The organism is Devosia sp. UYZn731, from assembly GCF_040546795.1.
Classification (GTDB): Bacteria; Pseudomonadota; Alphaproteobacteria; order Rhizobiales; family Devosiaceae; genus Devosia.
The window spans coordinates 1-110,035 of record NZ_JBEPOL010000007.1 but is presented as its reverse complement, the minus strand read 5'-3'; the positions used below and the strand labels follow the sequence as shown (position 1 = coordinate 110,035).

Annotated in this window: 123 protein-coding genes and 1 tRNA gene (1 of these 124 cut by a window edge); 75 read left to right on the top strand and 49 right to left on the bottom strand. The window is 62.6% G+C overall.

Features of this window, described 5'->3' with window-relative positions:
- A protein-coding gene (locus ABIB57_RS18085) for a DUF72 domain-containing protein (RefSeq protein WP_354042588.1) crosses the window boundary here: on the top strand, positions 1-614 show its 3' portion. Its footprint begins 268 nt before the window's first position; only the last 614 of its 882 coding nucleotides appear in the window; the start codon falls outside the window, past its left edge; it ends in the stop codon at positions 612-614.
- Between the two features lie 283 nt (positions 615-897).
- Here ABIB57_RS18085 and ABIB57_RS18080 read toward each other — a convergent pair whose 3' ends face one another.
- Together ABIB57_RS18080 and ABIB57_RS18075 are read right to left on the bottom strand one after the other, a co-directional pair.
- Positions 898-2,079, bottom strand: a complete 1,182-nt coding sequence (locus tag ABIB57_RS18080; protein WP_354042587.1) for a tyrosine-type recombinase/integrase — start codon at positions 2,077-2,079, stop codon at positions 898-900.
- Positions 2,076-2,699 carry an Arc family DNA-binding protein gene (locus ABIB57_RS18075; RefSeq protein ID WP_354042586.1) on the bottom strand — a complete coding sequence of 208 codons (624 nt, stop codon included), beginning with the start codon at positions 2,697-2,699 and terminating at the stop codon, positions 2,076-2,078. The genes ABIB57_RS18080 and ABIB57_RS18075 overlap by 4 nt, the downstream gene beginning before the upstream one ends.
- A gap of 109 nt (positions 2,700-2,808) precedes the next feature.
- On the opposite strand from ABIB57_RS18075, the gene ABIB57_RS18070 reads away from it, so the two are divergent.
- From ABIB57_RS18070 to ABIB57_RS17945, 26 genes are all read left to right on the top strand, one after another.
- Entirely contained in the window at positions 2,809-3,006 is a 198-nt protein-coding gene (locus tag ABIB57_RS18070) for an Arc family DNA-binding protein (RefSeq protein ID WP_354042585.1), read from the top strand.
- Between the two features lie 56 nt (positions 3,007-3,062).
- A complete protein-coding gene (locus ABIB57_RS18065) occupies positions 3,063-3,368 on the top strand; it encodes a hypothetical protein (RefSeq protein WP_354042584.1) in 306 nt (101 codons plus the stop codon).
- The gene (locus ABIB57_RS18060; RefSeq protein ID WP_354042583.1) at positions 3,365-4,294 is read left to right on the top strand and encodes a KilA-N domain-containing protein; all 930 of its coding nucleotides are present in this window, start codon (positions 3,365-3,367) and stop codon (positions 4,292-4,294) included. The genes ABIB57_RS18065 and ABIB57_RS18060 overlap by 4 nt, the downstream gene beginning before the upstream one ends.
- A complete protein-coding gene (locus ABIB57_RS18055) occupies positions 4,291-4,548 on the top strand; it encodes a hypothetical protein (protein WP_354042582.1) in 258 nt (85 codons plus the stop codon). Before ABIB57_RS18060 ends, ABIB57_RS18055 begins: the two co-directional genes overlap by 4 nt.
- Positions 4,541-4,804, top strand: coding sequence for a hypothetical protein (locus ABIB57_RS18050; protein WP_354042581.1), 264 nt, complete (start codon positions 4,541-4,543; stop codon positions 4,802-4,804). Before ABIB57_RS18055 ends, ABIB57_RS18050 begins: the two co-directional genes overlap by 8 nt.
- Entirely contained in the window at positions 4,794-5,078 is a 285-nt protein-coding gene (locus ABIB57_RS18045; RefSeq protein WP_354042580.1) for a hypothetical protein, read from the top strand. The genes ABIB57_RS18050 and ABIB57_RS18045 overlap by 11 nt, the downstream gene beginning before the upstream one ends.
- A complete protein-coding gene (locus tag ABIB57_RS18040; RefSeq protein WP_354042579.1) occupies positions 5,071-5,274 on the top strand; it encodes a DNA-binding protein in 204 nt (67 codons plus the stop codon). Before ABIB57_RS18045 ends, ABIB57_RS18040 begins: the two co-directional genes overlap by 8 nt.
- Positions 5,275-5,362: 88 nt before the next feature.
- On the top strand, positions 5,363-5,851 hold the full coding sequence (locus ABIB57_RS18035) for a hypothetical protein (protein WP_354042578.1): 489 nt from the start codon (positions 5,363-5,365) through the stop codon (positions 5,849-5,851).
- 115 nt (positions 5,852-5,966) lie between these two features.
- Positions 5,967-6,515 carry a hypothetical protein gene (locus tag ABIB57_RS18030; protein ID WP_354042576.1) on the top strand — a complete coding sequence of 183 codons (549 nt, stop codon included), beginning with the start codon at positions 5,967-5,969 and terminating at the stop codon, positions 6,513-6,515.
- Entirely contained in the window at positions 6,512-7,006 is a 495-nt protein-coding gene (locus ABIB57_RS18025; RefSeq protein ID WP_354042575.1) for a hypothetical protein, read from the top strand. Before ABIB57_RS18030 ends, ABIB57_RS18025 begins: the two co-directional genes overlap by 4 nt.
- 423 nt (positions 7,007-7,429) lie before the next feature.
- On the top strand, positions 7,430-7,783 hold the full coding sequence (locus ABIB57_RS18020) for an HNH endonuclease (protein ID WP_354042573.1): 354 nt from the start codon (positions 7,430-7,432) through the stop codon (positions 7,781-7,783).
- Complete coding sequence (locus tag ABIB57_RS18015) at positions 7,767-8,120, top strand: hypothetical protein (protein WP_354042572.1); 354 nt, start codon at positions 7,767-7,769, stop codon at positions 8,118-8,120. Before ABIB57_RS18020 ends, ABIB57_RS18015 begins: the two co-directional genes overlap by 17 nt.
- A 319-nt stretch (positions 8,121-8,439) precedes the next feature.
- Positions 8,440-8,829 carry a hypothetical protein gene (locus ABIB57_RS18010; RefSeq protein WP_354042571.1) on the top strand — a complete coding sequence of 130 codons (390 nt, stop codon included), beginning with the start codon at positions 8,440-8,442 and terminating at the stop codon, positions 8,827-8,829.
- The gene (locus tag ABIB57_RS18005; protein ID WP_354042570.1) at positions 8,808-10,580 is read left to right on the top strand and encodes a terminase large subunit; all 1,773 of its coding nucleotides are present in this window, start codon (positions 8,808-8,810) and stop codon (positions 10,578-10,580) included. The genes ABIB57_RS18010 and ABIB57_RS18005 overlap by 22 nt, the downstream gene beginning before the upstream one ends.
- 18 nt (positions 10,581-10,598) lie before the next feature.
- Positions 10,599-12,578 (top strand): phage major capsid protein, encoded by a 1,980-nt coding sequence (locus ABIB57_RS18000; protein ID WP_354042569.1) that lies wholly within the window; start codon positions 10,599-10,601, stop codon positions 12,576-12,578.
- 62 nt (positions 12,579-12,640) lie between these two features.
- Positions 12,641-12,907: a hypothetical protein gene (locus tag ABIB57_RS17995; protein ID WP_354042568.1), complete on the top strand. Its 267-nt coding sequence runs from the start codon at positions 12,641-12,643 to the stop codon at positions 12,905-12,907.
- A complete protein-coding gene (locus ABIB57_RS17990) occupies positions 12,907-14,247 on the top strand; it encodes a phage portal protein (protein ID WP_354042567.1) in 1,341 nt (446 codons plus the stop codon). The genes ABIB57_RS17995 and ABIB57_RS17990 overlap by 1 nt, the downstream gene beginning before the upstream one ends.
- Entirely contained in the window at positions 14,247-14,810 is a 564-nt protein-coding gene (locus ABIB57_RS17985) for a hypothetical protein (protein WP_354042566.1), read from the top strand. The genes ABIB57_RS17990 and ABIB57_RS17985 overlap by 1 nt, the downstream gene beginning before the upstream one ends.
- Positions 14,810-15,154, top strand: a complete 345-nt coding sequence (locus ABIB57_RS17980) for a hypothetical protein (RefSeq protein WP_354042565.1) — start codon at positions 14,810-14,812, stop codon at positions 15,152-15,154. The genes ABIB57_RS17985 and ABIB57_RS17980 overlap by 1 nt, the downstream gene beginning before the upstream one ends.
- Before the next feature lie 9 nt (positions 15,155-15,163).
- Positions 15,164-15,352, top strand: coding sequence for a hypothetical protein (locus tag ABIB57_RS17975; RefSeq protein ID WP_354042564.1), 189 nt, complete (start codon positions 15,164-15,166; stop codon positions 15,350-15,352).
- Positions 15,345-15,713: a head-tail adaptor protein gene (locus ABIB57_RS17970; protein ID WP_354042563.1), complete on the top strand. Its 369-nt coding sequence runs from the start codon at positions 15,345-15,347 to the stop codon at positions 15,711-15,713. The genes ABIB57_RS17975 and ABIB57_RS17970 overlap by 8 nt, the downstream gene beginning before the upstream one ends.
- The gene (locus tag ABIB57_RS17965) at positions 15,713-16,180 is read left to right on the top strand and encodes an HK97-gp10 family putative phage morphogenesis protein (RefSeq protein ID WP_354042562.1); all 468 of its coding nucleotides are present in this window, start codon (positions 15,713-15,715) and stop codon (positions 16,178-16,180) included. The genes ABIB57_RS17970 and ABIB57_RS17965 overlap by 1 nt, the downstream gene beginning before the upstream one ends.
- A gap of 3 nt (positions 16,181-16,183) precedes the next feature.
- Positions 16,184-16,615 (top strand): DUF3168 domain-containing protein, encoded by a 432-nt coding sequence (locus ABIB57_RS17960; RefSeq protein ID WP_354042561.1) that lies wholly within the window; start codon positions 16,184-16,186, stop codon positions 16,613-16,615.
- A 44-nt stretch (positions 16,616-16,659) separates the two neighbouring features.
- Positions 16,660-17,106 carry a phage tail tube protein gene (locus ABIB57_RS17955; protein ID WP_354042560.1) on the top strand — a complete coding sequence of 149 codons (447 nt, stop codon included), beginning with the start codon at positions 16,660-16,662 and terminating at the stop codon, positions 17,104-17,106.
- Positions 17,106-17,492 (top strand): gene transfer agent family protein, encoded by a 387-nt coding sequence (locus tag ABIB57_RS17950; protein WP_354042559.1) that lies wholly within the window; start codon positions 17,106-17,108, stop codon positions 17,490-17,492. Before ABIB57_RS17955 ends, ABIB57_RS17950 begins: the two co-directional genes overlap by 1 nt.
- A gap of 26 nt (positions 17,493-17,518) precedes the next feature.
- Entirely contained in the window at positions 17,519-17,761 is a 243-nt protein-coding gene (locus ABIB57_RS17945; RefSeq protein ID WP_354042558.1) for a hypothetical protein, read from the top strand.
- Here the strand turns inward: ABIB57_RS17945 and ABIB57_RS26855 are convergent.
- Complete coding sequence (locus ABIB57_RS26855; RefSeq protein ID WP_502914430.1) at positions 17,758-17,979, bottom strand: hypothetical protein; 222 nt, start codon at positions 17,977-17,979, stop codon at positions 17,758-17,760. The genes ABIB57_RS17945 and ABIB57_RS26855 overlap by 4 nt on opposite strands.
- Positions 17,980-18,061: 82 nt before the next feature.
- On the opposite strand from ABIB57_RS26855, the gene ABIB57_RS17940 reads away from it, so the two are divergent.
- The 10 genes from ABIB57_RS17940 to ABIB57_RS17895 all read left to right on the top strand — a co-directional run bounded on the left by ABIB57_RS17940 (position 18,062) and on the right by ABIB57_RS17895 (position 29,409).
- Positions 18,062-20,338 carry a tape measure protein gene (locus tag ABIB57_RS17940; RefSeq protein WP_354042557.1) on the top strand — a complete coding sequence of 759 codons (2,277 nt, stop codon included), beginning with the start codon at positions 18,062-18,064 and terminating at the stop codon, positions 20,336-20,338.
- Positions 20,339-20,342: 4 nt separating this feature from the next.
- A complete protein-coding gene (locus ABIB57_RS17935; RefSeq protein ID WP_354042556.1) occupies positions 20,343-20,951 on the top strand; it encodes a hypothetical protein in 609 nt (202 codons plus the stop codon).
- Positions 20,952-20,957: 6 nt separating this feature from the next.
- On the top strand, positions 20,958-21,641 hold the full coding sequence (locus ABIB57_RS17930) for a hypothetical protein (RefSeq protein ID WP_354042555.1): 684 nt from the start codon (positions 20,958-20,960) through the stop codon (positions 21,639-21,641).
- The gene (locus tag ABIB57_RS17925; protein WP_354042553.1) at positions 21,628-22,083 is read left to right on the top strand and encodes a GNAT family N-acetyltransferase; all 456 of its coding nucleotides are present in this window, start codon (positions 21,628-21,630) and stop codon (positions 22,081-22,083) included. Before ABIB57_RS17930 ends, ABIB57_RS17925 begins: the two co-directional genes overlap by 14 nt.
- An 18-nt stretch (positions 22,084-22,101) precedes the next feature.
- Positions 22,102-24,552: a phage tail protein gene (locus tag ABIB57_RS17920; protein ID WP_354042552.1), complete on the top strand. Its 2,451-nt coding sequence runs from the start codon at positions 22,102-22,104 to the stop codon at positions 24,550-24,552.
- The gene (locus ABIB57_RS17915) at positions 24,549-25,391 is read left to right on the top strand and encodes a hypothetical protein (protein ID WP_354042551.1); all 843 of its coding nucleotides are present in this window, start codon (positions 24,549-24,551) and stop codon (positions 25,389-25,391) included. The genes ABIB57_RS17920 and ABIB57_RS17915 overlap by 4 nt, the downstream gene beginning before the upstream one ends.
- Entirely contained in the window at positions 25,388-26,197 is an 810-nt protein-coding gene (locus ABIB57_RS17910) for a hypothetical protein (protein ID WP_354042549.1), read from the top strand. The genes ABIB57_RS17915 and ABIB57_RS17910 overlap by 4 nt, the downstream gene beginning before the upstream one ends.
- A 124-nt stretch (positions 26,198-26,321) precedes the next feature.
- Positions 26,322-28,166 carry a hypothetical protein gene (locus ABIB57_RS17905; protein WP_354042548.1) on the top strand — a complete coding sequence of 615 codons (1,845 nt, stop codon included), beginning with the start codon at positions 26,322-26,324 and terminating at the stop codon, positions 28,164-28,166.
- Positions 28,167-28,171: 5 nt separating this feature from the next.
- The gene (locus ABIB57_RS17900) at positions 28,172-28,495 is read left to right on the top strand and encodes a hypothetical protein (RefSeq protein WP_354042547.1); all 324 of its coding nucleotides are present in this window, start codon (positions 28,172-28,174) and stop codon (positions 28,493-28,495) included.
- 53 nt (positions 28,496-28,548) lie between these two features.
- Positions 28,549-29,409 (top strand): class I SAM-dependent methyltransferase, encoded by an 861-nt coding sequence (locus ABIB57_RS17895; protein WP_354042545.1) that lies wholly within the window; start codon positions 28,549-28,551, stop codon positions 29,407-29,409.
- Here ABIB57_RS17895 and ABIB57_RS17890 read toward each other — a convergent pair.
- From ABIB57_RS17890 to ABIB57_RS17880, 3 genes are read right to left on the bottom strand one after another with little or no spacing between them, the layout of a single operon-like run.
- Positions 29,406-29,588, bottom strand: coding sequence for a hypothetical protein (locus tag ABIB57_RS17890; RefSeq protein ID WP_354042544.1), 183 nt, complete (start codon positions 29,586-29,588; stop codon positions 29,406-29,408). The genes ABIB57_RS17895 and ABIB57_RS17890 overlap by 4 nt on opposite strands.
- The gene (locus ABIB57_RS17885; RefSeq protein ID WP_354042543.1) at positions 29,585-30,061 is read right to left on the bottom strand and encodes an acyltransferase; all 477 of its coding nucleotides are present in this window, start codon (positions 30,059-30,061) and stop codon (positions 29,585-29,587) included. Before ABIB57_RS17885 ends, ABIB57_RS17890 begins: the two co-directional genes overlap by 4 nt.
- Positions 30,062-30,098: 37 nt before the next feature.
- Entirely contained in the window at positions 30,099-30,368 is a 270-nt protein-coding gene (locus ABIB57_RS17880; protein ID WP_354042542.1) for a hypothetical protein, read from the bottom strand.
- Between ABIB57_RS17880 and ABIB57_RS17875 the strand changes: the two genes are divergently transcribed.
- Genes ABIB57_RS17875 through ABIB57_RS17860 form a run of 4 tightly spaced genes read left to right on the top strand, consistent with a single transcriptional unit; the run spans position 30,367 to position 32,120 of the window.
- The gene (locus ABIB57_RS17875) at positions 30,367-31,047 is read left to right on the top strand and encodes a lysozyme (RefSeq protein WP_354042540.1); all 681 of its coding nucleotides are present in this window, start codon (positions 30,367-30,369) and stop codon (positions 31,045-31,047) included. The two genes, ABIB57_RS17880 and ABIB57_RS17875, sit on opposite strands and share 2 nt — an antisense overlap.
- Complete coding sequence (locus tag ABIB57_RS17870) at positions 31,044-31,337, top strand: hypothetical protein (protein ID WP_354042539.1); 294 nt, start codon at positions 31,044-31,046, stop codon at positions 31,335-31,337. Before ABIB57_RS17875 ends, ABIB57_RS17870 begins: the two co-directional genes overlap by 4 nt.
- Entirely contained in the window at positions 31,337-31,792 is a 456-nt protein-coding gene (locus ABIB57_RS17865) for a hypothetical protein (RefSeq protein ID WP_354042538.1), read from the top strand. The genes ABIB57_RS17870 and ABIB57_RS17865 overlap by 1 nt, the downstream gene beginning before the upstream one ends.
- A complete protein-coding gene (locus ABIB57_RS17860; protein WP_354042536.1) occupies positions 31,779-32,120 on the top strand; it encodes a hypothetical protein in 342 nt (113 codons plus the stop codon). The genes ABIB57_RS17865 and ABIB57_RS17860 overlap by 14 nt, the downstream gene beginning before the upstream one ends.
- Before the next feature lie 530 nt (positions 32,121-32,650).
- On the opposite strand, the gene ABIB57_RS17855 is transcribed toward ABIB57_RS17860, so the two are convergent.
- The 3 genes from ABIB57_RS17855 to ABIB57_RS17845 form a co-directional block, all read right to left on the bottom strand.
- Positions 32,651-32,727, bottom strand: a tRNA-Met gene (locus tag ABIB57_RS17855).
- A gap of 101 nt (positions 32,728-32,828) precedes the next feature.
- Positions 32,829-34,283 (bottom strand): UdgX family uracil-DNA binding protein, encoded by a 1,455-nt coding sequence (locus tag ABIB57_RS17850; RefSeq protein WP_502914429.1) that lies wholly within the window; start codon positions 34,281-34,283, stop codon positions 32,829-32,831.
- A complete protein-coding gene (locus ABIB57_RS17845; protein WP_354042534.1) occupies positions 34,283-35,518 on the bottom strand; it encodes a putative DNA modification/repair radical SAM protein in 1,236 nt (411 codons plus the stop codon). The genes ABIB57_RS17850 and ABIB57_RS17845 overlap by 1 nt, the downstream gene beginning before the upstream one ends.
- Positions 35,519-35,888: 370 nt before the next feature.
- Between ABIB57_RS17845 and ABIB57_RS17840 the strand changes: the two genes are divergently transcribed.
- Positions 35,889-36,839, top strand: coding sequence for a ring-cleaving dioxygenase (locus ABIB57_RS17840; protein WP_354042532.1), 951 nt, complete (start codon positions 35,889-35,891; stop codon positions 36,837-36,839).
- 136 nt (positions 36,840-36,975) lie between these two features.
- Positions 36,976-37,932 (top strand): diguanylate cyclase domain-containing protein, encoded by a 957-nt coding sequence (locus ABIB57_RS17835; protein ID WP_354042531.1) that lies wholly within the window; start codon positions 36,976-36,978, stop codon positions 37,930-37,932.
- Between the two features lie 63 nt (positions 37,933-37,995).
- On the opposite strand, the gene ABIB57_RS17830 is transcribed toward ABIB57_RS17835, so the two are convergent.
- On the bottom strand, positions 37,996-40,248 hold the full coding sequence (locus ABIB57_RS17830) for a vWA domain-containing protein (RefSeq protein WP_354042530.1): 2,253 nt from the start codon (positions 40,246-40,248) through the stop codon (positions 37,996-37,998).
- The gene (locus ABIB57_RS17825) at positions 40,245-40,799 is read right to left on the bottom strand and encodes an RNA polymerase sigma factor (RefSeq protein WP_299725064.1); all 555 of its coding nucleotides are present in this window, start codon (positions 40,797-40,799) and stop codon (positions 40,245-40,247) included. The genes ABIB57_RS17830 and ABIB57_RS17825 overlap by 4 nt, the downstream gene beginning before the upstream one ends.
- Before the next feature lie 109 nt (positions 40,800-40,908).
- Between ABIB57_RS17825 and ABIB57_RS17820 the strand changes: the two genes are divergently transcribed.
- Complete coding sequence (locus ABIB57_RS17820) at positions 40,909-41,124, top strand: hypothetical protein (protein ID WP_354042527.1); 216 nt, start codon at positions 40,909-40,911, stop codon at positions 41,122-41,124.
- A 116-nt stretch (positions 41,125-41,240) separates the two neighbouring features.
- Here the strand turns inward: ABIB57_RS17820 and mnmA are convergent, their stop codons facing one another.
- Positions 41,241-42,392, bottom strand: a complete 1,152-nt coding sequence (gene mnmA, locus ABIB57_RS17815; RefSeq protein ID WP_354042525.1) for a tRNA 2-thiouridine(34) synthase MnmA — start codon at positions 42,390-42,392, stop codon at positions 41,241-41,243.
- 263 nt (positions 42,393-42,655) lie between these two features.
- On the opposite strand from mnmA, the gene ABIB57_RS17810 reads away from it, so the two are divergent.
- From ABIB57_RS17810 to sciP, 3 genes are all read left to right on the top strand, one after another.
- Complete coding sequence (locus ABIB57_RS17810) at positions 42,656-44,203, top strand: flagellar hook-length control protein FliK (protein WP_354042524.1); 1,548 nt, start codon at positions 42,656-42,658, stop codon at positions 44,201-44,203.
- A 9-nt stretch (positions 44,204-44,212) separates the two neighbouring features.
- The gene (locus tag ABIB57_RS17805) at positions 44,213-44,899 is read left to right on the top strand and encodes a flagellar hook assembly protein FlgD (protein ID WP_354042523.1); all 687 of its coding nucleotides are present in this window, start codon (positions 44,213-44,215) and stop codon (positions 44,897-44,899) included.
- A 373-nt stretch (positions 44,900-45,272) separates the two neighbouring features.
- On the top strand, positions 45,273-45,551 hold the full coding sequence (gene sciP / locus ABIB57_RS17800) for a CtrA inhibitor SciP (protein ID WP_192658665.1): 279 nt from the start codon (positions 45,273-45,275) through the stop codon (positions 45,549-45,551).
- A 231-nt stretch (positions 45,552-45,782) separates the two neighbouring features.
- On the opposite strand, the gene ABIB57_RS17795 is transcribed toward sciP, so the two are convergent.
- Entirely contained in the window at positions 45,783-46,412 is a 630-nt protein-coding gene (locus tag ABIB57_RS17795; protein ID WP_354042522.1) for a glutathione S-transferase family protein, read from the bottom strand.
- A gap of 159 nt (positions 46,413-46,571) precedes the next feature.
- On the opposite strand from ABIB57_RS17795, the gene fliF reads away from it, so the two are divergent.
- The 7 genes from fliF (at position 46,572) to ABIB57_RS17760 (ending at position 54,916) form a co-directional block, all read left to right on the top strand.
- Complete coding sequence (fliF, locus tag ABIB57_RS17790) at positions 46,572-48,212, top strand: flagellar basal-body MS-ring/collar protein FliF (protein ID WP_354042521.1); 1,641 nt, start codon at positions 46,572-46,574, stop codon at positions 48,210-48,212.
- A 2-nt stretch (positions 48,213-48,214) separates the two neighbouring features.
- A complete protein-coding gene (gene fliG / locus ABIB57_RS17785; RefSeq protein WP_354042520.1) occupies positions 48,215-49,294 on the top strand; it encodes a flagellar motor switch protein FliG in 1,080 nt (359 codons plus the stop codon).
- Positions 49,295-49,297: 3 nt separating this feature from the next.
- Entirely contained in the window at positions 49,298-49,951 is a 654-nt protein-coding gene (locus tag ABIB57_RS17780; protein ID WP_354042519.1) for a FliH/SctL family protein, read from the top strand.
- A 56-nt stretch (positions 49,952-50,007) separates the two neighbouring features.
- A complete protein-coding gene (gene fliN, locus ABIB57_RS17775; protein ID WP_354042810.1) occupies positions 50,008-50,301 on the top strand; it encodes a flagellar motor switch protein FliN in 294 nt (97 codons plus the stop codon).
- A gap of 11 nt (positions 50,302-50,312) precedes the next feature.
- A complete protein-coding gene (gene flbD / locus ABIB57_RS17770; RefSeq protein ID WP_354042518.1) occupies positions 50,313-51,677 on the top strand; it encodes a sigma-54-dependent transcriptional regulator FlbD in 1,365 nt (454 codons plus the stop codon).
- Positions 51,678-51,852: 175 nt separating this feature from the next.
- Positions 51,853-53,988 carry a flagellar biosynthesis protein FlhA gene (gene flhA, locus ABIB57_RS17765; protein WP_354042517.1) on the top strand — a complete coding sequence of 712 codons (2,136 nt, stop codon included), beginning with the start codon at positions 51,853-51,855 and terminating at the stop codon, positions 53,986-53,988.
- 1 nt (position 53,989) lies between these two features.
- Positions 53,990-54,916, top strand: coding sequence for an aminoglycoside phosphotransferase family protein (locus ABIB57_RS17760; RefSeq protein WP_354042516.1), 927 nt, complete (start codon positions 53,990-53,992; stop codon positions 54,914-54,916).
- A gap of 43 nt (positions 54,917-54,959) precedes the next feature.
- Here ABIB57_RS17760 and ABIB57_RS17755 read toward each other — a convergent pair whose 3' ends face one another.
- Positions 54,960-55,436, bottom strand: coding sequence for a redoxin domain-containing protein (locus tag ABIB57_RS17755; protein ID WP_354042515.1), 477 nt, complete (start codon positions 55,434-55,436; stop codon positions 54,960-54,962).
- A gap of 68 nt (positions 55,437-55,504) precedes the next feature.
- On the opposite strand from ABIB57_RS17755, the gene ABIB57_RS17750 reads away from it, so the two are divergent.
- On the top strand, positions 55,505-56,152 hold the full coding sequence (locus ABIB57_RS17750) for a TetR/AcrR family transcriptional regulator (protein ID WP_354042513.1): 648 nt from the start codon (positions 55,505-55,507) through the stop codon (positions 56,150-56,152).
- Between the two features lie 10 nt (positions 56,153-56,162).
- Here ABIB57_RS17750 and ABIB57_RS17745 read toward each other — a convergent pair whose 3' ends face one another.
- Complete coding sequence (locus ABIB57_RS17745) at positions 56,163-56,867, bottom strand: glutathione S-transferase N-terminal domain-containing protein (RefSeq protein WP_354042512.1); 705 nt, start codon at positions 56,865-56,867, stop codon at positions 56,163-56,165.
- A 156-nt stretch (positions 56,868-57,023) separates the two neighbouring features.
- On the opposite strand from ABIB57_RS17745, the gene ABIB57_RS17740 reads away from it, so the two are divergent.
- From ABIB57_RS17740 to ABIB57_RS17720, 5 genes are all read left to right on the top strand, one after another.
- Positions 57,024-58,088: a zinc-binding metallopeptidase family protein gene (locus tag ABIB57_RS17740; RefSeq protein ID WP_354042511.1), complete on the top strand. Its 1,065-nt coding sequence runs from the start codon at positions 57,024-57,026 to the stop codon at positions 58,086-58,088.
- A 34-nt stretch (positions 58,089-58,122) separates the two neighbouring features.
- Positions 58,123-58,530, top strand: coding sequence for a GFA family protein (locus tag ABIB57_RS17735; RefSeq protein ID WP_354042509.1), 408 nt, complete (start codon positions 58,123-58,125; stop codon positions 58,528-58,530).
- A gap of 15 nt (positions 58,531-58,545) precedes the next feature.
- On the top strand, positions 58,546-58,986 hold the full coding sequence (locus tag ABIB57_RS17730; protein ID WP_354042508.1) for a GNAT family N-acetyltransferase: 441 nt from the start codon (positions 58,546-58,548) through the stop codon (positions 58,984-58,986).
- A 341-nt stretch (positions 58,987-59,327) separates the two neighbouring features.
- Positions 59,328-59,942 carry a PRC-barrel domain-containing protein gene (locus ABIB57_RS17725; RefSeq protein ID WP_354042507.1) on the top strand — a complete coding sequence of 205 codons (615 nt, stop codon included), beginning with the start codon at positions 59,328-59,330 and terminating at the stop codon, positions 59,940-59,942.
- A gap of 68 nt (positions 59,943-60,010) precedes the next feature.
- On the top strand, positions 60,011-60,937 hold the full coding sequence (locus ABIB57_RS17720; protein ID WP_354042506.1) for a PRC-barrel domain-containing protein: 927 nt from the start codon (positions 60,011-60,013) through the stop codon (positions 60,935-60,937).
- 266 nt (positions 60,938-61,203) lie between these two features.
- Here ABIB57_RS17720 and fliJ read toward each other — a convergent pair whose 3' ends face one another.
- Positions 61,204-61,617, bottom strand: a complete 414-nt coding sequence (fliJ, locus tag ABIB57_RS17715) for a flagellar export protein FliJ (protein ID WP_354042504.1) — start codon at positions 61,615-61,617, stop codon at positions 61,204-61,206.
- Between the two features lie 52 nt (positions 61,618-61,669).
- Positions 61,670-62,998, bottom strand: a complete 1,329-nt coding sequence (gene fliI, locus ABIB57_RS17710; protein ID WP_354042503.1) for a flagellar protein export ATPase FliI — start codon at positions 62,996-62,998, stop codon at positions 61,670-61,672.
- Positions 62,999-63,395: 397 nt separating this feature from the next.
- On the opposite strand from fliI, the gene ctrA reads away from it, so the two are divergent.
- The 3 genes from ctrA to ABIB57_RS17695 all read left to right on the top strand — a co-directional run bounded on the left by ctrA (position 63,396) and on the right by ABIB57_RS17695 (position 65,621).
- Positions 63,396-64,097: a response regulator transcription factor CtrA gene (gene ctrA / locus ABIB57_RS17705; protein ID WP_299725014.1), complete on the top strand. Its 702-nt coding sequence runs from the start codon at positions 63,396-63,398 to the stop codon at positions 64,095-64,097.
- Positions 64,098-64,312: 215 nt separating this feature from the next.
- A complete protein-coding gene (locus ABIB57_RS17700; RefSeq protein ID WP_502914422.1) occupies positions 64,313-65,170 on the top strand; it encodes an alpha/beta fold hydrolase in 858 nt (285 codons plus the stop codon).
- Positions 65,171-65,192: 22 nt separating this feature from the next.
- A complete protein-coding gene (locus ABIB57_RS17695; RefSeq protein WP_354042502.1) occupies positions 65,193-65,621 on the top strand; it encodes a YciI family protein in 429 nt (142 codons plus the stop codon).
- A gap of 64 nt (positions 65,622-65,685) precedes the next feature.
- Here the strand turns inward: ABIB57_RS17695 and rpoH are convergent, their stop codons facing one another.
- Both rpoH and ABIB57_RS17685 read right to left on the bottom strand, forming a co-directional pair.
- Complete coding sequence (rpoH, locus tag ABIB57_RS17690; protein WP_354042501.1) at positions 65,686-66,570, bottom strand: RNA polymerase sigma factor RpoH; 885 nt, start codon at positions 66,568-66,570, stop codon at positions 65,686-65,688.
- Positions 66,571-66,863: 293 nt separating this feature from the next.
- Positions 66,864-67,892: an RluA family pseudouridine synthase gene (locus tag ABIB57_RS17685; protein ID WP_354042499.1), complete on the bottom strand. Its 1,029-nt coding sequence runs from the start codon at positions 67,890-67,892 to the stop codon at positions 66,864-66,866.
- Between ABIB57_RS17685 and ABIB57_RS17680 the strand changes: the two genes are divergently transcribed.
- Positions 67,891-68,244 carry a DUF6476 family protein gene (locus ABIB57_RS17680; protein ID WP_354042498.1) on the top strand — a complete coding sequence of 118 codons (354 nt, stop codon included), beginning with the start codon at positions 67,891-67,893 and terminating at the stop codon, positions 68,242-68,244. The two genes, ABIB57_RS17685 and ABIB57_RS17680, sit on opposite strands and share 2 nt — an antisense overlap.
- A gap of 242 nt (positions 68,245-68,486) precedes the next feature.
- On the opposite strand, the gene ABIB57_RS17675 is transcribed toward ABIB57_RS17680, so the two are convergent.
- Together ABIB57_RS17675 and ABIB57_RS17670 are read right to left on the bottom strand one after the other, a co-directional pair.
- Positions 68,487-69,437 (bottom strand): coiled-coil domain-containing protein, encoded by a 951-nt coding sequence (locus ABIB57_RS17675; RefSeq protein WP_354042497.1) that lies wholly within the window; start codon positions 69,435-69,437, stop codon positions 68,487-68,489.
- Between the two features lie 180 nt (positions 69,438-69,617).
- The gene (locus tag ABIB57_RS17670) at positions 69,618-70,187 is read right to left on the bottom strand and encodes a DUF1134 domain-containing protein (RefSeq protein ID WP_502914421.1); all 570 of its coding nucleotides are present in this window, start codon (positions 70,185-70,187) and stop codon (positions 69,618-69,620) included.
- Between the two features lie 126 nt (positions 70,188-70,313).
- On the opposite strand from ABIB57_RS17670, the gene ABIB57_RS17665 reads away from it, so the two are divergent.
- The 3 genes from ABIB57_RS17665 to ABIB57_RS17655 all read left to right on the top strand — a co-directional run bounded on the left by ABIB57_RS17665 (position 70,314) and on the right by ABIB57_RS17655 (position 72,085).
- A complete protein-coding gene (locus ABIB57_RS17665; protein ID WP_354042496.1) occupies positions 70,314-70,769 on the top strand; it encodes a YHS domain-containing (seleno)protein in 456 nt (151 codons plus the stop codon).
- A gap of 140 nt (positions 70,770-70,909) precedes the next feature.
- Complete coding sequence (chpT, locus tag ABIB57_RS17660) at positions 70,910-71,596, top strand: histidine phosphotransferase ChpT (RefSeq protein ID WP_354042495.1); 687 nt, start codon at positions 70,910-70,912, stop codon at positions 71,594-71,596.
- A 132-nt stretch (positions 71,597-71,728) separates the two neighbouring features.
- Positions 71,729-72,085 carry a response regulator gene (locus tag ABIB57_RS17655; protein ID WP_299725034.1) on the top strand — a complete coding sequence of 119 codons (357 nt, stop codon included), beginning with the start codon at positions 71,729-71,731 and terminating at the stop codon, positions 72,083-72,085.
- A gap of 164 nt (positions 72,086-72,249) precedes the next feature.
- On the opposite strand, the gene ABIB57_RS17650 is transcribed toward ABIB57_RS17655, so the two are convergent.
- Complete coding sequence (locus ABIB57_RS17650; RefSeq protein WP_354042494.1) at positions 72,250-73,524, bottom strand: RNA polymerase sigma factor; 1,275 nt, start codon at positions 73,522-73,524, stop codon at positions 72,250-72,252.
- A 58-nt stretch (positions 73,525-73,582) separates the two neighbouring features.
- Positions 73,583-74,257 (bottom strand): thiamine diphosphokinase, encoded by a 675-nt coding sequence (locus tag ABIB57_RS17645; protein ID WP_354042493.1) that lies wholly within the window; start codon positions 74,255-74,257, stop codon positions 73,583-73,585.
- A 211-nt stretch (positions 74,258-74,468) separates the two neighbouring features.
- On the opposite strand from ABIB57_RS17645, the gene thiB reads away from it, so the two are divergent.
- The 3 genes from thiB to ABIB57_RS17630 all read left to right on the top strand — a co-directional run bounded on the left by thiB (position 74,469) and on the right by ABIB57_RS17630 (position 77,913).
- Entirely contained in the window at positions 74,469-75,473 is a 1,005-nt protein-coding gene (thiB, locus tag ABIB57_RS17640; protein ID WP_354042492.1) for a thiamine ABC transporter substrate binding subunit, read from the top strand.
- A gap of 192 nt (positions 75,474-75,665) precedes the next feature.
- Positions 75,666-77,258 carry an ABC transporter permease family protein gene (locus tag ABIB57_RS17635; RefSeq protein WP_354042491.1) on the top strand — a complete coding sequence of 531 codons (1,593 nt, stop codon included), beginning with the start codon at positions 75,666-75,668 and terminating at the stop codon, positions 77,256-77,258.
- Positions 77,245-77,913 carry an ATP-binding cassette domain-containing protein gene (locus tag ABIB57_RS17630; RefSeq protein ID WP_354042490.1) on the top strand — a complete coding sequence of 223 codons (669 nt, stop codon included), beginning with the start codon at positions 77,245-77,247 and terminating at the stop codon, positions 77,911-77,913. The genes ABIB57_RS17635 and ABIB57_RS17630 overlap by 14 nt, the downstream gene beginning before the upstream one ends.
- 2 nt (positions 77,914-77,915) lie before the next feature.
- Here ABIB57_RS17630 and ABIB57_RS17625 read toward each other — a convergent pair whose 3' ends face one another.
- Positions 77,916-79,931 carry a hypothetical protein gene (locus ABIB57_RS17625; protein WP_354042489.1) on the bottom strand — a complete coding sequence of 672 codons (2,016 nt, stop codon included), beginning with the start codon at positions 79,929-79,931 and terminating at the stop codon, positions 77,916-77,918.
- A gap of 46 nt (positions 79,932-79,977) precedes the next feature.
- On the bottom strand, positions 79,978-81,267 hold the full coding sequence (locus ABIB57_RS17620) for an adenylosuccinate synthase (RefSeq protein WP_354042487.1): 1,290 nt from the start codon (positions 81,265-81,267) through the stop codon (positions 79,978-79,980).
- Positions 81,268-81,424: 157 nt separating this feature from the next.
- On the opposite strand from ABIB57_RS17620, the gene ABIB57_RS17615 reads away from it, so the two are divergent.
- Positions 81,425-82,366, top strand: coding sequence for a DMT family transporter (locus ABIB57_RS17615; protein WP_354042486.1), 942 nt, complete (start codon positions 81,425-81,427; stop codon positions 82,364-82,366).
- 47 nt (positions 82,367-82,413) lie between these two features.
- Here ABIB57_RS17615 and serA read toward each other — a convergent pair whose 3' ends face one another.
- The 17 genes from serA to ABIB57_RS17530 all read right to left on the bottom strand — a co-directional run bounded on the left by serA (position 82,414) and on the right by ABIB57_RS17530 (position 100,783).
- Entirely contained in the window at positions 82,414-83,997 is a 1,584-nt protein-coding gene (gene serA / locus ABIB57_RS17610; protein ID WP_354042484.1) for a phosphoglycerate dehydrogenase, read from the bottom strand.
- A gap of 155 nt (positions 83,998-84,152) precedes the next feature.
- Positions 84,153-85,328: a phosphoserine transaminase gene (locus tag ABIB57_RS17605; protein ID WP_354042806.1), complete on the bottom strand. Its 1,176-nt coding sequence runs from the start codon at positions 85,326-85,328 to the stop codon at positions 84,153-84,155.
- A gap of 382 nt (positions 85,329-85,710) precedes the next feature.
- Entirely contained in the window at positions 85,711-87,555 is a 1,845-nt protein-coding gene (locus tag ABIB57_RS17600) for an ABC transporter ATP-binding protein (protein ID WP_354042483.1), read from the bottom strand.
- Between the two features lie 351 nt (positions 87,556-87,906).
- Positions 87,907-89,058: a sensor histidine kinase gene (locus tag ABIB57_RS17595; protein ID WP_354042482.1), complete on the bottom strand. Its 1,152-nt coding sequence runs from the start codon at positions 89,056-89,058 to the stop codon at positions 87,907-87,909.
- A 697-nt stretch (positions 89,059-89,755) separates the two neighbouring features.
- Positions 89,756-89,917 (bottom strand): hypothetical protein, encoded by a 162-nt coding sequence (locus ABIB57_RS17590; RefSeq protein WP_354042479.1) that lies wholly within the window; start codon positions 89,915-89,917, stop codon positions 89,756-89,758.
- Between the two features lie 62 nt (positions 89,918-89,979).
- Complete coding sequence (locus ABIB57_RS17585; protein WP_354042477.1) at positions 89,980-90,282, bottom strand: hypothetical protein; 303 nt, start codon at positions 90,280-90,282, stop codon at positions 89,980-89,982.
- Positions 90,258-90,803: a hypothetical protein gene (locus ABIB57_RS17580; RefSeq protein ID WP_354042475.1), complete on the bottom strand. Its 546-nt coding sequence runs from the start codon at positions 90,801-90,803 to the stop codon at positions 90,258-90,260. The genes ABIB57_RS17585 and ABIB57_RS17580 overlap by 25 nt, the downstream gene beginning before the upstream one ends.
- Positions 90,804-91,213: 410 nt before the next feature.
- Positions 91,214-91,936, bottom strand: a complete 723-nt coding sequence (nagB, locus tag ABIB57_RS17575) for a glucosamine-6-phosphate deaminase (RefSeq protein WP_354042474.1) — start codon at positions 91,934-91,936, stop codon at positions 91,214-91,216.
- 9 nt (positions 91,937-91,945) lie between these two features.
- Positions 91,946-93,022 carry an ABC transporter ATP-binding protein gene (locus tag ABIB57_RS17570; protein ID WP_354042472.1) on the bottom strand — a complete coding sequence of 359 codons (1,077 nt, stop codon included), beginning with the start codon at positions 93,020-93,022 and terminating at the stop codon, positions 91,946-91,948.
- Between the two features lie 5 nt (positions 93,023-93,027).
- Complete coding sequence (locus tag ABIB57_RS17565; RefSeq protein ID WP_354042470.1) at positions 93,028-93,837, bottom strand: carbohydrate ABC transporter permease; 810 nt, start codon at positions 93,835-93,837, stop codon at positions 93,028-93,030.
- Positions 93,838-93,842: 5 nt separating this feature from the next.
- Positions 93,843-94,709, bottom strand: coding sequence for a carbohydrate ABC transporter permease (locus ABIB57_RS17560; protein WP_354042469.1), 867 nt, complete (start codon positions 94,707-94,709; stop codon positions 93,843-93,845).
- A 62-nt stretch (positions 94,710-94,771) separates the two neighbouring features.
- On the bottom strand, positions 94,772-96,064 hold the full coding sequence (locus tag ABIB57_RS17555; protein ID WP_354042468.1) for an ABC transporter substrate-binding protein: 1,293 nt from the start codon (positions 96,062-96,064) through the stop codon (positions 94,772-94,774).
- 63 nt (positions 96,065-96,127) lie between these two features.
- Positions 96,128-97,141, bottom strand: a complete 1,014-nt coding sequence (locus ABIB57_RS17550; protein WP_354042466.1) for a Gfo/Idh/MocA family protein — start codon at positions 97,139-97,141, stop codon at positions 96,128-96,130.
- Complete coding sequence (locus ABIB57_RS17545; protein WP_354042465.1) at positions 97,138-97,845, bottom strand: N-acetylmannosamine-6-phosphate 2-epimerase; 708 nt, start codon at positions 97,843-97,845, stop codon at positions 97,138-97,140. Before ABIB57_RS17545 ends, ABIB57_RS17550 begins: the two co-directional genes overlap by 4 nt.
- Before the next feature lie 65 nt (positions 97,846-97,910).
- A complete protein-coding gene (locus tag ABIB57_RS17540) occupies positions 97,911-98,807 on the bottom strand; it encodes an N-acetylmannosamine kinase (RefSeq protein WP_354042463.1) in 897 nt (298 codons plus the stop codon).
- Positions 98,791-99,618 carry a MurR/RpiR family transcriptional regulator gene (locus ABIB57_RS17535; RefSeq protein ID WP_354042462.1) on the bottom strand — a complete coding sequence of 276 codons (828 nt, stop codon included), beginning with the start codon at positions 99,616-99,618 and terminating at the stop codon, positions 98,791-98,793. The genes ABIB57_RS17540 and ABIB57_RS17535 overlap by 17 nt, the downstream gene beginning before the upstream one ends.
- A 10-nt stretch (positions 99,619-99,628) precedes the next feature.
- Complete coding sequence (locus ABIB57_RS17530; protein ID WP_354042461.1) at positions 99,629-100,783, bottom strand: GNAT family N-acetyltransferase; 1,155 nt, start codon at positions 100,781-100,783, stop codon at positions 99,629-99,631.
- A gap of 270 nt (positions 100,784-101,053) precedes the next feature.
- Between ABIB57_RS17530 and ABIB57_RS17525 the strand changes: the two genes are divergently transcribed.
- The gene (locus ABIB57_RS17525) at positions 101,054-101,302 is read left to right on the top strand and encodes a hypothetical protein (protein ID WP_354042460.1); all 249 of its coding nucleotides are present in this window, start codon (positions 101,054-101,056) and stop codon (positions 101,300-101,302) included.
- On the opposite strand, the gene ABIB57_RS17520 is transcribed toward ABIB57_RS17525, so the two are convergent.
- The 6 genes from ABIB57_RS17520 to ABIB57_RS17495 all read right to left on the bottom strand — a co-directional run bounded on the left by ABIB57_RS17520 (position 101,295) and on the right by ABIB57_RS17495 (position 105,874).
- Positions 101,295-101,885, bottom strand: a complete 591-nt coding sequence (locus tag ABIB57_RS17520; protein ID WP_354042459.1) for a nucleoside 2-deoxyribosyltransferase — start codon at positions 101,883-101,885, stop codon at positions 101,295-101,297. The two genes, ABIB57_RS17525 and ABIB57_RS17520, sit on opposite strands and share 8 nt — an antisense overlap.
- Entirely contained in the window at positions 101,882-102,463 is a 582-nt protein-coding gene (locus ABIB57_RS17515) for an AAA family ATPase (protein WP_354042458.1), read from the bottom strand. Before ABIB57_RS17515 ends, ABIB57_RS17520 begins: the two co-directional genes overlap by 4 nt.
- Positions 102,464-102,489: 26 nt before the next feature.
- The gene (locus ABIB57_RS17510; RefSeq protein ID WP_354042457.1) at positions 102,490-103,248 is read right to left on the bottom strand and encodes an ABC transporter permease; all 759 of its coding nucleotides are present in this window, start codon (positions 103,246-103,248) and stop codon (positions 102,490-102,492) included.
- Complete coding sequence (locus ABIB57_RS17505; protein WP_354042456.1) at positions 103,245-104,003, bottom strand: ABC transporter permease; 759 nt, start codon at positions 104,001-104,003, stop codon at positions 103,245-103,247. The genes ABIB57_RS17510 and ABIB57_RS17505 overlap by 4 nt, the downstream gene beginning before the upstream one ends.
- Entirely contained in the window at positions 104,000-104,776 is a 777-nt protein-coding gene (locus ABIB57_RS17500) for an ABC transporter ATP-binding protein (RefSeq protein ID WP_354042455.1), read from the bottom strand. The genes ABIB57_RS17505 and ABIB57_RS17500 overlap by 4 nt, the downstream gene beginning before the upstream one ends.
- A gap of 63 nt (positions 104,777-104,839) precedes the next feature.
- On the bottom strand, positions 104,840-105,874 hold the full coding sequence (locus tag ABIB57_RS17495) for an ABC transporter substrate-binding protein (RefSeq protein ID WP_354042454.1): 1,035 nt from the start codon (positions 105,872-105,874) through the stop codon (positions 104,840-104,842).
- Between the two features lie 187 nt (positions 105,875-106,061).
- Between ABIB57_RS17495 and ABIB57_RS17490 the strand changes: the two genes are divergently transcribed.
- A complete protein-coding gene (locus ABIB57_RS17490; RefSeq protein WP_354042453.1) occupies positions 106,062-106,931 on the top strand; it encodes a MurR/RpiR family transcriptional regulator in 870 nt (289 codons plus the stop codon).
- A 53-nt stretch (positions 106,932-106,984) separates the two neighbouring features.
- Here ABIB57_RS17490 and ABIB57_RS17485 read toward each other — a convergent pair whose 3' ends face one another.
- On the bottom strand, positions 106,985-107,806 hold the full coding sequence (locus ABIB57_RS17485) for an isocitrate lyase/PEP mutase family protein (RefSeq protein WP_354042452.1): 822 nt from the start codon (positions 107,804-107,806) through the stop codon (positions 106,985-106,987).
- A gap of 101 nt (positions 107,807-107,907) precedes the next feature.
- On the opposite strand from ABIB57_RS17485, the gene ABIB57_RS17480 reads away from it, so the two are divergent.
- Positions 107,908-108,564, top strand: a complete 657-nt coding sequence (locus tag ABIB57_RS17480) for a uracil-DNA glycosylase family protein (protein ID WP_502914420.1) — start codon at positions 107,908-107,910, stop codon at positions 108,562-108,564.
- Between the two features lie 155 nt (positions 108,565-108,719).
- Entirely contained in the window at positions 108,720-109,643 is a 924-nt protein-coding gene (locus tag ABIB57_RS17475) for an HNH endonuclease signature motif containing protein (protein ID WP_354042449.1), read from the top strand.
- The last annotated feature ends 392 nt before the right edge of the window (positions 109,644-110,035 follow it).

The window sequence follows — 110,035 nt, the reverse complement described above, 5'->3', positions numbered from 1 at the left end:
TCAGTACTGTGGAGCTAAATGCGCCGTTTTACTCGTGGCCCACATTGGGGACGGTAGAATCCTGGCGCAAACAGGCCGAAGGCCGGGAAATGGTCTACACGGTGAAGGCATCGGAGTTGGTAACCCATATCAAGAAGTTTGAAGGCACCAAGACGCTGATAAGGGATTTTGGCTACATAGCCGACCTGCTGGGGCCGCTGATGGGCTGCTTCTTGTTCCAGCTACCGCCAAGCTATCACTATTCGCCGGCGCGTTTGCGGGACATTTTGGAACAACTCGATCCTCAGCGGCGCAACGTGATCGAGTTTCGCCACGCCAGCTGGTGGAATGACGAGGTCTACGCCGCATTTAGAAAAGCCGGGGCCATCTTTTGCTCTTGCAGCGGGCCACGTTTGCCGGACGCCGTGGTGAAGACCGCCGATGATATCTATATTCGCTTTCATGGCGTCGACCGGTGGTACCGCCATGATTACAGCCATGACGAATTGGTAGACTGGGCACGCCGCATCCACCAAGTCCAAGCGAAGCATGTGTGGATTTACTTCAATAACGATTTCAACGGCTACGCGGTAAAAAACGCAACAATGTTCCGGGAAATCTTGACGGCAACATAAAGGTCGTGACGTCGCTTAGCGAGCCTGTCGAACCTCTATCGCCCCGATTATGTCGCGCGATGACCCCGGCCCGCGTTGACCCTACCGGCCAAACACCGATTGCCACTAGCCTCGCGCGCGAGACAATTGACAAGCCTTGGGAGAAACAAAAAACCCCCGGTTTCCCGGGGGTTTTGAATGGTAGCGAAGCCCAGATTTGAACTGGGGACACACGGATTATGATTCCCCAGTTAAGGCCCGGGTTTGCTGGGGTCTCAGCGCTTTTGTTGCATCCATGTCGCGTTCAGCTCAGCAGCGAGCGCTCAGCGGCGTCTACCGCGGCGGTGGTATCATCGACCGGAAATAGGTGCCCGTAGACGTCCAATGTGGTCGAGATAGACGAGTGCCCTACCCTGTCCTGAACCTCTTGCGGCGATAGCCCCATGCCACCCCGCGACACCGGGTTGATGCACCAGGACGCGAACCAATGCCGCAGCGAGTGCAAGCCCGAATACCTGGCCACCACCGCAGGCTTCCCCCTTTTCATCCCCTCCACCGTGACGCCGGCCGCGATCATCGCCGGCACCAATCCGCGATTGATGATGTTCGCATGCGCCTCTGGCTTCCCCGTCCCGTTCGGGAAGGCCAGGCCCAGCTCGCTCTTGGGGCATGCCAGCTTCCATTCCTTCAGCGTGTTCGCCAGCATAGCCGGAATAGGCACGGTGCGGTCACCGGCTGCCGATTTCGGAGATCCGATGTCGTTGAACCGATCGGCGCGCTGGCGGACGTGCAATTCTCGTCGCTCGAGGTCGATATCTGCCCAAGCCAATCCGCGCAGTTCCGACGAGCGCAGGCCGCAGAACAGCGCCGTCATCAGGAGTGGGCGCCATCGCCCCTGTAGAGCGCCCAGGAAGGCCTTGGCCTCGTCTCTGGTGGGTATGTCCACCCCGACCTTGAGCTTGCCCTTGTGGCGCTGCTCCAGCCTGCGCTCTTTGCCCTTGCGACGCCCGCGCATTTCTCGCACCGGATTGTGCATGGCCTGGCCGCGCTCCTGCGCGTCGCCGATCAGCGCTCCAACGCTCCCCACCACCCGCCTGATCATTGCCTGCGACAGTCCCTTTGCGCGCAGCTTGTCCTCAAAGTCGCGGATCGACGGCACCGACATACGGGACACCAGCGCTTTGCCGATCAGCGGCACGATATGGAGCTTTAGGTGGGTCTCGTAGGGCTCAATGCTGGTACGCTCCAGTCCGTTGGCCTTGCAGGTCGCAATCCAGTTCTTGCCGGCCTCTTCGATGGTGATCGAAGCGCTGTCCGCCACGTGCACCCCGTCCGACACCTCGACCGATGACCTGGCCGCGAAGGCATCGGCATCCTTCTTTTTGTCGAACGTCTTGAGCCGTCGCTTGCCGGCAACATCGACATAGTCGACCACCCAAGGGAATGTGCCATCCTTGCGGGGCGTGGGGCGCTTGCGGACGCTCATTCGTCCGCCAGCCTGACATTGCGCGACGACTTCGGCCTAGGGGCGTCGGAGGGCTCCGATGGGGCTGCAAACGGGTTCTGAGGTATACCGCCTTGGGTGGTGATAACTGGATCGTCGTTCGCCACTTGGCTGGTCTGCTCGCGCTTGGACTTCGGCTTAGGCTTAGGCTTCACGGTTGAAGCATCCTCCGGGTCATGTCCCGCCTTGATCTGTTCCAGCTTTTGCTGCGCATTTTCTAGCGAGGCAAGAACGGCGCCCATGTCCTGTTTCGATCCGAAGATTTTCTCGAAAGTGGATATGATTTGGCTGGCCAGTCCGACGCGTTCGTTGGAATCTTGGACAATCGGGTGACCCTGTTCGGCCTGGGCCTTCAGCAGCGCGATCTGATCTTCAAGCAGGGTGACCTGCTTTCGGAGCTCTCGCTCGGTTTTGACCTGCTCCAGGAGCCGCTCTTCCGCATGCTTATAGTTTTCGATGAGGTTGGCGAGCGCGAGCGATTGCTCCAGTCGCTCCACAATTTCCGCCGTAGCGCTACGGCGGCTTGCCGACGCCGCCTCCTGAATCTGTTTCAGGAGCGTTTCGGGAATTCTTAAACGGAAATGTGGGTCTTCTCTTGCCATGCCACACGAGTGACACACAATCCGCTTGACCACAATGCCACACCTATGCCACACAGTTAACGACGCCACACGGTGTGGCATAAACTTTTACCGGGATAGGAGATTTATATTGCGCGATAGCAATACTACTGCCGAGACTGAATATCGAGGCCAGGTCCGCATGCCGACACCGCTTGCTGACCGAGTGAAGGCTGCAGCGATTACCGAGCGCCGATCCATGAACAGCCAGATCATCGTCCTGCTCGAGCGAGCTCTGCCTGAAAACGAAAAAGCCGAGGCGGCTGTATCAGCAGCTACCCCGGCCTGAATGACCGCCGCTTATCAGAGTGGCAAATCTCAACACATCATTGATCGGAAAATCAGATGACGACTGAAGGTAACACTTCGGGCGCTGTGGGTCCACACGCCAAAAATTCTAGAGAAGAACTGCGCAAGCAGGTCGTGCTCACCATAGTGGAAGCATGCCGCGCTGGGATTCAGCAAGGCAAGAGCTACACCGATGTCCTGATCGACGACTACCGCGACGTCCCCGCCGAGGTGATCTTCGAAGTCGAAGACATCATGGGGCGTGAACAGGATGAGGCCTGGTGGGCTTCTGTCGAGCGCACCATCGATGCCGAGATCATCAACGGCGCCATCCGCGCCAAGGGTGGGGAGCAGGGCGAATGACCAGCCAAGCACTCACCTACCAGGGCCAGACGATCCGCGAGAAGGCGGAAATGCTGTCGCTGACGGACATGTGGAAGGCGGCCGGCGGCGATCCGCAGCAGACGCCAGCCAAGTGGCGTGACCTCCCGTCCTCGAAAACTTTCATCGAGCACGTTGAGATCACTATCGGAAAATCCGACACTGCTTTGATCAAGGCGCAGGTGGGGGGCAAGGCCCCCGGCACTTGGGCTCACTGGCAGATAGGCCTCGCCTACGCCAAGTATCTCTCCCCAGAGTTCCACATGTGGTGCAACGACGTCGTCCGCGCTCATATGGAAGGGCGCGACGCTGCGGTGTCGCCGGGCTCAGCTTTGCTGCACATTGAAACTGCGCTGGCGCGCCTGCACGAAGTGACTGAGAGCAAGGTCGGTGGCCTCCACGGGCATCTTAAGACCCAGGTCACGACTCCTCTGAGCGACCTCGATGCTTATCTGCAGGAAAAGCTGTGGAACCAGTTTCTGCGCGAGAAACGCATCATCCACACCGTCGATCACCTCGCGGCTCGCCAAGATGAACTGATCCGCGTCAGCACGGACATCATCAGGGCCCTCCAGGCCGCCAATGCCAACGATGTGTTTGTGCCCTCCCACTGGGCGGATATGAAGCGGGTTCACCGGATCGCGAACATTCCATCCAATGTGGCGGAACAGCGGGCTCTCAATGCGCTTGTCGGCCGCTCCCTGGACGACTTCTGTTGCGAAACCGATCGCTGGGGCGACAGCTCGCGTGACCCATTCGGCCGACGCTGCCGCATCTGGCGCAAGACGGCCGTCGCTGCCTGGCTCAAGGATCGCGGCCGCGCTCTGATCGACCAGCACTTGGCCAAGCACTCCAGCCAAACGGTGATCCAATTCCCGGGCACGGCCGGCGAAGGGGGTGCGAAGTGAACGCCCAGCGCGGGGATGCCCGCACGGTCGAGCCCGCTTCTACCGAAAACCGTCTCATCAACGTCCATGATCAACTTACCAGTGCCGCCACACGCTGCACGGCTCTGTTCATGATGGCTCACTGCGACCTGATACCAGAGGACCAGCGGGACGCCCTGCAGTTCATTGCCGACGACGTTCGCAACTGCATTCACTTGGCGCAAGACGCCATCGAGGATGCACGCGCCGCCGCCAAGGGAGGCGCGAATGGTTGACCAGATCGCCGCCTTCAAAGGCCTCGAAACGGCAGTCCACGAGCTCCACTATCTGGCGGTTCTCTCCGTGCGGATGGAGGTGGCAAACACCACCGGGGAGCGTAACCCCGACGGCACCTACTCGTGCCACTACCAGTCCTATGAGGACGCCAACATCCATTCGTTTCTCTGCCACGAGGTTGAGAGGCGGGCTGAAGGATTGCGCCGCGACTTCCTCGCCTGCTTCGAACTAAAGGAGACGTCTGATGGCCATTGATCTTACCCCCGCCGAGCGGTTGGACGTTTGCGCGAACCTCGTCGGCCTGTTGCTTGACCGAACGGAAGACGTCGACCGCGCGGCGGGGCTGGTCCGAACCACCGTCACCGCCTTGTTGTCCAGCAGCTATGACCATGACCACGCCAATGATCGGTACGGCGCCGTGGCGACACTCGAGGCCGCCATCGCCAAACTGGATGAACTGTCCAGCGCTATCGACGACGCCAACAATGCGGACGCGAGACGCCTTTGCAAGGGAGGCGCCAATGTCTGAGCCCGAAACTCTCGACCTCATCTGGGGCGCCGAAGATATCGGCGCCCTCATCGGGAAGTCCCGACAGCAGACCTTCTACCTACTGGAGAAGGGTCTAATCCCCGCCCGCAATATCAAGACCCCTGGCAAATCCAGGGGCCAGTGGGTGGCCTCCCGGCGCAAGCTGATGGCCTTCTTCGAGGGAGAAGCAGCATGAAAAAACGCCTCATCACCTTGGGCTGGGCCATCCTCACCGGCCTCGTCATCGACTTCGCCGCGGTAATCATCTTGTTCGGAGTGGGGCCGTGAACGCCGTCGCCACCCGCAAACCCCTCGGGCCTATCAGTCCATTCTACGCTCAGCCGCTGACCCTGTTTCGGCAGCAGGTCGAGCTGCTGGCCACGTCCGTCCGCACTCTGAAGAACGAGCAACTGGCCTCCGAACTTGAACAGCTCTGGGCCATACCATCCGAGCAAGCCGGCGACCTTGCCGTTCGCTTGCTGGTCAGGATATTCGAGGTCGAGACTGCGCGCCGAGGTGACCCAGCCCTGCGGCTCGACGATCAACTCGACGCGGCGCTCTCTCGCCTGGAGCGATCCACCAATGAAGACGACCGCCAACTGGTCTGGATGATCGGGACGGACCTATTCGCCGTCGGCGGGTTCGAGGCCATGCGGGCGGCCGAGCGGCGCATGCTGGCGGCAGTGAAGCCCGACCGGCAGAGTCTGCGCCAGCGCATCCTTGAAAAGCGCTGGGCGGGCATCGGAGCGCAGGGGGTGTCCCGTGCGCGATGAAGCTCCCGGGTTCGGCTCAGGCCGCCCCCGTTACAGCGTTGAGGAAGTAATGGGCCTCGAGCTACGCCGATACCTCACACGCGTGTGCCGGGCCAGGCTCCGCGAGAAGCTGGCAATGGGCAGCCTCGATGGTTGGGCCAGAGCGGCCTGCTATGTCGCGGCGCGCGTCGATACCGCCGTCAACCTGGTGTCGGTGACACGGCACTGCACTAGGATCGGCATCAACATCCCCGATGCCATCTTGGAGCCGGTTGTGCGCGAAGTCGCCGCCGCCAGGGCGGCCGGCGTCCTATCGTTCAGCTCGGCCGTGATCGGAGAAATGATCCAGCTCACAGCCGCTGAGCGTCAGGAGCACGGCATCCGGAGACTGGTCGACGCATGTGATCAATCCCCAGATGATCGACGCCGGGAGGCGGCGCGTCGTCGATCCGCAAAGCTTCGGGTGGAGCGCGGGGTCAAGCCCCGCTCCCAATCATTCGAGGCCACAAAGCCGTGGCTTGCCGAAGGCAAGTCCCGATCGGCGTGGTTCAGGGATCGCAAGCTGGGACAGATACGTCACGGCCACCCTTCTAAGATCATAAGGAAGAAGGGTGATCGTGACGAAACAGTCCCACAGCCCGGTGATCGTGACGAAACAGTCCAAGAAACTGAGGATGCCGAATGAGGCCCAAATTCAAATCTAAGGCCGATCTCGCCGTCGGCGAAGTGGACAACCCGCACTTCACGGCCGACCACGCCGAGAGCACCACAAACCCGAAGCGGATCAAGGTCGTGAAGAACCTGCGCGAGAGCGCCGTCGAGACGCTGTTCGCCCGTGGCAAGCTCGACGAGGCGCAGAAGAGAGCCGCCGATCGCTTCAGGGCCACCTGGGAGGCATGTGGCGGCACCGTAGGCGCCATGGACTATGCCCGCCAACACGTAGACGGAGGCGGCGCTCGGGACCCGATCAGCGAACGGCAACTGGATGCAGGCAAAGTCCTGCGCGCCTGCCGCGATATTCTTGGACAGCGAAATTATGACTTGGTCATCAAGGTCGCCGGCCAAGGTCTATCATTTTCCGATATTACGAACGTAGAGCGGGTGCGAAATACGACGGCCGATAATCTTCGGGATGCACTTGATGATCTGGCAAAGATGTGGGGCATGGTGAAGTAAAGAGGCGAAAAGCCCGGAAACGCGCCGACTCTCCCCCCCTCATTGCCACCCACTTAGCGAGTAAGCTATCTCTTCGACATCATCCAGAACTGCGCAAGACGGACCTCAAACGGTCTGCAATGTGCAGTTCGACACCCGCCAAGCGGGTGGGGTATCAAAGCCCATCATCCAGAACCACGTCAGCTAGAGACCCTGAGCGAAAGCCCAGGAGACCCAGAAGCCCTCGGACCCCGCCACAGTCCGAGGGCCGCATCATTTACGGCAGTTGGTCGGCGACGAACAGCAGCGCGGCGCCCATCAGGCGAAGCGTAAGTTTTAGCATTCGATGATCTCCTTTCTGGGCAAGGGGTTTGACCACATGTTTAACACTTCGGACTCCCTGGCTCGGCCCCATATTTGCCAGCCGATGGTTGTGGCTCGAAATTGAAGACGCTCGGCAACCGCATCGGCGTAGCCAAGCCGCGCCTCTCAACCACGCGCGCCATTCGCGACAAGCGCTACAGCCCCGATGCCACGGTCCGCGGCTGGTATCACTCATCGCGGTGGCAGCGCTTGCGTGAGGATGTGCTGGTGCGCGATCTCTACCAGTGCCAGCACACCGGCATCATGCTGACCGGCAAGGCGCCGGCGTCGAACAGCCCGGTCGTCCACCACAAGGTGCCGCACAAGGGCGAAGAGCGCCTGTTCTGGGACATCAATAACCTCGAGGCCGTGTCCAAGGAGTGGCACGACAGCGAGGCGCAATCCATGGAGAAGTCAGATGGCGGATATCGATAGCCTCATCGTCAAGCTGAACGAAAACATGGCGGAAGCCGAAAAGCTGAAGCTCGAAGATGGCGACGTGCTCGTCATCACCTCAAGCCACGCTCTGTCGCAACACCACGCGGTGGCCATCAGGGATGCAGCCAGGGCTACCATCACTCGCCTTGGCGTGCGTGCCGAAGTGATGGTGCTCGATGCGGGCCTTCACGCCGCACTGCTCAAGACATCGCAGTTGCCTAAGGCAGAGGAACCACTGACCGACGTGCAACGGAGCGTGCGCGATGGAACGTTCAGCGTGAGAAGCGCCGACATCTCCGACCGGTCTATCGGCTTCAAGGCGCAGGGCAGCTGACCTTGCGCGTCCCAAATGCCAAGCAGTGTCCGAGGCTAGAAGACATCCTCAATCGTGGACGGCCCGAGCCGACCTGGCGCGATCGTTGGGCAGACTGGTGGTCATACACCGATCTCGTCGAGATCGCTGCTGGGATTGCTCTGCTGGCCTGTGCGCTATGCCTCCTGACGCTGGCCGTGGCCATGTGGATGGCAATGGCCCAGGGCAGCTTCCCGAGATGACCGGGGGGGGGTGGTCGAAAGGTCCGAAAGGGCCGCTTTCCCGGACCCGCGGCGATCTCATGCAGAGATTTTTTTCGTGATTGGATGAAATACAAGCCATGGCTACCGGAAAAAGCGGTCGGGGGCGGCCTGAATACGTCCCCACCGACGATGCCCGCGACAAGGTGCAAGTCCTGAGAGCGCAAGGGATGACGAAGGAAGCCATTGCTGAGGCGATGGATATCCACGTCGAAACCTTGGTGAAGCATTTTTCCGTGGAGATGGAATGCGCCGTGGCGAAGAAAACGGCCGAGGTGATGATGGCTCGGTACCGCTCCGCCATTGGCGGCAGCGTTCCGGCGCAGAACAAGTTCCTCGAGCTGGCCGGGGCTATTCCGCCGAAGCCGAAGAAGGAGGGCAGGGTTCCCGCCCGCGGCAAGAAGGAACAGGCCGACATTGACGCGCAGGAAGCGCCGGAGGGCTCCGATTGGGGGACGGTGCTGCAGTAGCAGACTGGGACTTCGCCTGCCCGGATTGGGCAGAGCGTCTGGCTGCGGGGAAGTCGATTATCCCGACGCTGCCGCTGTTCACCGAAAAGGCCGAGAAGGCGGTTCGCATCTTCAACAAGTTGCGGATTCCCGATATCGCTGACCAGCCGTCATTCGCGGTGGCCGGTGCTGACTGGTTCCGCGACATCGTGCGGGTGATCTTCGGGTCCCTCGATGACGAAGGCGTTCGGCATGTCCCCGAGGTCTTCTGCCTGGTGGGCAAGAAAAATTCGAAGACCACGAATGGCGGCGGCCTAATGATCACCGCGCTGCTTGAAAACAAGGTGCCCCGCGGCGAGTTCCTATTTATCGGTCCGACGCAGGAGATCGCTGACCTGGCGTTCCAGCAGGCCGCCGGCATGATCGACGCCGATCCCGATGGGTATTTGCAGAAGCGGTTCCACGTCATCGAGCACCGGAAGACGATCCGGGATCGGGTGACCAAGGCCTTCGTGAAGGTGAAGACCTTCTCGATGAAGGTCATGACCGGCTCAAAGCCGATCGGGGTGCTGATCGACGAGCTCCACATCATGGGCTCGATCCACTATGCGGCCCGCGTGCTGGGCCAGATTCGCGGCGCGCTGGAGTCGAAGAAGAACAGCTTCCTGCTGATCATCACGACCCAGAGCGACGAGCCACCCGCTGGCGTGTTCAAGGCCGAACTGACCTATGCCCGTGCTGTGCGCGACGGCAAGGTCAAGAACGCTCGCATGCTGCCGATCCTCTATGAGTTTTCGGAAGCGCTGCAGAGGTCGAAAGACAAGGCCTGGGCTGATCCTGCGAATTGGCCCCAGGTCATGCCGAACCTTGGCAAGTCCCTGCACCTCGACACCATGATTGCTGGCTATGCCGCGGCCGTGGAGAAGAGCAAGGAAGAGGAGCGGCGCTGGGCATCGCAGCACCTCAATGTCCAGATCGGCATGGCGCTGTCGGATGAGGGGTGGGTCGGGGCCCCATACTGGGAAGACGCTCTAGACCCGGACCTCGGTGCGCTCGACCATTGGGCCGCGCTCGATGCGCTGCTCGACCGATGCGAGATCGTGGTGCCCGGCCTCGACGGCGGCGGCTTGGACGATCTTGTCGGGCTGACACTGCTCGGCCGTGAGGCCAAAGAGACCGAGGTCCATTACACGACCCTGGAAGGCGAGAAGCGTGTTGTTCGCACCAAGAGGTGGCTGTCCTGGTCGCATGCCTGGTGCCAGCGATCCGTGCTGACGCTGCGCAAGGCTATCGCGCCGAAACTGCTCGATTTCGAACTGGCCGGCGAATTGACGATCCTCAAGGAGCCGGGCGGAGACGTCGCCGCGCTGGTGGATATCGTCGAGCGGATCAAGCTCAGGAACCTATTGGGGCCCGTTGCGGCCGACCCGGCGAACATCGGTGAGATCGTCGACGCACTGTCGGCCATCGACGTCACCGAGGAATTGGGCCTGCTGATCGGCGTCGCCCAGGGCGGTTGGCTGATGAGCTCCATCAAGACCACCGAACGGAAGCTCGCTGGTGGGACGCTGCTGCATTGCGGTGGGCCATTAATGGCCTGGTGCGTGCCGAACCTGAAGATCGAGAACACGGCCACCGGCATCCGAGCCACGAAGCTCCATGCCGGCGAGGCAAAGATTGACCCTGCTATGGCGCTGTTCAACGCGGTGTCGGTGATGAGCCGCAATCCTGTCGCCCATAGCGCCAAGCAATACCAGATGATCTTCGTCTGACCCTGAGGGGATACCCCAATGAACCGAGCTTACTCAGTCCTGACCGTGAAAGCGGTCGACGAAAACACGCGCACGATTCGCGGCATCGCTACCACGCCCGGCGTCGATCGGGTCGGCGATATCATCGAGCCGCTGGGTGTCTCGTTCAAAAACCCGCTGCCGCTGCTGTGGCAGCACCAGCACGACAAGCCGATCGGCACGGTGAAGTTCGATAAGCCCACCAAAGACGGGATCGGCTTCATCGCCGAACTCCCCACGATCGAGGAAGCGGGCGTTTTGCGCGACCGCATCGAAGAGGCCTGGCAGTCGATCACGGCCGGCCTGGTGCGCGCCGTGTCAATCGGCTTCCGCGCCGTCGAATACGCCTTCATGGACGAAGGCGGCATCAGGTTCATCAAGACCGAGGTCTACGAGCTGAGCGCGGTGACGATCCCCGCGAACGCCCAGGCCCTCATCACCGACACGTCCAAGGCGATGTCGGTCATCAAGAGTTTCGACACGAACGCTCCCGCCGCGACCGGCGATATCGAGCGTCCGACGAAGACCGCCCCCGGCGCCTCGGGGAAATCCAATTCCGTAAACCTGAGGCCCAAGGAGGCCACTGAAATGAAGACCACTGCCGAGCAGATCACTGCTCTTGAAACTACGCGCCTGACCAAAGCCACCCGCATGGCGGAAATCATGCAGAAGGGCGGCGAAGGCGGTCGCACCACCGACGCGGCTGAGCAGGAAGAGTTCGACACGCTCTCCGGCGAAGTCGAGGCCATCGACGCCGACCTGAAACGCTTCCGCTCTCTGGAGCGCGCCCAGGCTGCCTCCGCCCGCCCCGTCAATGCCGCCCATGTCCAGACGGACGCCGCCGCCGCTGCAGTGCGTTCGGGGCTTCCCGCCGTACCGATCAAGGACGCCGTCGCGAAGGGTACCGCATTTACCCGCTTCGCCATGGCCCTCATGGCCGGCAAGGGCAACCTGATGCAGTCGGCGGAGATCGCCAAGCGCTGGGACGACCAGACGCCTGAAGTCTCGGCTGTCCTGAAGGCAGCGGTCGCCGCCGGCACCACGACGGACGCTGCTTGGGCAAAGCCCCTGGTGGAATATACCAACATGGCCTCCGAGTTCGCCGAACTGCTGCGCCCGGCGACCATCATCGGGCGCATTCCCGGCCTTCGCCGCGTGCCGTTCAACATCAAGGTGCCGCGCCAGACCGGCGGTTCCTCGGCGTCGTGGGTGGGTGAAGGCGCTCCTAAGCCGGTATCGGCGCTGGCCTTCGACCAGATCAGCTTGGGCGTTACCAAGCTGGCCGGCATCGTCGTGATGACTGACGAACTGGTGCGCTTCTCCGACCCGTCGGCCGAAGCCATCGTGCGCCAGGATCTGATCGACACCATTGTCCAGACCATGGACAAGGATTTCGTCGATCCCCTGAATGCCGGTACCCCTGGCGTGAAGCCTGCCTCGATCACCAACGGCGTGACGCCTGTCATTGCCAGCGGCACCGACGCCGACGCCGTGCGGGCTGACGTCCGGGCCCTGATGGGTAAGTTCGTCGCCGCCAATCTGTCGCTTGCCGGTGCAGTCTGGATCATGACCGAGATGCAGGCCCTGGCACTCGCCCTGATGCTCAATCCGCTCGGCCAGCGCGAATTCCCTGACATCCAGATCAATGGCGACGCTGGTGGTCGCTTCTTCGGTCTGCCGGTTGTGCTGTCCGAAGGCGTTCCGGCAAACGTCGCAGTCGGCGACGAAGGTGCACGCATCATCCTGGCTAAGGCCTCGGAGATCATGCTCGCTGACGACGGCGAGACCCTGCTCGATGCCAGCAACCAGGCTTCCCTGCAAATGGACAGCGCCCCGACCAATCCCCCGGTCGCGGCCACTGTCATGGTCTCGCTGTGGCAGATGAACCTTGTCGGCATCCGTGCCGAGCGCTTCATCAACTGGACCAAGCGCCGCCCCGGCGCCGTGCAGTACATCGACCAGTCCAACTACGGCGGCTGATCTACCCCGAAATCCTCCGGTCGCGCAGCAGTGCGGCCGGCATTCCCATGAGGATTCCCGCAATGAAGCATCAAGGCTATCTCAACCGAGCGTTGAAGTCGTCGGATCGGCGATATGCACGCATCTTCGACAAGCTTGGGTATGACGTCGCGGCTCTGCAGACCGAAGCGGGCAAAAATCTCGTCCCCATTCCCGACGGTTGGCGCGAACTCGCTTGGGCCGATCTTCGCGCGCTGGCCAAGGGCTGCAGCGGCGAGCCTATCAAGTCCAAGGCCGATGCTGTTGCCGCGATCGAGCTCGAAGCCGAACGCCGGAAGGCAAATAGCTAATGCGCGCCTTTGGGCTGGAAATTACCCGCCAGAAGGCCGTTGCCAACTTGGCGCGCCCGGATGATCGAGGCGGCTGGTGGCGCGCGGTGATGGAAAGCTTCACTGGCGCATGGCAGCGCAACATCGAGATCAAGCATGAAGACGTGATGAGCTACCATGCGGTTTATGCCTGCATGACGCTCATCGCTTCGGACATCGCCAAGCTACGTATCAAGCTGGTGGAAAAGGGCGCAACCGGCATCTGGAAAGAGACCGAGAACCCCGCCTTCTCTCCTGTGCTGCGCAAGCCGAACCGGCACCAGACCCGTATCCAGTTTCTCGAATCGTGGGTGCTGTCGAAATTGGGGCGCGGCAACGCTTACATCCTGAAGGGCCGCGACGACCGCGGCATCGTCACGACCCTGCACGTGCTCGACCCGAACCTCACCTTTCCGCTAGTGGCGGACAACGGGGACGTGTTCTACCAGCTCAACGCGGACAACGTGGCCGGCATTGAGAGCCAGGTGATCGTCCCGGCGCGCGAGATCATCCACGACCGCTTCAATTGCATCTACCATCCCCTGGTGGGCACGTCGCCGTTGATGGCCTGTGGTCTAACGGCGACGCAGGGCCTCTCCATCCAGAGCACGCTGACCCGGACGTACCAGAACGGCGGCATTACGCCTGGCATTCTGAGCGCCCCTAGCGCCATCGAGGATGCCACGGCCCAGCGGCTGAAAGAGCACTGGGAAACCAACTACACGGGCGACAACGCCAAAAAAGTCGCTGTGCTGGGCGATGGGCTCAAGTTCGAGCGCATGGCGATGACGTCGGTCGAGGCCCAGCTGATCGAGCAACTCAAATGGACCGTTGAGGTGATCTGCAGCGTGTTCCACGTGCCGGCCTACAAGGTCGGCATCGGCGCAATCCCGAGCAGCAATAACGTCGAGGCGCTCGGCGTCGAGTATTATTCCCAGGCGCTCCAGCGGCTGATCGAGGACATCGAGCTTTGCCTCGATGAAGGACTCGGCATCGGCGCGAAATACGGGACCGAACTGGACCTCGACAACCTGCTGCGCATGGACAGCACCGCCCTGATGAAGGTGGTGAAGGAAGGCGCTGGCGTGATGAAGATCGACGAGCAGCGCCATCGCCTCGGCCTGGAGCCGACCGTGGGCGGCAATACGGTCTACCTGCAACAGCAGAATTATTCGCTGGAAGCCTTGGCCAAGCGCGATGCCGGCGACGATCCGTTCGGGAAAGCCTCCGCAACGCCCGAACCGAGCCCGCCAGCGGCAGAAGAGCCAAAGATCGACCCAAGTACTGCGGAACGGCTCTTCGCCGTCAGTGAGGCCGCCTGATGAGCTTTCAAGATGCATTCGACCGTGGGTTTGCCGCGGTCAAGCAGTACGTCGATAAAGCGGTCGCCGACGCAGTTCGCCGGGTTGACGCGATCGAGCAGCGAGGCGTGCCCGTGTCGGTAACGTCGGCGATTATCGACCGCGATGGCGCGCTGGTACTGACCCACTCCGACGGTTCAACCAAGAGTCTGGGTGTGGTCGTCGGTAAGGATGGTGTTGATGCCACGGGCAAGGACGGCCTGGGCTTCGATGATCTGACCGTAGAGCACGATGGCGAGCGCACGATGACGCTGCGCTTCGCCAAGGGCGACACCGTGAAGGAATTCCCGATCACGATGCCGGTGGTGATCGACCGCGGCGTCTGGGTGGAGGCCAAGGCTGAGGGCTATGCCAAGGGTGACGGCGTCACCTGGGCCGGCTCGTTCTGGATCAGCCAGAAGGATGACAACGCCGACAAGCCGGATGGCGGCGACGGCTGGCGTCTTTCGGTGAAGCGCGGCCGCGACGGCAAGCCAGGCAAGGACGGCGAACTGAAGGCGGTTCATCCCGTCAAGGTGGGCTGATGGCCTGGGTTACGGTTGCCCAGGTGAATGGCGCGCTGCGGCTCGATCTGGTCGGTGATGCGCCATTCGCCGACGACGAGCGCACGGCAGACATCACGCTCAAGATCGCCCAGGCCGAGAACATCGTCCTCGATTTCGTACAGCCCAAGCCAGATCCGGCATGGACCGCTGACACCGTACCCGGACGCGTCACGGCCGCCGTCATCATGCTCGTGGGGTATCTGCTCGACGACGAGAGCGAAGCCGCCCAGGCGGCCCTCTCCGGACTTGCTGGAGGCACCCTGAACGCCAAGAACCCCGTGGCGGCGCTGCTCTGGCGTCTCCGCACTCCAACCCTCGCATAGGAGGCCGCCATGGCCATCAAGGTTCGTTTCTCCAAGGACTACGACTTCAAGCCGTCCAGTCAGTCTACCGTCGGCTACAAGGCCGGCTGGGAGGGCCCGGTGACCCAGGCCTGCGCTGATGCTGCTGTTGCGGCAAAGGCGGCCGAGGTGGTCTCCAAGGACGTCGAGCCAGCGAAGGCCGTCAAGGCCAATGGCTGATAGCTTCCGTCGCCGTGGCGCGCTGCGCGAGCGGTTGCACTTCCAGGCCCGTGGCGACGGCAACGACGGCATGGGCGGCGTGATCCCCGGCGCTGGTGCCTTCGCCACTGTTCACACCGTTGCGGCCGGCATGCGCCCCCGCACCGGCGGCGAGGCGGTCACGGCGGCCCGTCTCGGCGGTCGCCAGCCGTACATCGTGACGATACGCTGGGCGAAACACATGCTCGACATCACGACCGCGTGGCAGGTCGTCGATGCGCGCAACGCGAACCGCGTGCTTAACATCGTATCGCCGCCCGCCGATCCAGATGGCGCCAACCACTGGCTGGAGTTCCTCGCCGAAGAGGGGCGCCCGAGCTGATGGCCACCAAGGTGCTTGGGCTCGATCGCCTAAGGAAGAAGCTGAGGCGCTTGCCCGAACTGGCCCGGCAAGAAATCAGCTTGGCGATGGAGAAGAGCGCCGCCGAGATTGTCGATCTCGCAAAATCTCTTGTGGCCGTCGATCACGGCGACCTTCGTGAGAGCATCGGCTGGACTTGGGGTGATGCGCCGAAGGGCTCCATCACCCTCGGACAGGTCAAAGGCCCCGCGACTGGCAACCTGCGCATCACGATCTATGCCGGCGACGATAAGGCCTTCTACGCCCGGTGGGTGGAGTTCGGCACCTCGGCACATGTCAACGGCGGTCTCTATGCCGGATCTGACAATCCCGGCACCCCGGCCCGCCCTTTCTTCTTCCCAAGCTGGCGCGCTGGTCGGAAGCGAGCGAAGGCGCGGGTCACGCGAGCAATCACCAAATCGGCCAAGCGCGCCGCAGCCGGAGGCTGACACATGGACGCCAGCCTCGAACTTCTGACCGCGGCGATCGTGCTCCTCAAGGCTGATGCTGCTGTCGCGGCGCTTGTCGCCGACCGGATCTATGACCGGGTTCCCGAGCGCCAAGAAGGCGGCCCTGCCGTGCCATTCCCATACATTTCGGTCGGGCCCAGCACGTCGGTGCCCGATGACTTCGATTGCGTCGATGGCGAAGAGATCACGGTCCAGTTCGATATTTGGACGAATGGGCCTGACGAGGCTTACGGCTCGACCCAGTGCCGCAAGATTTCTGGCGCCGTCAAAAAGGCGCTCCACGACGTCGACCTGCCTTTGGCGGTCAATGCGTTGGTCTCGCTGCAATGCGAGATGGTGCGCATCATCGACGATCCCAATCCCGCCATTTCGCATGGCGTGGTGCAGTTCACCGCAACGGTGGAAATAGCCTGATCAACCCGGCCGCCATTGGGCGGCCATTTTCTTAGGAGGGCCGCATGGCCAAGCCTGTAACGACCAAAGGCGGCAAGGTCCGTGTGCTTCTCGGCAGCGGCTCTGGGCCGATCGTCTATGCTGCGCCGTGCGGCTTCACGTCGAAGTCGATCACCATCAGCAAGAACCTCGAGGAGGTCAGCATCCCCGACTGCGACGATCCCGATAAGGTCGACTGGATCGGCCGCGACGCCACCTCGCTCAGCATGTCGGTCACGGGCGAAGGCGTTCTGGCCCAGGCCAGCGTCGAAACGTGGATGGATGCCGTCGAAAGCGTGGACAGCGTGCCGGTGAAGATCGAGATGGAATTCCCCACCACCACATGGACCTGGACCGGCTATATGCAGGTCGAGAGCGCAGAGATGGGCGGCGCCAACGGCGGCCGAGTCACCAACAATGTCTCGATGCAGTCCGACGGCGAAATGGTCCGGACTTCGGCCGCGACCGTCTGATGGGGCGAGACGCATCCATCACCCTGCCTTGGGCAGACGGGGACTACAGATTCCGTTTGGCCTGGGGCGAATTGATCGAGCTGCAGGAGCAGTGCGACGCCGGCCCCATGGTGATCCTGCATCGGCTGATCGACGGCCAATGGAAGGTGCAGGACATCTCCCAGATCATGCGCCTGGGGCTGATCGGCGGCGGCACGGCGCCTGAAAAGGCACTGAAACTGATCCGCGATTATGTCGAGAGCCGGCCACCACTGGAAAACGTCATGATGGCTCGCGGCATTCTGGGCATTGCGTTGCAAGGAGCGCCCGATGAAGAACCGGGGGAAGTCGAGGGGGAGGCGAAGGACAAAAGCTCGATGACCTCCCCCACGGAAAATTCCGAATAGCCTCGATCTACGGGCAAGGCGCCGCAATGGGGTTCACGCCCCAGCAAGTCAACACCATGAGCATGTGGCAGTTCTTCTCGGCGCTGAACGGCTTCATCGCCGCGAACACGCCCAAGGAAGGCAACAAGCTCTCGACGAGTGAGGCCGACGAGCTGTTCGACTGGATCGATCGGGACGGTGGCGGGGCGCGAGTGCTGACGACCCAGACTTACTGGTGGGAAGACGACGATCCAGTACCCAATGGTCTGGTCACCTTCGCCACAAACTAATCCTCGAAGAAGTCTTCTTCCTGCCGACGCCTCGCCCTGGGCTTCCAACCACGTGGCGGATTCCGTTTAGTGACGGACCCGCACGAGGGGCAGCGATACTTGTTTGCCGCATTATTCATAGCGATCAAGATCCAGATGATGCCCCAAAGGCCACCCGTGAAAATTGTCAGCACCAGGTGGATCAAGTGATTAGTCGCGGGTTTCTCCGCGAGAACCATCCGATCGTCTTCGGGGCAATAGCGCCTCGATTGTTCTAAAGCCATCCGAGCCTCCAGCTTGGAGCGAAATCTGTAGGTCATTATGGCGACTGATGTCGAGCGTCTGGTTGTCTCCCTCGATGCGACCATCGTCAAATATGAGCGCGCCATGCAGCGGGCTCTTGGGCAGACCAATACGACCGCAAAACGCATTGAGGATCGGTTCGCGAAAACTCAGGTTAGGGTCGGCCAGAGCTTCATGAATGCGGGGGCGCTTATCGGCAAAGCGTTCGCAGGCGCCGCCGCCCTTCGCGGTGCGCAGCTATTAATCGACAGTTCAACTCGTGTACAAAACAGCCTGAAAGTGGCCGGGTTGGAGGGGGAAAGCCTCTCGAAAGTGTACGATAGCCTGTTTGCCAGCGCGCAACGAAATGCCGCTCCAATTGAGGCATTGGCCCAACTCTATGGGCGGGCGACGCTCTCGCAAAAAGACCTGAAAGCATCCTCCGCTGATCTGCTGAGGTTCACCGAGAACGTGTCAGTAGCGCTGCGCGTGAATGGCGCGTCAGCCGAGCAATCGTCAGGTGCGCTGCTGCAATTATCGCAGTTGCTCAGTTCAGGCACGGTGCGCGCCGAAGAATTCAACTCTGTCCAGGAGGGTGCTCTGCCAATCCTCCAAGCCGTCGCGGCTGGACTTAAGGAGGCCGGCGGCTCGGTTTCCAAACTGCGCGCCTTAGTGATCGACGGAAAACTATCCTCAGCAGCGTTCTTTGCCGCTTTTGAGGCTGGTTCCGGCATTTTGACGGAGAAGGTGGCCGGCGCTGAGCTAACAGTTTCGCAAGCGTTCATTCGGTTGCAGAACGTTCTGATAGATGCAGCAGGCAAATTCAACGATTCCACAGAGTCCGGACAGAGATTTGCTGGATTGCTCGACCTAGTCGGACGCAAGATCGAAGAGATCGCGAACAGCCCCTCGTTTGACAAGTTGCTGAGCGACTTCTTCGAAGAAGGGGCCAAGCGGTTCGCCGGCGATGCCCGCGACATCGAGCGCATCGCCGGCGCCATCGCCGCGGTGAAAGATGCGATGACTGACCTCAATGCGGAGGCCAACATCGCCGCTTCGCGAGCAGGCACAGCGCAAGAGGCTCTAGAAGGGTTTGCCCGTGCCAACGCCGGTGTTTTCTCATCGGAAGTGGCCGCGGCCTTTAACGACCTGATTTCGCAGTTGGCCGCCGGTCGCGGCAACGCTGAGACGGCAAAAGCCGCCATCATGGCTATGGGCACTGCCGACCCGAAGTTTGACCGCGTGATTGGCAACGTGTCGATTCTTGTCAACACGTTCATCGCCCTTCGAGACGCTGCTAATGACGCCCTGCTCGCCACCAATGGGGCTGCGCTTCCCAATACTCAGCCAACCTTCGCTGGTCAGGAAGGCAGGGGCGCCAAGAGGCTTCCCCCACCGACTGGCGGACAGAAATCAATTGAAGACTACCCCGTTGCGGGTGGCGCAAAAGGCAAGAAGACACCTGGTCAAAACTTTAAGGATGATCTCGACGAGCAGGCACGCCGCACGACTCAACTGCGTGAGGAGACCGCTGCACAGGCCGCACTCAACCCCTTGGTCAATGACTACGGGTTTGCGCTCACCAAGCTGCACACCCAGCAGCAGCTGGAAAACGATGCCACGAAGGCTGGGCTCGCCCTGACCCCAGACCGTAAGGCCGCTATCGCCGAGCTTGCGCTTGGATACGCTAATGCGACGGTCGAGGCGGCCAAGCTGGCCGAAGCCCAGGACAACGTAAAACAGTCCATGCAGGATTGGTTCGACACCGGCCGCAGCGCCGCGCGTGGCTTCATCGACGACCTCGTCGAGGGCAAGTCTGCGGCCGAGGCGCTGGGGAATGTATTCAACCAGCTCGGCAGTAAGCTGATCGATCTCGGCCTCAGCGGGCTGTTCGGTACTGGGCAGGGCTCCAGCCCGTTCGGATTGATCGGCAAGGCGCTGGGCTTCGCGGACGGCGGCTATACCGGCCCCGGTGGCAGGAACCAGCCTGCCGGCGTGGTGCACAAAGGGGAAGTGGTCTGGTCGCAGCGCGATGTCGCTCGGCATGGCGGAGCTGCTGCGGTCGATGCAATGCGTCGGCTACCGGGCTTTGCGGATGGCGGCGTTGTCGGGAAGATGCCAGCGTTGCCCAAGATGCCTACGATATCGACGGCAGGAGCCGGCGCGATGTCCTTTCCATTCGCCCCGGTTATCAGCATGCCGGGCGCGAACCCGGCAGCAATCGACCGCATGGCGGTGGTGCTGGCCAAGCAGCAATCCGAGTTCGAAGGCAGGGTGAAGCAGATCGTGCGCACCCAAGGCCGGAAGTGGAAGTGAGCTTATGGCCCTGACCGAACCGCTGGACCTGCTCACCGGGTTTCCGGGCTGGTCGACCGACTTCGCGCTGATGGCGCGCCAGGAGCAATCCCGGCATGCTTCCGGCCGCACGCGGGTGAAAGACTTTGGCCAGCCGATCTGGCGCGGCCAATGGCAGAGCAAGACCCTGTCATCGAATACGCTGGACGCTTTGCGGGCGCGCATCGAGCAAGCCATGATCAGCCAGATGACGTTCACGGCTTACCAGTCGAGCCGCTGCCGTCCGATCAAGCATCCCGGTGCCGGCCTGCTGCCCGCTGGCACGCTCAATGCCATCGGCGACGACGATCAGACCGTGCGTGTTGCAGGGCTGGCGGGGATCAGCCTCTCGATCGGCGACATGATGCGCATCGGCTCCAGCCTGTATCGCATGCAGGAGGCCGCCAGCGGCAATCCGACCGGCGTCTTCACAATCGCGCCCCACCTATGGCCGGGCACCGTCACAGGCCAGCCGGTGATTATCAGCAAACCCTGGTGCCTGATGACCATCGATCCCGGCTCGCTGTCCGCCTCGGCCGATCCCCGGACGGGGCGTGGCAGCATCTCGTTCAGCGCGACTGAATCGCGAGGATAGAATTCAATGAAATCCTATTCTGCCAACACCGTGACCGCCCTGGCGGCCCGGCGATTGCTGCCGCGCGACTTTCTCTGGATCGTGGCGCGAGACCGCGTGACCGGAGAAACTGTCAATGTCGGGTTTTGGTCGGACCTCGCCAATGTCAGTGCGCTCGTGATCGACCCCGAAACGGGCGCTGCGGTGTCTCGTGACTTCTATGGCTCTGGCTCGCTGATCCAGATCAGCGACATTCCCTCAATCGTCGGGGTGAGTGTCGAACGCGTCACCGTCACCATGTCGCAACTGCATGAGAAGGTCCAGGAGGCCATTCGCCTCTATGACTGCAAGCAGGCGCGCATCGAGGTTCACACCGGCCTGCTCGATCCCGATAGCCGCAAGCTGGTCGATCCGGCCGAGCCGATTTTTGTTGGCTTCATCGACCAGATCGAAATCCGCACGCCGACCGAGAACGAAGATGGCGCGGCCATCCTGACATGCGCCAGCGGCACCCAGGAGCTGCTGCGCTCCAACCCTGCCACCCGCAGCCATGCCGATCAGCAGGTTCGCGCGCCCGGTGATGACTTCTTCCGGGACGCGGCGGTATGCGGCGACTGGGATCACTATTGGGGCGCAGTCGGCCAGAACAAGGTCGAGACAGCTAAGCCCAAGGGCCTGTTCGGCTGGGGAGGTTTTCTTGGCATCTTCTGATGTGCGGCTGGCCAAGCCCGAAGATCGGATCCGCGTGATCTCACTCAGTTTCGATGCGCACTTAGCGGGCGAGTTGCCATGGACCTTCAGCGCGCCGCACGCCGATGCGCTATTCAGGCAGGCACTGGCAATGCCGGATCGGACCTGCATCGTCTTCGCTCCTGGCGGCAGCGTGCAGGGGTTCCTGCTCGCCTATGTGGCGCCGTCGCCGATGGCCGATATCTCATTTGCGCGCGACTTCGGCTGGTGGATCGACCCTAAACACCGCGGCCTCGCCGCTTCCGACATGCTCGATGCTTTCGAGGTGTGGGCAGACAGCCGCAATGCCACATTCGCCGGCATGGCCGCGATGGAAGCCAATCCCCGAGCCGGCCGCATTTATGAGCGGCGCGGCTACATCAAAACCGAGACGCACTACCTGAAGCGCCTCGCGAGCGCCTAGCCAAGAGGCTCCCGTCACATGCCAGTCTTCTCCTCAATCGGCGCTGCCATCTTCGGCGCCGGGACGTTCCTCGCTGGGCTGACGGCGGCCGGGCTTCAGGTGGCCACTGGCATCGCCTTCAGCCTACTCAGCAAGTCCATGCAGGGCGAGCCGGAGCCAGCCAAGTTTGGCGTCCAAGGCAAGCTGCAGGCGGGCGAGGACGTGCCGCGTTCGATCAACCTGGGCTGGAACTGCACCGCCGGCTCACTGGCCTGGCACGGCACCTTCGGCGCCGGCGGCACGATGTCGGCGCGCGTGATAGCGATCGGCGATCTGCCCGTCCGCGAACTGCTCTACCCAATCGTCGATGGCGTTGATTGCACCCTGCTAAAAGGCGAGGCCAATGCCAGCTATGGCTGGCCCGTCGCTGAGTATCGCAAGGGTGGCCGGGATTATCTCTGGTTCAAGTTCTATGACGGCACCCAGACTGCTGCCGATCCGCTGCTTGTCGCCACCTTTGGCAGCGATCCATCCCGGCCATATGGAGCCGCGCGTGTCGGCCGTGGCATTCCCTATGTGGTGGCGTTCGCTCGGGCGCCAGAGCGCAATGACGAGGGCGACAAGCCGCTGTTTCAGGGCATCCCGGACTTCAAGTTCGTTACTAACGGGGTGCGCTGGTACGACGTATCGAAGGACAGCACGGCCGGCGGCGCTGGCGCGCACCGGTGGGACAATCCTGCGACCTGGGGCGGCGATGGCGACTTCCTGCCGATTGTGCACCTCTACAATGTCCTTCGGGGCGTCCGGTACGCCGGGCAATGGCTGTACGGTATGCAGGGCACCACAGCCGCGCGCCTGCCGTCCGCATCGTGGATAGCTGGCATCGCGGCCGCGCGGGCCACGATCTCCGGTCCCGGCGGTATGGAGCCGACCTATCGCGCCGGCGGCGAAGTGCAGGTCGGCGCCCAGGTTGCGACGACGGTCGAGGCCCTGTTGACCGCGGCGAACGCGCGACTGGTCGAAAGCGGCAGCGCGTACAAGATATTCGTCGGCCCACCGGGTGCCCCGGTGATGGCCTTCACTGACGGCGATATTCTCTCCACCGAAGAACAGAGCTTCAGCCCGTTCCTCGGCCTCGCGGATACGGTGAATGGCGTCGATGCTACCTATCCGAACCCCGCCGAGGGTTGGAACGCCAAGAAGGCGCCGCCGCTGCTGCGCCCCGACCTTGAGCCGCTGGCGGGCAACCGCCGGCTGATGGCATCGGTCTCGCTTGACCTGGTGCCCTATGCCGGGCAGGCGCAGCGCCTGATGCTTTGGTCTCTGCTCGAGGCGCTGCGCGCGCGCCGGCACACGTTCGTGCTGGGGCCGGAGTTCCGCCAGATCGAGGCCGGCGACGTGGTGCGTTGGACCTCTGCGCGCAACGGCTATGTCGATAAGCTCTTCCGCGTTGACGGGCTGGTCTACAAATCCAACCTCGACGTGATCGTGGATCTGACCGAAGTTGACCCGTCCGACTATGCCTGGGATCAAGAGGCAGACTACACGCCCGTCATTGACGGCCCGCTACAACTGGTTGGGCCTAAGCCAATGCCCATGCAGGGCTGGCAGGTGTTCCCCGCTGTGGTGGTCGACGAAGACGGCGCGAGCAGGCGCCCAACGATCGAAGTGCGATCGGCTTCTGGCGTTCCGGGTGTCGAGCGCGTTCGCGTACAGGTACGGGTAGGCGCTGATGATGGTCCGCTGATATTCGACAGCGACTCCCAGCCCTATGCAGACCCTTGGCGCTGGATGCTGCAGGGGCAGTTTCCGCCGAATGTGCTCTGTTTTGTGCGCGGCATCTTCGTCGGGCCTCCGGCTGCAGAATGGAGTGGCTGGCTTGCCGTCACCACGCCGAACGTCAAGCTTGGCGCCAGCGATATCGCCCTCGACCTGTCCAATCTCGCGCAGGACGTTCTCAACCAGATGGGTATCAAGCCCCGCCAGTTGATCGAACAGTTCAAGCAGCTCGGCACATTGCTCGAGGAGGTCGACCGCGAGAACTACACCAAGCGGGAAACCCTGTTCCGCGAAATCACGGTGCAGCTCGAAGGGCTGGAGGCCAGCTTCACCGAGGTGATCGAGGTCGCCCTGGGGCCGGGCGGGGCGATCGCGCAGAAGCTGGAAAGCCTGTATGCGGCCATGGGTGGGAATGACGCTGCGGTCAACGTTCGCTGGAAGGTGGAAGCCGGCCCAGCCGGTTACTCGGCGCGATATGTCCTACAAGCTGCGGTCAATGACGGTGTTTTCCGGGCGGCGACGTTCTTCCTCGATGTGCCGATTGATCCGCTACAGCCCACGCGGATCGGCATGATGGCTGGCCAGGTGGTCAACTATACGTCGGCCGGCGTGCCGATCGTCATGCTGGACGAAAACGGGGTGCAGCAATCGACGAACGGGGCCGTGATGATCAATTGGGTCACAGGCGCAGTAAGGATTGCAACGTCATGAGCGACGACGTGCTGATGTTTGACCCCATCACCGCGCGCATCGCGCTCTACACCGAGCCGACGCTGGCGGGCGATCCGTTCGACCCGAACTCGGCGCGCAATGCGCCGTTGAACAGTCCTGCGGCTAACCTGCCGAGCCTCTACTACCACTCTGATTACGACCCGATGGAGGTCGCGGTCGGACCGACCGACGTGCTGATCACCCACACGGCGATCCCGGCCGGTTCCGGCGCGCCGGATGCCGCCACGATCAACAGCCAACTGGTCTATGGGGGATACACGCAAGATCGCTCCCTGCTGGCTCACGGCTTGCCTTACGTCCCGGACTTTCTCGTGGTGGTGGGCACACAGACGCTGCATCCGGGCTACCCGGTGCAGTACAACGCCTTGGACGGCCGTGCCCGATGCGTCACAGCTTATGCGACGGCGACCGAGATCAGGATTTATGAGACCGGCATCCAGACCTCGAGCGTTCTGGCGGCGGTCAATGTCACCTACACGGTCATCGTCCTGAAGCGACCGCCGGCGCCAGTCGGCAGTGTGCTGTTCGAGTTCGACCCGGTCACCGGGATCACCACCATGGCACGGGGTAAGTTCAGCTCCAACCGACGCTACCTGCAGATCGTCGCCGGGGGCTCGCCGTTCGGCTTCCCGCTTGGCCGGACGATCGATCTCGCCAACGGCACGTTCCGCTCGGTGCAGCCCGATGGGACGATCCGCGACGTGGTGCCGGCAGCCTTCAAGTTATCGTTCGGATTTGGCGGGCCGAACTTCGGGCCGGCGGGCAACTACAATGGATCGTTTACAGGCGATCCACAAATTCAGGTGCAGGCGCCGTGAACGGCTTCAGCATCGAGGGTGGTCGCATCGTCATCGACTATGGCTCCCGCCGCGTAGCGACCACGGGCGGCACCCTGCTGCAGTTCCTGACCGGGGCGCAGTCGTTCAGCACCAGCATCGGCTTTCCCGACGCCAATAAGGTGCCACTCTATCAGTGGCTCGGGACCATTCAGCGCGCGGTCGGCGATAACTTCCTCGCGCATCGGGAGGCTCGGCCTCTGGTTGGCGCCAGGCCGCAGGAATGGGGCAACACCATTATATTGGGGGCGGCGCCCGCCGGTGCCGATCTCTTCATCGGGCAGGCCACGCTGGTCCGGACTGCTGCGCCCTCGCACACCTGGCTTGGAACGCCGATCGCTCCAGTGATCCCACAAGGCGTGGCCATTCAGCTGACGGGATCGATGCTGGTGGAAATGACAGTCGGCATCACGCGGGGGCTCACGGTCGATATCGTTGGCGGCAACCTGGTCGCCTTGCTGCAACATTCCGTGGGGCCAGCGGCGGGGAATTTCACCACGTCTGGTGAAGTGCCGCTGGACTATCCGTCGGTGTCCAGCTCGCCGGGCAACCTACACCAGGGGGCCGAGAACAATGCGCCAAGCGGGGCGGCGATTCCGGTTTGGTGGAGCAGTCTGGTTCAGGGCACTCAATCGTTCAGCGGCAGCATCAGCGGCGGCCCGAATGCCCGCGCCTATGCCAATGCCTCGCGGTATGGCGGTTCGGCGCAGGTCGGTTATTCCGACCCCACCAATTACGCGTCCACCTACTCGCTGGTGGTCAACGGCCGCTTCGGGCGGCGCAGTTAGTTTCCTCTTTTCAGCAGGTTCCCTCATGACCCTTCCGACTTGGTACGACACCGGGACAGCCTCGGTGGCGAACGGCTCCGCGACCGTGACGGGCGCCGGCACGCTATGGGGCAGTGATGCCATCATGGCCGGCGATCTGTTCTGCGACCTGGCGCAGCCCCTTGTGCCGCCGCAGCGCGTTGCCAGCGTTGAAGCCAACGGGACCTTGACGCTCGCTGCCCCATGGCCGGGAACTGCGCTCACTGCCGATGCCTACGAGATCCGCTATGTCGGCATTATCGAGCGCAGCACGGCTCAAACAAGGCTCGTGCTCGAACAGCTCGGACAGGTGAGTGCATACTTCGATATCCAGGTCGATGATACCGCTGCTCGGCTCGCGCTCGAAAGCGCAGATAACCCGCTGCGGTCAAACTACCGCGTGCTGGTTTCCAATATTGGCGACGGCAGCTCGGCGATCTATTCCAAAGCATCCGGCGCTTATGGAAACTGGACGGACCCGGCACCGTATTCAGGGCCAAAAGGCGACGAAGGCGATCCAGGTCCCCAGGGTAGCCGCGGCTTAACCTGGCGGGGGAACTATAATCCCGTCACCACTTATGCAGTAGATGATGGCGTTCAGGATAATGGTTCGTCCTGGCGCGCTCTGATCCCGAGCACCGGCAACGCGCCCCCCACTCTCCCCACAATCAGCAATGCCTGGTGGCAACTCGTCGCGCGCAAGGGGACGGACGGCACGGGAACCGGCGATGTGGTGGGGCCAGCCGTCGCGGTAGATGGGCGGCTTGCCGCTGCAGATGGCACCACCGGCAAGCTGATCAAGTTTCTGACCACTGCGCAGGCCACAGCGGCACTGGACGCTATGGTGGGGGATGCTGGATCGGGTGGAACGAAGGGGTTGGTTCCGGCGCCCGCTGCGGGGGAAGCGGCGGCGCTCAAGTTCCTTAGGGCGGACGGCACATGGGCTGCCATATCCCTTGCAGAACTCGAATTGACTGTCTCCCAGCTCGCCCTGCAGGTGGCGGATAACGCAAATTTGGCGCTATTTCTCGGCCCTGCAGGCAACCGAGTGGCCGACACGTTCGATGCTCTTACATATGTCGATGTCGCCGGTGCGACCAACCTCGATACCAGCGCCACTGGGCTGCTGAAAGCCACTGCCAGCCAGTCGCAAATAGCACAGGCAACAGGCACCGCCATCGGCGATATGACGTTCCAGGGGGGGCTTGCTGGCGCTTTTAATAGTGTCACCGCCGACGCGTATACGGCTTCAGCGCGCGGACCATCGAGCAGTGGTCGCGGCCATTTGGGCAAGGACTGGGGTTCTGGGAACACGCGTACCTTGACGGGCTTTAAGGTTTGGTCTCCCACCAATGTTGTTGGGTTTGAGGCCGTCGGAGCTACGGTCACCATCAGGCTCAAGGGCTCTAATTCGGCCCCGACCGCGTGGGATGGCAGTGGTTATGGCGGCACTATCCTATATACGACTGCTTCAGTTGCTGCCGCTGTGGGTTCAAATACACTTCATTCCATCCTGACAGGAGTGACCCCCGGAGCCTATCGCTATAACTGGATTGAAGTAATCTCTGGCGGTGCCAATGAGGCCTATGTGGCAGAGGCGCAGTTTTTCGACTCCAGCGCCCCTAACAATCTAACTGTTCGATCTGCCAGTTTTACTGCTGCTAGCGTTCCGACCAAGATGAAAGCATTGATCCGCGTCAGAGAAGTTGACGCGGCTGCTGCGGGAACCGATTACACGCTTGAATGCAGCCGCGATGGCGGCACGACCTGGTCGACGATGACGCTGACGGAGCTATTCACCTCGCCGTCGCCCACAGCAGGCATTCGCGTGGTGGAGGCGGCCGAAACCAGCGTCTCCAGCCAGCCCTCCGGCACGGCCCCGCGCTGGCGCTTCAAGACCCTAAACAACAAGAACGTCGAGTTGCATGACGTTTACATTTATTGGAGCTGACGATCATGGCCGACGGATATCTGCGCGACCCCCAGACCCTGGCGATCAACCCATCTCTCGCGATTAAAGCGGAGTGCCGCCGGCGCATCCTCGGCATCATGTCCGAGGACGAGCAGCGCAACACCCTGGCCACCGGTCAAGCGGCGATGATGGAATACGGCACAGATCCGGCCGCTTGGCCGCCACAGTTGCAGCAGCGTCAGGGCGTCGCCATGGCTGCCTGGGTTGAGATCGAGCGGCTGCGGTCTCGGTCAAACGAGATCGAGGCCATGGAGCCGCTGCCGCCCGATGTCAGTGATGCTGCGCTTTGGGCCGTCGAGGGCGGCTAGAACCCCAGACAAGCAGTCTTGAAATCAAGTCCGACGCCTCATAGTTTGAGCCCATGCAAAACCTCATTGACAGCCTCGCAGGCGACCTTGAAGCGGCACAAGCCGTGAAGTCCTCCCACTGGAAATACCACGCAGAAAAAGGCGATGGCTTCGGGGTGCTTAAGCAGTCCGGAGGGATGGCGGGGGCGTGGCATTGGGCGGCTCAGCGGGGATTGTATTTCGGCCAACGGGACATTTTCTCGACCGAGGAATACAACCAAATGCGCGACTGGTGCCAAGCGCAGGGCCGGGTACTGAACCAAAACAGCCTGCTCCACGTCTTCGCAATCCGATTTTTGCATCAACGCCTGTCACCGGTGCCGATAACCTGCGTGGTTGGGGACGGACAGGCAAACTTTGCGGGCCTCTGGCTGCGAATGTCCTTGCCGACACAGAAACTCATCTCGATCAACTTGCCAGAGGTTCTTATTGCCGACGTTTCGCCACTCGTGCGGTCTGGTGTGGTCAGCGCTGAACAAATGGCCGTTGCCAAGACACGCGATGAATTGGACGCGGCCCTGCGGAACGATGCGATTCAGCTGGTAATGGTCTCGGCCAACCGGGCGGAAATTGTAAAGGATGCAGGCATCGGACTTTTCGTGAACATCGCGTCGTTTCAGGAGATGACGCAGCAAATCGTGGACCAATATTTTGAGATCGTAAAGTCTAACCGGGCTTGGCTGTATTGCTGCAACCGGGAAGAAAAGACGCTCTACGGCGGCGAGCGGATCGAGTTTAAAAATTACGCCTGGGGTGACGGAGCCCAAGACGTGTTCGAGGAATGCCCTTGGTATACGTCCTACTATAGCTCGCGACCGCCGTTCTTGGCGAAATTCGACGGCAAGACACTGCACGCCTTGGTCAAATACGCCTAATCCCGAACAAAAAGCTTTGGCTTGCGCGTGATGGTAATCAGGTGGTGGTCATCGCCCACCAAGCCAACCGCTATCGCTAAGAAAGCGCCGCCCACGACAACGAGACTGCCGCCTACGAGCATAATAGCACCGCCAACCAAGGCGAAGGGCGCGGCCAGAACCGACTTTAAAATGGTCATTGTGCTTCGTCCTCGATGTCCAGAATACGGATCAGTTGGCCTGGATTGCCCGCATAAAGAGCCCCGGCCGGTATGTTGCCTGTAACCACGCTGCCAGCGCCGATGACGGCGTTTTCGCCAATGTCGCACGGACCGACCACGATTGCGCCACTAGCGACCCACGCGCCGTAGCGGATGATGATGTCGCGCCCTTCGGTCGGTATGTTGCGATGCCGCCCCTGTCGGCTTTTCCTCATCGGGTGCTTTCCGGTTAGCAGCATCACGCCATGACCCAAGAACGCATCATCATCAATCGTCACAGTCCCTGACCGCAGGTTTATGATCGCATCGACCAACTGTACGTTTCGACCTATTTTCAGCCGTCCCGCGTCGCCCCAGATCAATGGGGTTCGTGCGAGGTAAGGGCGCAGGTGTTTCGCAAGGCCACCCAACAAGCGGTCCTTGTAGACTGAGAGACGGAAGAATTTATGCATTCGTCCCTTTAAGCAGATTTCGCCCCGGCCAGTCCACTCAATCCAGCAGTCCGAGCGCCACCCGGGCGATCTCCTGCCGCTCCGCCTCGGTATATTTCCCGTCCAGATGCCGGATCAAATTGAACCGAGCCCCCCGCTTGGCATAGGCCTCGTCTGACAGGTTGCCCCTGTTCAACGTGTGCCAGGTCTCGATCGCCTCTTTCAGAAAATCGGCTTCGTCCTCGTAGACCAGTATGAGCCGTCCAGCCACGTCATCACCTCGCTGATTGAGCGAGGACAACGCACCAACATCAATGGAGTTACCCATGACTCGCACAGTCAACGCGGAGACGCTTGCGCTTGCCAAACAGTGGGAGGGATTCCGCGCAACCGCGTACCCCGATCCCGGATCTCGCGACGGAACGCCCTGGACGATCGGGTATGGCCAAACGGTCATCGCCGGCCGCGCTGTGCGCAAGGGCGATACGATCAAGGAGCCGGAAGCCGAAAGGCTACTGATTATGCGGCTCCGCGAAACCGCCGCAAAAGTGGAAGCCCTCATCAAGGTGCCAGTGACGGATAACCAGTTCGGCGCGCTGGTACTTTTCGCCGACAACGTTGGGATGGGCGGGCAGAAGCCCGGCTTTTCCAACTCGACGCTGCTCAAGAAACTGAACGCAGGCGACTATGCCGCTGTGCCTGCCCAGCTCGCTCGCTGGAACAAGAATGATGGCAAGGTCATGGACGGCCTGGTGAACCGCCGAGCCGCCGAAGCGGGCCTTTGGGCCAAGGGCGCATTTGTGTCGACCAGCACCGTCGACGCCACTGCCCAGGCGCCGAAGTGGGCAACCCCCGAAACCATCGCGGCCGGCGGCGGGCTGCTGACTGGCGCTGCTGGTATCGCCAGCGGCAACGGCCCGGTTCAGTGGGCCTTGGGCGTCGTGTTCGTCATTGCCGCGCTGGTGATCGCCTTCACCTTCGTCTCCAAGAGGGTGAACCCGAAATGATGGACTGGGTTTGGAATTTCGCCTTCGGCATCGTCCCGGCCTGGGTGTGGGTCATCATCGCCGGGCTGTTGCTCGGGTGGGCATGGAAAACCTTCGGGTGGCAGGGGATAGCCGGGGCAGGGCTGGCCATCCTGACACTGGGCGCCTACCGGCAAGGCTGGCGCGACCATGGCGCTGGCAAGCCTCCTGCGGTCCCCATCGAGGACTACGAGGAGCACCTTGCGCCACCTCCGCGGCGCAAGCGCAACCCATGGTCCATCCAAGACATCCTTCGGGGAAGGAACGAGTGATGCTGTACCGCGAAGCCTCGCAGGCCGGACCGGGCCTATGGATACGCATCCAGCACCGGTTCGGCCCGCGCATGACCGAATGGATGCTGGCCACCGTCACCGCCCTATGGGGCGCCGTGCTGGTGATGAACCCCAATATATTCGACCAGCCGGCATGGTCGGGTTTCCGCGCCATCTTCCGTGATGAGGCGGTCGTCGGCTGGATCATGGTCGGCCTGGGCTTCCTTCGGATCGGGGGTCTGATCGTCAACGGCGCCCGCAAGAACGTAACGCCGTGGATCCGCTCAGTATCGGCGAGCCTGGGCTGCTGCCTCTTCGTCGGCATCACCTATTGCTATTGGCAGTCCGGCATCGTCTCGACGTGGTTGGCCATATACCCGGTATTCGCTGTGGTGGAGCTTCTGAACGTCTATCGCGCCGCCCACGACGCCGGAGAAAGCCATGCTCCCCACTGATTTGCCGCCCGTCGCACTGATAGCCTTGGGCGTCACCCTGGCGATAATATTTGCCATCAATCGATTTGGTTTCATGCAGGGCAGGGCGGGCGCTCCAGCCGCAAGCGCGGGCGCTGCACAGGTTGCCGCGGTTATTGTCGACCCTACGGCCCTGAACCATGCCACGGCCGCTGTAGAAGGCCTGACGATGGCGGTGACAGAAAGCAACGTCATTGCCCGCCAGCATGCCCGCGCCACCGATCGGCTTGCCGAGCAGGTGGAGAGCCTGGGGGAGGGCGTGGACCGACTGCGGGACGAGGTGATCCGCTCGGCGGCGAAAATGAAGTGAATTCATGCTGCGTTAAGGCGCACGTCGACATTGTTAGCGCACCCCGTCGGTTGTTATCACACCCTTCCCACGGACGCCCTCAGTCGCTCGAGCGGCTGGGGGCTATTTTTGCGTTGAGGAGATGCCCTATTTCCCGGTGTAGCAGGCCAGTTCCATATCGTTGCGGAACTCGGTAACCGACTTGGCCTTGTTCGACTCCACGGACATTTGCGGCCGTCCGTAAGCTTCCTTGACGCCGGTGTGGCAGTCTCGGCGGCTGCGTGTCCGACGAAGCTGAACATCACGACGGCGGCAAATACTATTCTCATACGATCCTCCCCAAGTTTGGGGGCCACTGTTGCGCATGCCGGCGGACCTAGCAAGCTCCTGCTCCGCCCAAAAATGTTGCGTTTCATGTCGCGTCGACTCGCCCTGCCCTGTTCAGACTGAGTGAAAATGCGTGGAATTTCAACGCAACATGAATGCGACATGGCCACCCTACTTGCGAAGGGTGGCCACTGTATAAGCCGCTGATTTACATCAGTAATTTTTGGTAGCGAAGCCCAGATTTGAACTGGGGACACACGGATTATGATTCCGCTGCTCTAACCAACTGAGCTACTCCGCTCCAGGAACCTGTTTCGGCAAGCCGAACGGTCGAGCGCCTAGAGTGCGCGCCGACTTCTTAAATTTGTGATGCAGCACTGTCAAGCGCAAGGCGTGGCCTGTTCAATTGTTTAAGGTATGCCAGTGATCACGCACGAGGGCTAGGTCCTGCTCAAATTTTGCCTGCTCCGCAGCAGCCAGGTTTCGATCCGGGATGCGCAGCAGGTAGGAGGGGTGGTTGGTGACGAACAGGACTGTGCCATCGTCCATGGCGATCGGCACGCCGCGCAGCTTGGATATTGTCGCGGCCTTGCCCAGAAGGCTGGTTGCGGCTGTGGCGCCGAGGGCCACGATCACCTTGGGTTTGACGAAGGCCCGCTCCAGATTAAGCCAGAATTTACAGGCAGTTACCTCCCCTGCGTCCGGGCGCTGGTGAATGCGCCTCTTGCCGCGCGGCTCGAATTTGAAGTGTTTGACGGCGTTGGTGACGTAGACACGGGAGCGGTCGATACCGACTTTCTCCACCGCCGCATCGAACACTTTACCGGCCGGGCCGATGAAGGGTTTGCCGGCCAGATCCTCCTGGTCGCCCGGCTGTTCGCCGACGAACATAATGTCGGCATTCTCGGGGCCTTCGCCAAACACCGCCTGCGTGGCGTGCTCATACAGTGGACAGCGCTGGCAGCCTTGCACTGCGGCACGGGCGTCGGCGAGATTGGAGATTTCGGATTGCGCTTCTGTATCAATAACTTGCCGCTCAGCGCGTTTGAGGTGGTGCGATGGAGGCTGGCTGGCTGTGCGTTCGATCATGGCTTGCTCCGCTTGTCTGGCGCCCCGGATCAGAGGGGTAATGAGCACGGCTTCGGGCAGGTTGCGCCAGTATTTGACCGCCATTTCCGATTTCATCATCGCCACCTTGAGACGGGCGGGGTTGAAGATGGAGGCGAAGTAGGTTTTCCAATCCTCCTCGACGGCATCATCGGGCGGCACATCCGCCTTGGTGCCACCGTCGCCGAAGGCCAGGGATTCGCCATCCCAATAGGCGGAACGATAGGGGGTGACGATGGCCCACATCATACCGGTGAAGCGGCGCTCGAAAAATGGCGCAGTCATTTCAAGCACATAGTGATCAGGCTCGAACCAGGCGGCGAACCGTTCGAGGCCTGAATCATCGACAATCGACTTGAACCGAATGAAGGCTTTCATCTTGTGGCTTTCGCGCCGGACGGCACTTTCCATCCGGGTCAGCCGGACGATATCGGGGTGCGAGGCGACCTCGATAATGCCGCGGTCGGCTTGCAGCTGCCAAAGCAGACGGTAAAGCAGGTCAAATCGCTCTGGATCGGAGTGACATACTGCAGTGCGTGCCAGCGCCATGAAGGCTGGCGGGACGGCGCCGACGGGGTGATTTTTAGCAGCATGCTGGATTTCTTGTTCGGTCTGCTCGAACAGGCCGGGCTCGGACTTCGGATCGCGCCAGATCACCGCTTCGGGCGGCACCCCTCCACGCAACAATTCACGCGCCTGGCCACGCCATTCGTCAAAATCGTTCAGCGATTGCAGGATGACGGTTCGCATCAGAACAGGCTCAACTGTTCCGGCTGCGGTTCGAGCTTGGAGCGCAGTTTGTGATCGTCGGTCAACCCGCCCGGCGTCCAATCGACGGTTTCAACGAAGGGACGGACTTTATCGATGGAACCGGCGATGCGCGCCAGGTCGTCTAGCCGCAGACTGTGATGACGGCGCGTGGCGATGATGCGCTCGACGCTGCGCGTGCCGAGGCCCGGAACGCGCAGCAGCATCTCCCTGTCGGCGCGGTTGATGTTGACAGGAAACTTGTGGCGCTGCGTCAGCGCCCAGGCCAATTTTGGATCGATGGCGAGATCGAGCAGACCGTCGCTGCCACCGGAAACAATTTCGGGCACGTCGAAGCCGTAGAAGCGGATCAGCCAGTCGGCTTGGTAGAGGCGATGTTCGCGCATCAGCGGCGGCGGCTTGAGCGGCAGGCGGGCGCTGCTGTCGGGGATGGGCGAAAACGCCGAATAGTAGACGCGGCGCAGCTTGTAGCCAGAATAGAGGCCTGCGGCCCGGGTCAGGACCGCATTGTCGTCGGCCTTGTCGGCTCCGACGATCATCTGCGTCGATTGGCCGGCGGGTGCGAACTTGGCGGGCTGCGCCTTGGCCTTTTTGTCCGGCTTGGCCTCGACCAGCTTGCCGCGGATATTGGCCATGGCGGTGCGGATTTCACCGGGGCGTTTTTCCGGCGCGAAGGTTTCGAGCCCCACATCGGTGGGCATTTCGATATTGGTGGAGAGCCGGTCGGCCCAGCGGCCGGCTTCCGCAAGGATCTCCGGGGCGGCGTTGGGAATGACCTTGAGATGGATATAGCCGCCAAAGGCGTGGTCCTGCCGCAGGCTGCGGGCGACGCGGACGAGTTCCTCCATCGTATAATCGGGCGAGCGGATGATGCCCGAGGACAGGAACAGGCCCTCGATATAGTTGCGCTTGTAGAAATCCAGCGTCAGCCGGACCACTTCCTCGACGCTGAAGCGGGCGCGCTCGACATTGGAGGACGAGCGATTGACGCAATAGACGCAATCGTAAACGCAGAAATTGGTCAGCAGGATTTTGAGCAACGAAATGCAGCGCCCGTCCGGCGCGTAGGAGTGGCAGATGCCGCTGCCCTCGGTCGAACCGATGCCACCGCTCTGGCGGCTATCGCGCTTCTCCGTGCCGCTCGAAGCGCAGGACGCATCGTATTTCGCGGCATCAGACAGCACGGCCAGTTTCCGGCGAAGCGTGAGGGCGGCCATGGCAGTTCCTGGTTTGTTCGCTATAGTCATAGCGCGAGTCAACGCCGCCCGCATTGCAAAATGACACGTGTCGGCGGATTGTGATGAGGAAGACTCCAAAGTTGCCGAAACCACGAATGTCACCCCGGCGAAAGCGGGCACATCTTGAGATCGTGCTGCATGCCGCTAGACCATGTGACTATCACCGCCAACTTGCGGCCTCGGCCGGCGCCGGGGTGACCGCGAGTCTTTGGAAGCACCCGCGATAGCAACCACGAGCGCGAGCGTTCAGCAATCAGCAACAGCTCGTTGCAATTAGCCTGCTTCTGCTACCGGCGCCGTTACCCTACATCTTGGGCAACGAAGCCAAGCGCCAATTCAGGAGACCGACATGACCTTGCAACTCTCAGGCATCCATCACCTCACCGCCGTCACCGCTGATGCCCCCAGGAACCTCAAATTTTATACCCAGACCTTGGGCATGCGGCTCATCAAGAAGACGGTGAACCAGGACCAGACCGAGGCCTATCACCTGTTCTATGGCGATGGCGTTGCCTCGCCGGGCGCCGACCTGACCTTTTTCGATTTCGACGCTGCCCGCGAAAAACGCGGCAACCACACCGTCAGCCGCACCGGCCTGCGCGTCGATAGCGAGGACACCCTGACTTGGTGGAAGAACCACCTGCAGAGCAACAATGTGGGCACCAGCGCCATCAAGGAGCGGGTCGGCCATCTGTCGCTCGACTTCGAGGATTTCGAGGGCCAGCGCTTCCGTATGGTCACCGATGGGGTCAATACGGTCATTCCCTGGGCCAAGTCCCCGGTGCCGGCTGACAAGCAGATCATTGGCCTCGGTCCGATTACCCTGGCGGTGCCGGCTCTGGAGCGCACCGAGGCGGTGCTGACCCAGGTGATGAACATGCGCAAGGTGCGCACCTATCCGGCAACCAGCACACTGGGTGAAACCCATGTGTTCGAGATGGGCGAAGGCGGCCCCGGTGCCGAGGTCCATGTTGTGGTCGATCCTACCCAGCCGGCCGCACGCCCGGGTGCTGGCGGGGTGCATCACGTCGCCTTCCGCACGCCGGACCAGGATAGCCTGCGCCAGTGGATCGCGCGTGTCGGCCAGGCCGGACTGCGCTCGAGCGGGGAGGTCGAACGGTTCTATTTCACCTCGCTCTACTTCCGCGAGCCCAATGGCATCCTGTTCGAAATCGCCACCGACGTCCCCGGCTTCGCGGCCGACGAGCCGATGGAGAGCCTGGGTGAAAAGCTGTCGCTGCCGCCGTTTTTGGAGAGCAGGCGCGCCAGCATCGAGGCTAACCTCAAGCCGCTCGACTAGACTGCTGGAAAAGATCGTTGCAAACTGTGGCCGTCGGGAAACTCCCGGCGGCCAATTGCCGTTCTTTCACCGATAATTAGCGTTTCCGGCCGGTAGATCGATGTTTCCGCCGGTTGGTCCAAGAAGTTTTCAGCCTATGCCAAACGACGATCAGATCTCCCCGCAAGTTTTGTCGGACATGCTGATGCGCATGTTCGAGTTCGCCCCCGTGGCGATGACCATCACCACCAGCGACCGCACCAATTCGCGCTATGTCAGGGTAAACGACGCCTATCTGAAGCTGACCGGGCTCAAATGGGACGATATCCGTGACCGGGAACTGACCACGTCGGGAGCCGCCATCAACAGTCCGGCCCGCGACGAGCGCCGGCGGCTGCTCGATGTGGAGGGCGCCTATCAGTCCCAGGAAGTCGACATCAAGCGGGCCGACGGCACGGTCATTCCAACCCTGATCTCGGCGCAGCGCACCGAGGTGGGCGACCGCTCCTATGACATCGAGATCCTGATCGACATCTCCGCGCGGGCCAGCCTGCAGCGCGAACTCGACCAGGCCCTCATCAAGGCGGCACGCACCGACGCGCTGACCGGCCTGCCGAACCGCTCCGCCTATGACGACTATATCGCTGGCTGCATCGCCCAGGAGGACCATTCGAGGACGGCGCTGATGCTGGCCTTCATCGACCTCAACAGCTTCAAGCGCATCAACGACACGTTGGGCCATGCCATTGGCGACAAGGTGCTCCAGACCGTGGCTCAACGCCTGCGGGACGGCTGCCGCGCCGGCGATTTCGTGGCGCGGCTGGGTGGGGACGAGTTCATCGTCGTGCTGCCTATTCCCCAGGAAAACCTGGCGGCGGCATTTCCGGCGTTTCAGCGCATGATGGAAGCCGTCTTCACGCCGATGGACCTGGAAGGGCGGCGCCTGAACATCGGCGCCGCTATCGGCACGGCATGCCTCGACATCAAGACCGATACGGCCGAGACCCTGCTCAACCGCGCCGACCAGTGCATGTATGAGGCCAAATCAACAGGCGGCATGCTCCACATCGTGGTGGACGATTTCCTGCGTTCGCTGCGTCGGCCTGACAAGTAACGCGAAGGCCCCCGGTTCGAACCGAGGGCCTGTTGATGTTTGCGACGGGCGGCTGGCCTAGGCTTATGGGGCGGCTGGTGTATTCGGCTTGGCCTGCGTGGCCGTATCGGGCTTCAGCAGCGACGCCGTCTTGATGAGCCCCATGAATTCGGCACGATAGCCGCTCGTGTCGGCACCACGGCCGGTCTGGGCCAGCATGGCGATATCGCTCCAGCTCATCGCACCACCGTAATTGGAGCCCTTGAGCTTCTGCCCGAAGGCGGCCACGGCGGCGGCGAACTTCATGTCGGGGCTGACCGCATCGATATTGCCATAGACCACGCTGGGCGTGACCGGCACTTCGAGCAACTGGCTGACATCCTCGTTCGGCAGCTTGTAACGCATCTTGAGGAAGGCAAGTTCGGTGGGGGCATTGGTGGTCGCCACCGCCGCCGGGTCTGCGGCCGGCTTGGTGTCGTAGCGCAGCGGATCGACCAGATTGGCGTCCGAGCCGGCCGGGGTGATCTCGTAGATCGCGGTGACGGTGTGGCCGGCGCCGATATCGCCGGCGTCGACCGCGTCGTTGTTGAAATCCTCGCGGTTGAGGGCGCGGGTTTCGTAGCCGATCAGGCGGTATTCGGAGACCATGGCCGGATTGAATTCGACCTGGATTTTGACGTCCTTGGCGATCATGTCCAGCGTCGAGCCGCCCTCCTCCACCAGCACCTTCTGGGCTTCGCGGAAGTTATCGATATAGGCCGCATTGCCATTGCCGTTCTGGGCCAGCGCCTGCATCGTCGCGTCATCGAGATTGCCGCGCCCGAAGCCAAGTACCGAGAGGGTGACGCCCTTATCGCGCTTGGATTTGATGAAGGTTTCGAGATCATCGGGGTTGTCGATGCCGACGTTGAAATCGCCGTCGGTGGCCAGGATCACCCGGTTGGTGCCATCGGCCACCTTGGCCTGTTCGGCCAGCTTGTAGGCGAGCTCGATGCCTTCGGCGCCGGCCGTGCTGCCGCCCGCCGCCAGGTTATCCAGCGCCGCCAGAATCTTGGCCTTGTCGTCGGCCTTGGTCGGCTCCAGCACCACGCCGGCCGAACCCGCATACGCCACGATCGAGACCGTATCCTTGGCCGAAAGCTGGTCGACCAGAAGGGCGAAGGCGCGCTTTAGCAGCGGCAGCTTGTTGGGTTCGTCCATCGAGCCGGAGGTGTCGATGAGGAAGACGAGGTTACTCGGCTTGTCCTCGCCCGCGGGCGGCACATAGCCCTTGATGCCGATATGGAGCAGCTGTGTCTTGGGGTTCCAGGGGGTGGGGAACACCGCCATGGTGGGCTTGAACGGCACCGCGGCGCTATCGGCCGGGGCGTAGTCGTAGGGGAAATAGTTGATCAGCTCTTCAAGCCGCACGGCGTCGGGCTCGGGCACGTAGCCGTCGTCCAGCACGGAGCGGACATAGGAATAGCTGGCGGTATCGACATCGATCGAGAAGGTCGAAACCGGCTCGCTCGCCACCACCTTGAGGCGCGATTCATCGAATTGGGTGAACTCGTCGCCGCTCGGTTCGGTCGCCGAGCTCATCGGCGCGGGCACGGCGTAGAAATCGCCCTCTGGCGCGATGATGCCTGCACTCGGGGCGGCCCGGGTCTGTAGCCGGCTGGTCGCCGCACTCTCGATTGGGGCTGGTGGCGGCGGCGCCATGGCGCTCTCATTGGCCAGCATATCGGCCGCTGCGGGCGCGGCAGCGCTGTCCTGGGCCAACGGCTCAGGCTGGGGTTGGACCGTAGGCGACTGTGCCGGCTTTGCCGGCTCTACTTGCGGAACTACCGGCGCGGCGACGACCGGATCAGCGCCCTTGCTGGGCTCGCTCTCGTCCTTGGTGGCTGGCGTCGGCGCCGCCGGATCAGTCTCGGCAGCCAACGGCGGGCGCAGATCAAGGTTGGGATTGACCGGCATCGTGGTCGGCGGCGGGGTCACTTTGGGCGGCACTACGCCTTGCGCCGTCGTATCGACCGGCACGCGGTCGGCCGGGCTCATCGATGTCGAATTGTAGAGCTGGTAGCCGAGCGGCAGCAGCAGCAGAGCAATCGCGGCGGTGCCGATGGGGAGACGCATGTCCATGATCGATTTCCCTTTCAAGGAAGTGATGATGGAACTGAGACGGCTGGGCCGGCGAACTCCTTGGGGTGCGGTTGCATTATTTTTTGCGGTTTCGGTTTTAGCGGCTTCGAAGGCCATCATGCTGGCCGCCAGCGCGCGTTTTTTCGCGGCGTCGGACGCGGCCGGTGCCTGGATGTCCTTCAGCGATTTGAAGCCGTCATTCATGTCATCGCTCATAACAAACCCCTCAGGGTCTTTTTCGCCTCGTGAATGTGCCAGGAGACGGTGGCTTCCTTGCAGCCCATGATTTCGCCCGCCGCCGCATGGCTCAGCTCTTCGGCATAAACCAAGAGGACCGCATCGCGCTGCTGTTCCGGCAGGCGGCGCACCGCGTCCCAGAGCTGGCGACTGGTGGCCGCCTCTTCCTGGTCGGGCGGCGTGTCCTCGGGGCTCACTTCCGCCAGCGCGTCATTGCCCCGATTGGCCCGGCCGCGCGCCCGCTGCATGTCGCGCACAGCGTTCAGCGTGATCCGGTAGAGCCAGCTTCCGAACGCCGAACGGCCGTCGAAACTCTTGATGACGCTGCCAAGTTTAACGCAGACGTCCTGGGCTATGTCTTCGGCGTCACTGCGGTGGCCGCTCCATTTATAGGCCGTGCGGTAGATCAGGTCATAATGGGCCTCGATCAAGGCGGCGAAGGCCTCGCTGTCGCCCTTTTGCGCACGCGCCACCAGCGCCCGAACCTGTGTCGCGGCGTCGGCGATCGGTGGTGCGGCGGACAGTCCCATCACCTCGGCATACACTCTGCTGGCCTTAACTTGGCGTCCCTTATAGTGCTAAGACGCCATGGCTCACCCATTCCTTGGGTGCATTCCAAAGAATTATTGAGGCACTGCCATGAGCCCCCTGAACAGCAATCGCCTCGTCCTGCTGATTTTCATCGTGCTGGGGATCATCACCATCGGCGCCACGCTGGTGTCGAACTTCGGCATGTGGGGCTATTACGACCGGACGGAGGCACAGGAACACATCGCGCCGGAAGATGCGATCCCGCTGCCCAAGCCGATGCCGGGGCAGGAAGTGCCGGCGGCGGCGCCTGTGGCAACGCCCTAAACTAATCCGACCCGCTGCCCTTCCCGCGGACCTGATCCGCTGCCCTTTGTCAGCATGGCGCAAATGGCGAGTGGCCCGCGGGAAGGACAGTGGGTGTGGAAAGCGCGTGAGCCAGTCTAAGCCGCGAACACCTGTGGCACGGCTTCGGCAATAAATCCGCCGCCCCAGACTTCGGATGTACCACTGTCATCGGCGTAGAACACGCAGGCCTGGCCGGGGGAGATGCCGTATTCGCCCGAGACCAGCGTGACGAACACGTCGCCGTCGCGCTGCTGGATCACGGCGGGCTGCGGACCACGGGTGGAGCGCACCTTGACCTCCAGCGGTGCGCCATTGCCGGAGGATAGTTCCGCCAGCGGCGTGCCGCCCAGCCAGTTCACATCGCGCAGGCGCACGGTGTGGGTCTTGAGCGCCTCGCGCGGGCCGACGATGACGCGGCCGGTCTTGTGCTCGAGCTTGATGACGTAGAGCGGCTCGGCGGCCGCCACGCCCAGGCCCTTGCGCTGGCCGATGGTGTAATTGACGATGCCTTCATGGGTGCCGAGCACGCGGCCATCCAGATGCACGATCTCGCCGGTTGCCACCGCCTCGGGATGCATCTTGCGGATGATGTCGGCATACTTGCCCTGAGGCACGAAGCAGATGTCCTGGCTGTCGTGCTTTTCGGCGATTTCAAGGCCCATTTCACGCGCCAGTTCGCGCACTTCGGCCTTGCCCATGCCGCCCAGCGGGAAGCGCAGGTAATCGAGTTGCGGCTGTGTGGTGGCGAACAGGAAATAGGTCTGGTCGCGCTCGGCATCGACCGGTCGGAACAGTTGGCGACGACCGTCCTCGCCAAGCTTGGATTGCACGTAGTGGCCGGTGGCCAGCGCGTCGGCGCCAAGGTCCTGTGCCACGGCCATCAGGTCGACGAACTTGACCGACTGATTGCACGCAATGCACGGCACCGGGGTTTCGCCCTGCTGATACGCATTGGCGAAGGGCTGCATCACGGCCTTCTTGAAGCGCTCTTCATAGTCAAGCACGTAGTGGGGAATGCCCAAAGTGGCGGCGACGCGGCGCGCGTCGTGGATGTCCTGCCCGGCGCAGCAGGCGCCCTTGCGGAACGTGGCTTCGCCATGATCGTAAAGCTGGAGCGTCACCCCCACCACGTCATAGCCCTGGCGGGCGAGCAGGCCCGCGACGACCGAGGAATCCACGCCCCCCGACATCGCGACGACGACGCGCGTGTCTTCGGGACGCTTGGCAATATCAAGCGAGTTCAACATTTTCCTATATGTATCCGGTTGGGTTCAAGGGCCAGCGGATAGCTGTGGCGGCGCTTTTACGCCTTTCGCCCTGCCCCCGCAACCACCCGGCAGCTTTTGCCGCAAGGCCAACATTTGCTGCCGCGTCCGGGCTGCTCGGCGGCCGCGCCTAGTGCGCAACCTTGCGACAAGCCGCTGATAATGAACCAAATTTTTAAGACCACCCGACTTGGCAAGGCGCTTGCATTGTCTGGTTTGGATTAGTCTCAGTAAAGGCCGCTATCGTGGCAAGTCATCTCACCGTTTCCACCGCCGCCAATCCCGGGGTCACCGTCAAAGGCCTCAATGCGCAGGCCAGCGCTGCCCCCAAGGACGCCTTCGCGGCGCTGCTTGGCGACGGCGCGCCGGCCGAGGCAACCAACGAGCCGGCCAAGACCGCCACGGTGGCGCTTGCCGCCGGAGGCTTGGTCGACCTGGCTCTCGGCCAGGATGGCGGCACTGGTGAAAAGCCCGACGAAACCCCAGACCCTGTCGCGGTACCCATCGACGCGGTGGTGCCGATCCAGCAGCCAGTATCGCCCCAGACCCTGCTGGCCGGGATCATCGACGGCCTGACCGCCTTGCGCGCCGCCGCGCAGAACGGGCAGGTGCCCTCGGCCGACGATCTGGCCAAGCTCAACAAGAGCCTCGAAGCCCTGGCGGGTGCCTTGGGCCTGTCGCTCGACGATCTGCCTAGCATGGACGACTTGGCCGCGATGGCGGCCAAGCCCCTGGCGCCCGGCGCCACGCCGGAAGATCAGTTGATCGCCACGCTGGCTCCCCTGACCCAGGGCGTCCTGGCCGACGCCACCAAAACCGCCGCCACCGATGTGGCCGCAGCCGACCAGCTCAAGGCAATCGGCGACAAACTCGCGGCCTTGCTCAAGGGTCTTAGCGGCGGCGCCGTCGACCTCGACGCCATGGCGGGCAATGATGACAAGGCCCCACTCGGGCCTGAACTGCAGGCCGCTCTCGATCGCCTGCTCAAGCCCGCCGCCGCCACCATCGCGGCAGCCAGCACCGCGCAGGTGTTCACGGCGCCCAAGCTCGAAATCACCGAGCCAACCTTGGCCGGCAAGCCAACGGATGCAACCGCGGCGACGGACGCGCCCGACACTTCGGCCACGCCGGTCTCAACGAAGACCATCGATCCGGTGGTCAAGGCCGATGCGGACACTGCCCAAGCTCAGGATCAGCGTGGCAAGCTCAAGGACGCCAAGCTCGACGCCGTCGTGGCCGCCAGCGCCAAGGCCGCCGATACGGCGCCCGACGTCACCACCGTACCAACCACCATCCACACCGCAACGCGCATCGAGGCGACGCCCGGTCCGCGTCCGGTGATCGCCGGCTACCAGACCAGCCAGCAGCAGCTCAACCTGCCCCAGATCGCGTTCGAACTGGTGCGACAGGTCAATGACGGCAATTCGCGCTTCCAGATGCGGCTCGATCCGCCCGAGCTGGGCAAGATCGACGTGCGGCTCGATATCGACCGCACCGGCCAGGTTACCGCCCGCCTCACCGTGGAAAAGGCCGAAACGCTCGACCTGATGCAGCGCGACCAGCGCGGGCTGGAAAAGGCCTTGCAGCAGGCCGGCCTCGACAGTTCCAAAACCAATCTCGAATTTTCGCTGAAGCAGAACCCCTTCGCCGGCAGCCAGCAGGGCCAGGACCGCGGCGGGAACCAGCCGGCTTTCGGCGGCGACAGCATGGCCGAAGCCGATGAGGCGCCGGCGCCTCAGATCAACCTCTACCGCGCGAGCCTGTCGGCAAGCGGCGTCAACATTATCGCCTAGGAGCACACCATGGCAGTCAGTCCCCTCGCCGGCAGCAGCGGCACCAATCCCAACGCACCAGCGGTCGCGTCGCGCGCCGGCATCGCCGACAATTTCGACACGTTCCTGAACATCCTGACCACCCAGCTGAAAAACCAGAACCCGCTGGATCCGATGGATACCAACCAGTTCACCCAGCAATTGGTGCAGTTCACCGGCGTCGAACAGCAGCTCAAGTCCAACACCTATCTTGAGGCGTTGATGAACGCGAGCCAGAGCGCGAACAAGACTGATGCCGTCTCCTACATCGGCAAGGAAGTAACGGCCTCGGGCACCACCGCTACACTCAAGGCCGGCGGCGCCTCCTGGGCCTACAACGCGGCCGCCAATGCCTCCGATGCCAAGGTCACCATCAAGAACGCGGCGGGCCAGGTGGTCTATTCGGAGAGCGGTTCGCTCAATGCCGGCCCCGGCAACTTCCTGTGGGACGGCGTCGGCTCGGACGGCCAGACCAAGCCGGACGGCGTCTATACCATCACCATCGACGGCAAGAACCTGAACGGCGCCAACGTTGCCGTCAACACCTCCACCGTGGGTGTCGTGACGGCCGTGGACTTCTCTGGCGCCGAGCCGATCCTGACCGTCGGCTCCTCCAAAATCCGCCTATCGGACGTCACCGCCGTCAAGGTTCCGACCGCGGCGCCACCAGCCAGCTGAGCCGGACACGGCCGTTAACCACAAGGCGCCCTGCGGGGCGCCTTTTTTGTTGGGCTGACTAAGCCTGGATCGTGGCTTTGTACTCCCACCCAACCTCCCTCTGGCAGGGGGAGGGGTTCGGCCGGTGGCTAGGCGCGATCGAAGGTGCGAGTGGAGGGAATTCCTCCCTACCAGGGGAGGCTAGGTGGGGGTGACGCTTCACAATCATTGAGGCGGCTTCTTAGGCGGCGCGGCCATCCACGCCTCCATGTCCCCGATTCATCCCTCTGAAATCCCAGATCATTCTTAACCTGTTGTAAGTTTCCCCTTAGTCGAATTTTAAGGGCAGTGCCGTAGTCTTCAGCCTATATGGTCAGGTTGAGTAGAGAGTAAAATGACCGTACAAATGCGACCTCGCGTTAAGTACGTTATCGGGCCGGACGGAAGTCCGCTCACGATCGCAGATTTGCCCCCGAAGAATACTCGGCGGTGGGTCATTCGACGAAAAGCCGAAGTCGTCGCTGCTGTGCGCGGCGGGCTGCTCAGCCTCGAAGAGGCCTGCGCTCGCTACACATTGAGCGTCGATGAATTTCTCAACTGGCAGGCTGCCATCGACAAGCACGGTCTTGCCGGTTTGCGCACCACCTGGATCCAGCACTATCGAGAAGGCTGAGCCAAAGGCTCATCCCAGAAATTCAAAACCCGCCCTGGCAGAACGCCTGGGCGGGTTTTGCTGTTTTGGGGCATGATCGTTCCAAGCCACCCCCCTGTTCTTCCCGCGGGCCTCTCTCCCACACACCACATTCAGCGCCGGCTGACAGTGGCCCGCGGGTCAAGCCCGCGGGAAGGAGGGTGGATGGGGAAGCCATTTTCCAGCCGGGCCCGCGGGCAGGCAAAATTCCGCTCAGGGCGTCCCTGCCCCCATCCAGGCTTTCCCCGCCTTCCGCTCCCTCACCCGCTCGTAATATTCCGTCACCGCGGGCAGTACGATCGTCTTGTCGAACGGCGTCAGGAACCAGCGGTGCACCGACAGGCCGATGGCGATATCGGCCAGCGTGAATGCCGGTCCGGCGACAAAACCCTCGCCCTGGGCCAGATGCGCCTCCAATAGCTGCATCTTGATGCCCCATTTGGCGATCGAGTCGGCAATCTTGGCCTGGTCGTCATAGCCCGGCGTGTGGCGGACCAGCGCGTTGACCGCGTAGCCCCAGGGCGGATTGAGTTCGGTGGCCTGCCAGCCCAGCCATTGATAGACCCGGGCCCGCATATGGGGCGCGGCGATCCACAGAGTCTCCTGCCCGTAAAGCTCGGCCAGATAGAGCAGGATTGCATTGCTTTCCCAGAGCACGAAATCGCCGTCCAGAATGACGGGCACCTGCCCGTTTGGGTTGAGCGCCAGATATTCCGGAACGTTCGGGTCGCGCACGGGCAGGCCCCAATCCTCGCGCTCATAGGCCAGCCCGATCTCGCCCAATGCCCACAAAACCTTGCGCACATTGATCGAGGTCACGCGGCCCAGCACTCGCAACGTCATATGTTCATCTTTCTCTCACTCTACCCGGCAGTTTTTGCCGGAATTTGCAAACTGCGACAGAACGTTAAGACAATGTTTACCATTCACTAGGTAATTTTTGCCTAACGGCGGATTTGCGCATTCGCGTCGAAAACGTCTGTTCGGAATCGAGTATTCGGCTTGGAAAATATAACCAATCTCATCAACCGCATCGGCCTGCCCCGGCTCGCCGCCATGGCCGTTGTAGCAGCCCTCATGCTCGGTTTCTTCGGCTTTCTGGTGATGCGGGCCTCCACGCCCACTTTGGCCCCGCTCTACACCGGCCTGTCGCTCGAAGATTCTTCGGCCATCGTCACCGAATTGCAAACCCTCAATGTGCCGTTCGAACTGCGCGGCGAAGGCGACACCATTTTGGTGCCGCGCGACCAGATCACCACGCTGCGCATGAACCTGGCCGGCTCGGGCCTGCCCACCAAGGGCCAGGTTGGATACGAGATTTTCGACCAGCAGGGTACGCTGGGCGCCACCAGCTTCGTGCAGAACATCAACAATGTCCGCGCGCTTGAGGGCGAACTGGCCCGCACCATCGGCTCGCTGGCCCGCATCAAAAGCACCCGTGTGCATCTGGTGCTGCCCGAGCGCCAGCTGTTCAGCCGCACCACCAAGGAGCCATCAGCCTCCATCGTGGTCGGCGTGCGCGGGGAATTGTCGGCCGGCGAAATTCGCGCCATCCAGCATCTCGTGGCTTCCGCCATCGAGAGCATGAGCCCCAACCGCGTTTCCATCGTCGACGATGCCGGCACGCTGCTCGCCTCGGGCACCGAAGACGGCGAGACCGGCGCGCTGTCCGGCGAGGCCGCCGAAAAGACCCTCGGCTACGAAACCCGCGTCCGCACCCGTGTCGAGGACATGCTGGCCAATGTGGTCGGCGCCGGCCGGGCCCGCGTCGAGGTCACCGCCGAGATCGATTTCAACCGCTCCACCGTCACCTCGGAATCCTTCGATCCCGAAAGCCAGGTGGTGCGTTCGACCCAGACCAGCGAAAGCGAAAACCTCGCCAATGGCACCGATGGCCAGGTCAGCGTCGCTAACGAGCTGCCCGGCGCCAGCGCCACCCCGGCCGCTGCCGGCGCCACCGAAAAGGGCACGAGCTCGCAGGAAGTCGTCAATTACGAGATTTCCAAGAAGACCGAAACCGCCGTCACCGAAGCGGGCAATATCAAGCGCCTGTCGGTCGCCGTGGTGGTCGATGGCGTCTATTCCACCGATGCCTCGGGCAACCCGGTCTATACGCCGCGCACCCCCGACGAAATCGCCCAGCTTCTGACTCTCGTCCGCTCGGCAGTCGGCTACTCCGAAGCGCGTGGCGACAGTGTCGAAGTGGTCAACATGCAGTTCGCCGATCGGCCCGCAGTGGCCGGCGACGGTACCGACGCCAAATCCGGTCTCTTCGACTTCACCCGCGATGACATCATGAACGGCGCCCAGATGGCCGTGACCCTCTTGATCGCGCTGGCCCTGGTGTTCTTCGTGATGCGCCCGCTGCTCAAGAAGGCGCTGGCCAGCGAAAAGATCGAGCCGCTGGCTTTGCCCTCGGGCGCCGAGCTGGGTGGTCAGGCCATGCTGACCGCCGGTGGCCATCTGGTGCCGGTCGAGAGCTTCGACGACGAGCCGCGCGACAAGACCCCCGCCTGGGTCGCCAATGCCAAGTCGATGGGCGAAGCCCAGCTCAATACCCTTCGTACCGTCGGTACGCTGGTCGAGGAAAACCCCAAGCAGGCCGCATTGATCGTGCGTGGCTGGCTGAGTAACGCAGCGTAACCATGGCTCTTGTATCCCAATCCGGCAACGCTCTCGAAACCGCCAAGCCGTCAGGCCAGCTCGTGCTGGGTGGCGACGCCAAGCAGCGCGTCCTCACTGGCGATGAAAAGGCGGCCGCCCTGCTGCTGGCGCTCGGCCCCGAATACGGCAAGCCCATTTTCGCCGAACTCGACGAACTCGAGATCAAGGCGCTGTCGCGCGCCATGGTGACCCTGGGCCCTATCACCCAGGAAATGCTCGATAGCCTGATGATCGAGTTCGTCACGGTGATTTCCTCCAACGGCAACCTGGCGGGCAATTCCGACAGCACCGAGCGCCTGCTGCTGTCGTTCCTGCCGCCCGAGCGGGTGGATTCCATCATGGCCGAAATCCGTGGCCCGGCCGGCCGCGACATGTGGGAAAAGCTCTCCCACGTGCCCGAAGACGTGCTCGCCACCTACCTCAAGAACGAATATCCCCAGACCATCGCCGTGGTGCTGTCCAAGATTGCCACCGAGCATGCCAGCAAGGTGCTGGCCGTGCTGCCCGAAGAGCTGGCCATGGACGTGGTCCAGCGCATGCTGGGGCTCGATCCGATCCAGAAGGAAATCCTGGAAAAGATCGAGAGCACGCTGCGTATCGAATTCATGTCGACACTCAGCCACACCACGCGCCGCGACAGCCACGAACAGATGGCCGAAATCTTCAACTCCTTCGATCGCCAGACCGAAGCGCGGTTCCTGACGACGCTGGAAGAGAACAATCGCGAGGATGCCGAGCGCATCAAGGCGCTGATGTTCACCTTCGAGGATTTGGGCCGGCTCGAACCCTCCGCCATCCAGACGCTGCTGCAGCGCATGGAAAAAAAGGAACTGGCCCTCGCCCTCAAAGGCGCCAACGAGGCGGTCAAGGATTTCTTCTTCGCCAATATGTCGGCACGCTCGGCCAAGCTGCTCAAAGACGATATGGAGGCCATGGGCGCGGTGCGCCTCAAGGATGTCGACGAGGCGCAGGGCCGCATGGTCTCGACCGCCAAGGACCTCGCCGCCAAGGGCGAGATCGTCATCATGAAATCCAAGTCCGACGATCAGATGGTGGCCTAAGCTATGGCACAGCCCGCCCGCTTCACCTTCGATCTCGACCTTGCCAGCCGCCCGGCCGCGCCCAAGCTGGTGCACCAGCCCATGGTGCCCGAGGACCTGGTTGCCCAATTGATGGCCCAGGCCCGCGAAGAGGCCTATGCCGAAGGCATGGCCGCCGGCGAGCGCAATGCGACCGCTTATTCGGCCCAGACCATGGCGACCGCAGCTACGGCGCTGGCCGCCCGAACCGCCGAAATGGTCGCTTCGCTCGATGATGCCAATGCGGCCAACCTGCGCGAGTCGGTCGAACTGGCCGCCAGCATCGGCCGTAAGCTCGCCATGCACCTGCTGGCCCGCTATCCGGCGGTCGAACTCGACGCGCTGATCGCCGAATGCATGGCCAGCCTCGAGCACGTCCCTCATCTGGTCATCCGCTGCAATCCCGACATCGCCGACAGCGTGCGCGATATCGCCACCGGCCACATGTCCAGTTCGGGCTTTGCGGGTCGCTTGGTGGTGCTCGGCGACCCCGATATCCGGCTCGGCGATGGCCGGCTCGAATGGGTCGAAGGGGGCCTCGTACGCGACATCAATGCGATCTCAAAGCAGATCGATTCCAAGATTTCAGCCTACCTCGCCGCCCGTAGCGGCCAAAGCCAAGAGGACGAACACCCATGAGTGCTGATGTTCCCGACGACGATATCACCACCGCCGACCCGACAAGCTTCGAGGAAATGAACGCGCCCGCCGCCGGCGGTGAATTCAGCGGCGGCTATATCGAACGCACTGCCGCCGATCTCGAAGCCGTCTTCGACGTGCCGGTGCGCATTTCGGTCGTCCTCGGCCGCACCAAGATGCCGGTGTCCCAACTGCTGAAGCTGGATACCGGCACCATTATCGAACTCGACCGCCAAGTGGGGGAAGCCGTCGAGATATTCATCAATGATCGCCTGGTGGCGCGCGGAGAAATCGTGCTGGTGGAAAACCGGCTCGGCGTCACGATGACCGAGATCATCAAGCCGCAATAGGAGGAGCCGTTATGAGACTATTGATCGTCGGAGCCCTCGAAGGCCAACTCAGCGAGGCCACCAAGCTCGCCATGCAGGGCGGCGCCAAGGTTGCCCACGCCCCATCCATCGAAATCGCGCTGGCGTCCTTGCGCGCCGGGCGTGGTGCCGATCTGCTGCTGGTCGATGTCATGATGGACATTGCCGGCCTGATCGCGGGCCTGGAAGCCGAACGCATCTCCATTCCCCTCGTCGCCTGTGGCGTCGAGACCAATGCCGCCGCGGCCGTCAACGCCATCCGTGCCGGCGCCAAGGAATATATCCCGCTGCCGCCCGATGCCGAGCTGATCGCCGCCGTGATCGCCGCCGTCGCCCGCGACGCCACCGATTTCCTGTTCCGCGACCCCGCCATGGAGCGCGTCGTGCGCATGGCCGACCAGATTGCCGGCTCAGACGCCTCGATCCTGATCACCGGCGAGAGCGGCACCGGCAAGGAAGTCATCGCCAAATACGTGCATTCGCGGTCCAAGCGCGCCAACAAGCCGTTCATTTCGATTAACTGCGCCGCCATTCCCGAGGCGTTGCTCGAAAGCGAGCTGTTCGGCCATGAAAAGGGTGCCTTCACAGGCGCCGTCGCCCGCCGCATCGGCAAGTTCGAGGAAGCCAATGGCGGCACGCTGCTGCTGGACGAAATCTCCGAAATGGATTTCCGCCTGCAGGCCAAGCTGCTGCGCGCCATCCAGGAACGCCTGATCGACCGCGTCGGCGGGGCCAAGCCCGTGCCGGTGGATATCCGCATTCTTGCTACCTCCAACCGCAATCTCAACGATGCGGTCCGTGGCGGCACCTTCCGCGAAGACCTGCTGTTCCGCCTCAACGTCGTCAACCTCAAGCTGCCGCCACTGCGCGACCGTCCGGGCGACATCGCGGCGCTGTCGGAACACTTCGTTGCCAAGTATTCCAAGGCCAATGGCCTGCCGCCGCGCTCGCTGTCCCCGGCTGCCCGTGATGCGCTGCTGCATGCGCCCTGGCCGGGCAATGTGCGCGAGCTGGAGAATACGCTGCACCGCGCCGTGCTGTTGTCCTCGGGCGATGTCATCGGCCCCGACGCCATCCTGATGCCGGACGGCACCGGGCTGGCCGAGGCGGCGCAGGCCCATACGCTGTCCTCGCAGCTCACCCACACCGCCGAGACCATGTCGCAAGCCCTGGTTGGCCGCACCGTGGCCGATGTCGAGCGCGACCTGATCCTGGATACGGTCAGCCACACGCTGGGCAACCGCACCCATGCAGCCACCATCCTGGGCATCTCGATCCGGACCCTCCGCAACAAGCTCAACCAGTATTCGGACGAAGGCACCTATGTGCCCGGCCCCGGCGAACAGCGGGTCGCGTAGTGCCTAACTTTGCCCGGCAGACCCCCTCCCTGGCCCTCCCCGCAAGGGGGAGGGTGACATCGAGCGCTGGGCACGATTTCTCCACATCCACCGGCCCCACCCTTCCCCTTGCGGGGAGGGCTAGGGAGGGGGTTCTCTCCACCCACCACGAACTCTCAGTCGGACACCCACCTGCATGACCGACATCGTTCCCAGCGGCAAAATTCCCGGCCCGGCCTTCAAGATTCCGAGCTTCAACTCGGTTTTCAACATTGTCCGCTCGGGCGACATAGCGCTCGCCACCTGTGTGATGGCGATCATCGTCATCCTCATCCTGCCGATGCCGCCGGTGCTGCTCGATGGGCTGCTGGCCATTTCGATCGTCTTTTCCGTCATGATCCTGATGACGGCCCTGTTCATCCAGAAGCCGCTGGAATTTTCGTCCTTTCCCACGGTGCTGCTGATCGCCACCATGCTGCGGCTGGGCCTGAACCTCGCCACCACCCGCCTGATCTTGAGCGAAGGCCACAACGGCACCAGCGCCGCCGGCCACGTCATCGAGGCTTTCGGCAATTTCATCACCCGCGGCAATTTCATCATCGGCGTGGTGGTGTTCGCGATCCTGGTGATCGTCAACTTCATCGTCATCACCAAGGGCTCGGGCCGTATCGCCGAAGTGGCGGCGCGCTTCAACCTGGATGCCATGCCCGGCAAGCAGATGGCCATCGACGCCGATCTGAGCGCCGGCCTGATCGACGAAACCACCGCCAAGGCCCGCCGCGCCGAACTCGAAGGCGAAAGCGCCTTCTTCGGTAACATGGACGGTGCCAGCAAGTTCGTGCGCGGCGACGCCATTGCGGGCCTGATCATCACCTTCATCAACGTCATCGCCGGCATGATCATCGGCGTGATGCAGGAGGGCCTGACCTTCCAGGAAGCCGGCAACGTCTATACTTTGCTGACCATCGGCGATGGCCTGGTCTCGCAGATTCCGGCGCTGATCGTCTCCACTGCAGCCGGTATCCTGGTGTCCAAGTCCGGCGTGACCGGGTCGGCCGACAAGGCGCTGACCGCCCAGTTCACCGGCTATCCCAAGGCGCTGGGCATGTCCTCGGCCGTCATGGTGCTGCTGGCTTTCCTGCCCGGCATGCCGATCATTCCCTTTATCGGCATTGCGGGCGTCGTCGGCTATCTGGCCTGGCGCTCCATGGCCGGCAAGGACAAGAAACTGGCCGAGGCCGCCCTCGCCGCACTGACCGCCAACCCGGCTTCCGCCAGTTCCGGCCCCAGCGAACAGCCGATCACCGACAGCCTCAAGATCGACGAGCTCAAGCTCGAACTCGGCTATGGCCTGCTGGGTCTGGTCAAGGAAGACGAGAACGGCTCCGATCGCCTGACCGAGCAGATCAAGGCGCTGCGCCGCCAGCTCGCCATGGAACTCGGCTTCATCATGCCGCCGGTGCGTATCCTGGACAACATGCAGCTCGAGCCCAACGACTATAAGGTGCGCATCAAGGAGGTCGAGGCCGGCCACGGCCAGATCTGGGCCAACCAGTTGATGGTGATGGACCCCATGGGCCGCGAGATCAACCTGCCGGGCCACCACACCACCGAGCCCACCTTCGGCCTGCCTGCGACCTGGATCGAGCCAGCTCTGCGCGACGAGGCCGAACTGCGGGGCCTGTCGATCATCGATCCGTCGACGGTGATCTCGACGCACCTGACCGAAGTGCTCAAGGCCAATGTGGCGGACCTCCTGAGCTACGCCAATGTGCAATCGCTGCTCTCGGGCCTGCCCAAGGAACAGCAAAAGCTGGTCGAGGACATCGTTCCCGGCATGATCTCGGTGTCGGGCATCCAGCGTGTGCTGCAGGCCCTGCTCAACGAGCGCATTTCGATCCGCGACCTGTCGACTATTCTCGAAGGCGTCGCCGAAATCGCCGGGCCGGGCCGCTCGACCCAGGTGATCGCCGAGCATGTCCGCTCGCGCCTGGCGCGGCAACTCTGCGCCTCCAATCTGGGTCCGGACGGTAACCTGCCGCTGCTGACGCTGTCGCCGCAATGGGAGCGCGATTTCGCCGAGGCGATGGTGGGCGACGGCGACAACCGCCATCTCGCCATGGCGCCCTCGCGCCTGCAGCAGTTCATCGTCGGCGTACAGCAGGGCTATGAGCGCGCCGCCCAGATGGGCGAGCTGCCGGTACTGATCACCTCGCCCTCGATCCGCCCGCATGTCCGCGCCATCGTCGAGCGGTTCCGGCCACAGACCGTGGTGATGAGCCAGAACGAAGTGCATCCGCGTATCCGACTGAAGACCATCGGCAGCGTGTGAGATGAGCGGCAAGACCTTCCCGGTCCCCGATCTCGTCCGCCGCCGGGCGGTGTCCGAAGGCAGCGAGGGCCTTGCGTGGCTCTCATCGCTCGACAGCACTCTGGCCAGCCTCGAACACGACTGGAACCTGACCATCGGCCCCCCCCTCGACGGGGGCAGCGCCGCCTTCGTCGCCGAGGCGAGGACCTCACGCGGCGAGAGCGTCGTGGTCAAGGTTAGCACCCCGGCCACGGCGGCGCATCGTCATGAGGTGGATGTGCTGCACGCCGCTGCGGGCAAGGGCTATGTCACACTGCTGCGCCACCATGCGCCGCGCCGGGCCATGCTGCTGGAACACCTTGGCGCCCGGCTTGAGACGAGTGGCCTGTCCTATGAGCACCAGGTCAACATTGTCTGCGCCACCCTGCTCGAGGCCTGGATGCTGGTGCCGGCCGGCATGACATTTCCCACCGGTGCCGACAAGGCCAACGCGCTGGGCAGCGACATCGTCCGGCTATGGAACGAAACGGGGCAACCGTGCTCGTCGGCCCTTATCGACAAGGCCCTGCTCTATTGCCGCGACCGCGCTGCCAGCTACCGGCGCGAGCATGCAGTGCTGGCCCATGGCGACCCGCATCCGGCCAATATCCTCGCTGTCCCCGGCAAGGATCGCTTCAAGTTTATCGACCCCGATGGCATCGCGATCGAACCGGCCTATGACCTCGGCGTGCTGCTGCGCGCCTGGGACGAGGGGGTGGGTGGCCGGCATGCCCATGACATCGCCCGCAGCCACGCCCGCCACCTCGCCACCCGCACCCAGGTCTCCGCCGAGGCGATCTGGCAATGGGGATTTATCGAACGCGTCTCCACAGGGCTGCTTCTGCTGCAACTGGGCGAGCACGCCAGCGCCCGGCAATTCCTGGCAATCGCGGAAACCCTCCTCGGCTGAAGCGATTGGCGGATGGCATTCTCAGCCACCCGCCTCCAATCCGTCAGGCATGCCCCTTGGCATAGGCAACCAGGCCGAGCACGTCATCGGGCACCAGCCGTCCGATCGCCGCGCTGGAATAGACGGCGTTTACCACCGCGCCATTGGGAGCCAGTACGAAGCCGGTCGTTTGCAGATATCGCGGGTCCGCATTGGTATAGGCGCCGGTGGCGGCTGCAACCAAATCCACATTGGCACTGTGTCCGACCGGAAAGGTCAGCCCGTGCTTGGCGACCAGTGCAGCGGTCGTCGTCTCGTCATCGACCGAGAAGGCTGCAACCTTGATGCCGTTCTCGGCAAATTTTTCGGCCGCACGCCCGAAGGACGCCAGTTGCGCATTGCAATAAGGGCACCAGGCGCCGCGATAGATCAGCACGACGCCGAACTCACCCGCAAGCGCTCCGGGCAATTTGAGCGTCCCGCCGCCAATGGCAGGGATTTCGAGATAGGGAAACATTTGGCCGTTTTGAAGCAGTGGCACCGGGCGCATCCTCAAGATTGGACTAATCGGTCCATAAATCTCCGGATGAATTGGACTGTCAAGTCCAATTGCGCTATCGTACTGACATGACCGTGATCGCTCCCTCAGCACCCATCCATTTGACCGCGCGCGGCGCCGCCACCAGGGCGCGCATTATCGCGACGGCAGCGGACCTCATCGGCGCCCACGGCGTCGGCGGCACCAGTCTCGATGACGTCATGGCGGCCAGCACGGTCAGCAAATCCCAGCTTTATCATTACTTTGCCGACAAGGACGCGCTGATCCGCGAGGTCATCACCCTGCAGACGAGCCGCGTGCTGGCCGCGCAACGATCGTTGATGGTGACACTGGATTCGCTGGCCGACTTGCGCCGGTGGCGCAACAGCATGGTGGACATGAACAATGCCGTCGGAGGCAAGGGCGGTTGCCCGATCGGCTCCCTCGCCAATGAATTGGCCGACCATTCCGAATTGGCTCGCACCATTCTGGCTGGCAGCTTTGAGTCGTGGGAGGCCCAGATCGCCGAGGGCTTGGACCGCCTCAGTACCCGAGATGCGCTGCGGCCGGGCGCCAATGTGCCCGATATCGCCACCGCCGTCCTGAGCGCCATCCAGGGCGGCCTGCTCCTGGCCAAGACGACGCGGACCACGCGACCGCTGGAACTGGCACTCGACATGGCGCTCCGCCATGTCGAGGACCATTTGGTGATGGCCTGACCGCCCGGTTTTATGCCCGTGCGGGGATGTTCAGGCCCCGTGCAACCGCCGGCCGCGCCAGCAGGCGCTCGACCCAGGCGGGCACGGCGGTAAGCTCGTTATATTTGGTGATCTCGCCGGCCTCGTAGAAGCCGTTGATGTTGCGAACCCAGCCGATCAGCGCGATATCGGCGATGGTGTACTCGTCGCCCATGATGAACTGCCGGCCGGTCAGGCGCGTTTCCAGCACCTTGAGCAGCCGCTCGCTTTCGGCGCGATAGCGCTCGAACGGGCGCTTGTCCTCGAATTCCTTGCCGGCGAACTTGTGGAAGAAGCCGAGCTGCCCGAACATCGGGCCGACGGCCGCCATCTGGAACATCACCCACTGGATGACCTCGTAGCGCGCAGCCGGATCGGTGGGCAGCAGCTTGCCGGTTTTCTCGGCTAGATAGAGGAGGATAGCGCCCGACTCGAACAGGCCCAGCGGCTTGCCGCCCGGCCCGTTCGGGTCGATGATCGCCGGAATCTTGCCGTTGGGGTTGAGCGACAGATATTCGGGGCCCCAGGTCTCGTTCTGACCGATATTGATCGAATGGGCCTCGTAGGGCAGCCCAATTTCCTCGAGCATGATCGAGACCTTGACCCCGTTGGGTGTTGGCGTCGAATAGAGCTGCAGGATATCGGGGTTCTGCGCCGGCCAGCGCTTGGTGATCGGGAAAGCGGACAGATCGGTCATGGGGGGAGTCTCCAGTTTGGCGCGGAGACTAGGCGAGGCACCGTGGCCCGGCAAGGCGGCACACAATGGTGCCCGTACCAGGGGAGGTGATCGCGCAATGCGGCTTGGAACCAGCCCCGCGCCCAGCCATTATCGCAGCACAGACCGGGGCCAATCATGAAACTTTTCGCCTGCGACCATTGCGGCAATACCGTCTATTTCGAGAACACGCTGTGCGAGCGCTGCGGGCACCAACTCGGCTATGTGCCAGAGCGCAATGCGCTTGTGTCGCTAGTCGAGGACGGCGGTCTATGGTCCAGCCCGGCCATCCATGACGAGTCTTTCGTGTTCTGCGCCAATGCGCAGTTCGGCGCCTGTAACTGGCTGATCCCCGCCATTCCGGGCGGGGAAATCTACTGCGCCGCCTGCCGCCATAACGAGACCATTCCGGCCGTCGATGCGCTGCTCAATTTGAACCGCTGGCAGATCATCGAGCGCGCCAAAAAGCGCCTGTTCTATTCCCTGCTGCGCCTCAGGCTGCCGCTGCACACCCGTGCCGAGGATCCGGCGCATGGCCTCAGCTTCCGTTTCCTCGCCGACCTCCCGGTCGCGGCGCAGCCGGTGATGACCGGCCATGAGGGCGGCGTCATCACCATTGCGCTGGCTGAAGCCGACGACGCCACCCGCGAGGCTCGGCGAACCGCGATGGGCGAGCCCTACCGCACCCTGCTCGGCCATTTCCGTCACGAGATCGGCCATCATTATTGGGATTTGCTGGTCGCCGACGGTCCCGATGTCGATCGCTGCCGTGCCCTGTTCGGCGACGAGCGGCAGGATTACGGCATCGCGCTGCAGAACTACTATGCCAATGGCGCCCCCGTGGGCTGGCCGCAGACCCATATCAGCGCCTATGCCACCGCCCATCCCTGGGAGGATTTCGCCGAAACCTGGGCGCATTACCTGCACATCACCGACACCGTGGAAATGGCCGCCGATTTCGGCGTTCGCGCTACGCCCCGCGTCGATGACGATGGCAGCCACGCCGTCCGGCTCGATTTCGACCCTTTCGGCGCGGCCGGCATCGAGCCCATCGTCGCTCACTGGGTGCCTCTGGCGTCCCTGCTCAATAATCTCAACCGCACCATGGGCCTGCCCGACGCCTACCCGTTCATCCTCACGCCCGCGGTGATCGAAAAGCTGGGGTTTGTGCATGGTCTGGTGCATGCTAAGGGGCGGCGATAGATTGCCCCGATAAGGATTTATTGCGAGGTGCGCCATGGCTTCCAGAACCGCGAGCTGTAGCTGCGGCCAGTTGTCCATTGAAGTGGAAGGCGAGCCGGGTGGCGTTGGCGTGTGCCACTGCCTAGCCTGCCAGCGCCGCACTGGCAGCGTCTTTGCGGCGCTGGCGGGCTTTTCCACACCCTATAAGGTAACCGGCACCGCGACCGAATATGTGCGAACCGGCGATCACGGCGCCAGGTTCCGGTTTCGCTTCTGTCCAGTCTGCGGCAGCACGGTGTTTCATACAGAGGAAGGCTATGAGGACAGGTTCGTGGCTGTCGCCGTGGGCGCATTTGCCGATCCGAGCTTTCCCCCGCCCCAGGATTCGGTCTACGACTGTCGCCGCCATCCATGGGTTCAGCTCCCGGCCGGCGTAATCGTCTACGACAAAGACCCCACCTGACCATCGAGTTGCCCAATGACCTCCGACGTTACGATTCTGCGCGTCCCCGCCTTTTCCAGCCTGTGCAATGCCGCCTTCAACGTGCGGCGCGAGGTGTTCGTGTGGGAGCAGAACGTGCCCGAGGAACTTGAACACGACGAGTACGACGCCACCGCCACACACTTCGTTGCCATCACCGAGGGCGAGGTGGTGGGCACGCTGCGCATTGTCGATCTGCCCGAGCATGCCAAGATCGGCCGCGTGGCGGTACGCCAGCGCTTTCGCGGCCGCGGCGTCGCCAAGGCGATGATGCAGGCGGCCATGGCCTTCGCCCGCGACAACGGCCAGGAAAGGATCTACCTGACCGCCCAGACCGACAAGCTGGGCATGTATGAAAAGCTCGGCTTCGTGGCCTTCGGCGATATTTTCGACGATGCCGGCATGCCCCACCGCGCCATGCGGACTTACGATATCTGATCGGTTGCGTTAACCAGTTAGCAACCGCTTAACGCTGAACGGCGGCAGCGCGTGTGCTGTCGTCATCGCTCCGCTATTGTGGCCTATGTCAGGAGCCGTGCGCGCATATCGCTGCTAGTTTCGAGAACAAAAAACGATAACCGCCTGGGAGGCGGAAAGGGCCGGCCTCGATTTACGAGGGCCGGCCTTTTCAATTTCTGTCGCTTTGGGACAGGACGTCGCAGCGGGGAACGATTGCCGCCGATGTCACGTTGTCGAAGCAATGGGCGATGCGGCACGCTACCGGAAAGTTTTGCGCCGCACCGCCCGTTCATCTTAACAATGAACCTACGGAGCTTACTATGATCCGCACCCTTCTGACCACTACCGCAATCTCAGTGCTGCTGACCGCGGGCGTTATCGCCCAGGACGCCGCACCTGCGTCGGCAGCCCCCGCACCGATGGATGCCCCTGCGGCTCCCGCTGCTCCAATGGAACCTGCGGCTCCTGGCGCTGCGGTAGAGTCCGGCGCCATGGAAACCACCCACACCGACACGCCTTGGGATATGTCCGCGGGTTACGTTGCCGTTGATAGCGACAACCTGGCATCCGAGTTGATCGATCAGTCGATCTATTCCTCGACCGGCGATGACGCCGAAGACATCGGCAAAGTCACCGATCTCATCTTCAGCAAGGATGGCATGATCTCTGGCGTTGTCGTGGGTGTCGGCGGCTTCCTCGGCATTGGCGAGAAGTCTGTTGCCGTACCGTTCAACCTGCTTGAATTCACGGTCGCCGCCGACAATACCGAGCGCTGGGTTGTTCCCACCACCAAGGATGCCCTGACTGCGGCCCCTGACTTCGTCTGGCAGAAAGATGAGCCGGCCGATGCCAATACCGCCCCGGCCGATACGACTGCTCCTGCCGGCGCCATGGCGCCTGCCGATACCACGACGCCCGCTCCAGCCGTCAAGTAATCCTGACGGCAGCCAAGCAACGAGGCCGGCCCTTCGGGGTCGGCCTTCGCCCATCAAGGAACCTTTCCATGCGTCACGCACTGCTTGCCCTGCCCGCCTTCGTGCTGCTGCTCGCCGCTCCCGCCTTGGCCCAGCAGGCAGCGCCGCCTGCCGCCGCTCCCAGCGAGCTGGAACAAAGCGGGCTGACGCCGCCGACCATTCTCTCCGAGGGCTATTCGACCCACGGCCAGGACACGCTGGTGACGCGGCTCTTGGGTCAGAAGGTTTATTCCAGCGTTGCCGACGACGCCAAGGAGATCGGCACCATCAGTGACATGGTGGTGACCTCCGGCCAGGGCATTTCGGCCGTGGTCATCGGCGTGGGCGGCTTTCTGGGCATCGGCACCAAGGATGTGGCTATCGATTTCGCCCAGCTCGAATGGGCCGAGCGTCAAGACGGCAGCCGCCGTTGGGTACTCGATACCACCGCCGAAGAACTGACCGCCGCACCGGCCTTCATCTGGACCGACAGCGAGGAGGCCAAAGGCCCCGCGATGACGCCCGAACAGGAACAAGAGCAGATGGCCCCCGGCGACCCCAATGCAGCGCCGGCCGATCCGGACGAGACCACAGACCAGCCCGACCGTCCGGTGATCAGCATCCCGGTGGACCGTACCGGACTGACCGACTTCGACGGCAGCACCCTGACCGCCGACGAACTGCGCGGTACGGGCGTTTATGGAATCGATGACGAGCCTATCGGCAGCATCAGCGATGTGGTGCTGACCCCCCAGGGCGGCATTGATGCGCTCGTGGTCGATGTCGGCGGCTTCCTGGGGCTTGGCGCCAAGCCGGTCGCCGTGGGTTTTGACAAGCTCAGCTTCTCCGCCGACACCAGCGGTACGCGCTATCTGTTCATCAATGCCAGCCGTGGGCAGCTCGAAGCGCAGGTGCCGTACGACCCGGCGACTTATGCGGCGGATCGGGCTAACCAGCGGATGGTGATTACGCCGTAACGTTGGGCCGGGGCAGGTTGGAAACCGTGCCGGATGGCGCACCATCCACAGGCCTTCCCGCGGGCTTGACCCGCGGGCCGCTCTCAACACGGCACAAGCGGCGAGAGGCCCGCGGATCAAGTCCGCGGGAAGGCCGGTAGGTGTGTGGCTTGCGGTGCAAAACACCGGGCTGGTTTTCAGAACGCCTCTCTATTTGCGCCGTATTTGCGCCTCCCCCAAACGAAAAGGCCCGCTCATGCGGGCCTTAAGCGTCGATCCGAAATCGTTTACTGGCTGCGGAACCGGAGCCGGCCGATTTCGTCGTATTCGGCTTGCTCGACCTTGAGCTGCTCGACGGCTTCGCGCTGATGTTCGCGCTGGTCCAGCAGTTCGACCTTCTTGAGGTCCTCGATGGCTTCGGCCAGAGCGTCCTGAGCCGTTTCCAGCTTTTCGCGCATGTCGTTGGCGGAGGCGATCAGGTTGTCGCGCCGCGCCAGAGCTGCCTTGGCGAAGGTCGAATAGGCAAAATGGGCGACATCGGAAATGCCGGTCTTGGTCTGCTCGATTTCGATCTGCTGATCCAGTTCGCCCGCCATGCGGACGAAGTCGTTGACCATCATTTCGATCTGGGCGACCTGACGCCGCTTTTCGTCCACCTGGAACTTCTTGAGCCTGATGAGGCTCTCGCTGCGCGATTTCACGACCCGTACTCCTTACACACCAAGTCAGTTCCGGGGCGCGAACACCGCCCCATCAAACCGTCGCACTTGCCGCCTCGACAATCGCCTCGAGCTGCTTATAGCCCTCGGCCAGCGTCGTCGTCTCTTCCCGCTCCTGGCTCAAAAAAGCCTCGAGTGCCGGGTAGACGGCAATCGCGCGGTCCACTTTCGGATCTGACCCTTTCCGGTATGCCCCCAGCCGGATCAGCTCCTCCATGTCGGAATAAATCGACATGAGCTCGCGCGCCTTGGCCAGGACCGGTCGAAAATTGACCGGAACGCACCCTGGCATGGTGCGCGATATGGACCTTAGCACATTGACGGCGGGGTAACGTCCCCGCTCGGCAATTCCGCGCTCCATCACGATATGCCCATCGAGAATACCGCGAACGGCATCGGCAATGGGCTCATTGTGATCATCACCTTCGACCAAAACGGTAAATAGTCCGGTAACAGAGCCCGAATTTACCGTCCCCGGGCCCGCCCGCTCCAATAAACGTGGCAATTCTGTGAACACGGTGGGCGGATAGCCCTTGGCGGTGGGGGGTTCGCCGATGGCGAGACCGATCTCGCGCTGCGCCATGGCGAAGCGTGTCAGGCTGTCCATCATGCAGAGGACGCGCTTGCCCTGGTCACGGAAGAACTCGGACAGCGCCAATGTCATGTACGCCGCCTGCCGCCGCATCAGCGCCGCCTCGTCCGAGGTGGCAACGACGACGACGGCGTGCTGGATGCCGATTTCGCCGAGATATTCCTGGACGAACTCCTGCACCTCGCGGCCGCGCTCGCCGATCAACCCGATCACCGCCACGTCCACATTGGTATTGCGCGCCAGCATACTCATAAGCACGGACTTACCGACGCCCGAACCGGCAAAGATGCCGAGGCGTTGTCCCTCGCAGACGGTAGTAAAGGTATTGAGGCAGCGCACGCCCAGGTCGAGCGGATCGCCGACACGCACCCGGTCATGCGCCAATAGCGGATTCTGTCGCAACGGATAGGGCGTCGCGCCACGCGGCAATGGACCCTTGCCGTCGATCGGCTCGCCATTGGCATTGACGATGCGCCCCAGCCAGCTTTCGGACGGATAGGCCGCCCCGTCATTGCGCTGGAACACCGCCTTGCAGCCCAGCCGTACGCCCGAGAGCTGCCCGAACGGCAGGCACAGCGCATGCCCATCCTTGAAACCGATGATTTCGGAGGCGAGTTCCGCCCCATTGGTGGTTTCGATCGCCACCCGTCCGCCCACCCGCAACTCGCGCACCGGCCCGACGATCTCGATGAGCAGGCCCTGAACGGATTTGACCCGGCCAAAAACCTCCACATCGTCGATCGCGTCGATCGCCGAAGTCAGCGCCTTCATGGTGAACCCCACAGTCTCGATTCGTCTTATGAACCGAATCGGATAGTAACCGATCGTTAAGCAAAAAGCGTTAATGAGACATTTGGAGCCGTCTGTGGTGCGTTTCGCGCCGCCACCCGCTCTACCCCCCAGCCACCAGCAATACCATGAGTCCCGAGAGTCGCTTAAAGGCTCGACTTAAACCATTTTCTTAAGAAAAATGAAGAGAATTAACCGTTAAATTTCAATGACTTAAACTTAATTCATCTTACCTGACTTTGCGTATTGCTCAACCGAATTAAACTTTGTTAACTATTAGGGCTTAGGGTTCAGTCATATCCAGTAGGGTTTGGAGTGAAGCAGGGGTCAGGCCACCAGCTTCGCTGTTCCAGCAGGAACGAATGACAAGGGGAATATAATGCGGGTACTCCTTATTGAGGACGACAGCGCGACAGCGCAAAGCATCGAACTGATGCTGAAATCGGAGAGCTTCAACGTCTACACCACCGATCTGGGTGAAGAAGGCGTCGATCTCGGCAAGCTTTACGATTACGACATTATCCTTCTCGATCTCAACCTGCCCGACATGAGCGGCTACGAGGTGCTTCGCACCCTGCGTGTCGCCAAGGTGCAGACGCCCATCCTGATCCTGTCAGGCCTGGCGGGCATTGAGGACAAGGTTCGCGGTCTGGGCTTCGGCGCCGACGACTACATGACCAAGCCCTTCCATAAAGACGAACTCGTGGCCCGCATCCACGCCATCGTTCGTCGCTCCAAGGGCCACGCCCAGTCGGTCATCTCGACCGGCGAGCTGACCGTCAACCTCGACACCAAGACCGTCGAAGTGATGACCCAGCGCGTGCACCTCACCGGCAAGGAATACCAGATGCTGGAGCTGCTCTCGCTCCGCAAGGGTACGACCCTGACCAAGGAAATGTTCCTCAACCACCTCTATGGTGGCATGGACGAACCCGAACTCAAGATCATCGACGTGTTCATCTGCAAGCTGCGCAAGAAGCTCAGCGTCGCCACCGGCGGCAAGAACTACATCGAAACCGTCTGGGGCCGCGGCTACGTGCTGCGCGAACCCGACGAGCAGGAATATTCCGAGATCGCATAACATCGCGCCGCCCCGTTAGGGCAAATCGCTCCAGTGGAGCGCTTTGAGGCCGAGGCTCACCGCTAACGTCACACCGAACCCCGTGCAGCCTCCCCTGCGCGGGGTTCTGGTTTTTGCGGTTCGATTTTTCCCCGACGCTGTCGAAACGACAGAACGTGGTTCGTCGTGTTGCCAGAAGCGTCACTAGAGTGGCGCCGCAATCCGAGGAACCCCAGATGCGCAAGCTCATCGCCCCACTCGCCGCCGCCGCCAGCCTGCTGGCAGCCGGCGTGGCCCATGCCGAAACCGTCCCCGTCAACGGCATGAACATCTATTACGAGATCAGCGGCGAAGGTGACCCGCTGATCGTGCTGCCGGGCGCCTACATGGCGATCCCCGACATGGGCGAGATTATCCCCATGCTGGCCAAAACCCACAAGGTTATCGCCATGGAATTCCAGGGCCACGGCCGCACCGAGGATATCGATCGCCCCATCACCTATGAGAACCTCGCCGATGACGTCGCCGGCCTGATGGACGCCCTGCATATCGAAAAGGCCGACGTGTTCGGCTATTCCATGGGCGCGGGCGCCGCCATCCAGCTCACCATCCGCCATCCCGAAAAGGTGGATCAACTGATCAGCGCCTCGGCCGGCTACGACATGTCCGGCATGCAGCCGGCCTATACGGCCTTCATTCCGCAGATGAAGCCAGAGATGTTCATTGGCACGCCCATGGAGACCGCCTGGAAGAAGCTGGCCGTCAATCCGGATGGCTTTCCCGCATTCGTCGACAAGATGATCGCGCTCGAACACGAACCACTGGCATGGGAGGCCGGCGTGAAGACCATCAAGAGCCCGGTACTGGTCATCGCCGGCGATAGCGATGTCGTCACGCTTGAGCACGAAGTGGCATTTTTCAAGCTGCTCGGCGGCGGCGTGATGGGCGATATGGGCACGCCGCTGGCCGCCTCACGCCTCGCGATTTTGCCTGCCACCTCGCACACAGCCGTCATCAACCAGCCCGATCTGCTGTTTCGCCTGATCGAACCGTTCCTCCAGGGCGAGACCCCCAAATCCTTCATGGGCATGTAGTCCAACCACAGGAGATATTCCGATGCGCTTCATGATCATAGTCAAAGCCACCGCCGCTAGCGAAGCTGGGGTATTACCGACGTCCCAAGAACTCGCCGAGATGGGCCGTTTCAACGAACAGATGATTGACGCCGGTATCATGCTGGCAGGCGAGGGCGTTCAGGCGTCGAGCAAGGGGAACCGGGTCACATTCGAGCACGGCAAGCCCCTCGTCACGGATGGCCCCTTCGCCGAAACCAAGGAATTGCTCGCTGGCTTCTGGCTGATTCAAGTCAAGGACAAGGCTGAAGCGCTGGAATGGTGCAAACGCATTCCCTTCCGCAACGGCGAGAGCGTCGAACTGCGCCAGGTCTTCGAAGCCGCCGATTTTCCTTCGGACAGCGTCAGCAAGGAACACCTGGACGCCGAACAGGCCTGGCGCGACGCCAATGAAAAGCCGGTCACGCGGTAGCCCGCTCCGCACAAACAAAAAGGCCGCCGGGTGGGGCGGCCTTTAGCATTTCTCGGGGGATCGCTTAAGCGTCGGCGCCGGCCTGGTGGCGGGCGGCGTCCTTGACGGCATCCTGCACCTTTTCAAAGGCGCGCACTTCGATCTGGCGGATACGCTCGCGGCTGACGTCGTATTGCTGAGCCAGCTCTTCGAGCGTCGACGGATTATCCTGCAGGCGGCGCGCCTGGAAGATGGCCCGTTCGCGTTCATTGAGCACTTCCATGGCGCCGTTCAGCAGCCCCATGCGCTCGTTATATTCTTCGCTGTCGCCCAAGCGCGTTTCGGCGCTCGGCGTATCATCGACCAACCAATCCTGCCATTCGGACGAGCCTTCGTCGGCGCGCATCGGCGAGTTGAGCGAGGCATCGCCCGACAGGCGGGCGTTCATCGACACGACTTCCTCGGCCGTCACGTTGAGCGTGGTGGCGATCTGCGCGATCTGGTCGGGATGCAGATTGCCATCGTCGAGCGCAGCGATCTGGCCCTTAACCTTGCGCAGGTTGAAGAACAGGCGCTTTTGCGCGGCGGTGGTGCCGATCTTGACCAGAGACCACGAGCGCAGGACATATTCCTGGATCGCGGCACGAATCCACCACATCGCATAGGTAGCGAGGCGGAAGCCCTTGTCTGGCTCGAAGCGTTTGACAGCATGCATCAGGCCCACATTGCCTTCCGAAATCACTTCGGAAATGGGCAGGCCATAGCCGCGATAGCCCATGGCAATTTTTGCCACAAGGCGGAGATGAGACGTGATCAGGCGCTGGGCAGCGCCCGGATCGGCGTGCTCCTTGTAGCGCTTGGCCAGCATGAATTCTTCGTTGGGTTCCAACATCGGGAACTTGCGGATTTCTTGCAGATAGCGGCTGAGACCGCCTTCGGCGGATAGGACGGGTAGATTAGTCTGGGCCATTAAACGCACCCCTTTCTGGCTCCCCCGCATTCCGCGGGCGGAATGTCTCGCGCCTGTCCGAGAGCGGCACAGGGGGCGAAACGATCTTATATGTATGCAGCAATCCGGCAATTGTAAGGGCTGCCGAACCACAACCAACGTTACAAATTGGATAAGGTTGCAACCTCGCCAAGGCCCTCATCCGGCGCTACGCGCCACCTTCTCCCACAAGGGGAGAAGGGTGACGACTGAGAACTTTCGGCTCCATCCCTTCTCCCCTCGTGGGAGAAGGTGCCCGAAGGGCGGATGAGGGGCTACCGCGCGAACGCCTTGTCGAAATCCTCCAGCGCTTCCTCCAGCGCCTCCAGGTCCGGCGGCAATGGGGCCTCGAACATCATTTCCTCCCCCGTCGTCGGGTGCTCGAAGCCGAGTTCGGCGGCGTGGAGGGCCTGGCGGCCGAGGGCGACGATGGGGCCGGCGACTTCGGGCGGCAGGCGGTTGATCTTGGTGGCGTAGCCGGGGGCGTAGACCAGATCGGAGACCAGGGGGTGGCCGATATAGGCCATGTGGACGCGGATCTGGTGGGTGCGCCCGGTCTCGAGCTGGCATTGAATGCGGGTAATGTCCCAGCCTTCGCCGCCGAAACGGGCTTCGACGGCGTAATGCGTGATCGCCTCGCGGCCGTCCTTGCGTACAGTCTGCTTGAGGCGATTGTTCTGGTCGCGACCAAGCGGGGCCTCGATGGTGCCCTTGCCAGTCTCGGTGGTGCCCCAGACGAAGGCGATATAGGCGCGGTGCAGCGGGCCGGTGCGGCCGTGATCGGCGAACTGGGCAGACAGGTGCTGATGGGCGAGGTCGGTTTTGGCGGCCACCATTACGCCCGACGTATCGCGATCGAGCCGATGCACGATGCCCGGGCGCTTGACGCCGCCGATACCCTGCAGGCTTTCCCCGCAATGGAAGATCAGCGCATTGACCAGCGTGCCATTGGGACTGCCGGGCGCGGGGTGGACCACCATGCCGACCGGCTTGTTGATGACGATGAGCTGGTCGTCCTCGTAAAGGATGTCCAGCGGGATATCCTCGCCTTTGGGCTCGGCATCTTCTGGGGGCGGGGCGATAAGAGTGATTGTCTCTCCGGCCTTGACGCGATATTTGGGCTCGCTGACGACAACGCCGTCGATGGCCACGGCGCCGGTGAGGATCAACTCCTTGAGGCGGCTGCGGCTGAGAACGTCGTGGGCCTTGGCGAGGACAGCATCGAGCCGTCCGCCAGCCTGTTCGGCATCGACGACGACTTCGACTTCATCACCATCGATTTCCTCAATGGGTAGGTCCTGCATGAGCGATCCTCAAAATTCCGGGCCAAACGGGCCAGACGCGGATGCCCCACTGTCGCCCGAGGCGAAGGCCATCCTGAAAAAGGCGCGCCGCTCGTTCGGAATATCGATCGGCATCCTGTTGCTGGGCTTTATCGCGATTGGTTTCGCGCTTGTCTATCGCGTAATGCGCGACAGCCCGCTGCCCGAGGTCGCAGCGAGCGTGGCTATGCCGGCTGGAGCCGAGGTGATTTCGGCCGTGGTGGCGGATGGGACCGTCAACGTGACGTATCGGATTGGTGGTGCGGTGACGCTGGCGCTGTTCGATCAGAAGACCGGGGAATTGACGCGCACCGTGGTGATCGGGGCGAAGTAGGAAGCATCATGCAAGCTTCATGCCTTCATGCAGTAAGCTTCGTATGGCGCTTTAGCTCCCCCCACCACCACTCTTCCCGCGGGCTTGACCCGCAGGCCATTGGCCCCTGTACCATTCTGATGGAGGCCCGCGGGTCAAGCCCGCGGGAAGATCGGTGGATGGGAGGGTCGCACTAAATCCGAAAGACTTAGCGCCGCGGGAGGGTCCGTGGGTGGGATGGTTTTAGGCTAAATCCGAAAGACCTAGCGCCCCTGAATCTCGCGGAGCGCGGCCATGCGATCTGTAACGCTGCCGCCTTTGCGCTTTCCCGGCGGGGGTGGCTTGGGCAGTTCCTCGGTTGTCTTGCCATCGGCGGCGAAGCGTTGGACGCGGTCGAACAGGCTTTCCTCGGGCCCCGCCACCACGGGCTTTTCGCTTTCGCTGGCATAGACCAGCCGGCTGACATTGGCGGCGATCTCATTGAGGCGATCGCGCAGCTTGGCCTCGTCCATGCGATCGGTGTCCCAATCGGCCAGGAGCGTGGATTCGACGCCTGCCACCTTGGTGCGCAGGACTTCGAGTTCGTCGTCGAGGCTGAGCTTGTCAGCCAGCAATTGGTTGGCCTGGCCCCCGGCCTTCTCGGTCGCCTCGCCGGTTTCGGCCAGAATGGCGTTGAGGCGGGTCTCAGCGCTGGCGAGACGCGCTTCGGCGGCGATCAGGCTGTCGGCAGTGGCCTTCTTGGAGCCGGCGCCGCCGCGCATGGTTTCGAGTTCTTCATTGCGAGCCGACAGTTCGCGCTCGCGCATCCGCAATCGCTGCGCCAAATCAGTATTATCGCGCTCCAGCTCCGACAAGCGGGCGCGGATTTCGGCTTCGCGGGCCTCCAATTCGCCCACGACGGCCCCGTGTTGGTCGCGTTCGGCCTTGAGCGCCCCCAGGTCGGCGCGTTTGCGGTCGACATCGGTGATCTGCTCGGCCATCCGCTTGCGCAGCGCCTCGATGGTCATTTCCAGCTTGCGGGTGCTGAGCGCGAATTCGGCGCGCAACTGGTCCTTGTCGGCGCGGAACTCCGCCATGGTGATGGGCGTCGCCGCCTCGATGCGGCGCTTGGTCAGTCGCACGGCACGTCGCCATACGGCGGGCATGATGATCAGCGCCAACAGGCCCGCAGCGAGCAGGCCGAGCGCGAAATACATGATGTTCTCGATGCCCATCGACCGAACTCCGGAGCCGCCACGCCCTTGCGGGTAAACCCTATCTGGCAGCAATGGCGCAAAGGCGCCATCCTCACCGCCCAACATTCCTAACGCGTTTGCGCGAGCCCGTCACGATAGAGCCGGGACCATTGGCCCCGCTACGGCACTTTTACGATCAAATCGTGTGGTTTGCGCCAGCTAGAACGGGTTCCAGGTCGGCTCCTGGGTGAATTTGAGATAGCCCACATTGAAGCCCAGGCGCGCGCCGACGCCCGAGCGGATCGGCACCAGCACGATATTGCGGTTCTTGATCACCGTCATGCCCAGCCCGCCGATGATATAGGCCGAGCCATCGACGCCGGCGAAGCGGCCATAGACGTCCTGGATGTTAGAGAGGTTGTAGACCAGCATCATCGACTTGGAGCCATCGCCGCCGACATCGAAGCCGAGGCTCGGGCCCTGCCAGAACACCGGGATTTCGCCGGCATTTCGGGTGTAAAGCGTGCCTTGGCCATAGCGGGCGCCGGCAAACAGGGCGCCACCGGCATCTTCACCCAGGATATAGCCATTGGGCAGGCCGAACTGGCTCACCGAGCGTTCGATCAGCGAGGCCAGGCCTTGGGCTACCGAGCCGAAAAAGGCGCTGCCGGTATTGACCAGTTCCTCACCCGAATAGGTATCGCCGAGCGACCCCTGGGCGAAGGCTGCGGGCACCGGAAAAAGGATCGCCGTCAGCATGGCAAGAACGAGAGCTAGGCGCTTGAGCATGATTGTCCTCCGGGGGCAACGCGGTGTTTACGAGGACCTTAAGCTTTGGCTTGTAGCTTGCGGGTCGGACGCGCGCACCGATCATTGCTGGCAATCATGAAGCAAACCTCTAAACAAATCTTAACCATGCTTGCCTTTGTTCTGCCGTTATTGAGCACGGCCGGGACCGCCCAGGCGCAGTCCATCGTCACCACGATCATCACCGATCCGCTGACCGGTATCGCCATCGACGGCATGGACCCGGTCTCCTATTTCACCGAGCCCGCACCACTGCTGGGCCGCGGCGATTACGAGTTCACCTGGAGCGGCGTGCCCTGGCATTTCGCCAACGCCGCCAATCGCGACGTGTTCGCCCGCGCGCCCGAAATCTATGCGCCGCAGTTCGGCGGCCATGGCGCCATGAGCGTGGCGCGCGGCTTCGTCTCCGATGCCGATCCGAGCATTTATGCGGTCTATGAGCAGCGCCTCTACATGTTCTACTCAGCCGGCAATCGCGAGGCCTTCCTAATGGCGCCTGCGGAGGCAGCCACCAAGGCCGAAAAGAACTGGCCGGCTTTGGCCAAGGTATTGGTCCGACAGTAGCGCCGGCAGTCTCGCGGCAATTTGCGCGTATCGCCGCCCGGGGCCATAAAAATAGGTCTATTTTTACCGATGAGGCTCTAATGTCGGTGTCACTGATTCCCGCGCGTCCCTCGGCGCGCGCTCTTACGGAGACTGCATAGATGGCCGATATCATCGAGCTCAAGGCAACCGATCTCGCGGCCATGTTGTGCTCCCGGGTCTGTCACGACCTGATCAACCCGATCGGGGCGATCGGCAATGGGCTCGAAGTTCTGGCCGATCCGAGCCAGGGCGACATGAGCGAAGGGGCGCGCGACCTGATCGCCAGCGCCGCCAAGCAGAGCCGCGCCAAGCTCGAATTCGCCCGCCTCGCCTATGGGGCCTCCTCGACGGCAGGCACCGATATCGACACGCGCGAATGCGAACGCGTGGCGCGCATCCTGTTCGAGATCGAAAAAGCCGACCTCGAATGGAATGTGCCGCTGATCCTGATGCCCAAGCATAAGGCCAAGCTGTTCATGAACATGCTGCTCATCGCCGCCATGTCGGTGCCGCGCGGCGGCCAGGTAACGGCCAGCATCACGGGCGATGCCGGCAATGAGAAGTTCGAGTTTACCTCCAAGAGCGATCCGGAAAAGCGCCAGAAGACGCTGATCCCCGCCGGTTGCGTTGGCCTGCTGTCGGGCATGCCCGAAGAAGGCTCGGTCGATGCACGCGGCATCCAGCCGTTCTACACCGGGCTGCTGGCGCGCATGACCGACATGGACATCACCATCGGCATCGAGAACGAAATGTTCTACCTGACCGCCGTGCCCAAGGCTGTGGTGGTCGCCGAAACCGTCAACTGAGGGCTCAGCCTAGGTTCAGACCTGATCGGGGAAATACGAATACCGGCTCTATTGCAGCGGTAACGCTAACCTTTCCGTAGGCAGTGGCGGGGCATAATCACCAAGCGTCCGCCTCTGCCGAAAGTCATGCCCATGAAATCCTGCCTCATCGTCGATGACTCCACCGTCGTCCGCACCGTGGCACGGCGCATCATGGAGGACATGGATTACATCGTCGACGAGGCCGAAGACGGCCAGGAAGCCTTCGACAAGTGCCGCCAGGAAATGCCGGACGCGATCCTGCTCGACTGGAACATGCCCATCATGAGCGGGCTGGAATTCCTCAAGCTGCTGCGCGCCTATGTGGGCGGCGACAAGCCCCGCATCGTCTATTGCACGGTCGAGAATGACATTGGTGCCATCGCCATGGCGCTTCGTGCCGGCGCCAGCGACTACATGATGAAGCCGTTTGATCGCGCGATTTTGGAATCCAAGTTCGAAGCGGCCTAGGATTCGCCCTCGGCTCGACACTCCATACCACCTACCGCCATTCCCGCTTAACCCGCAGGCCGACCTCAACACGGCACATGGGGCGAGAGGCCCGCGGGTCAAGCCCGCGGGAAGGCCGGTGGACGGGAGAGAATGAGTGGACAGCAATTCAATTCCACCGGCACCTAATCCGCCAGCAATTCCGCCCGCGTGCGCAAAAACGCCTGCTCGCGCTCGTTGTGCGTCAGGCTAGCGGCCTTCTCGAATTCGGCTTTGGCCTCGGCACGTCGGCCCAGCTTTTCCAAGAGATCGCCGCGCACGACCGGCAGGAAATGATAGCTCTTGAGCGCCGGCTCGTCCTTGATCGCATCGATCAGCGCCAGAGCCGGCCCAGGCCCTTCGGCCATCGAAATTGCCACCGCGCGGTTGAGCTCGATCACCGGCGAGGGCGTCACTTCGGCCAGCCTGCCATAGAGCGCGGCGATGCGCGGCCAATCGGTATCCTGGCCCTTGGTGGCGCGCGCATGACAGGCGGCAATGGCGGCCTGGATAGCATAAGGCCCTTCGGCGCCGCCAAGCCGCTCGGCTTCCCCAAGTGCCGCAAGGCCACGGCGAATAAGAAGCTGGTCCCAGCGCGAGCGGTCCTGATCGAGCAGCAACACCGGCTCGCCTTGGGCATCGGTGCGGGCTTGCGTGCGCGAGGCCTGGATTTCCATCAGGGCCACCAGCGCGTGCACTTCGGGTTCTTCGGGCGTCAGTCGCGCCAGCACGCGCCCGAGGCGCAGGGCTTCGTCGCAAAGCTGCGGACGCATCCAGTCGCTGCCCGCGGTGGCCGAATAGCCCTCGTTGAAAATCAGGTAAACCACGCCCAGCACCGAGGCGAGCCGCTCGGCGCGCTCGGCACCACGTGGCACTTCGAACGGCACGCCGGCCTCCGCAATGGTGCGCTTGGCGCGGACGATACGCTGGCCGATCGTCGGTTCGGCGACGAGGAAGGCGCGGGCGATTTCCTCGGTGGTGAGGCCACCCAGCAGCCGCAGGGTCAGCGCGACGCGCGACTCGGGCGGCAGCACCGGATGGCAGGAAGTGAAGATCAGCCGCAGCAGGTCGTCGCCGACATCGTCGTCCAGCGCCTCGTGCAGTTGCTCGATGTGGTCGGGCGTGTCGGTCTCGATACCGTGGCCGACATCGACCAGCTTTTCGGCGGCCATCTTGCGGTGGCGGAACATGTCGATGGCACGGCGCTTGGCGGCCTGCATGAGCCAGGCGCCCGGGTTGTTGGGAACACCCGATTGCGGCCAGGTCTTGAGCGCGATCACCAGCGCATCCTGCGCCAACTCCTCGGCCGTGGAAATATCGCGCACCACCCGCGTCAGCCCGGCGATCAGCCGGGGCTGCTCGATTTTCCAGACCGCCGAAATGGCGCGGTGTGTCTCGACTTCGGCTGCGCTCTGGGTCATGGGCGCGATGAAAGCAGGATGACGCGGCCGGAGCAAGACGGAGCCGTTTTTGCGAGCATCAGCCCAACTCCCCCAGTAAATCCCACAACCGTTCCCTACCCAGGATCAGCAGCCATGGCGTATCATCCCCCGGCTCGATCTCCACGCGCCCGCCTGTCGCCGCATTGGACGTGCCGATCAACCCGCCCGGCTCCAGCACCAGCCCATCCAGCGGATAAAACAGCCCCGTCGAGCGCACGAACCCGACCCGCACCAGCGGATGGATCGATACCCGCTCACCGGCCGCGGCCTCGAAGCCGAACGGGCCCACCGCGGCAAAAGCCACGTCTACCTCGTCAACCAGCATCAGCTTGCGCTCCGGGGCGAATTGCAGCACCGCGCTCAGCGCTGCCAGCGTGTGGTCGAGCCGCTTGCCGGTCATACCCAGCGCCAGCGTCACCGGCGCCTTGGTCGAATAAATCGCCTTCTGGAAGTCAGTGGTGATCTGTTCGGGGATGTGGATGACCCGCGTGCGGCTTTCCCAGGCAGCGCGATCCGAGAGCGAATCAAGGTCGCCGATAATCGCCGCCGGCACGAGCCCGGCCTCGCCAATCGCGTCGCCGCCGCCGTCGGCGCCCACCAGCATGACGCCGGTTCTGGCCAGCGCGCGCAGCAGGGATGGGTCGACATTCCCCCCGCCCACAATGGCGATTGGGCCCTCGAAGACCAAAGGCAACCCGTCCGTTGCGGCCACGGAAGTCTCTTGCACTGTCACAAAGCACTCATTAAGTGTGGGGCGTCTCGCTGGGGTGTTCCGGAGAAATCCGGGGCTGAGAGTTACCCATTGAACCTGAACCAGGTCATGCTGGCGGAGGAAGTTCGAGATGGCAAGGGGTGCCTTCTCGCGCCTGCGCCATTGACATATTCCCTTCTCACATGACCGCAAACCTTGAAGGGAATGACCCGTGGTCAAATTCACCCGTCTGGCGCTTGCGGTCCTAACCGGACTGCTTGCCGCCCCCGCCATCGCCCAAGAGGCGCCGGTGTTGACGATCTATACCTATGATGGCTTTGCCGCCGAATGGGGCCCCGGCCCCGGCCTCAAGGCGGGCTTCGAGGCCACCTGCGGCTGCACCGTCAACTGGGTCGCGGCCGATAGCTCCATCGGCACGCTGCGCCGCGTCCAGCTCGAGGGCGACACCACGCCGGCCGACCTGATCGTGGGGCTCGATACGTCCATTGCCGGGGAAGCCCGCGCGACTGGCCTGTTTGCCGATCATGGTCTGGATCTATCCGGCCTCGCCCTGCCCGATGCCTGGACCGACAAGCAATTCGTGCCGTTCGACTATGCCCATTTCGCCTTCGTCTATGACAGCGACACGGTCAAGACGCCGCCAAAGTCGTTCGAAGAACTGATCGCGCTGCCAGACAGCTTCAAGATCGCCATCCAGGATCCGCGCTCGGCCACGCCGGGGCTGGGGCTGGTGCTGTGGGTCAAGGCCGCCTATGGCGACCGCGCCGCCGAAATCTGGAAGGGCCTCAAGCCCCATATTCTGACGGTAACGCGCGAGTGGAGCGAAAGCTACGACCTGTTCCTCAAGGGCGAAGCCGATATGGCGCTGAGCTACACCACCTCGCCCGCCTATCACATCGTCTCCGAGCATGACGACACCATCCACGCCGCGCTGTTCACCGAGGGCCACTACGCCCAGATCGAAGTCGCGGGCGTGCTGAAGTCGTCCAAGCACCTGGAATTGGCCAAGCAGTTCCTCGCCTACCTCTCGTCCGTCCCCGGCCAGAAGCTGATCCCCGATACCAACTGGATGTTCCCGGTCGTGGACCTTGGCGCCGATCTCAACCCGGCCTTTGCGTCCATGCCGCAGCCGGCCAAGACCCTGCATCTGAGCGACGAGGACATCGCGGCCCATTCCAAAGAGTGGATCGACGAGATGCTGAAGGCGATTCAGTAGGGTGATGTACGGCACCTCCCGGGTCGGCCCATCTCTCGCCGCAAATGCGGAGCGGCACCTCCCCCTTGACGGGGGAGGTTGGGAGGGGGTGTGCGCAGCCACGATAGTCCCGGGACAAACCACCCCCCTCCCCAACCCTCCCCGCACGGGGGAGGGTGTCGTTCCGCACGTGTTGCTGCATCGGGGATTACGATGACCGCCCTCCCCCCACGCCCCTTCCGCGTCGTGGCAGCAACCCTGCTAGCGCTCGCCATCGCGGCGCTGATCGCCGTGGTGCTCTATTCCATCTTCACCACCGCCACCGGCGCCTCCAGCACCGCCTCGCGCATCGACATCCCCCACCTCGTGCGCATGACCAGCATCCAGGCGGGCCTCACCACGGTGCTCTCGCTCGTCGTCGGCATTGCGCTGGCCTGGAGCCTCAATCGCCTGCGCTTCCCCGGTCGTGATCTGGTGGTGGGGCTGTTTTCCTCGGCCATCGTCACGCCCGGCATGGTGGTCGCCTTCGGCCTGCTCACCATCTGGGGCCGCAATGGCTGGATCAACCAGGCGGCCGAAGCGCTAACCGGCCACAATATCGGCAACCCCGCCTTCGGGCTTTCCGGCATCCTGTTCGCCCATGTCATCCTCGATGGCGCCTTCGCTGCCCGTATCCTGTTGGCGCGGCTCGATGCCATCCCGCAACCGCGCCTCAAGACCGGCCAGAGCCTGGCGCTGAGCGCCCGCCAACGCTTCGCCATCATTGACTGGCCCGCCATGGCCGGCACCATCCCCGGTCTCAGTGCGATCATCTTCCTCCTCGCCTTCACCAGCTTCCCGATCGTGCTGCTGCTTGGCGGCGGCCCGGCCAACCAGACCCTGGAAGTCGCCATCTACGCCGCCGTGCGCCAGGATTTTGACCTGCAGGGCGCCGTCATGCTGGCCCTGACCCAGATCGGGGTCTGCTCCATCGTCATCCTGGGTGCCTCGGCCTTGGCGCCGGTGCCCACGAGCTTGGGCGCTTCAATCGCCCCAAGCTGGCGCGATCCGCTCGCCGCCCGCACTTTGCAAACCGTGGTGCTGATCCTTTGCACGCTCGGCTTCGTGCTGCCCCTGATGACGGTACTGATCGGCGGCTTCGGCCCCGGCATCCCCCCAGTGATCGCCACTGCCAGTTTCTGGCACGCCACCGCCGCCAGCCTGATCATCGGTAGCGTCTCCGCCCTGCTGACTCTGGCGCTCGCCCTCATCCTGACCCTGGGCCGTAGCGCTACGGGCAATGGCGCCACGCGCACGGCACTCGGCATCCCCAGCTATGCCTACCTGGCGGTCCCCGCCGTGGTGCTGTCCCTTGGCTTCTTCCTCGCCGTCCGCAATCTGGGCGTTGCTCCCGCCATTGCGGCGCCCTATGTGGTCATCCTCGGCAATGCCATGTTGTCGCTACCGTTCGCCGTGGCAACGCTCGGCCCACCGCTCGATGCGATTGCCCGCAGTCGCGGCAAGCTGATCCGCTCGCTGGGCCTCTCCGGCTGGCGGCAATTCGCGCTGGTGGAATATCCGCTGCTTGGCCGCGATATCGGGGTGGCGCTGGCGCTGGCCTTCTGTTTTTCGCTCGGCGACCTGGGCGTTATCGCCCTGTTCGGCACCCAGGATTTCCAGACCCTGCCGCTGCTGATGTTCCGCGCGCTCGGCGCCTATCGGGGCAATGACGCCGCCGCCATCGCCGCGATCCTGCTGGTTGGCACCATCGTCGCCTTCGTCGCCCTGCCCAAATTGTTCGAAAGGCTCGCCCATGTTGCGCGCTGAAGCCCTGACCTTCGCTTATCCCGGCCAGACCACGCCGTATGATTTTTCATTCGAAGCTGGGCCAGGCCAGATCACCGCGATTTCGGGCGCCAGCGGCTCGGGCAAATCTACCCTGCTTGACCAGCTGGCCGGTTTCCTCGCGCCCGCCTCCGGCACGTTGGCCCTAGACGGCACAGACCTGTTGCCACTGCCGCCCGAACGCCGCCCGGTTTCGCTGCTGCTGCAATCGGAAAGCCTGTTCGAGCATTTGAGCGCCGCCCACAATGTGGCGCTGGGCCTGCCCGCTCATACGCCACGGGCGATCGTCGACCAGCGTGTCGCGCAGGCGCTTGCGGAAGTCAGCCTGCAAGATATCGGCCCGCAACGCGCCGCCACGTTATCCGGCGGCCAGAAACAGCGCGTCGCGCTTGCTCGCACGCTCCTGCGGAACCGTCCCGTGCTGCTGCTGGATGAACCCTTTTCGGCGCTCGACGACGAGACGCGGCAAACGATCCGGGCTTTGGTCAAGACGCTGACCGAACGGCAGAAATGGCACACGATCCTCGTCAGCCACCACCAGGACGACGTCGCCGCCCTCGCCAGCCGGCGCTATCGTTTGGCCGATTACCGGCTGACGGAAGTAGTTGAACTCCAAGACCGGTCGAAGTTCAGCTGAGGCTAAGATGCGGGCTTGGCCCAGGCCGTGAACACCTTGTCGAACAGCGCCTGTGCGGCGTCGTCTTTCTCAAGCGTGATGATGGCATTGCGTCCGGTGCCGTAGATAACGGCCAGGTCCATCCATTTGCGGTGTTCGAGCAGGTCGGTATTGGTTGCCGCGTCGGCGGGCGAAGCGCTGAGGGCGAAGAGGAACGAATTGCCCACCACCCGTGCCGATGCACCCACCAGCGGCGTGCCGGGCACCAGTTCCTCGTTTTTCAGCAACACGCCCGGCAGGCCCGCAATGGTGCCGCCCACGAAGGTGTCGTTGACGCTGAAATCCACTTCCATCAAATGGCTCGCCGGCAGGCTCGGATCGGCATTCTTGCGAATGGTCATCGAGATACCCAGATTGCGCGCCGGAATATTGGCCTTGCCGACCAGCGTCGGCAGTCCGACTTCGTCGACGCCTTCGGTCCAGTCGATCGTGCCCGAGAACGGCACGGCGCCGGTGCGCCCATCAGGCGAGGCTTCCAACAGCAGCGATTGGCTGCCCGCCAGCACTGCCGGATCGACCGACGCCGTCAGGTCGGTGCTCGGCGCCGGGGTGGTCTGTTCGTCAGGCAGGCGCTCTTCGCCCTTGACCTCGTCGCCGCCCAATTGCGGCAAGGCGGTCTGGTTGGCACTAGGCACCACTGGCGTGGGTGTAGGCTCCAGGCGGTCCTGGATCTCGAGGCCCTCCAGCGCCGTCGTCGGCACATCGGTGCCGCCGGTGGTCGCGGTATTGCCCGGACCGGCGGCATTGTCGGCGGCGGGGGCCGGCGCTTCATTGGTATCCAGCGTCGGCGCGGTCGTGTCGGCCGGTGGCGCCACTTCGGCGACCTGTGGCGTCGTGGTGGCGCGACCGAACATCTGGTCGAGATCGACATATCCCTCGCGCCAGGCCCAGAAGCCCCCACCGCCCACACCGGCCAGCAGCAGCACGAACACCACGAGGAAAATCGTCAGCCCTGCGCCACTCCGCCCGCCCGAAGGCGCAGCGGCAAAACTCACGTCGCTGGCGTCGTCATCGGCTTCGACAGTGCCGTTGCGGGCAGTCGTGCCGGACGGCTTGGCCTGCGGGTCTGCCAGGGGCGCGGTGACTTCGCCGCGCGCCTCGCGATCCAGCGTTTCGATGGCGCGCTCGATGGCGCCCTCGGCCTCGCGTGGATCGGGCTCGACTTCGACTTCGCGGACGGCCGACAGTGCAGCCTCGACTGGCGGTGCATCGACCACTGCCAGCGGCATGGCAACCTGCTGGCGCGCCAGGGCTTGGTTGCCCAGGCTCGGCTCCATGCGCGAGGTGACGCGTACGGTTTCGGACGAATTGGCCGCCAGGGGTGTTGGCTCGCGACGCGGCGTGAAGCTCGGCGCCTTCAGCGGGCTATCGGCCTGCCGGGCGACGCCGCTGGAAATCGATGAGGTCGGCCCGCTCTTGGCGGCTTCCGCGCGCGCCACGATCGAGGGTAGAGGACGCTCGTCACGAACCTCGGGCTTCGGTTCGGCCGGCTTGGCGGTGATGCTGACAACGCTGGCCGAAGCCGAGGCGGCCGCCTGGTTGATGATATCTTCGATGCTGCCCGCCGCCTTGGGGGGTTCGACGGGCTGGGATATCTCGACGGGCTTCGGCGCTTCTACGGGCTTGGGCGGCTCAACTGCTTTGGGCGGCGGTGGCGGCGCTGCGACAGGCGCCGCTTGCGCCACACTCGGCGCCGCCACTGGTGCAACCGCTTCAGGCGCCGGGGGACGCGCGCTCAGGTTGATATCGCGGCTCAGCGAGATCACGGCCTCGCTGGCTTCCTGCTCCACCTGGCGGATGCAATCTTCGAGCTGCAGCCGGTGCTGGGTGATATCGCGCGCCGGCAATGGCGGCGTGATGGCGCGCAATTGCCCGACAAGGGCCGTGCGCGCCTTCTCGTAAACCGCACGTCGTGCAGCCCCATTATTCTCCGGCAGCGCCGAGATTGCCCGGCGCAACAGCTCTTTGTAGTCCGCCATAGGTTACTTGCTACTCACAATTGCGGCTATCTTGTAACAAAAAATCTCAATCTTGGAATGGGTCATGCACCAGAATGGTATCCAGCCGTTCCGGGCTCGTCGACAGCATGGCGACCGGCGCCCCGATCAGCTCTTCAATATAGCGCACATACTTGACCGCCTGCGCGGGAAGTTCGGCCCAACTGCGCGCTCCGGCGGTCGTTTCGGACCAGCCTTCCAGCACCTCGTAAATCGGCTTAACGCGCGCTTGTGCCCCCATTGAGGCAGGCAAATAATCAATCCGTGATCCATCGAGTTCGTACCCGACGCACACCTTGATCTCCTTGAGCCCGTCCAGCACGTCCAGCTTGGTCAGCGCGATGCCCGAAATGCCCGACGTGCGCACGGTCTGGCGCACCAGCACCGCATCGAACCAGCCGCAACGGCGGGGCCGCCCGGTATTGACGCCCACTTCTTTGCCGACGCTGGCCAGATGGCGGCCGACTTCGTCATCGAGCTCGCACGGGAACGGGCCCTCGCCGACGCGGGTCGTGTAGGCTTTGGTGATACCCAGCACATAGCCAATTGCCGTTGGGCCAAGGCCCGAACCGGCCGCCGCCTGCCCGGCAACAGTGTTGGACGAGGTGACGAACGGATAGGTGCCGTGGTCATTGTCCAGCAAGGCGCCCTGCGCGCCCTCGAACAGGATACGGGCGCCCGCCTTGCGTTTTTCGTCGAGAATGCGCCAGACCTGGTCCATGAACGGCAGGATCTGGTCGGCGACCGAGCTCAGTTCCTCGTAGATCGCATCGGCATTGATCTCGACCAGCCCCATGCCGCGTCGCAGCGCATTGTGGTGCAGCAGCAGCCGCTCGATCTTGGGCATCAGCGTCTCGGGCTCGCTGAGGTCGATCAGGCGGATCGCACGGCGACCCACCTTGTCCTCGTAGGCCGGCCCGATGCCGCGCTTGGTGGTGCCGATCTTCAGACCCGCATTGGAGTCCTCACGGATCGAATCGAGTTCGCGATGCAGCGACAGGATCAGCGGTGCATTGTCGGCAATGCGCAGCAGTTCGGGCGTGATATCGACGCCCTGCGCGCGCAGCTTGGCCAGCTCGATCACGAAATGGTGCGGATCGACCACCACGCCATTGCCGATGACCGAGAATTTGCCCTGCACCAGCCCCGAGGGCAGCAGCGCCAGCTTGTAGCTCACCCCGTCGATAACCAGGGTGTGGCCGGCATTGTGACCGCCATGGAAGCGCACGACGACGTCGGCGCGCTCCGATAGCCAGTCCACGATCTTGCCCTTGCCCTCGTCGCCCCACTGCGAGCCGACGACAACCACATTTGCCATGCGCTTAATTCCTCAAGATCGGCACGCCCGCGCCGCCCCGACCCCTGCGGGCCGCTTGGCGGATAAGCCGTCACCATCACTGCTTCGACCGCTCAGGACATTTGATCGCGGCCGAATAACTGCTAAGTCCGACTGTCCTTACATCACCCGAGCGACGATGACAAAGCCGGTGGCCATCCAAAATCGCGGCATAACCGCCCGGCTGCTCGATCAGCCCTACCTGATGCTGATCCTGGCCCCATTATTCTGGGGCGGCAATGGCGTTGCGGCCAAGCTGGTGATCGGCGAAATCGACCCGTTCCTGCTGCTGGCAACTCGCTGCCTGGGCGCGTTTGCGGTCATCCTGCCCTTCGCCTGGCCGCATTTGCGGCAGGATTGGCCGGTGGTGCGCCGCTATTGGCCGCTGCTGATGGCCTATGGCGCCATCGGCTATGCGCTGTTCAATGTGTTTTTGTATGTGGGGCTCAAGACCACCACCGTGGTCAATTCATCGATCGAGCAGGCCGCCCTGCCGATGATGATTCTCGGCGCCAATTTCATTGTTTTCCGGGTTCGCGCCCGCGCCTTGCAGGTCGCCGGCGTGCTGATCGCCATCAGCGGAGTGATTCTCACTGCCACCCATGGCGACCCGGCCCGCCTGCTGACGCTCGATATCAATATCGGCGACGCCTATGTGATCGTCGCGTGCCTGACCTACACCATCTATACGCTGGCGCTGAAATATCGCCCCGACGTGCACCTGATGAGCTTTCTCGGCGTCGCCTTCGCCGGGGCGGCGGTGACCGGGCTGATCACCCTGCAACTGTTCGGCGGCGGATTGGGCCAGTTCGCCAATCTCGCCCATGCCTCACCCATGGTTTGGGGCGTCCTTGCCTATGTGATGATTTTCCCGTCCATGTTCAGCCAGGTCTTTTATGCCCGCGGCGTCGAACTGCTCGGCGCCAACCGCGCCGCCCCCAGCCACAACCTGATCCCGGTTTTTGGCACCCTGCTCTCGGTGCTGATCATCGGCGAACACCTGGAACTCTACCACTACCTCTCCGCCGCCATCATCATCGGCGGCATCGTGCTGGCGGAATGGTCGGCACGGCGGCCATAAAAAAGACCGGCGCCTGAGGCGCCGGCCGTAACAATCATGCGTAACGCTTAGAACTTCAGTGCGCGGGCTTGCTTGACACCTTCCAGCGCGGCGATTTCGGCCAGTTGCGGCTCGGTCAGCGTGCCATCGATCGAGACCAGCGCGATAGCGTCTTGCCCGACCTCGACACGGCCCAAATTGAAGTTGGCGATATTGATGCCGAGCTTGCCCAACAGCGTGCCCAAGCGGCCGATATGGCCAGGCTTGTCCTCGTTGGTCACGTAGAGCATGGAGGGCGTCAGTTCGGCCTCCATGTTGATGCCCTTGACCTGGATGACGCGCGGCTTGCCATTGGCAAACACGGTGCCGGCGACGCCACGTTCCTGCAGCTCGGTCATCACCGTCAGGCGGATATAGTTCTCGTAGGCGCCCTGCTGCTCGCGGGTGATGACCTCGACATTGATGCCGCGATCCTTGGCGATCTGCGGGGCCGAAACCATGTTGACCTCGCCCATCATCGGCTTGAGCACGCCATTGAGCGCCGCCGCTACCATGGGACGGGTGTTCATCGCCGCCACATTACCCTCGAACTCGATGCGAATGCCCTTGATCGCCGTTTCGGTGAGCTGGCCCGCGAACGAGCCGAGCACCTCGGCCAGCTTGATGAACGGCGTCAGGATCGGCGCTTCTTCGGCCGAGATGGACGGGAAGTTCAGCGCGTTGGTGATTTCGCCGCTCATCAGGTAGGCCGAAATCTGCTCGGCCACCTGCAGCGCGACATTCTCCTGCGCTTCGGTCGTGGCCGCGCCCAGATGGGGCGTGCAGATGACGTTGGGCAGCTCGAACAGCGGGTTGTTCTGGGCCGGCTCTTCGAGGAACACGTCGAGCGCCGCGCCGGCAACATGGCCGGACTTCAGCGCATCGTAGAGCGCAGCTTCATCGATCAGGCCGCCACGGGCGCAATTGATGATACGCACGCCCTTCTTGGTCTTGGCCAGAGCCTCGGCGCTGATGATGTTGCGGGTCGCCTCGATCAACGGCGTATGCAGGGTGATGAAATCGGCGCGCGCCAGCAGGTCATCCAGTTCGACCTTTTCGACACCCAGCGTCTGGGCGCGTTCCGGGGTCAGGAACGGATCGAAGGCGATGACCTTCATGCGCAGGCCCTGCGCCCGGTCGGCCACGATCGAGCCGATATTGCCGGCGCCGATCAGACCCAGCGTCTTGTTGGTGACTTCCACGCCCATGAAGCGGTTCTTTTCCCACTTGCCGGCACGGGTCGATGCGTCGGCCTCGGGCAGCTGGCGGGCCAGCGCCATCATCAGGGAAATGGCGTGCTCGGCCGTGGTGATGGAATTGCCGAACGGCGTATTCATCACGATGATGCCCTTGGCGGTAGCAGCCGGGATATCGACATTGTCGACACCGATACCGGCCCGACCGATCACCTTGAGATTGGTCGCCGCGGCGATGATCTTCTCGGTGATCTTGGAGGCCGAGCGGATGGCGAGGCCATCATATTGCCCGATGACTTCGAGCAGCTTTTCCTTGTCCTTGCCCAGATCGGGCAGGTAATCCACCTCGACGCCATTATCCTTGAAGATCTGGACGGCGGTGGGGCTGAGCTTGTCGGAAACGAGAACCTTGGGCATGGCGCCCTCCATATGAACTGGGTTTGTGGAAGGCACCCCCACCTAGCCTCCCCTTGGAAGGGGAAGGAATGGCTCCGCGTATCTGGCTGAATTGTGCCAGATACTCGATCAGCCCCTCCCCCTATCAGGGGGAGGTTGGGTGGGGGTGCTCGTTGCTAAGCCGCGGCTTTCGCCAGCGCGGCCTTCTCTTCGGCGAATGCGTAATCCAGCCACGGCGTCAGCGCGGCCAGCGATGCCGCCTCGATCGTCGAGCCGGCCCAGATGCGCAGGCCCGAGGGAGCATCCTTATAGGCGCCGATGTCATAGGCCACGCCGGCCTTGTCGAGCCGCGACACGATCGCCTTGGCGAACGCTGCCTGCTTGTCGGCGTCGAGCGCCGTCACCGCCGGATCGACGATCGAGAAACACACCGAAGTGTTGGAACGATACGCCGCGTCCTTGGCCAGGAATTCGACCCATGGGGTTACGGCAACCCAATCGGCCAGTACCTTGAAATTGGCATCAGCACGACCCTGCAGGCCCTTTAGCCCGCCTTCGCGGAGGCCCCATTCCATGGCGTCCACGGCGTCCTCGATGCAGATCATCGATGGCGTGTTGATGGTCGCGGCTTCGAACACTTCCTGCAGCAACTTGCCACCTTTGGTCAGGCGGAAAATCTTGGGCAGCGGCCGGTCGGGCTTAAAAGATTCGAGCCGTTCGACGGCACGGGGGCTCAGGATCAGCACGCCATGGGCGGCTTCCCCGCCCAGCGCCTTCTGCCAGGAGAAGGTCACGACATCGAGCTTGTCGAATTCCAGCTTCTGGGCGAACGCCGCCGAGGTCGCGTCGCAGATCGTCAGGCCCTTGCGGTCGGCCTTGATCCAGTCGGCGTTCGGCACGCGCACGCCGGACGTCGTGCCGTTCCAGGTAAACACCACGTCGCGGTCGGTATCGACCTGGCTGAGGTCCGGCAATTCGCCATAGCCGGCCTTGATGATGCGCACGTCATCCAGCTTGAGCTGCTTGGCCACATCGGTGACCCAGCCCTCGCCAAAACTTTCCCAGGCCAGCATATCGACGCCGCGCTCGCCCAGCATGCTCCACAGCGCCATTTCGACGGCGCCTGTATCGGAAGCGGGCACGATGCCGATGCGGTAATCCGCCGGCACTTCCAGCAATTCGCGCGTCAGATCGATTGCGCGCTGAATGCGAGCCTTGCCCGGCTTGGAGCGGTGCGAACGACCCACCAATGCGCCAGCAAGCGCCTCAACCGTCCAGCCTGGACGCTTGGCACACGGGCCCGAAGAAAAATTTGGATTATCCGGTTTCACCGCCGGTGCGGTATGGGGCATATCAGCCATATTCAGCGACCCTCCCAGGTCTATGCGTCTTGCGTTAGGGCAAGATGTCCTGAGGCGGGAAATACGCCCGAACCGGCATGTCCGTCAATGAGTCTTTTCATTGCTTGGTGAAAGCGGCCGTATGAAATGAGTTTGGGGCGGGGGCCAAAATAAAAATCATGTACCATCAGCATGCTAACCCATTTTCCGGTTAACGCAGAATCGCACGGACTTAGCCTGGGCATTAAGAAACGGCCCGGCTGGCCTCGCACGACCCTGATCTTCCGACCAAAAGCAGACTGGCAGAAACCCACACCGATGCCGACCGTAAGCGATCGGTTCCGGCCATTGGCGCTCCGCTCACGCGATGGCCGCTTCTCGTAGAAGCGGACTCTCAGCTCGTCAAATTGGCCCGATGCATTGCGGCGTAGCGACCGCCAGCGGCGATCAGCTCCGCGTGCGTACCGCGCTCAACCACACTGCCATGCTCGATCATCACTACACGGTTTGCACGCTCGATGGCGGAGGTCCGGTGCGCCACCACCAGCACTGCCCGGTTGGCGGCGATGGCGTCAATGGCATCGAGGATGCCTTCCTCGCGCTCGGCATCGAGATGCGAGGTAGCCTCGTCGAGAATGAGCAGCGGCCGATCACGCAGCACGGCGCGGGCGATAGCGATGCGTTGCCTCTCCCCACCGGAGAAGCGCTTGCCGCGTTGCCCGACCATGGTGCCAAGCCCGTCGGGTAACTGCCTCAACATCTCGCCCAGCCCGGCTTGATGCATGGCATCGGTGAGCCGGTCGTCCGTCGCATCCTCGAGGCCATAGCGCAGGTTGTCGCGCAGCGTCGCATCGCGCAAGTAGACGTCTTGGCTGACGAGCGAGACGCCGCGCCAAACATCCTCTTCCGCCAGCTCGCCCGCATCGAGGCCCTCGACCCGTATGCGCCCGTCCGAGGGTCGGATTGAGCCGCAGGCGAGGCTGATGATGGTTGATTTGCCCGATCCGGAATGTCCGGCAATAGCTACGGTTTCACCCCGCCGCACGCAGAACGAAATGTCGTTGAGGATGGGCAAGGGCAGGTCTGCTCCATTCGTGCCCACCGCCTCATCCAGCCGGGTCAGCGAGACTGCGGCCAGAAACCCGGTCATCCCGAAACTGGCGCCCGCGACATCGGAGAGCGTTTTGACCGCCAGGGCGTCGCGGCCTGGATAGGTGTAGCTCACGCTCTCAAATGTGAGAACTTCCGCGGAGGGCGCCGGGTCTGTCGCGCGCGCCGCCGCCACCACCGTTGGTAGACCGGTGTTCCTCGACAGCAGCACGGCCTCTATACGATCCAGCCCCATCCCGGCCCGGATCATAGGATAGCGCTGTCCCACAACCTCCCCCAGCGGCTGGCGCACGAGGCCGACAAAGAACAGTGCCGAGATGATGCTACCGATCGAGATTTGTCCGGTCGAGGCCAAGAGTACGCCGATGCCGAGAAACAGCACGGTGATGAGATCGAAGCACAGCCGATAGGCGACATTGATCACGGCCCGCCAGTTGTCCATGCGCACCGCCAGCGCGACGGATCTGTCGGCGAGCTCGGCGAAGCGGGCTTCCTCCGTGCCGGTTGCGCGCGCCTGCCGGACAAGACTCACGGCGTCGCCGCTGGTGGTGCTCTCTATCTGCGAGGCGACGGCCGCGTTGATCTCGTAGGAATCCTTGATCGTGGCGTTGATGCGCCCTTCGGCAAAGCGCACTGCCATGAGGGCAAGCGGGACAAGCGTAAAGGCGGCGAGGAACCAGGGGTTGATGATGGCCAGTGCGATCCCAACGGCGGCCAGTCCGACCCAGCCGTGGACCGTGGCCAGCGGGACGGCGGTAAACAGCGGATCCACCATGCGCATGTCGTTAGTCAGGCGGCTGTTCAACACCCCGGGATTGATGGTTGCATAGCTCAACAGCGGCATGCGCAGAAGTTGGCCGTAGAGCCGTCGTGCCAGCTGCCAAGAAAGGCCATAGCCGACGCGAGACCCAAGGGTGTTGGCCAGCACCTCGGCAAGTGCGGCGGCCCCAGCGAGGGCTGCCACAAAACTCAGTAGTGGAAGCAACTCGACCAGCTGCGCCCCGCGTAGCGCTGCGTCGATAATGCGGCCCAGAAGCACCGGTACGCCAACTGGCAAAGCGGCGGCCAGGGCAGTGCACAAGAGGATGGGCACGACCTGCATCCAGTTGATCGTCAGGCCAAGTCGCAAGACTCTGCCGAACATGTGGCGCCCCCCAAGTCAGACCTTACCCACCTGAGTTTGCACTGCCAGTCCGGCCGTGCAATCAGTTTTCCAACGACCCAATGACCGCTTGTGGCGCTTACTGCCGCTAGAGGCTGGATAGCCGCCAGTCCGCAATCGAAAGCGGACGTCCCTATCCCACCCCAAGCCGGTCACTCACGCCCTGCTTTCGCATCCTGAAAGTTGCCCTTCAACAGACCTGCTGCGTGGCAGCGGGTACGGTAATCTTACGCCCTGGTGAGTGCGATTGACCTGCGCCGAGGTTTACTAGCTTCACCGGCTCAAGGGGAAGCCGACCCTAGTATAGCGGCCCACGGACTACTGCACCGACTTGAGCGGCAGCTGGATCATGATATCAAGCCCGTGCGGCTCCCAGCGATAGTTGATCGTGCCGCGCAATTGCCCTTCGACGACCCGGTTTATCAGCTTGGATCCGAAACCTACCCGGGTCGGCGCTGCAGGCACGGGCCCGCCGCGTTCGCTCCACTCGATCTGCAAGTCTTCGACGGAGCTCCAGGAAATCAACAGCTTACCGTCAGGATGGCTGAGCGCTCCGTACTTTGCGGCGTTCGTCGCAAGCTCGTGGAGGACAAGGGCGATGTTGGTGGTCGCCCTTGATGAAATCTGCAGATCGTCGGAGCCGGCCAGCATAAATTTGTCGCCCTCATCGACATATGGCGCCAGAAGATCGGTTAGGACCGTCTTGAGCGGTATGGCGGAATCCGATGACGCCTCTGGTGAGAGACCCGGCTGTACCAACTCGTGGGCGCGGTGCAAAGCGTCCAGACGGCCACGGACCGCCACCGAATAATCCTTCACGCTGATCTCGGCGCGGACACTCGTTGCCAGCAGCGCATTCACCAGGGTGAAGAGGTTCTTGACGCGGTGATTGAGCTCACGCGCAAGCAGCTCGCGCTGTTCCTCGGCCCGTCCACGCACCAGTTCGTTGCGATGACGCTCGATAGCGATGGCGGCCGTGCGCGTTACCATGCCGATGACTTCGAGGTCGCGCTCGGTCGGCTCTTTGGGCTGACGATAGTAGTTGGCGAACGTGCCCAGGATGGTGCCGTCCGATGCACGGATCGGCATCGACCAGCATGCACGAAGGCCATGAGCCAACGCTATGTCCTTGTAGTCGGCCCATAACGGGTCGGTGGCGATGTCCGTCACGATCACCGGATCGCCGGTGAACGCGGCAGTCCCGCATGAGCCGACACCATGGCCGACCGGGATGCCATCGATTGCAGCGTTGTAGGCGTCGGGCAGGCTGGGTGCCGCGCCCTCCACCAGGTTCGCGCCGTCCTCCGTCATCATCAGGATCGACGCCAGCATCTCGCCACGCGACGGTTTCTCCACCATTAAAATGATGTCGCGCATGACGTCTTTCAACGGGCCGCCCACTGCCACGCGCGTCAGGATTTCGCGCTCGGCGATGAGCAGTTCCGATGTGATGTTCGTCGATAGGTTCACCAAGTTCATCCGAATGCTACCTGAAGCCGAATGCCGTAGGACGGCCGCGACAGTCCTACAGCATGTGACCAGGATCGTCGCGAAGAACTTCGCTCCTAGACGACCTTGACGCGGCGTCACTCCGCTTCTTTTCGCAAGGTCCGAACGCCTGATGAGGGCTTGATGGCTCACGCGAAAGTAAAGCGGGGTGTCCGCTGTGCTCATCTAGAGCGACGAAAGTAGACATACCGCTTGCCACCCGTTGCAGACTAGCTGTTCACATAGGTGACGGTCCGCTTTTAGGACTCCGCCGAAGGCTGACTAGCGGCCGGAATGGGGCGCGTAGCCGACTGCGCCTTCGACCCCTTTCCGGCCGTTCCGCCCGCCTTGGCAAAGCTGCCGGTCAGCTTTGGCCGCCAAAAAAGATGCCACCCGCCTCAAGCGCATCGTACCGCTGCCAGCCTGCTCAAAAAGGGGCTCTACCCGACGTATCGGACGCAGCCGCGGCGTCAGCGCTATGACCTGGGCAAGACCGGGATGGTTCTCTAGGTTTTGAAATCGAAAATGTCGGTACTGCCGGCGGCTAGGTCGTCCGTTGAAAGGATATTGCCCCAGACCATCGCGTCTAGCTCAGCCAGGAGATTTCCGTGGGCCCAAAACCCTCTCGGAATTGGGCTGTCCAACTACCGCCAGCGCAAGATGCGCCTGCCCTGTAATTTTAGGCAGGTTTGGCGGGCCGGTACAGCAGGATGGTTTCGGCCCCGTCGCTCAGGTCGTGAACTATGACTTTGGCTCGCAAATCGCGCACGCGACCGAACCGAATCAGGCGCTCGTGCAATATCAACTCAGCCGCATTCTCCGGAGATTCGGCAGTGGTCATATGCGCTTCGGCCTCCTGCCGTACCTCGTGTACGCCGGTATATGCGATAACAGTGTATTTTGTCAGTTTAACCATTTGCCGCCAACTGTCTCCCTCAATGGAGTTGCCTCGGTACCCGACCGCGCCAGTGTTGCCTGGGCAAAGGCGTAGAGCTTGGTATCGTCGTCTGCACGATAGGTCAGCTCCAGGCCACCATCGGTGCGAAAACCGCTGTCTGATCCGCCGCCCCGTGGCGAGGTCGAGTTGACATGCAAAAGACCCGCCGCGATGCTCCATTGCGGGGCGAACTCATAGCTCACCTCCGCCGATGCTTCCTCGCGCCGCTGCCCGTCGCCCTTGGTTAGCCCCTCATAGCGTGCCGACACCGTGGTGCCTCGGTCAGGTCAAGCTTGGCGAATGTGCCCCACACCACCTGATCGATCGTTGTTTGTTGGTCCGTGGTGGCAAAACCGGCCTGCTTGGTGTCGTAGAAGGCGCCGACCTGCCCGGCGATTTGGCCCCCACTCACGTCGGCCAGGTCGATCTGGCCCTTCAGATGATAGGCCATCGCGGATTGGATGTTGCTACCGGTGTCCGGCTGATTGACGAAGGTCAGGCCGCCGTCTGTCGATACCCATTGCCCAAAACCCACCCCCCTGCTCTGGGCGAGTTCGGCCTCGAGAAATGTCGTCTCGGTCATGCGTAACGTCAGGTCGGCTCCGATCAACCGCTGATCGGCAAGGCCAGTGGTTTCCGCAATGCCCGTAACACCCACGGCGACATGATGGGAGAGCCAGGCCTCGGCGCGGCCGCCCAGCGCGTAGCCTTCAACGGCGTCCAACGTGGGGGTATATTCGTACTGCACCGCGAGATGCACTTCCCGATCGCCCAGCGCGCCATCGCGCACGACACGGCCCGACGCGCGGTGGAATTGAGCGGAGCCTTGAGAATGACTATGCCCTGCAGATAGTCGATCTCGTAGTCCTGCCCGCGGCTCAGGGTGCGTCGCGACGAAATCATGCCGGTAACGGGATCACGCAATTGCACCGTGACAGTCTCAGAGCCGACGGTCAGGTCCTGCCGTTTGAGGAAATAGACCGATCCGCCGGTACCGCGCAGGATACCGGTCAGCGAGGCTTTGGCAACACACCCGTGGGCTCGCTGTCCATCGCCAGGTCGATAGAGCCCGGTTCCGACCGCTATTCCATATCCGACGGGTCTCGCCTGTTCGTTGGATAACGCTTGCCAGGGCTGTCTGCCTGTTTCTGATAGCTCGAATACTGGTGGGCACCAGGGGTGCCGCTCTCAACAGCCGCATCAAATACCGGCACATGCTTGATCAAGCACAAAGGTTACGTCCCGAGCCAGATGGAGTGCTGAGGCCGGGACCGCTGTCTTTGCAGGTTTCTCCAGCGACTGCCGAACGGCCTCCGCCTTCGAGGCGCCGGTCGCGAGCACGACGATACGCCTGGCTTGAAGGATCGTTCCGATGCCCATGGAGATCGCCTGCTTCGGCTGCGTTTCCCCGTCCGCGAAGAATGGCGCGTTGGCCGCGAGCGTCGATGGGGTCAGATCAACGAGACGGGTACGCGAGGCAAAATCCGAGCCAGGCTCGTTAAACCCGATATGCCCGTTGCGGCCTATGCCGAGCAACATGAAGTCGATGCCACCCGCAGCGGCGATCAAAGCTTCGTAGTCTGCGGCTTCCTGCTGCGCGTCCGCTGCCAGCCCGTTGGGGATGTGGCGCTGAGAGGCCGGGCAGTCGACATGGTCAAAGAGCGCGCGGCTCATATAGGCGGTATATGAGGCCGGGTGTTTGAGACCAAGGCCGTAATACTCATCGAGATTGAAGGTGGTGACCGACTGCATGCTGAACAGGGCGGTCCTATGGCTCTGCACGAGACGGGCGTAAACCGGAAGCGGCGTTGCTCCGGTGGGCAAGCCCAGCACCGTGGTCGGCTGTCGCCGCACGTGTTCCACCAGCAAATCATGCGCATAGGTGGCGGCGGCCTCAGCCGTGGGCCTTACGACGATCTCCATGGAGGGCCCCTAGTTCAAGCGCAGGCCACTGTCGGCCGCGAACAAGGACGCCTTGGCGAGATCGAGCATAACTGCAACGCTGGTATTGGCCTCGACGCTACCGGTGGGAAAACGAGCGATAGCTTTCTGTCCGCGAATGGTCAGCACGACGTTGTCTTCAGGGCCCGTGGGTTCCACCGCGTCGACTGTAGCCATCTCCCCGCTACCGGCGGGAGCCAAGGCAATGTGCTCGGGTCGCAGGCCCAGAAACACAGATTTGCCGACCGCAGTATTATCGGCATTCGGCACCGGTACACTCCACCCTTTGCCATCGTCGAATACGACACCGCTAGCATTTGATGCCAATGTGCCAGCGAACATCTGCATGGTCGGCGAGCCGACGAAGCGGGCCACGAACAGGTTTGCCGGGCGGTGATACACTTCGTGCGGCGTGCCGATCTGCTGGATGTCGCCCTTGTTCATCACCACGATCTTGGTGGCGAGGGTCATCGCTTCGATCTGGTCGTGGGTCACATAGATCATGGTCTTGCCAAGCTGGGCATGCAGCCTCTTGATCTCCGAGCGGGTCTCGACGCGCAGGGTTGCGTCGAGGTTACTGAGCGGCTCGTCGAAGAGGAAAACCTTGGGGTCGCGTACCAGGGCGCGGCCGATAGCGACGCGCTGCCGTTGGCCGCCCGACAGCTCGCGCGGGCGGCGCTGCAACAGTGGTTCGATCTGCAGCAACTTTGCCACCTCGGCCACGCGGATGGCGATTTCGCTCGCCGGCATCTTCCGCATGCGCAGAGGGAAGCCAATGTTCTGCGCCACGGTCATGTTGGGATAGAGCGCGTAGGATTGGAACACCATGGCCACGTCGCGGTCGCGCGTCGGCATGCCGGCCACCGACTTCCCCTCGATGATGATGTCACCGCTATCGATCGGATGAAGTCCGGCAATAGCGTGAAGCAAAGTCGACTTGCCGCAGCCTGATGGTCCGAGCAGGACGACGAACTCGCCCTCCTCCGCATCGACATTGATGCCCTTGAGCACCGGCGTCTCGCCATAGGCCTTGGTGATGTTCTTGAGCTGGAGCGCGAAATTGGCCATTGGCGTTATCCCTTGATGCTGCCGAGCGACATGCCGCGAACGATCTGGCCCTGCACCAGCATGCCCAAAACCAGCATGGGCAGCATGACGAGGGTTGCGGCCGCGGTGAGCGGTCCCCATTGCACGCCCTGGAAGGTGAGGAAGGAGGTGATGCTGACGGGCAGGGTCTGCGTATCGCGGCCGGTCAGCACCAGCGCGATGAAGAACTCGTTCCAGGTGAACAGCACGCACATGATCAGCGTGGCGATGATCCCGCCCTTGGCCACCGGCAAAAACACCTCGCGGAAAATGGTGAACTCGCGCGCACCGTCGACCTTGGCGGCATCGCGAAGCTCGCGCGGGATGTCCTCGAAGAAGGTCATCAGCATGGAGATGGCGAAGGGAATATTGATGAAGGCGTAGACCGCGATCAGCAGCCAGTGATTGTTGAGCAGCTTGAGTTGGGACGCGAGGAAATAGGTGGGAATGACGAAGATCAGCGGTGGCGCGATGCGCATGCTCAGCACGAACTTTTCGTTGCTCTGCTTGGCTGCGTCGCCCTGCTGCACCAGGCCATAGGCGGCCAGCGCCCCGATGGCCACCGCTATGATGGATGCAGTGAACGAAACGATGATGGAGTTGACGAAAGCGCGCAGGAATACGCCGTTGCTCAGCACCTTGGAATAGTTTTCCCAGGTGGCCTCGAATAGCCAAACCGGCGGCATGGCGAAGGCGTCGCGGATCGACTTGATCGACGTCACGAAGACCCAATAGAGGGGGAACAGGACGACGACGACCAGGACAATAATGACGGCGTAAAAGATGATCTTGCGCATAGGTCTCATCCACTCTTTTGCGGGCGGAAGGCGAGGCGGTAGACGGCCAGCAGCGCGACATTGGTCAGGATGGTCAGCACCATGGCGATGGTCAACGCGTAGGAAATGTCGAAATTGGTGAAGGCGGCGATGTAGCCGTAGAGGTTCAGCGTTTCGGTCGAAAGCGCCGGCCCACCGCGCGTCATGATGTAAAACAGATCGAACGCCTTGATGCTGTCGATGGCGCGGATCACCCCGACGATGAGCAGCGCCCGCTGCATCATGGGCATGGTGATGAACCACAGGACCTGCCATTCGCGGGCGCCATCGACACGGGCAGCATTCTGCGGATCACCGGGCAGCGATTCGAGCGAGGCCATGGTCAGCAGCACGACGAATGGCGTCCATTGCCAGATATCGGCAATGAGCAGCGAGAAGATCGCCACATTGGGGCTGCCCAGCCAGTCGACTGGACCGAACCCGATGAGCGAGATCAGGTAATTGGCCATTCCGCTGGAGGGATCGAACATGAACCGCCAGGTGAGGCCAACAACGACCGGCGTCATCACGATGGGCACCAGGATCAGCGCACGAACGACGCGCTTGCCGGCAAATTCGCGATCGAGCAGCAGTGCGATGGCCAGCCCCAGCACCAGCTCGATGGCGGTCGCGGCGATCGTGAACATCACGGTACGACCCAGAGCGGAGAGCCCGCGCATATCCAACAGCAGACGGATGTAATTATCGAAGCCGACAAACTTTTCTGCGCCCGGACGCAGCAGCGAGATGTTCTGCATCGTCAGCCAGAGCACATAGACCGTGATCACCACGGAGACAGCGCCCATGAACACCATGACCGGGCGGTAGAACAGCGTCGTTACGTCCTTGGTCATAGCAAATCCTTAAAGGGAGACCCCGTCGCGCGGGAGGTTGAACGCGACGGGGTCGCTGGCACTCAACGTGCGAGTGCAGCAGCGTTGGCGGCATCGGCCTCGGCCAGGGCATCGGTGGCACTGGCCGTTCCGGCGAGCACCTTGGACACGGCAATGCCGGCATTGTTGATGATCTCGTTGGCCGCGGGCACCGTCGGCAGGTATTGCGGATTGCCCTGGTTGATCGAGGCGATCATCGCGTCCTTGAACGCACCATAGCGGCTATTGAACTCATCGGAGTTGAGGGCCGCCTGCGAGGTGACGCCAGAGTTGGGAGCGAGCGCGAGCGACTTGATCTGCTGCTCCTTGGCGGTGGCCCAGGAGGCAAACAGCCAGGCAGCTTCCTTATTGGCCGAGGCCGACGCCACGTAAAGGCTGTGCACGGCGAGCGAGGACGAGCCGCCCTTGGGTGCGGTGGTTTCGACCGGCACCGGGATGTAGCCGACCTTGCCGACGACCGAGGAAACGGCCGGGTCTTCGTTGAAGGCGCCATTGACCGTGGCATCGAGCGTGATGCCGGCCTTGCCCTGCTGGAACAGGACGCGGTTCTCTTCCCAACCGAAGTTGGCGACACCGACCGGGCCGTAGTCCTTGAGGACGCGAGCGAACGCATCGAGCGAGGCTGCAGCTTCCGGCGTGGCCAATGCCGACTTGCCCGCGGCATCGACGAACTCGCCGCCAAAGCCCCAGAGGTAACCGGCCCAGACATAGACGCTATGGATGCCCTGGGCGCCGCGCATGGTGATGCCGGTGATCTCGCCGTTGGACTTTTCCTTGATGGTCTTGGCGGCGGCTTCGATATCGGCAAAGCTCTTGGGCACGGCGATGCCGTATTGCTCGAACAGGTCCTTGCGATACATCACGAAGGTGCTCTCGCCATAGACCGGCAGGCCATAAAGCTTGCCGTCGAGCACGTTGGTATTGAGATAGCCGGGCACGAAATCGGCCTTGTCGAGATATTGCGGCGCGGCTGCGGCGAGATCGTCGAGCGGCTCGATATAGCCGGCTTTGACGAAGCCCGGCACGAAGATGATGTTGTTCTGCACCACGTCATAGCGGCCCGAGCCCGAGGAGAATTCGAGCAGCATCTTGGCGGTGATGTCGGATTCCGGCACGACTTCGAGTTCGACCTCGATGCCGGTGGCGGCGGTGAATTCGGGCAGCAGCGCCTGAATGCCGTCGGTGGTCGGATGACCCTCCATCAGCACCGCAAGGCGAGTGCCGGCGTATGGCTTGGCGGCATCCTGTGCGAAGGCCGGCAGCGCCGTCGAGGCGGCAAGCACGGCGGTCAGGATAATCAGATTGCGTCTTTTCATTGGTCCATTCCCTTTGTTTCGTTCCCTGTGCGGCGCCGCTATCGCGGGGCCATGCGATCGACGCTAGAGCCGTTCCACCAGCCCACTCTCGGCGGAACGGATCATGGCGCGCGTCAATTCCAAGGAGCGCAGTGCTTCCTCGCCCGTGGCCACCTGCGAAGGTTTGCCATCGAGCCATTCGAGCACGCTGCTCAATTGCTGGCGCAGATCGCCGCCCACCGTGTCGCCGAACATCGGCCAGTGCTGGGTATCAATCTCGCGCGATGTCTGGTTGTCGGCAAAGTAGAGGCCGCTATCGCCGCACTGCACTTCGAACGAGCCCTCGGTGCCGATCAGCTCCATGCGGGCATCGATCATGTGACGCGCCCCGGCCGGCAGCGACCAGGCGCTCTCGAAGTTCACCAGCGTGCCACCCGAGAAGCGGACCATGGCGGCAATAGTGTCCTGCGTGCCGATCTCGCCAAGGAGGATATCGGTCTGCTGGGCATAGACGGAAACCGGCGTCTGTCCCTCCAGCATCCACAGCACCAGATCGACGTCGTGCACGGTGACGTGAAGCGCCAGCGGCAGGGTGCCGCCATAGCGCTTGGGGCCTTCGGTGCGCGCGCTGTTGCGGCGGGTATAGATGTGGATCGGCGTGCCGATCTTGCCAGACTGGATGAGTTCGCGCGCCTTGAAGTAACGCGGATCGAAGCGCAGCAGATAGCCGATGCCCAGCTTCACACCGGCCGCCTTACAGGCATCGACGATCTTGTGGCCGTCCTCGATGGTGGAGGCGATCGGCTTTTCGACAAACAGGTTGATGCCCTTGGCGGCGATATCGAGCGCTGGCTGCAAATGCAGATGGTCCGGCGTGCAGATACTGACGAGGTCGAGTTCTTCGTTGGCCAGCAGGTCCTCATGGCTGGCATATGCCTTCACGTCCGGACCGAGCTTTGCTGCCACCGAACGGGCGAGTTCGATATTAAAATCGACAATGGCGACTAGTTTGGCGCGTGGCTCGCGCGCAAAGATCGAGGCGTGCATCGAGCCCATGAAGCCTGCTCCGATGACGGCGACGCGAAATTGAGTGGTCATGCGGTTTCTCCAAAACGAGGCTGAGCCGCGGCAACGGCGTCGGCATAGCGGCGGGTAATGTCGTCGGGGCGAGTGATCGCCGAGCCGACGACCACGAATTCTGCGCCGAGGGCAATGGCATGTGCTGCTTCGGCAGGCTCCCAGATACGGCCCTCGGCAACAAAGGGCAGCCGTGCGGCGGCCAGCGCCGTCATCAGTGGAAAATCGGGGCCGGCGAGCTTGGCGGAATAATCGGTGTAACCAGCCAACGTCGTGCCGACGACATGGGCGCCAGCCGCAATGGCAATGCGGGCTTCGGCAATGGTGCTGATATCGGCCATGGCGACGCAACCGCGCCGCAGGATGGCGGCCACCACATCGGCGACTGGCACCGGCCGTGCCCGATCGGTCGCGTCGAAAGCGATGATATCGGCGCCGGCATCAGCCAGCGCATCGACCTCGTCGACCTGGGTGGTGATGAACGCCTCGAAACCGGGATGCTGGGCCTTGACGATGCCAACGATCGGCACCTCGATTGCGGCGCGGACACCACGGACATTGGCAATGCCTTCGATCCGCACGGCCCTGGCGCCGCCAAGAAGCGCCGACTGTGCCAACGCCACGATGTGGGGCGTCGCATCGAGCGGTCTGCCGGCAGCCGCTTGGCACGACACCACCAGCTGGCCGCGCAACCGATCTCGTAACGTTTGGGCGGAGATAGTCATCCGAACTCCTGAGCCTATGCGACCCATCGTTAACAAGGACGACTATTTTCGTCAATAAAAATTCTTCAATGAAATTTTCCGTCACTCACCAGACTGGCGACACCGATCAGCCCCGCATCGGCACCCATTGCTGCGCGAACGATCTGGCGGCGGTAGATAACCGGCTGCCGGGAAACCGCAGCCTGCAGCCTGGTCAGGAACCCATCGGCAAGCCCGACGCCGCCGCCAAGCACGATCCGCTCGAGATCAAGGCTGGCCACAAGGTCGCAGAGAGTGCCTGCTAGCGCTGTAGCTGCCTGGTCGAGCAGCTGCGTACAGCGATCGTCACCGGCGGCGGACGCGGCGAACACCTCCGGTGCTGCTACGTTGCGCCGCAACATTTCGCTGGCCAGCAGCGCGATGGCGCTGCCGGAAGCCAGCCGCTCGACGCAGCCGCGCCGACCACAGCCGCAGACCGGGCCGTTGGGATCGCTCACCATGTGCCCGACATGTCCGGCGAGGCCGCGACTGCCAGACTGCAACCGACCATCGAGCACGATGCCGGCGCCAATACCGGTGGACACGGTGATGAACGCCATGCGTTCGGCCCCCTGCCCCGCGCCCAGTCGATACTCAGCGCAGGCGGCAGCCTGAGCATCGTTGATAGCCAGAACGGGTCGCGACAGCCTCGCCTCCAGCGCCGCAACCAGTGGGAACCGGTCCTCGATTGGCAAAGTGGACGGATTGAGCGCCGTCAGCTGTCCGCCATCCACAATGCCCGTTGTCGCCACGCCGGCGGCGAGAGTGACGGGCAAAAGTGTAGCCTGGCTGGCGATGGCCTCGACGATGTCTGCCCCGCGCCCTGAGCGTGGCGTCGCCATCTGCAGCCTGTGTGTCACTACCCCGCCCGAAACGATGGCCAGCGCAATCTTGGTGCCACCGATATCGATGGCGAGGACGTCACGATCAGAAGTTGCGGTCACTGACGCTGCTCGCTGTCTCGTTGATGATGTCGACCCGGTCGGGATCGGCGGCGGTGATATGAGCCACCAGCGCATCAACGATCAGCAGTTGGCTGATCTTGGATGGAAATGCGCCACCGGTCAGCGGTGTTTCGGGCCAAGATGCGAGCAACACATGATCGCTGGTCGCCGCCAGCGGGCTCTTGGAACGGTTGGTGATGATGATCGTCCGGGCGCCTCTGCTGTGCGCCAGTTCAGCGACGCGCACCGTGTCGATGGTCGAGCCCGAACTCGATACCAGGATGTGGACCGACGTCGAATCGGAGGTTGCCGCGATCATCGTGGCAAGGTGAGCGTCAGCCACGGCGCGCGCGCGCAGCCCGAGACGCGTCAGCTTGTATTCGAGATACTGAGCGGTAATGGCGGAGGCGGCGACGCCAAAAATCTCGATCTGTTTGGCGGCCAGCAGTTCGCCGGCGACGGTCGCCAGCACCGAGCGGTCGAGCAGCCTTTCAGTCTCGTCCAGCGCAATCTTGGCGGTCTCGATCAGCGACTGCACGGAGTCGGCGCCCGTGACAGGAGTGTTGGCCAGCCCCTGCGTGGCGAGTTCCTGCGCCAGCATCAGTTTGAAATTCTGAAACCCGGTGAAGCCGAGCTCGCGGCAGAAGCGCATGACGCTGGCTTCGGACGAACTGGCCTCCTCCGCCAGTTCGGTGATGCTCTGGTAGAGTACTGCCTGGGCGTTGCCCAGCACATGGTCGGCAACACGAGCCAAAGCCGGCGTCATGTTGGGTGCCGCCGAGCGGATGTTGGCAATGAGGGCGCTTTGCATGGTGGCTCCGTCAGAAGTGCTCGCCGACCCAGGGCGCAGGTCCGGCAAACAGGGTCTCGCACAACCTTATCGCTGTGGCGTCACCCGCTAATATACCGGCGCGTTGCAAAAATCGCGCGGAACGATGGCCCGTCAACAGGGTGCCAAAGTCGCTTAGAGCCATTCGGACGGTCGGCAGGTCAGTGTCGCGTTGATTACAGGTCCCGTGCCCACCGCGAACATCGATCGCCAGCCTGGTGTCTCCTGCCGGAGACATGAGATCGATACCAATCGTACCGTCGGCGGAATAACCGCGCTCCTGCATCGCCCTGACCGGGTCCAGCACGCGCGCCAACCATTCCTCCTGATGCAGCAGACGCCAGCCCTTGTCGGGCATGGCAAAGACAAGGGCATCCTGCGGCGCGCCATGCCAGGTCACCCGCGGATAAACGGACGAAAACGTTCCAATCAGGCTCAGGAGATGCGTCGCAGCCTTGCCATTGAGCGCCACCCAATCGCGGACCACGAGGCACTCCGAATTGGACGTGTCGAGCACCAGATAACCTGCTGCATCGGCGGCGGTGCTAACGTAGATCGACGGACCGCCGGCCAGCAGGTTCGCCCAATGGGCTGGATTGCGACGCAGCGGACCAGCGTCTTCCTCGCAGTGCTGCTTATAGAGCGCGGAGATAGAGGCCATTGCCTCGTCCCCCTTCATTCGTACAAAGCCGGTGTCGCGCGCCCTGGGCAGAGCGGATGTGTCCGCCTCATAGACCATTTCAAGACCCGCCAGTGCAAACCCGGCCCGGCGATAGACGGGGCGCGTGGAGGCAAACAGTGTGGCCAGGCCAGTGCCCTTTGCCGCAGCCTCTGCGCAGACCTGCTCGAGAAACCGCCCCGCCACGCCGGACCCACGCCATGCCGGGTTGACCGCCACATGAGCAATATTGACGGCGCTCACGGGCCTGCCACCCAGCCAGTGCGCCGTATCGATTACCGCCATGACCGCCGCAAGCTGGCCTTCCACGGTCAGAACCCGAAAATTCTCGATACCCACTTGATCGATATAGGCTTCGCTTCGATCTACGGTGAATCCGAACGCTTGGTGGTAGGCATCAGCGATTGCGGGGCGTTGGTCATCTGCAGCGGCAAGAACGGCCGAGGTGATCGATAACGTTTCTGACATTTTTTTTCACCAAAACGATATTCTTGAACTAAAACTTCATATCGAAATCAGGTTCGGGTGTCCATGGGCGGCATTGACCAGGGCGCTTCTCCTTGTGGGCCCACGAGCGGCCACGTGGGATACATAGCCCGGAATAGTCACAGGGCTCGACAGCACGGGCTTCGTGCGGCCGTTATGTCGAGGCCGGTACTCGATTGGGCAGGCCGTTGCCATCTCTACGGAATGTCCGGTTTTGGCGACTGCGTGTTAGGTCTTGAAAGATGGGATGGAGTGCGGTCCAGCGCGCTGGACGTCGCCAAGGTGGCCGGCATGGCGCTCCATACCGCCACGCTCAACCGCTACAACGAGGCTGTCGCCAACGGTAAGGTCGTCAATGTCTTCGGCAATGAAGGTGGCATACCTGCGCTGCCGGGCGGGCCAACCGCCGAAGGCAATGCTCACCTTCATCTTGAGCCCCGGATCGCATTGGCGACCGGGGCTTGTCTCTCTGACTTTGCCCCAGCCGATCGCGTTAGCTAATCCTGTCCATATGCGCCCGCGCCAGGCGCAGGCACTCCTGGAACGCGTCGAGATCCTGCAGCAGCCGCTCGGGCGATACTTGGCGCTGGACCAGCACGCAGCCCAACGCCTCGATGCCGCCATCGAGCATCAGGTTATCGACCATGCCGTGGTCTTCCAGCATCAGCCCATCGCGGCCACGCATGACGCCCTGGGCGTCCTTGCGGGTCGCGCCGTGGTAGAAATCTTCGGACAGGCGTTCGAAATAGCCGCGCGTGGTATTGGTGTAGCCGAAGGCCGGCTTGCGTAGCGCGCACATGAAGCCGACTTCGAATGCAGTGCCGATATCGGCGGAAATGCCGCGGAACGGGGTTAGGTTGGCGATGACGAGATCCGCATCGCGCATCATCGCCTCATTGGCCGCGCTGATCTGGCAGCCAAAGGCGAACGGCGTAACGCCGGTCGGATCGAGCGCGTCTTCGGCCATGGTGCTGGGGAAAAACCCATGCTCCAGCGCCATCTTGCCCTTGAGCGCCATCTGCTCGCCGCCATTGGGCAGGAACACTTCGGGGCCGGCGATATAGACCTTGTGGGTGGGCGTCATACCAGCTTCCCGTCGGCCAGGGCCGCCATGATCCAGTCGCGGTATTTGTGGTCCTTGTCGTTGATCTCGGGGATCACCTTGGAAGCCTCCGACATGAAGAAGTAATAGTCGCGGCCCATTTCCTGGCCGCGGCGGGTATGCATGTCGAGCGCCACATCGGGGATTTCCGCCACGCGTTCGCCCAGTTCCACCACGCGCTTGGCCCAATTGGTCATGTCGTCGCTGGTGCGATCCTTCTTGCTGCCGGTCAGCACCCGAATGGCGTGGACGGCGAACAGGAAGCGGTCGCCGGTTGGGCGGGGATAGCGCTTGTGCTGCTGGTAGAGCGTTTCCACCAGCACCGGCGCGTCGAGATTGCCGAAGCCGATATCCTCAACCGCGATGACGCAGAGGCGGGACCACAGCATTTCTTCCATTTCGGGGCTTGTTATGTACATCTCCCAGCCCAGCAGCAGCACGTTTTCGGTCATGCCGCGGCGCGTGCATTTTTGCAGCGCCGAAATCACCTCGTCGGCAGCAAAGCCGTTTTCGGTCGTAGTCCGCTGCCAGGGATCGGGGGGTTGCTGCACTTTGACCATGAGAATGGCTCCTGAGATTAAAGAGGTTATTGCCAGCGCGCCGCGACGCGCCGTTCGGCGGCCATCACCAGCCCGAAGCAGATCACGGCGGTGATAGTGGCGATGATCGAGGTGCCGAAGGCGCGCTCCATGGCGAAGCGTCCCGAGGCCTCGCGGAACATGAAGCCCAGCCCCGACGTACCCATCAGCAGTTCGGCCAGAATTGCCGCCAGGATCGCTTCGGGCGCGGTGAGGCGCAGCGCGATCATCAGGTTGGGCACGGCGGCCGGCAACACCAGGCGCAGGAAGCGCTGGGTGCGGTTGGCGCCGAACACCTTGAACAAATCGTCGCTGCCCGGCGGCAGGGCACGCAGGCCAGCGCCGACAAAGACGAATGTTGGAAAAAACGCCGCAATGGCGACGATGGCGACTTCGGTGCGCATGTCATAGCCCAGCAGGCGGGCAATGATCGGGATCAGCGCCACCACCGGCACGCAGGAAAAGATCAGCCCCAGCGGGGTCAACAGCCCGTTGAGCAGACGCGATGCCCAGGCAGCCAGCGCCAGCAGGATGCCACCGGCGAGGCCCAGGATCAGCCCGAGCAGCGCCACGATAAAGGTCTGCGCCGCATTGGCGGCGTAGAGGCCGGGCGCGGAGGCCAGATCGAGGAACACGCTGGCCGGGCTGGGCAGCACGATGGCGTTGAGCCCCGAAATATTGACCCAGGCCTCCCACAAAACGAGGATGGCGATGACGCCCCAATAGTTGGACAGGAAACTGCCGAAGCCCTTGATCACGCCGCTCATTGATAGCGTCCATAAGTAAGGCGTTCGACGAGACTCATCAGGCCGAACAGCGCAAGTGACGAGGCGGTCACGATCAGCACCGCGCTCCACAGCAGCGGTATCTGGAAATTCTGCATCGCCGACACCATCAGCAAGCCCAGCCCGCGCGAGGCGCCGAACCACTCGCCAACGATGGCGCCGATAAAGGCGACGGGGATGGCCAGCTTCATGCCCGAGACGATGGCGGGTAATGCCGCGGGCAATTCCAGGCGCAGGAAGCGGGTGACCGGGCTGGCGCCGAGGGCGGTGAAGACGTCGCGATGCGCCGCCGATGCCGCATTGAGGCCCGACGTGGCAGCGACATAGATCATGTAGAATACGCCCAGCGCCGAGATCGAAGCCGGCGTCGCGTCGCGATTTGCCGCGACCATGAACAGCGGCGCCAGCGCCACCAGCGGAATGGCGTGGATCACCGCGATCAACCGATCGAGGCCCGGTTTGAGCACTGTGGCGACGCGGCCCAGCATGGCCAGGGCAATCCCCGCGACCACGCCAAGCCCATAGCCGGTGATGACCGCGGTAAAGCTGGCCGTGATGGCCCGCGCGAACAGCGTTCGCTTGGATGGATCGGCGACAAAGGCCAGAACGTCGGTCAGCGGCGGCCAGGTCAGGCCCGCCAGCCGATAGAGCCCGATAACCTGCCACATGCCAAGGAACAGGCCGATCCCAACCAGCCCGAGCATGAAGCGCTGCAACCCGTCGGAGCGCGCCGTCATTCCGCCTCGCCCTCCGGTTCCAGGGCCAGGGTGAGCTCATCCACCAATTGGTGGAACGCCGGGTCCCGCGTCACCGAGGGCTTGCGCGGTCGCTCGAACGGCACTGTGATATCGCGGATAATGCGACCCGGGCGGCCACTCATGACGATGACACGATCGGCCAAGAACAGCGCCTCATCCACAGAATGGGTGACCAGCAGCGTCGTGATCCGCTGGGCGCTCCAGATGCGCTGCAACTCCACGTTCATCTGCCGCCGCGTCACCGCATCGAGCGCGCCGAACGGCTCGTCGAGCAGCAGCACTTCGGGCTGCAGCGCCAAGGCGCGGGCAATCGAAGCACGCTGGCGCATGCCGCCCGAGAGCTGCCGCGGGCGGGCTTTTTCGAAGCCCGACAGACCAACCAGCCGGATCAACTCCTCGACCCGCTCGGTGTCGACCTTCTTGCCGGCGACCTGGAATGGCAGTGCCACGTTAGCCCGCACATCCAGCCACGGCAGCAGGGCATGATCCTGGAAGGCGACGCCCAGCCGATGCGAGCGGCTCAGCGCCTGCGGATCGGCACCTTCGATACTGACACTGCCGCTGCTGGGCGCTTCCAGCGCCGCCACCAGCCGCAGGATTGTGCTCTTGCCGCACCCGGACGGCCCGAGCAGGGCAACAAACTCGCCCTTGCCGATGGAAAGATCGATATTCGATAGGGCGGTAAACTGCTTGCCGCCATCCAGCGCAAAGCTTTTGCCGACATGATCAAGCCGAATGGCCGGGACCGTCATAAGCATTCCAGTGTGTGCGGAAAAAGGACAGGGGTGAAGGGGACTAGTCCCCTTCAAAACCCCTTATTTGATCGCGGCAAGCGCTTCCTCCAGCGGCCCGAGATCGACGATCTGCTCGGTGGGCGGCATGGTGGTGATACCCGCCGACTTGGCGATTTCCGCGATCGTGGTCTGCACCACGGCCGGATCGAACCAGAATGGGCCGGGCGCACCGGCAGCCTGGATCAGCGGCTGGCCGAGCTCGTTCTGGCGAATCTGCTGGGCCAGTTCGAGGCCGAAATCGGCGCCGTATTTGTCGACGATCAGTTGGGCCGCAACCTTGGGGTCCTTGCCGTTCTCAATCCAGCCCCGCACCAGAGCCTTGAGGTATCCCACAACGAGCGGACGGTTTTCGGCGACGTATTTCTTGTCGGCGATGATGATGCCGGCCGGCGTGGCATAGCCCAGATCCGCCATCAGGGTGACGAAGAAATCGGTATCGCGCTTGAGACCCATATTTTCGAGCGTAATGGGTTGGTTGGTGGCGAAGGCGAAATAGGCATCGCCATCGCCCGCGACCAGCGGCTCAGGCGAAAAGCCGGTCGGCACCAGCGTATAGTCGAGCGGCAGGCCGGCCTTGTTGAGGATGAAATCCACGGTGTTCTTGTCGGCCGGCATCTGATTGAGAATGCGGATGCCCACGAGGTCCTTGGGCTCCTTGACCGGATGCTTGGCCAGCGAGATCAGCGCCGCAGGGCTGATCGGGAAAGCGGCGCCGAGCACCACGAAATCATTGCCCTTGCCCACTGCTTCCAGAAACGGAATCCAGTCCCCGCCAGCAAATTGCGCATCGCCGGCCGACAGCGACACCAGCACCCCCGGCGCGTTGGGGCCGCCCGGCGTATAGTGGATATCGATGCCCTCTTCGGCGAAATAGCCGTTTTCGATGGCGACCCATAGCCCCGCGTATTCGGCATTCGGAATCCAGCCCAGCGCCGTGGTGACGGGCGTCAGGGTCTGGCTGACGGCCCAACCCGGAATGCTCATGGCCAGGCCCGTACCGGCCAGACTGACCAACATTTGCCGGCGCGTCAGAGAAAAAGATGGCAGCTTCGTCATTTGCGGTTACGCTCCTTGGCAGCGAAAACAGGACGTTCGCCGATGCTTGACGGCGCCTCCCCCCAGGCAATGTTATTTTTGTTACAGATGACGTTAGCATATGTAACAATACATTCAACCGCCAATGAGGATGATTTTGGCAGAAATTTACAACCGCCCAAAAAATGGGCTTCCTGCACAAACTCTGGTGGCCGAGCGCATCGCGACGCACTATCCCAAGCTGTCGGCTGCCCTGCGCCAATTCGCCGATTTTGTGTTGGCCGAGCCCCTGCAACTGGCTCGGATGAGCATCCATGAAGCCGTGGAAACGGTGGGGGTTTCGGTGGCCACAGCCAACCGCTTCGCCACCACGATCGGCTTTTCCGGCTATGCGGACTTCCGCAACGAGCTGATCCGCGGCTTCGAAAAGCTGTTCGCGCCGGTGGAAAAGCTCAAGCAGAAGCTGGCCGAAGGCGCCAGCCCTCAGGACGTGATGATCGCCTCATTGCGCGAAGACATCGCCAATATCGAAGCCACCATCGCCAAGCTGACGCCCGACAAGACCGAACGGGCCGTGGAGATGATCGTCAAGGCCAAGCGCATCTTCATCGTCGGCTTCGAAAATGCCGCCAGCCTCGCCAATATCCTGGCAGTGGGGATCGAGCTGACCGGCGGCAATGCCCGCACCATCGAGAATGGCGGCGGCACCGTTGGCGCGGCCCGCCAGTTGTTCAAGTTCGGCCCCGACGACCTGGTGATCGCCATCGCCTTCTCGCTTTATATGCGCGACACCGTGGTCGTCACCCGCCACGCCAAGCGCCACGGCATCCCGGTGCTGACCATCACCGACCACCTGAACTCGCCCTTGGCCGCAGTGGGCGACTTGTCGCTCTTCGTCGAGGCATACCACGAATACAACCCGCCCTCCGATACCGCGATCCTGGCGTTGATCGAGGCGCTGGTCGCCGCGGTCGCTAGCCGCGTGCCCAATGCCGTGGACGTCGCCGAACGCTTCGCCGCCTTCTCCTATCCATGGATGATGAGCACCGATCCCGACTGGTCGCCTCTCAAGGGGTGAAGCGCAGCGCGAAACGATCCGCCCGGCGCTTCACCCTGCCGACGGCATTCCTCTCAGCGCCTGTCCGAGAATTTCTCGAAGATGCCATTGAGCCCGGATGCGCCGTGCCTCAATGGCTCGAACGACCCGCCCTTGATTGCGGTGGCCGCCGCCATGGTTGACGCCCAACCCACCGAGGCCAGCGAGCCGCCCACGCTCAAACGTCGCACGCCAAGATCGGCCATCTCGCTTACCGCCCAGCCCGGATCCCAGACCAGCACATTGAGCGGCTTGGGCGCCACGGCCCGCACCATGGTGGCGATTGCCTCCTTGCTGGCGACGCCGGGGGCATAGAGACAATCGGCCCCCGCATCAGCAAATGCCACCAGCTTGTCGATGGCCGGCGTCAACGCATCCCCGTCGATCAGCAGTCCCTCGGTGCGGGCAACCAGCAGCACATCCTCGCCAGACTGGTCGATCGCCAACCGCGCCGCCTTGAGCCGTTCAAGCGCCGTCGACAGATCATAAAGCCTGCCATTGTCCACATCGCGGTCCTCGATCGACAGAGCGGCGATCCCGGTCGCAATGGCAAGCCTCACATTCTCCGCCACGCCTTCGCTCGTGTTCGAAAATCCCGCCTCAAAATCCGCATTGACCGGCAGATCGACCGCCGCGCTCATCGCCCGCAAATGCTCCAGCACGTCGTCGCGCGTCGTGGCGTAATCCGGCCGTCCAGTGGTCCAGGCATACCCGCTACTGGTCGACGCCAGCGCACTGAACCCCAAATGCTGCAACATGCGCGCGCTGCCCACATCCCACGGATTGGGCAGCACAAAACATCCCTCCCGATGCAGCGCCCGAAACGCGGCCCGCTTCTCTTCAGTGGTACGGCTCATTTGGGCTCTCCAGTTGGCTAGGGTGTTATGAGAGTTTTATCTTCTCCGGCGGGCTTCCACCATGCTCTGCTCGCCCGGAACACTCCAATGAGAGTCGCACGATGAGTGAGCCACCTGCCGAGCCTGTATTGGGGCAGGCCGCCGAATTTGCGGCGCTGCTGGCGAGCATCCGCGCCTGCCGCATCTGCCGCGACACACCGCACTTCGGAGAGAAGCTTCCGCACGAGCCACGCCCGGTTATCCAGGCGTCGCCCCAAGCGCGCATCTGCATTGTCGGCCAGGCGCCGGGCGCGCGAGTACACGCATCGGGCCGTCCATTTACCGACGCCTCAGGCGATCGTTTACGAGCTTGGCTCGGCATCGGCGAGGCCGATTTCTACGATTCTGAAAAAGTCGCGCTCATTCCCATGGGCTTCTGCTTTCCGGGAAACGACGCCAAGGGCGGCGACCTGCCGCCGCGCCGCGAATGCGCTCCGGCCTGGCATGACGCCGTCTTTGCGCATTTGCCGAACATCGAACTGCTGCTCCTTATCGGCCAATATGCGCAACGCCGATACCTTGACCGCTCGGACATGTCCGGCGGGCTAACGCGCACCGTGCAGGACTGGCGGAAAATCTATCACCGCCCAGGCCCTCACCGAACCATCCCTTTGCCGCATCCCTCTTGGCGAAACAGCGGCTGGCTGAAGCAGAATACCTGGTTCGAAGCCGAACTCCTGCCGGTGCTGCGCGCGGATATCGGCAACCTGCTCAGCTAACCCGAAGCGCGCCCTCGATCTCCAAAAATTCGGCAGAGTGTGCGATTGTCAGTCGCGCAGGGCAATCATAACGCTTTTCCACCCGTCGGCTGACGCATTAGCGAGGTTGTAACGGCTGGCTACGTATTATCGAGTGCTATCAGCTGAGCGGCACTATGGTCTCGTACGTCGTCAATGTTCGCCTAGACCAAGTCGACACCAATAGCGGCGCTCTCCATTTACCGCGTTTCAGCCTACAAACTGCGCTTGAGGCTGCGGGGCACGATATCCTGCTGTTTGCCTCACGGGACGAAGATACCCCCGGCTATTTCGGAACCGCAGCTATGGGAGATCCAATACCTGATCCTTCGAACAGGAGTAAGTACTGGCTACCGCTGCATAACCAGCAACCGCTCACTCGCGTAGTGACACTGAGAGAGCTTCGCGCCCTGGGAATGGCGGAGATGCCCTTCCACACCTACTCCCGTCCTATTCGCCCTGTCACTGAACAGGAGCACGAAGGGCTGGTGACGATTGGGGTAATACCCAGCGGTTTTGGTGAAAAGGAAGTTCAACCACTCGCTCAGGCGCCGATCTATCGCGGGAGGCTCGTGAAAGTCCAAGATCGCCAACTCCGCTTCGAGATGATGGATGCCTACGGTCCCGAGTGTGCCTTTACACGCAGGAGTTTCCCGGATTTGAGTGGGCTTAGATACGGGACCGACGTCGGCCATATATGGCCGCGCCATGCCGGCGGGCCGGACATTATCCAAAACGTTCTGCCCATGAGCAAAGATGTGAATAAGCAATGGGACGAAGGCCTGATCAGCCTGAAGAACAATGGCGATTTACTCATTGCCAACAAGGCAGAAAAAGATACGCGCGCACTGTTTGCCAGTTTCAAGCGCGTTGAATTCCCAACGGACGTGCGGTTGTGGCCGGACGTTAAGAACAGCATCGCGATGAGATATTCGAGAGGGGCCCAAAATGGTTCAACTATCCAGATAGGTAGACGGCGTCACTTTTTCCTTCTGCGCCTTTGGGCACTTGGAACCAACCAAGTCGCCACCCGCCCCGGGGGTCCGAGGCGAAGTTCATAAGCAAAAACCCTTCCCTCTTTCCTCTTGCCTCTTCCCTCTTTCGTCTCCGCCCCCGCCTCCCGTCGATGCCCTCTTCCCTCTCCCTCTTCGCGATGCACTCCTGCCGATGGCCGATGGCCGATGGCCGATGGCCGATGGCCGATGGCCGATGGCCGATGGCCGATGGCCGATGGCCGATGGCCGATGGCCGAGAAGGGTGTTTGTGGGGCGAAGTGGCTGTCAACTGCTTGATGCGGGTGACTGCACAGTCCGCGCGGGGTTGCCTTTGGCCTTAAACGCAAAAACCCCCAGTCATTTCTGACTGGGGGTTTTCTTGTTTCGACATTGTATTTGAGACTCATACGTTTTTGGCAGACCTTGCAGCGACCTACTCTCCCAAGCCTTGAGACTTA

Bases quoted from the DNA above. Each gene is read 5' to 3' on its own strand.
- ABIB57_RS17510 (WP_354042457.1), bottom strand. From the start codon at position 103,248: ATGAGCGGCGTGATCAAGGGCTTCGGCAGTTTCCTGTCCAACTATTGG.
- ABIB57_RS17835 (WP_354042531.1), top strand. From the start codon at position 36,976: ATGCCAAACGACGATCAGATCTCCCCGCAAGTTTTGTCGGACATGCTG.
- ABIB57_RS17955 (WP_354042560.1), top strand. From the start codon at position 16,660: ATGGCCAAGCCTGTAACGACCAAAGGCGGCAAGGTCCGTGTGCTTCTC.
- ABIB57_RS17880 (WP_354042542.1), bottom strand. From the start codon at position 30,368: ATGGGTAACTCCATTGATGTTGGTGCGTTGTCCTCGCTCAATCAGCGA.
- ABIB57_RS17940 (WP_354042557.1), top strand. From the start codon at position 18,062: ATGGCGACTGATGTCGAGCGTCTGGTTGTCTCCCTCGATGCGACCATC.
- ABIB57_RS17760 (WP_354042516.1), top strand. From the start codon at position 53,990: ATGAGCGGCAAGACCTTCCCGGTCCCCGATCTCGTCCGCCGCCGGGCG.
- ABIB57_RS17915 (WP_354042551.1), top strand. From the start codon at position 24,549: ATGAGCGACGACGTGCTGATGTTTGACCCCATCACCGCGCGCATCGCG.
- ABIB57_RS18040 (WP_354042579.1), top strand. From the start codon at position 5,071: ATGTCTGAGCCCGAAACTCTCGACCTCATCTGGGGCGCCGAAGATATC.
- ABIB57_RS17990 (WP_354042567.1), top strand. From the start codon at position 12,907: ATGCGCGCCTTTGGGCTGGAAATTACCCGCCAGAAGGCCGTTGCCAAC.
- ABIB57_RS17665 (WP_354042496.1), top strand. From the start codon at position 70,314: ATGCTTGCCTTTGTTCTGCCGTTATTGAGCACGGCCGGGACCGCCCAG.
- ABIB57_RS17975 (WP_354042564.1), top strand. From the start codon at position 15,164: ATGGCCATCAAGGTTCGTTTCTCCAAGGACTACGACTTCAAGCCGTCC.
- ABIB57_RS18060 (WP_354042583.1), top strand. From the start codon at position 3,365: ATGACCAGCCAAGCACTCACCTACCAGGGCCAGACGATCCGCGAGAAG.
- ABIB57_RS17730 (WP_354042508.1), top strand. From the start codon at position 58,546: ATGACCTCCGACGTTACGATTCTGCGCGTCCCCGCCTTTTCCAGCCTG.
- ABIB57_RS17740 (WP_354042511.1), top strand. From the start codon at position 57,024: ATGAAACTTTTCGCCTGCGACCATTGCGGCAATACCGTCTATTTCGAG.
- ABIB57_RS17675 (WP_354042497.1), bottom strand. From the start codon at position 69,437: ATGGGCATCGAGAACATCATGTATTTCGCGCTCGGCCTGCTCGCTGCG.
- ABIB57_RS17485 (WP_354042452.1), bottom strand. From the start codon at position 107,806: ATGAGCCGTACCACTGAAGAGAAGCGGGCCGCGTTTCGGGCGCTGCAT.
- ABIB57_RS17850 (WP_502914429.1), bottom strand. From the start codon at position 34,283: ATGCGAACCGTCATCCTGCAATCGCTGAACGATTTTGACGAATGGCGT.
- ABIB57_RS17515 (WP_354042458.1), bottom strand. From the start codon at position 102,463: ATGGTCAAAGTGCAGCAACCCCCCGATCCCTGGCAGCGGACTACGACC.
- fliI (WP_354042503.1), bottom strand. From the start codon at position 62,998: ATGAAGGCGCTGACTTCGGCGATCGACGCGATCGACGATGTGGAGGTT.
- ABIB57_RS17535 (WP_354042462.1), bottom strand. From the start codon at position 99,618: ATGCAAAGCGCCCTCATTGCCAACATCCGCTCGGCGGCACCCAACATG.
- mnmA (WP_354042525.1), bottom strand. From the start codon at position 42,392: ATGTTGAACTCGCTTGATATTGCCAAGCGTCCCGAAGACACGCGCGTC.
- ABIB57_RS17560 (WP_354042469.1), bottom strand. From the start codon at position 94,709: ATGACCAAGGACGTAACGACGCTGTTCTACCGCCCGGTCATGGTGTTC.
- ABIB57_RS17845 (WP_354042534.1), bottom strand. From the start codon at position 35,518: ATGGCCGCCCTCACGCTTCGCCGGAAACTGGCCGTGCTGTCTGATGCC.
- ABIB57_RS17965 (WP_354042562.1), top strand. From the start codon at position 15,713: ATGGCCACCAAGGTGCTTGGGCTCGATCGCCTAAGGAAGAAGCTGAGG.
- ABIB57_RS17680 (WP_354042498.1), top strand. From the start codon at position 67,891: ATGAGCGATCCTCAAAATTCCGGGCCAAACGGGCCAGACGCGGATGCC.
- ABIB57_RS17900 (WP_354042547.1), top strand. From the start codon at position 28,172: ATGGCCGACGGATATCTGCGCGACCCCCAGACCCTGGCGATCAACCCA.
- ABIB57_RS17950 (WP_354042559.1), top strand. From the start codon at position 17,106: ATGGGGCGAGACGCATCCATCACCCTGCCTTGGGCAGACGGGGACTAC.
- ABIB57_RS17830 (WP_354042530.1), bottom strand. From the start codon at position 40,248: ATGAGCGATGACATGAATGACGGCTTCAAATCGCTGAAGGACATCCAG.
- ABIB57_RS17625 (WP_354042489.1), bottom strand. From the start codon at position 79,931: ATGGCGGACTACAAAGAGCTGTTGCGCCGGGCAATCTCGGCGCTGCCG.
- ABIB57_RS17700 (WP_502914422.1), top strand. From the start codon at position 64,313: ATGCGCAAGCTCATCGCCCCACTCGCCGCCGCCGCCAGCCTGCTGGCA.
- ABIB57_RS17720 (WP_354042506.1), top strand. From the start codon at position 60,011: ATGCGTCACGCACTGCTTGCCCTGCCCGCCTTCGTGCTGCTGCTCGCC.
- ABIB57_RS17725 (WP_354042507.1), top strand. From the start codon at position 59,328: ATGATCCGCACCCTTCTGACCACTACCGCAATCTCAGTGCTGCTGACC.
- ABIB57_RS17985 (WP_354042566.1), top strand. From the start codon at position 14,247: ATGAGCTTTCAAGATGCATTCGACCGTGGGTTTGCCGCGGTCAAGCAG.
- ABIB57_RS17620 (WP_354042487.1), bottom strand. From the start codon at position 81,267: ATGGCAAATGTGGTTGTCGTCGGCTCGCAGTGGGGCGACGAGGGCAAG.
- ABIB57_RS17505 (WP_354042456.1), bottom strand. From the start codon at position 104,003: ATGACGGCGCGCTCCGACGGGTTGCAGCGCTTCATGCTCGGGCTGGTT.
- sciP (WP_192658665.1), top strand. From the start codon at position 45,273: ATGACCGTACAAATGCGACCTCGCGTTAAGTACGTTATCGGGCCGGAC.
- flbD (WP_354042518.1), top strand. From the start codon at position 50,313: ATGAGACTATTGATCGTCGGAGCCCTCGAAGGCCAACTCAGCGAGGCC.
- ABIB57_RS17905 (WP_354042548.1), top strand. From the start codon at position 26,322: ATGGCCGGCGATCTGTTCTGCGACCTGGCGCAGCCCCTTGTGCCGCCG.
- ABIB57_RS17495 (WP_354042454.1), bottom strand. From the start codon at position 105,874: ATGACGAAGCTGCCATCTTTTTCTCTGACGCGCCGGCAAATGTTGGTC.
- ABIB57_RS18015 (WP_354042572.1), top strand. From the start codon at position 7,767: ATGGCGGATATCGATAGCCTCATCGTCAAGCTGAACGAAAACATGGCG.
- serA (WP_354042484.1), bottom strand. From the start codon at position 83,997: ATGCCCAAGGTTCTCGTTTCCGACAAGCTCAGCCCCACCGCCGTCCAG.
- ABIB57_RS17920 (WP_354042552.1), top strand. From the start codon at position 22,102: ATGCCAGTCTTCTCCTCAATCGGCGCTGCCATCTTCGGCGCCGGGACG.
- ABIB57_RS17530 (WP_354042461.1), bottom strand. From the start codon at position 100,783: ATGTCAGAAACGTTATCGATCACCTCGGCCGTTCTTGCCGCTGCAGAT.
- ABIB57_RS17615 (WP_354042486.1), top strand. From the start codon at position 81,425: ATGACAAAGCCGGTGGCCATCCAAAATCGCGGCATAACCGCCCGGCTG.
- ABIB57_RS17520 (WP_354042459.1), bottom strand. From the start codon at position 101,885: ATGACGCCCACCCACAAGGTCTATATCGCCGGCCCCGAAGTGTTCCTG.
- ABIB57_RS17995 (WP_354042568.1), top strand. From the start codon at position 12,641: ATGAAGCATCAAGGCTATCTCAACCGAGCGTTGAAGTCGTCGGATCGG.
- ABIB57_RS17890 (WP_354042544.1), bottom strand. From the start codon at position 29,588: ATGACCATTTTAAAGTCGGTTCTGGCCGCGCCCTTCGCCTTGGTTGGC.
- ABIB57_RS17475 (WP_354042449.1), top strand. From the start codon at position 108,720: ATGGTCTCGTACGTCGTCAATGTTCGCCTAGACCAAGTCGACACCAAT.
- ABIB57_RS17565 (WP_354042470.1), bottom strand. From the start codon at position 93,837: ATGCGCAAGATCATCTTTTACGCCGTCATTATTGTCCTGGTCGTCGTC.
- ABIB57_RS17795 (WP_354042522.1), bottom strand. From the start codon at position 46,412: ATGACGTTGCGAGTGCTGGGCCGCGTGACCTCGATCAATGTGCGCAAG.
- ABIB57_RS17480 (WP_502914420.1), top strand. From the start codon at position 107,908: ATGAGTGAGCCACCTGCCGAGCCTGTATTGGGGCAGGCCGCCGAATTT.
- nagB (WP_354042474.1), bottom strand. From the start codon at position 91,936: ATGGAGATCGTCGTAAGGCCCACGGCTGAGGCCGCCGCCACCTATGCG.
- ABIB57_RS17570 (WP_354042472.1), bottom strand. From the start codon at position 93,022: ATGGCCAATTTCGCGCTCCAGCTCAAGAACATCACCAAGGCCTATGGC.
- ABIB57_RS26855 (WP_502914430.1), bottom strand. From the start codon at position 17,979: ATGGTTCTCGCGGAGAAACCCGCGACTAATCACTTGATCCACCTGGTG.
- fliG (WP_354042520.1), top strand. From the start codon at position 48,215: ATGGCTCTTGTATCCCAATCCGGCAACGCTCTCGAAACCGCCAAGCCG.
- ABIB57_RS17670 (WP_502914421.1), bottom strand. From the start codon at position 70,187: ATGCTCAAGCGCCTAGCTCTCGTTCTTGCCATGCTGACGGCGATCCTT.
- ABIB57_RS17930 (WP_354042555.1), top strand. From the start codon at position 20,958: ATGAAATCCTATTCTGCCAACACCGTGACCGCCCTGGCGGCCCGGCGA.
- ABIB57_RS17825 (WP_299725064.1), bottom strand. From the start codon at position 40,799: ATGGGACTGTCCGCCGCACCACCGATCGCCGACGCCGCGACACAGGTT.
- ABIB57_RS18075 (WP_354042586.1), bottom strand. From the start codon at position 2,699: ATGGCAAGAGAAGACCCACATTTCCGTTTAAGAATTCCCGAAACGCTC.
- ABIB57_RS18000 (WP_354042569.1), top strand. From the start codon at position 10,599: ATGAACCGAGCTTACTCAGTCCTGACCGTGAAAGCGGTCGACGAAAAC.
- ABIB57_RS17685 (WP_354042499.1), bottom strand. From the start codon at position 67,892: ATGCAGGACCTACCCATTGAGGAAATCGATGGTGATGAAGTCGAAGTC.
- ABIB57_RS18045 (WP_354042580.1), top strand. From the start codon at position 4,794: ATGGCCATTGATCTTACCCCCGCCGAGCGGTTGGACGTTTGCGCGAAC.
- ABIB57_RS18030 (WP_354042576.1), top strand. From the start codon at position 5,967: ATGGGCAGCCTCGATGGTTGGGCCAGAGCGGCCTGCTATGTCGCGGCG.
- ABIB57_RS17650 (WP_354042494.1), bottom strand. From the start codon at position 73,524: ATGACCCAGAGCGCAGCCGAAGTCGAGACACACCGCGCCATTTCGGCG.
- ABIB57_RS17635 (WP_354042491.1), top strand. From the start codon at position 75,666: ATGACCGCCCTCCCCCCACGCCCCTTCCGCGTCGTGGCAGCAACCCTG.
- ctrA (WP_299725014.1), top strand. From the start codon at position 63,396: ATGCGGGTACTCCTTATTGAGGACGACAGCGCGACAGCGCAAAGCATC.
- ABIB57_RS17780 (WP_354042519.1), top strand. From the start codon at position 49,298: ATGGCACAGCCCGCCCGCTTCACCTTCGATCTCGACCTTGCCAGCCGC.
- ABIB57_RS17875 (WP_354042540.1), top strand. From the start codon at position 30,367: ATGACTCGCACAGTCAACGCGGAGACGCTTGCGCTTGCCAAACAGTGG.
- ABIB57_RS17820 (WP_354042527.1), top strand. From the start codon at position 40,909: ATGAGCCCCCTGAACAGCAATCGCCTCGTCCTGCTGATTTTCATCGTG.
- ABIB57_RS18025 (WP_354042575.1), top strand. From the start codon at position 6,512: ATGAGGCCCAAATTCAAATCTAAGGCCGATCTCGCCGTCGGCGAAGTG.
- ABIB57_RS17605 (WP_354042806.1), bottom strand. From the start codon at position 85,328: ATGCCCCATACCGCACCGGCGGTGAAACCGGATAATCCAAATTTTTCT.
- rpoH (WP_354042501.1), bottom strand. From the start codon at position 66,570: ATGGCCCAGACTAATCTACCCGTCCTATCCGCCGAAGGCGGTCTCAGC.
- ABIB57_RS17545 (WP_354042465.1), bottom strand. From the start codon at position 97,845: ATGACTATCTCCGCCCAAACGTTACGAGATCGGTTGCGCGGCCAGCTG.
- flhA (WP_354042517.1), top strand. From the start codon at position 51,853: ATGACCGACATCGTTCCCAGCGGCAAAATTCCCGGCCCGGCCTTCAAG.
- ABIB57_RS17870 (WP_354042539.1), top strand. From the start codon at position 31,044: ATGATGGACTGGGTTTGGAATTTCGCCTTCGGCATCGTCCCGGCCTGG.
- ABIB57_RS17805 (WP_354042523.1), top strand. From the start codon at position 44,213: ATGGCAGTCAGTCCCCTCGCCGGCAGCAGCGGCACCAATCCCAACGCA.
- ABIB57_RS17960 (WP_354042561.1), top strand. From the start codon at position 16,184: ATGGACGCCAGCCTCGAACTTCTGACCGCGGCGATCGTGCTCCTCAAG.
- ABIB57_RS17945 (WP_354042558.1), top strand. From the start codon at position 17,519: ATGGGGTTCACGCCCCAGCAAGTCAACACCATGAGCATGTGGCAGTTC.
- ABIB57_RS18010 (WP_354042571.1), top strand. From the start codon at position 8,440: ATGGCTACCGGAAAAAGCGGTCGGGGGCGGCCTGAATACGTCCCCACC.
- ABIB57_RS17735 (WP_354042509.1), top strand. From the start codon at position 58,123: ATGGCTTCCAGAACCGCGAGCTGTAGCTGCGGCCAGTTGTCCATTGAA.
- ABIB57_RS17630 (WP_354042490.1), top strand. From the start codon at position 77,245: ATGTTGCGCGCTGAAGCCCTGACCTTCGCTTATCCCGGCCAGACCACG.
- ABIB57_RS17935 (WP_354042556.1), top strand. From the start codon at position 20,343: ATGGCCCTGACCGAACCGCTGGACCTGCTCACCGGGTTTCCGGGCTGG.
- ABIB57_RS17745 (WP_354042512.1), bottom strand. From the start codon at position 56,867: ATGACCGATCTGTCCGCTTTCCCGATCACCAAGCGCTGGCCGGCGCAG.
- chpT (WP_354042495.1), top strand. From the start codon at position 70,910: ATGGCCGATATCATCGAGCTCAAGGCAACCGATCTCGCGGCCATGTTG.
- ABIB57_RS17980 (WP_354042565.1), top strand. From the start codon at position 14,810: ATGGCCTGGGTTACGGTTGCCCAGGTGAATGGCGCGCTGCGGCTCGAT.
- ABIB57_RS17860 (WP_354042536.1), top strand. From the start codon at position 31,779: ATGCTCCCCACTGATTTGCCGCCCGTCGCACTGATAGCCTTGGGCGTC.
- ABIB57_RS17500 (WP_354042455.1), bottom strand. From the start codon at position 104,776: ATGACGGTCCCGGCCATTCGGCTTGATCATGTCGGCAAAAGCTTTGCG.
- fliN (WP_354042810.1), top strand. From the start codon at position 50,008: ATGAACGCGCCCGCCGCCGGCGGTGAATTCAGCGGCGGCTATATCGAA.
- ABIB57_RS17555 (WP_354042468.1), bottom strand. From the start codon at position 96,064: ATGAAAAGACGCAATCTGATTATCCTGACCGCCGTGCTTGCCGCCTCG.
- ABIB57_RS17695 (WP_354042502.1), top strand. From the start codon at position 65,193: ATGCGCTTCATGATCATAGTCAAAGCCACCGCCGCTAGCGAAGCTGGG.
- ABIB57_RS17840 (WP_354042532.1), top strand. From the start codon at position 35,889: ATGACCTTGCAACTCTCAGGCATCCATCACCTCACCGCCGTCACCGCT.
- ABIB57_RS17655 (WP_299725034.1), top strand. From the start codon at position 71,729: ATGAAATCCTGCCTCATCGTCGATGACTCCACCGTCGTCCGCACCGTG.
- ABIB57_RS17865 (WP_354042538.1), top strand. From the start codon at position 31,337: ATGCTGTACCGCGAAGCCTCGCAGGCCGGACCGGGCCTATGGATACGC.
- ABIB57_RS17895 (WP_354042545.1), top strand. From the start codon at position 28,549: ATGCAAAACCTCATTGACAGCCTCGCAGGCGACCTTGAAGCGGCACAA.
- ABIB57_RS17590 (WP_354042479.1), bottom strand. From the start codon at position 89,917: ATGACCACTGCCGAATCTCCGGAGAATGCGGCTGAGTTGATATTGCAC.
- ABIB57_RS18050 (WP_354042581.1), top strand. From the start codon at position 4,541: ATGGTTGACCAGATCGCCGCCTTCAAAGGCCTCGAAACGGCAGTCCAC.
- ABIB57_RS17970 (WP_354042563.1), top strand. From the start codon at position 15,345: ATGGCTGATAGCTTCCGTCGCCGTGGCGCGCTGCGCGAGCGGTTGCAC.
- ABIB57_RS17550 (WP_354042466.1), bottom strand. From the start codon at position 97,141: ATGACCACTCAATTTCGCGTCGCCGTCATCGGAGCAGGCTTCATGGGC.
- ABIB57_RS18080 (WP_354042587.1), bottom strand. From the start codon at position 2,079: ATGAGCGTCCGCAAGCGCCCCACGCCCCGCAAGGATGGCACATTCCCT.
- ABIB57_RS17885 (WP_354042543.1), bottom strand. From the start codon at position 30,061: ATGCATAAATTCTTCCGTCTCTCAGTCTACAAGGACCGCTTGTTGGGT.
- ABIB57_RS18065 (WP_354042584.1), top strand. From the start codon at position 3,063: ATGACGACTGAAGGTAACACTTCGGGCGCTGTGGGTCCACACGCCAAA.